This window comes from Streptomyces endocoffeicus (assembly GCF_016741935.1).
Lineage (GTDB): Bacteria > Actinomycetota > Actinomycetes > Streptomycetales > Streptomycetaceae > Streptomyces > Streptomyces endocoffeicus.
The window spans coordinates 1,032,019-1,147,361 of the sequence record NZ_JAERRG010000001.1; the positions used below are offsets into that span (position 1 = coordinate 1,032,019).

General features: G+C 72.8%; 90 protein-coding genes and 4 pseudogenes (2 of these 94 only partly in view). 52 read left to right on the forward strand and 42 right to left on the reverse strand.

All coding sequences use genetic code 11. The features are described 5' to 3' along the window. Positions 1–619 carry the 5' portion of a carboxypeptidase-like regulatory domain-containing protein gene (locus tag JK364_RS04010; protein ID WP_201847543.1) on the reverse strand. Its footprint begins 107 nt before the window's first position, so 619 of the gene's 726 nt are visible here — the first part of the coding sequence; the start codon lies at positions 617–619; its stop codon lies beyond the left edge, outside the window. Beyond that, positions 616–1,194, reverse strand: coding sequence for a Pvc16 family protein (locus JK364_RS04015; RefSeq protein ID WP_137975782.1), 579 nt, complete (start codon positions 1,192–1,194; stop codon positions 616–618). Before JK364_RS04015 ends, JK364_RS04010 begins: the two co-directional genes overlap by 4 nt. Before the next feature lie 180 nt (positions 1,195–1,374). On the opposite strand from JK364_RS04015, the gene JK364_RS04020 reads away from it, so the two are divergent. After that, positions 1,375–1,572, forward strand: a complete 198-nt coding sequence (locus JK364_RS04020; protein WP_201847544.1) for a hypothetical protein — start codon at positions 1,375–1,377, stop codon at positions 1,570–1,572. 85 nt (positions 1,573–1,657) lie between these two features. After that, positions 1,658–2,584, forward strand: coding sequence for an AfsR/SARP family transcriptional regulator (locus JK364_RS04025; protein WP_230991293.1), 927 nt, complete (start codon positions 1,658–1,660; stop codon positions 2,582–2,584). A 7-nt stretch (positions 2,585–2,591) separates the two neighbouring features. On the opposite strand, the gene JK364_RS04030 is transcribed toward JK364_RS04025, so the two are convergent. Then, positions 2,592–4,448, reverse strand: a complete 1,857-nt coding sequence (locus tag JK364_RS04030) for an ABC transporter ATP-binding protein (protein ID WP_201847546.1) — start codon at positions 4,446–4,448, stop codon at positions 2,592–2,594. Between the two features lie 138 nt (positions 4,449–4,586). Here JK364_RS04030 and JK364_RS04035 point away from each other — a divergent pair, with 138 nt between their 5' ends. Further along, positions 4,587–5,027 carry a MarR family winged helix-turn-helix transcriptional regulator gene (locus JK364_RS04035; RefSeq protein WP_201847548.1) on the forward strand — a complete coding sequence of 147 codons (441 nt, stop codon included), beginning with the start codon at positions 4,587–4,589 and terminating at the stop codon, positions 5,025–5,027. 39 nt (positions 5,028–5,066) lie between these two features. On the opposite strand, the gene JK364_RS04040 is transcribed toward JK364_RS04035, so the two are convergent. Continuing rightward, positions 5,067–5,807, reverse strand: coding sequence for a L,D-transpeptidase family protein (locus tag JK364_RS04040; RefSeq protein WP_201847550.1), 741 nt, complete (start codon positions 5,805–5,807; stop codon positions 5,067–5,069). A gap of 159 nt (positions 5,808–5,966) precedes the next feature. On the opposite strand from JK364_RS04040, the gene JK364_RS04045 reads away from it, so the two are divergent. Together JK364_RS04045 and JK364_RS04050 are read left to right on the forward strand one after the other, a co-directional pair. Next, a complete protein-coding gene (locus JK364_RS04045) occupies positions 5,967–7,946 on the forward strand; it encodes an ABC transporter transmembrane domain-containing protein (protein ID WP_201847552.1) in 1,980 nt (659 codons plus the stop codon). After that, positions 7,943–9,724: an ABC transporter ATP-binding protein gene (locus JK364_RS04050; protein ID WP_201847554.1), complete on the forward strand. Its 1,782-nt coding sequence runs from the start codon at positions 7,943–7,945 to the stop codon at positions 9,722–9,724. The genes JK364_RS04045 and JK364_RS04050 overlap by 4 nt, the downstream gene beginning before the upstream one ends. A gap of 113 nt (positions 9,725–9,837) precedes the next feature. Here the strand turns inward: JK364_RS04050 and JK364_RS04055 are convergent, their stop codons facing one another. Further along, the gene (locus tag JK364_RS04055) at positions 9,838–10,629 is read right to left on the reverse strand and encodes a metal-dependent hydrolase (protein WP_201847556.1); all 792 of its coding nucleotides are present in this window, start codon (positions 10,627–10,629) and stop codon (positions 9,838–9,840) included. 136 nt (positions 10,630–10,765) lie between these two features. On the opposite strand from JK364_RS04055, the gene JK364_RS04060 reads away from it, so the two are divergent. Both JK364_RS04060 and JK364_RS04065 read left to right on the forward strand, forming a co-directional pair. Beyond that, the gene (locus tag JK364_RS04060; RefSeq protein WP_201847558.1) at positions 10,766–13,294 is read left to right on the forward strand and encodes a DEAD/DEAH box helicase; all 2,529 of its coding nucleotides are present in this window, start codon (positions 10,766–10,768) and stop codon (positions 13,292–13,294) included. Between the two features lie 61 nt (positions 13,295–13,355). After that, positions 13,356–14,246, forward strand: a complete 891-nt coding sequence (locus JK364_RS04065) for an acyl-CoA thioesterase (protein ID WP_201847560.1) — start codon at positions 13,356–13,358, stop codon at positions 14,244–14,246. A 57-nt stretch (positions 14,247–14,303) separates the two neighbouring features. Here JK364_RS04065 and JK364_RS04070 read toward each other — a convergent pair whose 3' ends face one another. Together JK364_RS04070 and JK364_RS04075 are read right to left on the reverse strand one after the other, a co-directional pair. Then, the gene (locus tag JK364_RS04070) at positions 14,304–15,266 is read right to left on the reverse strand and encodes a DUF6397 family protein (protein WP_201847561.1); all 963 of its coding nucleotides are present in this window, start codon (positions 15,264–15,266) and stop codon (positions 14,304–14,306) included. 98 nt (positions 15,267–15,364) lie between these two features. Further along, entirely contained in the window at positions 15,365–15,769 is a 405-nt protein-coding gene (locus tag JK364_RS04075; protein ID WP_201847563.1) for a roadblock/LC7 domain-containing protein, read from the reverse strand. A 119-nt stretch (positions 15,770–15,888) separates the two neighbouring features. Here JK364_RS04075 and JK364_RS04080 point away from each other — a divergent pair, with 119 nt between their 5' ends. Next, positions 15,889–16,317: a PPOX class F420-dependent oxidoreductase gene (locus JK364_RS04080; RefSeq protein ID WP_201847565.1), complete on the forward strand. Its 429-nt coding sequence runs from the start codon at positions 15,889–15,891 to the stop codon at positions 16,315–16,317. A 209-nt stretch (positions 16,318–16,526) separates the two neighbouring features. Here the strand turns inward: JK364_RS04080 and JK364_RS04090 are convergent, their stop codons facing one another. Then, complete coding sequence (locus JK364_RS04090; RefSeq protein WP_201847568.1) at positions 16,527–17,063, reverse strand: roadblock/LC7 domain-containing protein; 537 nt, start codon at positions 17,061–17,063, stop codon at positions 16,527–16,529. A gap of 242 nt (positions 17,064–17,305) precedes the next feature. Here JK364_RS04090 and JK364_RS04095 point away from each other — a divergent pair, with 242 nt between their 5' ends. The 3 genes from JK364_RS04095 (at position 17,306) to JK364_RS04105 (ending at position 19,576) form a co-directional block, all read left to right on the forward strand. Then, on the forward strand, positions 17,306–17,926 hold the full coding sequence (locus JK364_RS04095) for a class I SAM-dependent methyltransferase (RefSeq protein WP_201847570.1): 621 nt from the start codon (positions 17,306–17,308) through the stop codon (positions 17,924–17,926). 213 nt (positions 17,927–18,139) lie between these two features. Further along, a complete protein-coding gene (locus JK364_RS04100; RefSeq protein ID WP_201848889.1) occupies positions 18,140–18,676 on the forward strand; it encodes a PadR family transcriptional regulator in 537 nt (178 codons plus the stop codon). A 102-nt stretch (positions 18,677–18,778) separates the two neighbouring features. After that, the gene (locus tag JK364_RS04105) at positions 18,779–19,576 is read left to right on the forward strand and encodes a hypothetical protein (protein ID WP_201847572.1); all 798 of its coding nucleotides are present in this window, start codon (positions 18,779–18,781) and stop codon (positions 19,574–19,576) included. 340 nt (positions 19,577–19,916) lie between these two features. Here the strand turns inward: JK364_RS04105 and JK364_RS04110 are convergent, their stop codons facing one another. After that, positions 19,917–20,099 carry a tail-anchor membrane protein gene (locus JK364_RS04110; protein ID WP_201847574.1) on the reverse strand — a complete coding sequence of 61 codons (183 nt, stop codon included), beginning with the start codon at positions 20,097–20,099 and terminating at the stop codon, positions 19,917–19,919. A 142-nt stretch (positions 20,100–20,241) separates the two neighbouring features. Here JK364_RS04110 and JK364_RS04115 point away from each other — a divergent pair, with 142 nt between their 5' ends. The 3 genes and pseudogenes from JK364_RS04115 to JK364_RS04125 form a co-directional block, all read left to right on the forward strand. Then, a complete protein-coding gene (locus tag JK364_RS04115) occupies positions 20,242–23,202 on the forward strand; it encodes an SCO1167/SCO6262 family helicase (protein ID WP_201847576.1) in 2,961 nt (986 codons plus the stop codon). Further along, on the forward strand, positions 23,199–24,476 hold the full coding sequence (locus JK364_RS04120) for an SWIM zinc finger family protein (protein ID WP_201847578.1): 1,278 nt from the start codon (positions 23,199–23,201) through the stop codon (positions 24,474–24,476). Before JK364_RS04115 ends, JK364_RS04120 begins: the two co-directional genes overlap by 4 nt. A gap of 403 nt (positions 24,477–24,879) precedes the next feature. After that, positions 24,880–25,863 (forward strand): annotated as a pseudogene (locus JK364_RS04125) (pectinesterase family protein); the annotation flags it as partial. Positions 25,864–26,029: 166 nt separating this feature from the next. Here the strand turns inward: JK364_RS04125 and xylA are convergent. Next, positions 26,030–27,202, reverse strand: coding sequence for a xylose isomerase (xylA, locus tag JK364_RS04130; RefSeq protein ID WP_201847582.1), 1,173 nt, complete (start codon positions 27,200–27,202; stop codon positions 26,030–26,032). A gap of 118 nt (positions 27,203–27,320) precedes the next feature. Here xylA and xylB point away from each other — a divergent pair, with 118 nt between their 5' ends. Then, complete coding sequence (xylB, locus tag JK364_RS04135) at positions 27,321–28,778, forward strand: xylulokinase (RefSeq protein WP_201847584.1); 1,458 nt, start codon at positions 27,321–27,323, stop codon at positions 28,776–28,778. Between the two features lie 66 nt (positions 28,779–28,844). Continuing rightward, positions 28,845–30,143 (forward strand): ROK family transcriptional regulator, encoded by a 1,299-nt coding sequence (locus tag JK364_RS04140; protein ID WP_201847586.1) that lies wholly within the window; start codon positions 28,845–28,847, stop codon positions 30,141–30,143. On the opposite strand, the gene JK364_RS04145 is transcribed toward JK364_RS04140, so the two are convergent. Then, positions 30,124–30,612: a GNAT family N-acetyltransferase gene (locus JK364_RS04145; protein WP_230991294.1), complete on the reverse strand. Its 489-nt coding sequence runs from the start codon at positions 30,610–30,612 to the stop codon at positions 30,124–30,126. The genes JK364_RS04140 and JK364_RS04145 overlap by 20 nt on opposite strands. Before the next feature lie 70 nt (positions 30,613–30,682). Next, positions 30,683–31,600, reverse strand: coding sequence for a phosphatidylinositol-specific phospholipase C/glycerophosphodiester phosphodiesterase family protein (locus JK364_RS04150; RefSeq protein WP_201847589.1), 918 nt, complete (start codon positions 31,598–31,600; stop codon positions 30,683–30,685). 392 nt (positions 31,601–31,992) lie between these two features. On the opposite strand from JK364_RS04150, the gene JK364_RS04155 reads away from it, so the two are divergent. Then, entirely contained in the window at positions 31,993–33,405 is a 1,413-nt protein-coding gene (locus JK364_RS04155; RefSeq protein WP_201847592.1) for a family 2B encapsulin nanocompartment shell protein, read from the forward strand. Positions 33,406–33,496: 91 nt separating this feature from the next. After that, complete coding sequence (locus tag JK364_RS04160; RefSeq protein ID WP_201847594.1) at positions 33,497–34,885, forward strand: family 2B encapsulin nanocompartment shell protein; 1,389 nt, start codon at positions 33,497–33,499, stop codon at positions 34,883–34,885. A gap of 36 nt (positions 34,886–34,921) precedes the next feature. On the opposite strand, the gene JK364_RS04165 is transcribed toward JK364_RS04160, so the two are convergent. The 5 genes from JK364_RS04165 to JK364_RS04185 all read right to left on the reverse strand — a co-directional run bounded on the left by JK364_RS04165 (position 34,922) and on the right by JK364_RS04185 (position 40,315). Continuing rightward, positions 34,922–35,116 carry a hypothetical protein gene (locus tag JK364_RS04165; RefSeq protein ID WP_020866016.1) on the reverse strand — a complete coding sequence of 65 codons (195 nt, stop codon included), beginning with the start codon at positions 35,114–35,116 and terminating at the stop codon, positions 34,922–34,924. A gap of 164 nt (positions 35,117–35,280) precedes the next feature. Further along, positions 35,281–36,798: a GMC family oxidoreductase gene (locus tag JK364_RS04170; protein WP_230991295.1), complete on the reverse strand. Its 1,518-nt coding sequence runs from the start codon at positions 36,796–36,798 to the stop codon at positions 35,281–35,283. 165 nt (positions 36,799–36,963) lie between these two features. Then, positions 36,964–38,115, reverse strand: coding sequence for an acyl-CoA dehydrogenase family protein (locus JK364_RS04175; RefSeq protein WP_201847598.1), 1,152 nt, complete (start codon positions 38,113–38,115; stop codon positions 36,964–36,966). Then, positions 38,112–39,317, reverse strand: a complete 1,206-nt coding sequence (locus JK364_RS04180) for an acyl-CoA dehydrogenase family protein (protein WP_201847600.1) — start codon at positions 39,315–39,317, stop codon at positions 38,112–38,114. Before JK364_RS04180 ends, JK364_RS04175 begins: the two co-directional genes overlap by 4 nt. Further along, the gene (locus tag JK364_RS04185) at positions 39,314–40,315 is read right to left on the reverse strand and encodes an NADPH:quinone oxidoreductase family protein (RefSeq protein ID WP_201847602.1); all 1,002 of its coding nucleotides are present in this window, start codon (positions 40,313–40,315) and stop codon (positions 39,314–39,316) included. The genes JK364_RS04180 and JK364_RS04185 overlap by 4 nt, the downstream gene beginning before the upstream one ends. 241 nt (positions 40,316–40,556) lie before the next feature. Between JK364_RS04185 and egtA the strand changes: the two genes are divergently transcribed. The 5 genes from egtA (at position 40,557) to JK364_RS04210 (ending at position 46,383) form a co-directional block, all read left to right on the forward strand. Then, the gene (gene egtA / locus JK364_RS04190) at positions 40,557–41,822 is read left to right on the forward strand and encodes an ergothioneine biosynthesis glutamate--cysteine ligase EgtA (protein WP_201847604.1); all 1,266 of its coding nucleotides are present in this window, start codon (positions 40,557–40,559) and stop codon (positions 41,820–41,822) included. Then, positions 41,819–43,147: an ergothioneine biosynthesis protein EgtB gene (egtB, locus tag JK364_RS04195; RefSeq protein WP_201847605.1), complete on the forward strand. Its 1,329-nt coding sequence runs from the start codon at positions 41,819–41,821 to the stop codon at positions 43,145–43,147. The genes egtA and egtB overlap by 4 nt, the downstream gene beginning before the upstream one ends. Continuing rightward, a complete protein-coding gene (egtC, locus tag JK364_RS04200) occupies positions 43,147–43,902 on the forward strand; it encodes an ergothioneine biosynthesis protein EgtC (RefSeq protein ID WP_201847607.1) in 756 nt (251 codons plus the stop codon). The genes egtB and egtC overlap by 1 nt, the downstream gene beginning before the upstream one ends. Beyond that, complete coding sequence (gene egtD / locus JK364_RS04205) at positions 43,899–44,864, forward strand: L-histidine N(alpha)-methyltransferase (protein WP_201847609.1); 966 nt, start codon at positions 43,899–43,901, stop codon at positions 44,862–44,864. Before egtC ends, egtD begins: the two co-directional genes overlap by 4 nt. Before the next feature lie 268 nt (positions 44,865–45,132). Continuing rightward, positions 45,133–46,383 (forward strand): transglycosylase family protein, encoded by a 1,251-nt coding sequence (locus JK364_RS04210; RefSeq protein WP_201847610.1) that lies wholly within the window; start codon positions 45,133–45,135, stop codon positions 46,381–46,383. Between the two features lie 5 nt (positions 46,384–46,388). On the opposite strand, the gene JK364_RS04215 is transcribed toward JK364_RS04210, so the two are convergent. Then, the gene (locus JK364_RS04215) at positions 46,389–48,011 is read right to left on the reverse strand and encodes a phytoene desaturase family protein (RefSeq protein WP_201847612.1); all 1,623 of its coding nucleotides are present in this window, start codon (positions 48,009–48,011) and stop codon (positions 46,389–46,391) included. 273 nt (positions 48,012–48,284) lie between these two features. Between JK364_RS04215 and JK364_RS04220 the strand changes: the two genes are divergently transcribed. Next, positions 48,285–48,509 (forward strand): hypothetical protein, encoded by a 225-nt coding sequence (locus tag JK364_RS04220; protein ID WP_201847614.1) that lies wholly within the window; start codon positions 48,285–48,287, stop codon positions 48,507–48,509. A 597-nt stretch (positions 48,510–49,106) separates the two neighbouring features. Then, positions 49,107–50,099: a patatin-like phospholipase family protein gene (locus JK364_RS04225; RefSeq protein ID WP_201847616.1), complete on the forward strand. Its 993-nt coding sequence runs from the start codon at positions 49,107–49,109 to the stop codon at positions 50,097–50,099. A gap of 21 nt (positions 50,100–50,120) precedes the next feature. Here the strand turns inward: JK364_RS04225 and JK364_RS04230 are convergent, their stop codons facing one another. Together JK364_RS04230 and JK364_RS04235 are read right to left on the reverse strand one after the other, a co-directional pair. Next, the gene (locus tag JK364_RS04230) at positions 50,121–51,308 is read right to left on the reverse strand and encodes a serine hydrolase domain-containing protein (protein WP_307841144.1); all 1,188 of its coding nucleotides are present in this window, start codon (positions 51,306–51,308) and stop codon (positions 50,121–50,123) included. Positions 51,309–51,440: 132 nt separating this feature from the next. Then, positions 51,441–52,042, reverse strand: a pseudogene (locus JK364_RS04235) (SDR family NAD(P)-dependent oxidoreductase); the annotation flags it as partial. Between the two features lie 8 nt (positions 52,043–52,050). Here JK364_RS04235 and JK364_RS04240 point away from each other — a divergent pair. The 3 genes and pseudogenes from JK364_RS04240 to JK364_RS04250 form a co-directional block, all read left to right on the forward strand. Further along, positions 52,051–52,388: pseudogene (locus JK364_RS04240) on the forward strand (nitronate monooxygenase); the annotation flags it as partial. 38 nt (positions 52,389–52,426) lie between these two features. Beyond that, the gene (locus JK364_RS04245) at positions 52,427–53,929 is read left to right on the forward strand and encodes a glutamate synthase subunit beta (protein ID WP_201847618.1); all 1,503 of its coding nucleotides are present in this window, start codon (positions 52,427–52,429) and stop codon (positions 53,927–53,929) included. Between the two features lie 153 nt (positions 53,930–54,082). After that, on the forward strand, positions 54,083–55,081 hold the full coding sequence (locus tag JK364_RS04250) for an MBL fold metallo-hydrolase (RefSeq protein ID WP_201847620.1): 999 nt from the start codon (positions 54,083–54,085) through the stop codon (positions 55,079–55,081). 8 nt (positions 55,082–55,089) lie between these two features. Here JK364_RS04250 and JK364_RS04255 read toward each other — a convergent pair whose 3' ends face one another. Together JK364_RS04255 and lpdA are read right to left on the reverse strand one after the other, a co-directional pair. After that, complete coding sequence (locus JK364_RS04255) at positions 55,090–57,747, reverse strand: SpoIIE family protein phosphatase (protein WP_307841145.1); 2,658 nt, start codon at positions 57,745–57,747, stop codon at positions 55,090–55,092. 66 nt (positions 57,748–57,813) lie between these two features. Then, complete coding sequence (gene lpdA, locus JK364_RS04260; RefSeq protein WP_201847622.1) at positions 57,814–59,214, reverse strand: dihydrolipoyl dehydrogenase; 1,401 nt, start codon at positions 59,212–59,214, stop codon at positions 57,814–57,816. A gap of 30 nt (positions 59,215–59,244) precedes the next feature. On the opposite strand from lpdA, the gene JK364_RS04265 reads away from it, so the two are divergent. After that, positions 59,245–59,634, forward strand: a complete 390-nt coding sequence (locus JK364_RS04265) for an RNA-binding S4 domain-containing protein (protein WP_201847624.1) — start codon at positions 59,245–59,247, stop codon at positions 59,632–59,634. Positions 59,635–59,641: 7 nt separating this feature from the next. Here the strand turns inward: JK364_RS04265 and JK364_RS04270 are convergent, their stop codons facing one another. Genes JK364_RS04270 through JK364_RS04280 form a run of 3 tightly spaced genes read right to left on the reverse strand, consistent with a single transcriptional unit; the run spans position 59,642 to position 63,865 of the window. Further along, entirely contained in the window at positions 59,642–60,895 is a 1,254-nt protein-coding gene (locus JK364_RS04270; RefSeq protein ID WP_201847626.1) for an NAD(P)/FAD-dependent oxidoreductase, read from the reverse strand. Beyond that, a complete protein-coding gene (locus JK364_RS04275; RefSeq protein ID WP_201847628.1) occupies positions 60,892–62,319 on the reverse strand; it encodes an NAD(P)/FAD-dependent oxidoreductase in 1,428 nt (475 codons plus the stop codon). The genes JK364_RS04270 and JK364_RS04275 overlap by 4 nt, the downstream gene beginning before the upstream one ends. A 49-nt stretch (positions 62,320–62,368) precedes the next feature. Beyond that, positions 62,369–63,865 (reverse strand): FGGY family carbohydrate kinase, encoded by a 1,497-nt coding sequence (locus JK364_RS04280; RefSeq protein WP_201847630.1) that lies wholly within the window; start codon positions 63,863–63,865, stop codon positions 62,369–62,371. 276 nt (positions 63,866–64,141) lie between these two features. On the opposite strand from JK364_RS04280, the gene JK364_RS04285 reads away from it, so the two are divergent. Beyond that, positions 64,142–65,149 carry a hypothetical protein gene (locus JK364_RS04285; protein ID WP_201847632.1) on the forward strand — a complete coding sequence of 336 codons (1,008 nt, stop codon included), beginning with the start codon at positions 64,142–64,144 and terminating at the stop codon, positions 65,147–65,149. Positions 65,150–65,207: 58 nt separating this feature from the next. Beyond that, positions 65,208–66,728 (forward strand): amino acid permease, encoded by a 1,521-nt coding sequence (locus JK364_RS04290; RefSeq protein WP_201847633.1) that lies wholly within the window; start codon positions 65,208–65,210, stop codon positions 66,726–66,728. A gap of 59 nt (positions 66,729–66,787) precedes the next feature. Here the strand turns inward: JK364_RS04290 and JK364_RS04295 are convergent, their stop codons facing one another. Then, entirely contained in the window at positions 66,788–68,041 is a 1,254-nt protein-coding gene (locus JK364_RS04295; RefSeq protein WP_201847635.1) for an FAD-dependent oxidoreductase, read from the reverse strand. Positions 68,042–68,223: 182 nt separating this feature from the next. Here JK364_RS04295 and JK364_RS04300 point away from each other — a divergent pair, with 182 nt between their 5' ends. Beyond that, on the forward strand, positions 68,224–68,970 hold the full coding sequence (locus JK364_RS04300) for a peptidoglycan-binding domain-containing protein (protein WP_230991296.1): 747 nt from the start codon (positions 68,224–68,226) through the stop codon (positions 68,968–68,970). Between the two features lie 60 nt (positions 68,971–69,030). Here JK364_RS04300 and JK364_RS04305 read toward each other — a convergent pair whose 3' ends face one another. The 3 genes from JK364_RS04305 to JK364_RS04315 form a co-directional block, all read right to left on the reverse strand. After that, a complete protein-coding gene (locus JK364_RS04305; protein ID WP_201847637.1) occupies positions 69,031–70,443 on the reverse strand; it encodes a CAP domain-containing protein in 1,413 nt (470 codons plus the stop codon). A gap of 105 nt (positions 70,444–70,548) precedes the next feature. Further along, on the reverse strand, positions 70,549–72,021 hold the full coding sequence (locus JK364_RS04310) for an NAD-dependent succinate-semialdehyde dehydrogenase (RefSeq protein WP_201847639.1): 1,473 nt from the start codon (positions 72,019–72,021) through the stop codon (positions 70,549–70,551). 88 nt (positions 72,022–72,109) lie between these two features. Beyond that, the gene (locus tag JK364_RS04315; RefSeq protein WP_201847641.1) at positions 72,110–73,369 is read right to left on the reverse strand and encodes an aspartate aminotransferase family protein; all 1,260 of its coding nucleotides are present in this window, start codon (positions 73,367–73,369) and stop codon (positions 72,110–72,112) included. 202 nt (positions 73,370–73,571) lie between these two features. Here JK364_RS04315 and JK364_RS04320 point away from each other — a divergent pair, with 202 nt between their 5' ends. Further along, positions 73,572–75,257 (forward strand): PucR family transcriptional regulator, encoded by a 1,686-nt coding sequence (locus tag JK364_RS04320; protein ID WP_201847643.1) that lies wholly within the window; start codon positions 73,572–73,574, stop codon positions 75,255–75,257. A 78-nt stretch (positions 75,258–75,335) separates the two neighbouring features. On the opposite strand, the gene JK364_RS04325 is transcribed toward JK364_RS04320, so the two are convergent. From JK364_RS04325 to JK364_RS55035, 6 genes are all read right to left on the reverse strand, one after another. Continuing rightward, entirely contained in the window at positions 75,336–75,941 is a 606-nt protein-coding gene (locus JK364_RS04325) for a helix-turn-helix transcriptional regulator (RefSeq protein WP_201847645.1), read from the reverse strand. 331 nt (positions 75,942–76,272) lie between these two features. Continuing rightward, a complete protein-coding gene (locus tag JK364_RS04330) occupies positions 76,273–79,083 on the reverse strand; it encodes a LuxR family transcriptional regulator (RefSeq protein ID WP_201847647.1) in 2,811 nt (936 codons plus the stop codon). Continuing rightward, positions 79,073–81,829, reverse strand: a complete 2,757-nt coding sequence (locus tag JK364_RS04335) for an AAA family ATPase (protein ID WP_201847649.1) — start codon at positions 81,827–81,829, stop codon at positions 79,073–79,075. The genes JK364_RS04330 and JK364_RS04335 overlap by 11 nt, the downstream gene beginning before the upstream one ends. 58 nt (positions 81,830–81,887) lie before the next feature. After that, complete coding sequence (locus tag JK364_RS04340) at positions 81,888–84,788, reverse strand: helix-turn-helix transcriptional regulator (RefSeq protein WP_201847651.1); 2,901 nt, start codon at positions 84,786–84,788, stop codon at positions 81,888–81,890. Positions 84,789–85,119: 331 nt separating this feature from the next. After that, positions 85,120–85,617, reverse strand: a complete 498-nt coding sequence (locus JK364_RS04345) for an ATP-binding protein (protein WP_201847653.1) — start codon at positions 85,615–85,617, stop codon at positions 85,120–85,122. After that, positions 85,614–85,808: a DUF5999 family protein gene (locus JK364_RS55035; protein ID WP_230991297.1), complete on the reverse strand. Its 195-nt coding sequence runs from the start codon at positions 85,806–85,808 to the stop codon at positions 85,614–85,616. Before JK364_RS55035 ends, JK364_RS04345 begins: the two co-directional genes overlap by 4 nt. Positions 85,809–86,178: 370 nt before the next feature. Between JK364_RS55035 and JK364_RS04350 the strand changes: the two genes are divergently transcribed. Together JK364_RS04350 and JK364_RS04355 are read left to right on the forward strand one after the other, a co-directional pair. Continuing rightward, positions 86,179–88,482, forward strand: coding sequence for an ATP-binding protein (locus JK364_RS04350; protein WP_307841146.1), 2,304 nt, complete (start codon positions 86,179–86,181; stop codon positions 88,480–88,482). Between the two features lie 234 nt (positions 88,483–88,716). After that, positions 88,717–90,714: a pyridoxal phosphate-dependent aminotransferase gene (locus JK364_RS04355; RefSeq protein WP_201848897.1), complete on the forward strand. Its 1,998-nt coding sequence runs from the start codon at positions 88,717–88,719 to the stop codon at positions 90,712–90,714. 19 nt (positions 90,715–90,733) lie between these two features. Here JK364_RS04355 and JK364_RS04360 read toward each other — a convergent pair whose 3' ends face one another. Beyond that, positions 90,734–91,204: a hypothetical protein gene (locus JK364_RS04360; protein WP_201847657.1), complete on the reverse strand. Its 471-nt coding sequence runs from the start codon at positions 91,202–91,204 to the stop codon at positions 90,734–90,736. A gap of 212 nt (positions 91,205–91,416) precedes the next feature. Here JK364_RS04360 and JK364_RS04365 point away from each other — a divergent pair, with 212 nt between their 5' ends. Next, a complete protein-coding gene (locus JK364_RS04365) occupies positions 91,417–92,277 on the forward strand; it encodes a Sco1979 family transcriptional regulator (protein WP_201847659.1) in 861 nt (286 codons plus the stop codon). Between the two features lie 5 nt (positions 92,278–92,282). Further along, entirely contained in the window at positions 92,283–92,510 is a 228-nt protein-coding gene (locus JK364_RS04370; protein ID WP_201847661.1) for a DUF397 domain-containing protein, read from the forward strand. A gap of 67 nt (positions 92,511–92,577) precedes the next feature. On the opposite strand, the gene JK364_RS04375 is transcribed toward JK364_RS04370, so the two are convergent. Beyond that, positions 92,578–93,732 (reverse strand): M20 family metallopeptidase, encoded by a 1,155-nt coding sequence (locus JK364_RS04375; protein WP_201847662.1) that lies wholly within the window; start codon positions 93,730–93,732, stop codon positions 92,578–92,580. 50 nt (positions 93,733–93,782) lie between these two features. Continuing rightward, complete coding sequence (locus JK364_RS04380; RefSeq protein WP_201847664.1) at positions 93,783–95,468, reverse strand: AbgT family transporter; 1,686 nt, start codon at positions 95,466–95,468, stop codon at positions 93,783–93,785. A gap of 93 nt (positions 95,469–95,561) precedes the next feature. On the opposite strand from JK364_RS04380, the gene JK364_RS04385 reads away from it, so the two are divergent. Continuing rightward, positions 95,562–96,575 (forward strand): Lrp/AsnC family transcriptional regulator, encoded by a 1,014-nt coding sequence (locus JK364_RS04385; protein WP_201847666.1) that lies wholly within the window; start codon positions 95,562–95,564, stop codon positions 96,573–96,575. Positions 96,576–96,651: 76 nt separating this feature from the next. Then, entirely contained in the window at positions 96,652–97,062 is a 411-nt protein-coding gene (locus JK364_RS04390; RefSeq protein WP_201847668.1) for an SRPBCC family protein, read from the forward strand. Between the two features lie 10 nt (positions 97,063–97,072). On the opposite strand, the gene JK364_RS04395 is transcribed toward JK364_RS04390, so the two are convergent. Further along, the gene (locus JK364_RS04395) at positions 97,073–97,906 is read right to left on the reverse strand and encodes an MOSC domain-containing protein (RefSeq protein ID WP_201847670.1); all 834 of its coding nucleotides are present in this window, start codon (positions 97,904–97,906) and stop codon (positions 97,073–97,075) included. A gap of 1,556 nt (positions 97,907–99,462) precedes the next feature. Between JK364_RS04395 and JK364_RS04400 the strand changes: the two genes are divergently transcribed. After that, positions 99,463–100,620 (forward strand): transglycosylase family protein, encoded by a 1,158-nt coding sequence (locus JK364_RS04400; protein ID WP_201847672.1) that lies wholly within the window; start codon positions 99,463–99,465, stop codon positions 100,618–100,620. A gap of 112 nt (positions 100,621–100,732) precedes the next feature. Here the strand turns inward: JK364_RS04400 and JK364_RS04405 are convergent, their stop codons facing one another. Next, entirely contained in the window at positions 100,733–101,404 is a 672-nt protein-coding gene (locus JK364_RS04405) for a DUF429 domain-containing protein (RefSeq protein ID WP_307841148.1), read from the reverse strand. A gap of 123 nt (positions 101,405–101,527) precedes the next feature. On the opposite strand from JK364_RS04405, the gene JK364_RS55040 reads away from it, so the two are divergent. The 3 genes from JK364_RS55040 to nrfD are packed head-to-tail and all read left to right on the forward strand — an operon-like array spanning position 101,528 to position 103,676. Next, entirely contained in the window at positions 101,528–101,677 is a 150-nt protein-coding gene (locus JK364_RS55040; protein ID WP_230991299.1) for a hypothetical protein, read from the forward strand. Further along, positions 101,674–102,591: a 4Fe-4S dicluster domain-containing protein gene (locus JK364_RS04415; RefSeq protein WP_201847676.1), complete on the forward strand. Its 918-nt coding sequence runs from the start codon at positions 101,674–101,676 to the stop codon at positions 102,589–102,591. Before JK364_RS55040 ends, JK364_RS04415 begins: the two co-directional genes overlap by 4 nt. After that, on the forward strand, positions 102,591–103,676 hold the full coding sequence (nrfD, locus tag JK364_RS04420; RefSeq protein ID WP_201847677.1) for an NrfD/PsrC family molybdoenzyme membrane anchor subunit: 1,086 nt from the start codon (positions 102,591–102,593) through the stop codon (positions 103,674–103,676). The genes JK364_RS04415 and nrfD overlap by 1 nt, the downstream gene beginning before the upstream one ends. A gap of 26 nt (positions 103,677–103,702) precedes the next feature. On the opposite strand, the gene JK364_RS04425 is transcribed toward nrfD, so the two are convergent. Further along, positions 103,703–105,640: a sulfatase-like hydrolase/transferase gene (locus tag JK364_RS04425; protein ID WP_372461912.1), complete on the reverse strand. Its 1,938-nt coding sequence runs from the start codon at positions 105,638–105,640 to the stop codon at positions 103,703–103,705. A 284-nt stretch (positions 105,641–105,924) separates the two neighbouring features. Here JK364_RS04425 and JK364_RS04430 point away from each other — a divergent pair, with 284 nt between their 5' ends. From JK364_RS04430 to JK364_RS04440, 3 genes and pseudogenes are all read left to right on the forward strand, one after another. Next, complete coding sequence (locus tag JK364_RS04430; protein ID WP_201847681.1) at positions 105,925–106,296, forward strand: MerR family transcriptional regulator; 372 nt, start codon at positions 105,925–105,927, stop codon at positions 106,294–106,296. A gap of 19 nt (positions 106,297–106,315) precedes the next feature. Continuing rightward, the gene (locus tag JK364_RS04435) at positions 106,316–106,687 is read left to right on the forward strand and encodes a VOC family protein (protein ID WP_201847683.1); all 372 of its coding nucleotides are present in this window, start codon (positions 106,316–106,318) and stop codon (positions 106,685–106,687) included. Further along, positions 106,684–107,231: pseudogene (locus tag JK364_RS04440) on the forward strand (aminotransferase class IV). The gene JK364_RS04435 and the pseudogene JK364_RS04440 overlap by 4 nt, the downstream one beginning before the upstream one ends. Before the next feature lie 29 nt (positions 107,232–107,260). Here JK364_RS04440 and JK364_RS04445 read toward each other — a convergent pair. Continuing rightward, a complete protein-coding gene (locus JK364_RS04445; RefSeq protein WP_201847685.1) occupies positions 107,261–108,019 on the reverse strand; it encodes a GntR family transcriptional regulator in 759 nt (252 codons plus the stop codon). A 107-nt stretch (positions 108,020–108,126) separates the two neighbouring features. On the opposite strand from JK364_RS04445, the gene manD reads away from it, so the two are divergent. The 6 genes from manD to JK364_RS04475 form a co-directional block, all read left to right on the forward strand. Continuing rightward, positions 108,127–109,344 (forward strand): D-mannonate dehydratase ManD, encoded by a 1,218-nt coding sequence (gene manD / locus JK364_RS04450; RefSeq protein WP_201847687.1) that lies wholly within the window; start codon positions 108,127–108,129, stop codon positions 109,342–109,344. Continuing rightward, the gene (locus JK364_RS04455; RefSeq protein ID WP_201847689.1) at positions 109,341–110,774 is read left to right on the forward strand and encodes a mannitol dehydrogenase family protein; all 1,434 of its coding nucleotides are present in this window, start codon (positions 109,341–109,343) and stop codon (positions 110,772–110,774) included. The genes manD and JK364_RS04455 overlap by 4 nt, the downstream gene beginning before the upstream one ends. A 32-nt stretch (positions 110,775–110,806) precedes the next feature. Continuing rightward, positions 110,807–112,186, forward strand: coding sequence for an MFS transporter (locus JK364_RS04460; RefSeq protein ID WP_201847691.1), 1,380 nt, complete (start codon positions 110,807–110,809; stop codon positions 112,184–112,186). 38 nt (positions 112,187–112,224) lie between these two features. After that, complete coding sequence (locus tag JK364_RS04465) at positions 112,225–113,232, forward strand: NAD(P)-dependent alcohol dehydrogenase (protein WP_201847693.1); 1,008 nt, start codon at positions 112,225–112,227, stop codon at positions 113,230–113,232. 81 nt (positions 113,233–113,313) lie between these two features. After that, on the forward strand, positions 113,314–113,736 hold the full coding sequence (locus tag JK364_RS04470; RefSeq protein ID WP_201847695.1) for a YchJ family protein: 423 nt from the start codon (positions 113,314–113,316) through the stop codon (positions 113,734–113,736). Positions 113,737–113,889: 153 nt separating this feature from the next. Then, positions 113,890–115,343, forward strand: the 5' portion of a protein-coding gene (locus tag JK364_RS04475) for a phosphodiester glycosidase family protein (protein ID WP_201847697.1). It continues 2,053 nt past the right edge of the window; only the first 1,454 of its 3,507 coding nucleotides appear in the window; it begins with the start codon at positions 113,890–113,892; its stop codon lies beyond the right edge, outside the window.

Below are 115,343 nucleotides of genomic sequence, written 5' to 3' on the forward strand. Positions count from 1 at the left end.
TCTCCTCGACGGCCTGCTCGTCGGCCTTCTCGCCCTCCCACCGCAGGGCCAGCCGGAAGGCGCCCGCGGCGTCGGACAGGGTGCGCTCATGCCATGGCGTCAGGTCCCGGCTGGTCTGCCCCCCGGCCTCCACCAGCGCATTGGCGACCGGCGCCCTCGTGGCCGCGTCGACCACGACGCCGTGCACCGTGCGCAGTCCCGGCGGATAGGGGAAGGAGACGCCCGGCAGCAGCCGGACCAGCCGGGGCTCGGTCACCACCGGCGGCGGGTGACCGTCGTCATACGGATGCACCAGGAACTCCACGCCCACCAGGTCCGCCGAGAACGGCCGGCCGTCGGCCGGGTACAGCGGCTGGTAGCCGGGGGCCGTGAAGCGCGCCCGGTGGCGCCGCGGCCGGGCCGCCCACGGCTCGGCGCACCGGCCGAGACCCGGATAGACGAAGGCGGCGCTGGGGGTGCGCACCGCCGTGTCGTCCAGCGGCAGCCAATCGCCGTCGTCATAGCGGTCCAGCTGGACGGTGACCCCGGCGGCGCGCACCCGCCGGGCGTAGTCGTCGAAGGGGATGAACCAGGCCGGGCTGTAGAGCGCCGACCGCTCCAGCGGCAGGAAGCGGCTCATGGCAGCCCCGCCCCGCTGATGACCCGGCTGTGCACCGGGTGGACCGGCGTCTCGACGGCGGAGTCCAGATTGACCACGCGGACCTCGTAGTTGAGCGACAGCCGGTACGGCTTCTGAATCGCGTACCAGACCCAGGACTTCTGGTCCAAGGTGAGCGGGGTCAGGCTGAGGTGGAGCGCGTCGGTGCTCGCCGCCAGACTGCCGGACAGCTGTGCGCCGTCCAGGATCGCGTCGTCGTAGAACGTCTGGAGGGCCCGTCCGAGCATCCGGTGCTGAGTTGCCTGGTCACCGCCCCAGGGGGTGACCAGGTAGCGCAGCAGCAGGGCCATCGGCGGCTTGCGGGTGGTCGGTGGGTCGGGTGGCTGGGAGCGCACCGGCGGCCGGTTGCGCGAGGTGGGGTCCTCGGCGATCTCGTAGAGGAACACCGTGAGTTTGGGCGGTGGTGTCTGGACCGTCTCGGAGAGGTCGTTGAGTTCCGCGATCGGCGGTTCCACCTGGCTGAGCCCGCGCAGGGCCTGGGTCAGGCTGTCCACGATGACCGTGGAGACGTCGGCGATGACGCCGAAGTCGCCCATGCGAATGCTCCCCCTCTCCGCGCTCGAAAGCGTGCTCCGAGAGGATGCCGGGACCGGCGTGGCCGGACCGCGATACGCACATCACACGAACGTCACCGGTCCGTTTTCATGGCCGCCGATGACGAAGCCGGACACACATCGACAACGCCGAGGTGACACGGACGGGCATATTGTCCTTTCATGGAAATCCCCTCAGAACGGACCGGTGTCCTGATCCTCCGGGTCTGGGTGGAAGGCGGCAGGCCGGATGGATTCCGTGCGCGCATCGTGCCGACCGGGGACGGGCATCAGACGGCACCCAGCGCGGTGAGCGCGGTCGACGATGTGCTCACCGCCGTGCGCGCCTGGCTCGACCAGTTGCTCGAACCGGAGGGGTGACGTTGCCGCGACGTTCCGGTGATGGCCTGCCATATAGCGTCCTTTGGCCGGAAGACCGGACACACGATCATGATCTGCTCGTAACATGGCTTTAGGGCATCCCGACGGGACGCACGGGATGGGTCGCTGGAGCCAATATCGCCCCGGGGGGCCGATGAGCGCAGAAGGCCACGTCATGACGTTGAGACTGCTCAAGAGTTTCGCGTTGTCGGTCGATCAGAATCGCGTTCCCATATCCTCCAGCGCCCAGCGCCTCCTCGCGTTCCTCGCCCTGCAGAACATGCCGCGCAGCCGGACCTATGTGGCCGGAATGCTGTGGCCGGACGTCACGGCCTCCCGCGCCAACGCCAATCTCCGGTCGTCGTTATGGCGCGCCACGCGCACGGGGCATCAGGTCATCGACGCGTCCACGCAGGAACTGGCGATCTGCAAACACATCGATGTGGATATCCACGTGGCGGCGACGCGCGCGCACCGGCTGCTCGATATGTCGCGCCCGTGCGATGACATCCTCACCGCGCGGACCCGGGAGGATCTCTCGGCCGATCTCCTACCGGAGTGGTCGGAGAACGAGTGGGTGCTGGTCGAGCAGGAGCAATACCATGAACTCCGGCTGTATGCCCTGGAGGCGATGACCGAGCGGCTGACGGTGGCGGGCCGCCATGGCGAGGCCGTCGCCGCCGGACTCGCCGCCGTACGCGCGGAACCCCTGCGGGAGAGTGCTCATCGCGTGCTCATGAACGCGCATCTCGCCGCCGGCAACAGGGGCGCGGCGCTGCGGCAGTACGAGCAATGCCGCCGGGTGCTGCTCGAGGAGCTGGGCCTGGAGCCTTCCCAGACGCTGAGGAACCTGGTGCCGGCTCACTCCGGGGGCGGGGATGTCGGCGCTCACTCCGAGGGCGGGGGTGCCGCTCCGGAGCTTCCGACCCGTCGGATCGTCTGCCATCCGGCGGGCGAGGCCCCGGCGCAGGGTACGGACACCTCGGCCCCGGCCGGCACCGTACCCGCGTGACCGGGCACTAGACCGCGGGGACCACCGGCGACAGATGGACGTCGCGCCGCACCAGTGCGGCGTAGCGTCCGTCCTTGGCCAGCAGCTCCTCATGGGTGCCCCGCTCGGCGATCCGGCCACCGTCGAGGACGACGATCTGGTCGGCGTCGCGCACGGTGGAGAGCCGATGGGCGATGGTGATCGTGGTGCGGCCGGCCGAGAGGGAGTCGATGGCCTCCTGGACGGCCTGCTCGGTGCGGGTGTCCAGGGCGCTGGTGGCCTCGTCGAGGATGAGGACGGGCGGGTCGCGCAGAATCGTGCGGGCTATGGCCAGACGCTGCTTCTCCCCACCGGAGAAGCGGTAGCCACGCTCTCCCACGAGGGTGTCATAGCCGTCCGGGAGGGAGGCGATGTGATCGTGGATCTGGGCGGCCTCGGCCGCCGCCACGATCTCCTCATCGGTCGCGTCGGGCTTGGCGAAGCGCAGATTCTCGGCGACCGAGGAGTGGAAGAGATAGGTCTCCTGGGAGACGACGCCGACGGCCCGGGCGAGGGAGTCGAAGTCGAGGTCGCGCACGTCCACACCGTCGATCAGCACCCGGCCGCCGGTCACGTCGTAGAGCCGGGGCACCAGATAGCTGAGGGTCGTCTTGCCGGAGCCGGTCGGTCCGACGACCGCCAGGCTGCCACCCGCGGGGACGGTCAGATCGATGCCGCGCAGGGCGCCCTTCGACGCGCCCTTCGAGGGGCCGGGCGACGCGCTGTCGTAGTCGAAGTCGACGCCGTCGAAGCGGACTTCGCCACGTACCTTCTCCAGGCGCACCGGGTCGGCGGGCTCGGTGATGTCGATCGGCAGGTCGAGGTATTCGAAGATGCGGGCGAAGAGGGCGAGGGAGGTCTGCACCTGCACACCGGTGGACAGCAGGCTCACCGTGGGCCGGAGCAGCCCCTGCTGGAGCGAGACGAAGGCGACGAGCGTGCCGATGGAGACGGCGGGGCCACCGGCCTGGAGGGCGATGCCCGCGGCCCAGTAGATCAGCGCGGGCATGGCGGCCATGACGATGCCGATGGTGGACATTCGCCAGCGGCCCGCCATGTTGGAGCGCACTTCCAGGCCCACGAGGCGCTCGGACTCCTGGGCGAACTGCTGGGTGAGCGACTCGGACCGGCCCATGCTGCGGCCGAGCAGGATGCCGCTCACGGACAGGGACTCGGTGACCATCGCGGACATGGCCGCCATCTGCTTCTGGCGCTGTGAGGTGATCTTCTTGCGCTCGGTGCCGACGCGACGGCTGATCCAGACGAAGACCGGCAGCAGGAGCAGGGAGACGACGGTCAGCCGCCAGTCGAGCGCGAGCATCGCGACGACGGTGGCGACCACGCTGGTGAGGTTGGAGACCAGCGAGGTCGCGGTCGAGGTGACGGTGGCCTGCATACCGCCGATGTCATTGGCGATACGGGACTGCACCTCGCCGGTGCGAGTGCGGGTGAAGAAGGCGAGCGGCATGCGCTGCAGCCGGTCGTAGACCGCGGTGCGCAGATCGTGCATGACGCGCTGGCCGACGGTGGTGGAGATCAGGGTCTGCAGAACGCCGAAGACGCTGTTGACGACGGCCGCGGCGATCATGCCGAGCGCGAGCAGGGTGAGCAGTCCGGTGCGGCCGTCGGGGATGGCGGTGTCGAGGATCTCGCGGAGGAGGAACGGCGAGGCGACCGAGACCAGTGCGGAGGCGGCGACCAGCAGGCCGACCACGGCGAGGCGGCCGCGATAGGGATGGAAGAGCCGGAGGATGCGGCGCACCTGGGCGGGCTGCTCGGGCTCCGCGGCATGACGCTCGGGCTCCTGGGCGGACGGTGTCCATGACGGAGGTGTGTCGGGACGCATGGGCTCCTTCTGGAGTCAGGGAAGCCGACGCGGATGATGACGGCATGGTCGGGCCGCGGCCGCGTCGGCGTGGACTTTGAGAGCATAGCTCATTGTTACCTATACTCACAATGAACCCGGTCCTGATAAACTGCGATCATGCCCACGTCCGAGACATCCGGCCTCCTCGCGGAGCAGCTGCTGCGCCTGACCCGCAGACTGCACCGCGCCCAGAAGCGCTATCTGGAGCCGCTGGGCATCACCCCCGCCCAGTCCCGCCTGCTGCGCACCGTCGCCCATGACGACCAGCCGCCGAGGATGGCGGACCTGGCCCGGCGCCTGGAGGTGGTCCCGCGCGCCGTGACGACGCTGGTGGACGCCCTGGAGGCGCATGGCTCGGTGCGCCGCATACCGGATCCGACCAACCGCCGGGTGGTGCGCGTCGAGCTCACCGACACCGGGCGCTCGACGCTGCGCGCGCTGCGCGAGGCGCGCCGGTCCGCCGCGGAGGACATCCTGGCGCCGCTCAGCGATCAGCAGCGCGAGACGCTGGGCGAGCTGCTGGACACCCTGTCCGGCGCCCCGGACCACCGCTGCTGAGATCTGGGCGACGGCGCCGCCGACGTCCTGGTGCCGCGCTCAGGCGGCGAGGTGCGCCTTGTCCCCCATGACCACCACCGGGTGCAGCTTGGGGTCGAGATTCTTCAGCAGATACTCCATACCGGACTTGGAGAGGCTGACGCAGGCCGAGGTGCCGCTGCCGTGGTCCATGTGCAGCCAGATGCTGCCGCCCTTGCTCTGCCCTTCGGGCCGGGTCTGGTCCTGCGGCGAGGTGCCCTTGACGCGGTTGTAGTCAATGGCGATGACGTAGTTGAAGTCCGTCCAGTGGGACTTGGGCCAGTAGTGGGGCGCCGCGAAGGAGCCGGACGACGTGTACGGCAGCCGGGCGCCGGGGTCGGGCAGCACACCGCCCGCGTCGCTGAGCGTGTAGACCCCGACCGGGCTGCGCTTGTCGCCCTCGTGATGACTCGTCGTCCAGCCGCGCTTGCCGTTGTGCGCGGTCCAACTGCGGGTCCGATCCCATTCCTTGCCCTGCTTGGTGTAGAGGACCACGGTCGCGTCGCCGGAGTTCACCCCTTTGCCGTAGACCGCCACGACCTGACGGGACTGGTCCGGGATCCGGGACTGGAGCTTGTCCCCCACATCCGGGATACGCGTGGGATCCGGCGCGGGCGCCCCGCTGCGCAGCGCTTGTTTGCCCTGGTCCGCGCCCTTGTCACCGCCGCCGTCACCGCCGCCGTCACCGCAGGCTGTGAGGAGGACGAGGGCCGCGGCGGCCGCGGCCGCCGCACGGATGGACATCATGCCGGAAATTCGCATGTCCCCATGGTCCCACCCCCATAGGACAGTGCGGCATGCGGGATTGGCGTGTTCCGGCCGGTCCCGGGAAAACCAGTTGAATTCCGCACCGGGAGAACGTCAGCCTTGCACCTCTCCTGCCCTCCCCTCCCTCCGCCGCCCGCCCGACCCTGGGACGTCATGCACATTCGCGATCTTCCGTACCCCGATCCCGGCCGACCCGACGTGCGGTCAGGTCCGAGGTTTCTCTTCTGGCTGGGCAGGAATCAGCTGGGCGGGCAGGTCAAGGCGGCCCTCTGGGGTCTGGTGCACATGGCCGCGCTGGTGTCCTTCCCGCTCGCCATCGGCTTCGGTGTGCAGGCGGTGGTGGACCGTTCCGGCTCCCGGCTGACGGTGGCCGGAGCGCTGATGGTGGGGCTCACCGTGCTCACCGCGCTGGGGGACGCCATGCTGCACCGCGCGGCGGTCACCAACTGGATCACGGCGGCGGCACGGGTGCAGCAACTGCTGTCCCGCAAAGCGGTGGAGCTGGGGTCCGCGCTCACCCGGAAGGTGGCGGCCGGCGAGGTGATCGCCGTCTCCACGGGCGATGTCGAGAAGATCGGCTGGTTTGTGGAGGCGCTGTCCCGCTTCACGGCGGCCGCGATCACCACCGTCGCGCTCTGCGTGGCGCTGGTGCTCTACCAGCCGGCGCTGGGAGCGGTGGTGGCGATCGGTGTGCCCGCGCTGGCGCTGGCCGTGCTGCCGCTGCTGCCGCGCGCGGCGCGCCGGGCCGACGACCAGCGGGAGAAGGCGGGCCGGGCCACCGAGCTGGCCTCGGACACCGTGGCCGGGCTGCGGGTGCTGCGGGGGATCGGCGGCGAGGAGCTGTTCCTGGGCCGCTACCGGAACGCCTCACAGGAGGTGCGGGTCGCGGCGGTGCGCAGCGCGCGGATGTGGGCGCTGATCGCGGCCGTGCAGGTGGCGCTGCCGGGGCTGCTGCTGATCGGTGTGGTCTGGTACGGGGCGTCGCTGGCCCGCGAGGGGCGGATCGAGGTGGGCGAGCTGGTCACCGTCTACAGCGCCGTCACCTTTCTGCTCTTCCCACTGCGGCACTTCGAGGAGATCGCCATGGCGTACTCCTTCTCCCGGCCCTCCGCGCGGCGCGCGGCCCGGGTGCTGGCGCTGCGGCGCTCCTCCGCGGAGGGCAAGAGCCCGGCCACCGCGGCCACCGCGGACACGTCAGACACCGGGGCCACCGCGGTATCCGTGGACGGGGGCGAGCGCGCGGAAGCGCGGGAGGCCACCGGACCGCTCGGCGGGGATCTGTACGACCCGGCGAGCGGGACGCTGGCGCCGAGCGGGGTGCTGACCGCGGTGGTGTGCGGCGACCCGGACACTGCCGGGCGGCTGGCGGACCGGCTCGGCGGACATCCCGCACTCGGCGGCCCGGGCGACGGGGACCACGGCGGTGCGCCGTCGGCGCTGCTGGGCGGAGTCGCCCTCGATGAGGTGGCGCTGGACTCGGCGCGCACGGCGGTGCTGGTGCAGGACAAGGACCCGGTGCTGCTGTCGGGGACGCTCGCCGAGCTGCTGGATGTGCCGAGGTCCGGGGAGGTCTCGGTGGAGAAGGCCCTCGATGCGGCCCAGTGCGGCGATGTGCTGGAGGCGCTGGCGCAGGCGTCGGTCGCCGACGAGGGTGACGCCGACCCCATGCGCACCCGGATCACCGAGCGCGGCCGCTCGCTGTCGGGTGGCCAGCGGCAGCGGCTGGCGCTGGCCCGCTCGCTGGTGACCGATCCGGAGGTGCTGGTGCTGGACGAGCCGACCTCCGCGGTGGACTCGCACACCGAGGCGCGGATCGCCGACGGGGTGCGGCGGCTGCGGACGGGCCGGACCACCATCGTGTTCACCTCCAGCCCGCTGGTGCTGGACCGGGCGGACCGGGTGGTGTTCGTGGCCGACGGCGAGGCGGCGGGGGTGGGCACCCACCGCGAGCTGCTGGGCACCGACTCCGCGTATCGCGCGGTCGTCACCCGCGAGACGGACGGCGAGGCCGCCGTGCGGAGCGCCGGGCGATCCACCGGGCCGACCGGTCACGGCCTGGAGGACATCCCGCCGAAGGACATCGCGCGGGAAGACATCGCGCGGTTCGAGGAACAGATCGAGGAGTCGGCATGATCGGCGTGGCACCGCCCGCCTATGACCCGGCCGCACCGGAGTCGGCGACGACGCTGCCGGTCGGCACACCCACCACCGTACGGGCCTATGTGCGGGAGCTGCTGCGGCGGCACCGGGCCGCGTTCACCTGGCTGATGGTCGTGAACGCGACCGCGGTGCTCGCCTCCATGGTCGGCCCGCAGCTGCTGGGGGGCGTGGTCGAGGATCTCTCCCAGGGCGAGAAGGACCTCCACATCGGGCGCACGGTGTCGCTGTTCGCGGTGGCGCTGGTGGTGCAGACCGTGTTCGTCCGGCTGCTGCGGCTGCGCGGGGCGGTGCTGGGCGAGCAGATGCTGGCGGATCTGCGGGAGGACTTTCTCGTACGGTCGGTGGGTCTGCCCCCGGGGGTGCTGGAGCGGGCCGGGACCGGGGATCTGCTGTCCCGGATCACCACCGATATCGACCGGCTGGCGAACGCGATGCGCGAGGCCGTGCCCCAGCTCGCCATCGGTGTGCTGTGGACCGTACTGCTGCTCGGCGCGCTGACCCTGACCGCTCCCCCACTGGGTCTCGCGGTGCTGGTGGCACTCCCGGTGCTGGTGATCGGCTGTCGGTGGTACTTCCGCCGCGCGCCGAGCGCCTACCGCTCGGAGGCGGCAGGGTACGCGGCGGTGTCCGCGGCCCTCACCGAGAGCGTGGACGCCGGGCGGACCATCGAGGCCCACCGGCTGGGCGACCGGCGGATCGCCCAGTCCGAGCTGCGCATCCGGCAGTGGACGGCATGGGAGCGCTACACCCTCTGGCTGCGCTCGGTGCTCTTTCCGGTGATCAATGTGAGCTACACGCTGATCACCGGTTCGGTGCTGATGATCGGCGGCCTGTGTGTGATGCGCGGCTGGATGTCGATCGGCGAGCTGACCACCGGGGCGCTGCTGTCGCAGATGCTCGTCGAGCCGATCGGGCTGATCCTGCGCTGGTACGACGAGCTGCAGGTCGCGCAGGTGTCGCTGGCCCGGCTGGTGGGGGTGCGGGAGATCGAGGAGGGCCCCGCCGACGAGGGCGTGGTCCCCGGTGGCCGGGAGGTGCGGGCGGACGCGGTGCGGTTCGGCTACCACGAGGGCAGCGATGTGCTGCACGAGGTGTCCATGAAGGTGGCCCCGGGGACACGACTGGCGCTGGTGGGCCCGTCCGGGGCGGGGAAGTCCACCCTGGGGCGGCTGCTGGCCGGGATCTACTCCCCGCGCACCGGCCGGGTGACCCTGGGCGGTGCGGAGCTGGCGCGAATGCCGGCCGAGCGGGTCCGTGAGCATGTGGCCCTGGTCAACCAGGAGCACCATGTCTTCGTGGGCTCGCTGCGGGACAATCTGCTGCTGGCCCGCGCCTTCGCCGGGGACGCCGAGCTGTGGGCGGCGCTGGGAGCCGTCGACGCCGATGGCTGGGCCCGCGCGCTGGACGAGGGGCTGGACACCGAGGTCGGCTCGGGCGGTCTCGCGCTCACCCCCGCACAGGCGCAGCAGATCGCGCTGGCCCGGCTGGTGCTGGCCGATCCGCATACGCTGGTGCTGGACGAGGCCACCTCGCTGCTGGACCCGCGGGCGGCGCGCCATCTGGAGCGGTCGCTGGGCCGGGTGCTGGAGGGCAGGACCGTGGTGGCGATCGCCCACCGGCTGCACACGGCGCATGACGCGGATGTGATCGCCGTGGTCGAGAGCGGCCGGATCACCGAACTGGGCAGCCACGACGAACTCGTCGCGGCGGACGGGGCGTACGCCGCGCTGTGGCGCTCCTGGCATCGGTAGCGGGAGGGGTGGCCGCGCCCCGGCGTGGCCACCCCGATGCCCTCCGGGGCCGCCCTGGTGCGGTCCGGGACCACCCTGGTGCGGTCCGGGGCCGCCCCGGCCCCGTCCGGGGTTCAGATCACGCCGAGGGCGGCCAGTCCGCCCACGCCACCGAGCAGCATGAAGACCGGCATCAGCACCTTCAGCTCGACCCAGCTGCCGGCCCGGAACCGCATCCCCTTCGGCGGACCGATCGGGTACCAGCGCTTGCGGCCGATCGGGATGGGCCACAGGATCGGGCAGCCGGAGACGGTGAGCGCGTCCCCGATGTCGTGGACCAGGGCGCCGAGCACGATCGGCAGGCCGAGCCAGAGGTACTCCTGGCCCGGTGCGCTGAACAGCCAGTCCGAGCCATTGCCGGCCTTGTCCAGCACATCGGCGAGGATCCAGGCACTGGCCGCCCCGAGCAGCCACACCAGGACATCGCTGGAGACCCGCGCCGCCCGCCACAGCAGCCCCTCGACGGCCAGCACCATGTGCACGAAGAGGATGCCCAGCACCGCCCAGCGCCCGCCGATCATCGCGAGCGCGGAGGCTCCGGCGCCGATCAGCACCGCCCATACCCAGGTGTGGGTCAGGGTGCGGTGGCCGCCGGAGCGGCGCGGGTCGCCCGCCTTCCTGGTCGACTTGTAGACGGAGTACGAGATCTTGTCGATCACCTCGCACAGAGTCCGTGATATGGGCCCGAAGGCGCGCGATATGGTCGCCGCCTTGTGGTCGAGGTCGGGGGCGAGCGCCGCTCCCGCGCAGATCAGCGCGCCGGCGACCAGCACCGGCCAGGGCATCGCGTGGCCGGCCGCCGCGGCCGCCGCCCCCACCCCCAGCCAGGCCGCCGCCCCGGACAGCGAATGCGCCGGTCCCATCATGGTCGTACCCCGCCCCTGTTCTTTCCCGCTTCCGAGCGGGAGTTGACTGCTTCGGCCCGGCACAGCCTAGCGGCGGACGATCTTCACACGTACAGCCGGTTCCCGTCCCGGCGGAGAAACCAGGCAGTATAGGTGCGTGACTCTTATCGATCAGCTGCCGAGCGACGCCGACCCCGACGCACTTTTCGAGGCGTTCTCCACCTGGGTCGAGGAGCGAGGCATCTCGCTGTACCCCGCCCAGGAGGAGGCGCTGATCGAGGTGGTGTCCGGGGCGAATGTGATCCTCTCGACCCCCACCGGCTCGGGCAAGAGCCTGGTGGCGGCGGGCGCCCACTTCGCCGCGCTCGCCAAGGACGAGGTCACCTTCTACACCGCGCCGATCAAGGCCCTGGTCTCGGAGAAGTTCTTCGAACTGTGCAAGCTCTTCGGCACCGAGAACGTCGGGATGCTCACCGGCGACGCATCGGTCAACGCGGACGCGCCGGTCATCTGCTGTACGGCCGAGGTGCTGGCGTCCATCGCCCTGCGGGACGGCAAGGACGCCGATATCGGCCAGGTGGTGATGGACGAGTTCCACTTCTATGCGGAGCCGGACCGGGGCTGGGCGTGGCAGATCCCGCTGCTGGAGCTCCCGAGGGCGCAGTTCATCCTGATGTCGGCGACGCTCGGTGATGTGAGCCGGTTCGAGGAGGATCTGACCCGGCGCACCGGGCGGCCCACCACGGTCGTGCGGTCGGCGACCCGGCCGGTGCCGCTGAGCTACGAGTACCGGACGACGCCGCTGACCGAGACGCTGACCGAGCTGCTGGAGACCCAGCAGGCGCCCGTCTACATCGTGCACTTCACCCAGGCGGCGGCGGTCGAGCGGGCCCAGGCGCTGATGAGCATCAATATGTGCTCGCGCGCCGAGAAGGACGAGATCGCCTCGCTGATCGGCAATTTCCGGTTCACCACCAAATTCGGCCGCAACCTGTCCCGTTACGTCCGGCACGGGATCGGCGTGCACCATGCGGGCATGCTGCCCAAGTACCGGCGGCTGGTGGAGAAGCTCGCGCAAGCCGGGCTGCTCAAGGTCATCTGCGGTACGGACACCCTGGGCGTGGGCGTCAATGTGCCCATCCGCACCGTCCTGTTCACCGCGCTGACCAAGTACGACGGTCAGCGGGTGCGGACGCTGCGGGCCCGGGAGTTCCACCAGATCGCGGGCCGGGCCGGACGGGCCGGCTTCGACACCGCGGGCTTTGTGGTGGCCCAGGCGCCCGAGCACGTCGTCGAGAACGAGAAGGCGCTCGCGAAGGCCGGGGACGATCCGAAGAAGCGCCGCAAGGTGGTCCGCAAGAAGGCGCCGGAGGGCTTCGTCAACTGGGGCCAGAACACCTTCGAGAAGCTCATCGCCTCCGACCCCGAGCCGCTCACCTCCCGGTTCCGGGTCACCCACGCGATGCTCCTGTCGGTGATCGCCCGTCCCGGCAGCGCCTTCGAGGGGATGCGCCGCCTGCTGGAGGACAACCACGAGCCGCGCAAGAACCAGCTGCGGCACATCCGCCGGGCGATCGCGATCTACCGCTCGCTGCTGGACGGCGGGGTGGTCGAGCAGGTGAAGCCTGGGGACGCCGAGGGCGGGGGCGGAGGCGCCCCGATCGTCCGGCTGACGGTGGATCTGCAGCAGGACTTCGCGCTCAACCAGCCGCTGTCCACCTTCGCGCTGGCCGCCTTCGAGCTGCTGGACCCCGAATCGCCCTCCTACGCCCTGGACATGGTCTCGGTCGTGGAGTCGACCCTGGACGACCCCCGGCAGATCCTGGCGGCGCAGCAGAACAAGGCGCGCGGTGAGGCGGTGGCCGCGATGAAGGCGGACGGCGTCGAGTACGAGGAGCGCATGGAGCGGCTCCAGGACATCTCCTACCCCAAGCCGCTGGAGGAACTGCTCTTCCACGCGTACGGGCTCTACCGCAAGAGCCATCCATGGGTCGGCGACCATCCGCTCTCGCCCAAGTCGGTGATCCGCGACATGTACGAGCGGGCGATGACCTTCACCGAGTTCACCTCGTTCTACGACCTGGCGCGGACCGAGGGCATTGTGCTGCGCTACCTGGCCAGCGCCTTCAAGGCCCTGGACCACACCGTGCCGGACGATCTGAAGTCCGATGACTTCCAGGACATCATCGCCTGGCTCGGCGAGATGGTGCGGCAGGTCGACTCCAGCCTCCTCGACGAGTGGGAGCAGCTGGCCAACCCGGCGGAGGAGTCGGCCGAGGAGGCGCAGGAGCGCGCCGACCAGGTCAGGCCGGTCACCGCCAACGCCCGCGCCTTCCGCGTGCTGGTGCGCAACGCCATGTTCCGCCGGGTGGAGCTGGCCGCGCTGGACAAGGTCGCCGAGCTCGGGGAGATGGACGCCGACTCCGGCTGGGACGAGGACGCCTGGGCCGAGGCGCTGGACGGGTACTGGGAGGAGTACGAGGAGCTCAGCACCGGAGCGCAGGCCCGCGGGCCGAAGCTGCTGCGGATCGAGGAGGACCCCGAGCACGGTCTGTGGCGGGTGCGGCAGACCTTCGACGACCCGAACGGCGACCACGACTGGGGTATCTCGGCGGAGGTCGATCTCGCCGCCTCCGACGAGGAGGGCCGGGCGGTGGTCCGGGTCACCGACGTGGGCCAACTGTAGCCTCCTGGACGCTGTCCACACCGGGGACCGGACCGGCCCCCTCAGTGAAGGAGCACCACCGATGACCAATCCCGCCGAGCGCCTGGTCGATCTGCTCGATCTGGAACGGATCGAGCTGGACATCTTCCGTGGCCGCAGCCCCGATGAGTCGCTGCAGCGGGTGTTCGGCGGGCAGGTGGCGGGCCAGGCGCTGGTGGCCGCCGGGCGGACCACCGACGGGCAGCGTCCGGTGCACTCGCTGCACGCGTACTTCCTGCGGCCGGGTCGGCCGGGCGTGCCCATCGTGTACCAGGTGGAGCGGGTCCGGGACGGGCGCTCCTTCACCACCCGCCGGGTCGTCGGCATCCAGCAGGGTCGCACGATCTTCAATTTGACGGCCTCCTTTCACTCTCCTGAGCCGGGTATCGAGCATCAGCTGCCGATGCCGGATGTCCCCGGGCCGGAGGGTCTGCCGACCCTCGCCGATGAGGTGCGCGCCCATCTGGGCACGCTCCCCGAGGCATTCGCCCGTATGGAGCGCCGGCAGCCCTTCGACGTCCGCTATGTGGAGCGGCTGCGCTGGACGGACGAGGAGCTCAAGGGCGCGGAACCGCGCAGCGCCGTATGGATGCGCGCGGTGGGGCCGCTCGGGGACGACCCGCTGGTGCACACCTGTGCGCTCACCTATGCGAGCGACATGATGCTGCTGGACGCGGTGCGGGTGCCGGTCGAGCCGCTGTGGGGCCCACGGGGCTTCGACATGGCCTCGCTGGATCACGCCATGTGGTTCCACCGGCCGTTCCGCACCGATGAGTGGTTTCTCTACGAGCAGGAGTCGCCCGTGGCCACGGGCGGCCGGGGACTGGCGCGCGGCCGGATCTACGACCGTGCGGGTCGACTTTTGGTGTCCGTGGTGCAAGAGGGACTGTTCCGCCCGCTGCGACCCGCCGAAGGTGCCGCGGACGACGGCTGAGCCCCACCGTGGTGTACCGCGCCCTGGCGTGCCCCACAGGGGCGTGCGCACCGTGACTCATCGCCTGCCGATCAGCTTCTGCCACAGGCTCCGCGGGCGGCCCGGAACCGAGGTGCGGTCATCGGGCACCGGCTCCGGCCCGGCGTCGGGACGTGGCGCGGACCGGGCCCGGCGGGCGTCGTCCAACGACGAGGCGAGGGCGGCCCGATAGCGCCGGATCTCCCGTGGGTCGTCCGCCGTGACCACCGTGCCGATGACATCCCGGACCGCTCCGGCCTCGGGGCGCATCCTGACGAGCGCGGGGCGGAGCTCCCGCAGATGGGCCCGCTCATAAGGATCGGCCACGGCCGAGGCCAGCTCGACGGAGCCCAGCACCGATGCCAGCACCGCGGTCCGCTCCCAGGGGTCCTCGGTCTGGGTGAGCAGCTGGCCGATCCTTCGGCTGCGCCATTTGGCGGCCCGCCAGTCCTCCCCGGCGGCCAATGCGGCGCTCAGCCCCGGCGGGGTGCGGCCGCTCAGCAACTCCGGCTGCCTGACGGCGAACTCGGTCAGATCCGACGCCAGATAGAGCCATACGACGGCCCGATAGCGATTGACATAGAACCGGACGGGGGCGAAGAAACCCCCGCGCGCGAGGCGGGTCAGCCGCCCCTGGGTAATGCCGAGCAGCTCCGCGCTCTCTGCCGTGCCGACCACGCGGAGACGGGCGATGAGCGCCTCCGGGAAGCCCTCGGCGGCGGTCACCCGCCTCAACTCCTCGCACGCCACCCGCCGGCCCAGACCGGTGGCGACGGTGCGCACTTCCCCCAACTGAACGGCCAGCTCGAACTCCCGCGGGTTGAGCCCCAGCGCCCGGGCCGCCGCGCCGAACGCGACGCTCTCGCCCGATCCGCCCGGCCCCGCCGGCCCGCCAGGGTCTCCCGGCCCGCTCGCCCGTCCCGGTACGCTCGGCTCGCCGAGCCGCTCCGGGCTCCACGGCCCCTGGCTCTCCCGCAGCTCCTGATCCACCCGCACTGCCATGCGACGTCCTCCCCCGCACTGCCTCAATCACTGACAGTGACGACGATAGCCGCGAAGCAAGATGCCCGGTCAGGCCTGTGGATAACTTCCGCACGGCATCATCTGGGTGCGCCGCTCTCCTGCCTGGCCTCGACTCCCAGGTGCTCCCCCACCCGGTTGACCAGCAGCGCCATCTCGTAGGCGACCTGCCCCACATCCGCGTCCGGCCCGGTGAGCACGCACAGACAGCTGCCGTCCCCCGCCGCCGTGACGAAGAGGACGCCCTCGTCGAATTCGACCATCGTCTGCCGCACCCGGCCCGTCCGGAAGTGGCGCCCGGACCCCTTGGCGAGGCTGTGCAGCCCGGACGCCACCGCCGCCAGGTGCTCGGCGTCCTGGCGCACCAGCGTGGAACTCGCCCCCGTCACCAGCCCGTCGTTGGACAGCACCAGCGCGTGCCGTATCTCCGCGATCCGCTCGGTCAGGTCGTCCAGTAACCAGTCGAGCCCCTTGTTCACTGCCATATCCGATTCCTCCCCGATTCCCCTTCAGCTGCGTGCCAGCCTTTCTCACTGCCGCCGTCTGGGCAACCCGCCCCGCCCGGCACCCCACGCTTGTGCGCTGATTGACGCAGGATGGGGACATGGCACAGAACATGACCAAGGATCAGTGGCAGAAGTTCGTCACGGAGGGCACCCGCACCGCGAAGCTGGCGACCGTGCGGGCCGACGGAAGTCCACACCTCGCCCCCGTGTGGTTTCTGCTCGACGGTGACGACCTCGTCTTCAACACAGGTCAGGAGACGGTCAAGGGACGCAACTTGGCCCGGGACGGCCGACTCACCATCTGTGTGGACGACGACAGGCCGCCGTTCGCCTTCGTCACCCTGCGGGGGCGCGCCGAGCTGATCGACGATCTGGGGCAGGTCCGCGACTGGGCCACCCGGATCGCCGCCCGTTACATGGGCGAGGACCGGGCCGAGGAGTACGGCGCCCGCAACGGCGTGCCGGGCGAGCTGCTGGTCAGGGTGCGCGTCGACAAGGTGCTCGCGCTCTCCGGGGTCGCCGAATAGCGAGATTCGACCGAAACCCATCCCTTCATGACGCACCCCCGCCCATCCGACGTTTACGGGCGCATGAGGACCTTTATCGCACCGTCCTTCTTGTGCTGGAACATCTCAGAGGCGCGGGGTGCCTCCTCCAGCGGCAGCGGATCGGCCATCCCGCCGCACCACCCTGCTGAGGGAGATGAATGGGGTCGGGCACCGTCTCGACCCGCACATCATGTCGGCCCTGCCAGGTCACCGCTCGCGTCACCGCGCCCCTTCGCCGCCGTCGTTGTCGTCGTCGTCGTCGTCGGAATGATCTTCCGAGGACCGTTGCGGGCACCCCGGCGCATCCGGCCGAACCGTCGGCGGGGCCATGGGCCGCGCCGACGGTCCATCAGGTCCACGAGCCGGGTCGTCTCCTCGGCGATCGCGGCCGGCTCGACGTCCGCGCCGCACAGCACGGCCAGGCACGCGCCGTCGGCCAACGCCGTGACGAAGAGGATGCCCGCCGCCATCTCGATCATCGTCCGCCGGGCCGGGCCGCCGCGCCCCCGGCGCCCGGCGCTCGCGGCGATGCCGTGGAATCCGGAGGCGACGGCGGCCAGGTGCTCGGCCTCATGGCGGGAAAGCCCACCGGACGCACTGACGGTCGCCCCGTCCCGGGAGAGCACCACGGCATGGCGTACGCCTGCGGCCCCGGCCACCAGATCGTCCAGGATCCGGTCGAGATCGGCCATGGAGCGTGCGGCGGTGCTGCGCGGCTTGGTCATGGGCGGTCTCCCTCGGTCGGGATGCGCCGCGCCGGGGCAGCGCTCCAGGTGTCCCCCTGGGCCAGGGACGCTAGACCCGGCGGGGGCGCACATTGAGGGCGCATTACGGAACCTGTTGAAAATTGACAGAGTCAGATGCCAGAGCGATCGATGAGCGTCTGAATCTGCACTCAAAGCGGGCGTAGGCTGCTTGCTCAGCGCAGCGCATCGCCGTCGTATCCAAGGTGCCCCGAGGAGTTCCCGTGCCACATGAGCCCTCCCATGGAAACAGTGCGGCCGACGTACGGGACTTCTTCACCCCCAGGGCGGCCGACTGGGACCGCCGCTTCCCGGACGACGGCCCCGCCTACGCAGCCGCCGTCGCCGACCTCGGGCTCCGCCCCGGGGACGCGGTGCTCGACGCGGGGTGCGGAACGGGGCGTGCGCTGCCCGCACTGCGCGCCGCGGTCGGCCCCGAAGGGACCGTCCTCGGAGCGGACCTCACACCCGCCATGCTGGACGCCGCCCTGCGCGAGGGCCGGGACGGCTTCGCGGGCCTCGCCCTCGCCGATGTGGCGCGGCTGCCACTGCGCGACGGCTGCCTCGACGCGGTGTTCGCCGCCGGGCTGATCTCCCATCTCTCCGACCCCCGCGAGAACCTGCGCGAACTGGCCCGGGTGGTGCGCCCCGGCGGGCGGCTCGCGCTGTTCCATCCGGTGGGGCGGGCCGCTCTCGCCGCCCGCCACGGCCGCGCCCTCAGCCCCGACGACCTGCGGGCGGAGGCCCAACTGCGGCCGTTGCTGGCGGACGCCGGCTGGCGCCTGGACGCGTACACCGACGAGGACACACGCTTTCTGGCGCTCTCCGTCCGCGAACTCGACTGAGGGAAGTCGGCTGAGGGAAGTCGGCTGAGGATCGAAAGGGCCGGCTCGAGCAGACCGCTCAGGGCCGACCCGCGACCGACGCCGCGAAGCCGGGGGCGTCCACGGCTCTCCTTCCGCCATTACCGCCTTACGGATCGCGTCGGACACCGACGACACATCGATGGCGATGTATTGCGCTCACGAGGTACAGCGGTCATGCGGCACAATGCGGCCATGCTCGAACTCGCCATCCTGGGCTTCCTCCACGACGCCCCGCTGCACGGCTACGAGTTGCGCAAGCGCATCGCCGCGCTGACCGGACATGTGAAACCCGTGGCCGAGTCCACCCTCTATCCGGCGATCAAGCGGCTGGAGACGGCCGGTCTGCTGGCCCGTCGGACCCAGCCGGGCGCGGGGGCCGCGCCCCGGCACGTGCTCACGCTGACCGCCGAGGGGCAGACGGAGCTGCGCCGCCGTCTCGCGCATCCGGCGGACGTCGACATCACCGATGAGAACCGCTGGTTCACCGTGCTGGCGTTCCTGCGCCACCTCGACGACCCGTCGGCACAGGCGGAGGTGCTGGAGCGCCGGATGGCCTTTCTGCGGCAGCCGTCGAGCTTCTTCTACGAGGGCGACCGCCCGTTGCGGGCGGAAGAGGTCGAGGACCCCTTCCGGCGCGGCATTCTCACCATCGCCCGGGCCACCAGCCAGGCCGAACTGTCCTGGCTGCGGCGCACGCTGGACACGCTGCGGGCGGCGACCGAGGACTGAGGGCCGACCACCTCCCGAAGTCTCGACTCCGTGGCTACTGGGTGGTTAAGGTGCGCGACGACGGATCGCTCATCGGATCCGCATGCGCAAGAGGAGGCTGTCGTGCCCGCCACGGAGGAGTCACGCGACGAGGCGCTGTATGTGCTGACCGCGGTGCTGCTGACACCCGCTCAATTCCCGAGCGTGCTCGGCGACGACTATCCCGAGGCATGTGCCGCGCTCGGGCTGGAGCCGTACGACACCGGCTACGGCCTGGTGCTGGGGCAGGACGCCGGCGGCGCCCGCTGGACGGTGGTCACCGACGATGTGTCGCTCGTGGCCATCGCCATCGCGACCTGGGACTGCGGTATGGAGTACGCCATGGCCATCGAGGACCGTACGGTGGTCGCCTCGCTTCCCGGCTGGCCGCTCGCGGTGGCCGTGGCCGCCCCGGGCGTACCGGCTCCCCATGATCCCGCGCCCGACACCGAGGTGGGGGAAGACACCTCCCGGGCGCCGCTGTCGCCGCCGGACTCCGAGCGGTGGGGCCCGGCCCAGCGGCGGCTCGGCGCCGATGAGATCGCGCTCCAGTGGGCGATCTGGCGTGAGCAGGTCGACAGCGATGTGACGTTCGTGTCCCCGGGCGAGAAGCCGCACGGGGGCGTGCGGCGGGTGCTCGAAGAAGCGCGCGGCTATCTGGACTCACCCCCGCCGCTGGGGCGGATCCGCTCGGCGTTCGCCTCCGGTGACGCGCGGACGCTCCGGGCCGACGGGCCGGGCTGGAGCATGGTGGCCCGGACCGACGACATCGCGTTCGTCCTGTTGGACGACGCGCCGGGCGAGGTGCTGCCGGTCGGTCGCGGCCCCGAGTTGCCGGGGCTGCTGACGGCCCTGGACAAGCTGGCCGTACGGCCGCACTGAGATTTGACGCCCTGCCCCGTGCCGTACGGGGCCGGTCGAGGACGCCGCGAGGAGCCGGTCAATGACGCCGTCCGGGCCGGTCAGCCACGCCGACGCGCGGGGCCCGTCGGCGCCCGTACGGTCCCCGCGACCTCTCCGTCCGGGCCCGGACATCGCCCCGGGCCTCGGGCCCCGGGCCCCAGCGGACAAGGGGGCATGACCGCTCCCCACCCAGCCGGGTCCGGAACGGGGTCGCGGGCGGTCCGCGATCGGTACTGCACGGTCACTCCCGGGTGCGCTCCGCCCGTGGCCCCTGGCCCAGCCGGCCGCCTTGCGCGTCCGCGCTCGGCGGCCGGCCGCTTCAGCGGCCCAGCTGCTTACGGGTGACCCTGTTCAGCCTGCGGCGCTGGGCGGGATCCAGCAGCAGATAGGCCGCCGCCGGCACTCCCACGATCACCAGCAGCGCAGCCCAGAAGGGCAACACCCAGAGCAGGATCACACCCGCCACCACTCCACCGGTGGCGACCTTCGCGCGTGTGGACATCTCACCCGCCTCCTTCACGGCCCATAGCCGCACTCACTCCACACAACGGACACCGATGGCACCCGGTTCCTCCCCGCGCCGTGATCCTGTACCCTCGGGCGGCCCGGGCTCGACTAGTCAAATTTGAGGAACGCTCAGCGCTGTGACACCACCCTCCGCTGCAACACCCTCCGACATCGCAGAACTCTCCCGCTGCACCGCGGTCTTCCTTCCCGGCGACCCGGCACGCACCGGCCGGGTCGCCTTCTGGCGGCCGGACGGCACGCCTCCTTCCGGCCCCGCCACCGGCTCCGCCGAGGAGCTGACGGTCGTCGTCCCGGCGGACGGCACCGAAGACGGTCCCCATGACGACCCCACCGACCCCACCGACCCCGGCCCCACCGGCCTCGACGTCGAGACGCGCACCGTAAGAGCGCTGGTGCTGCCGCTGGACGAGGCGCTGCCGGTACTCACCCGGGCCCGGGCGCGGGCCGCACAAGCCGGTCCGGGGCAGTGCGACCCCGCCACGGCCTTCTGGGGCTCCGCCGCCGTACTCGCCCTCCAACTCGCGGCCCGCGGAAGGCTGCTGCCCGGGCTCAGCGCCACCGATCACGACGCCTGGCGCGTCGGTCCGCTCACCCCCGACGATCTGACGCGGGTGCGTGAACTGGCCGCCGCCATGCCGCCCACGGCGCACGCGACGCCGCTGCCCGCCTCCGGCCCGGTGCTGCTGCCCGAGCCCGAGCGGCATCTGCGGGCGTTCCTGGACGCGGTGGCGGACGGGCTGCCGCGCTCGCCCGCGGCGGCGTCGGCCGCGGGCGGCCCCGCCTTCGCCGCCCCGGCGCCACGGCGGCTGCCCGAACAGCGTGCCTGGGCCGCCGACGTGGCCGCCGGGCACGACGCGGGGGTGCGGCTCTCGATCCGTATCGAGCTGCTGCACGGCGTCGGTGGGAACGGTAAGGCGGACGGGCCGCGCTTCCGTGCCGTCCTCCAGTTGCACAGCCTCACCGATCCGGCACTGGTCGCGGACGCCGCCGACGTCTGGGCGGGCACCTCGCCCATCACCCCGGCCCTCGGTCCGCGCGCCCAGATGGACGCCCTGCTGACCCTGCGGCGCGCGGCCCGCGCCTGGGCGCCACTCACCCCGCTGCTGTCGGCCGCCGTGCCCGACGCCCTCGACCTCGCCGACGAGGAGGTCACCGAGCTGCTCGGTCCGGCGGCCGGGGCGCTGGACGCCGCCGGGGTCCAGGTGCACTGGCCCAGGGAGCTGGCCCGCGGGCTCACCGCCCGCGCCGTCATCGGCCCGGACGGCGACGACGAGGCTCAGGACGACGCCGGGCCCCGGTTCCCCGCCTTCCTCTCCGCCGACGCGCTGCTGCGCTTCAGCTGGCGATTCGCCGTGGGCGATCAGGAGCTCACCCGCGCCGAGCTCGACGGGCTCGCCGAGGCCAGCCGGCCGGTGGTACGGCTGCGCGACCAATGGGTCCTCCTCGACCCCGAGGCGGCGCGCCGCGTCCGGGACCGGCAGGACCGCAAGCTCACTCCCGCCGACGCCCTCGGTGCCGTCCTTACCGGTCGCACGGAGGCCGACGGCACCGATGTGGAGGTTCGGCCCACCGGCTGGCTGGAGGCCCTGCGGGACCACCTCGCCGACCCCGAGGGGACCGCCGGCGCCCAGCGGGCGCCCGTGCCCCAGCCCTCCGCCCTGGCCGCCACGCTGCGCGACTATCAGCTGCGCGGCCTGGACTGGCTGGTCCGGATGACCTCGATCGGCCTCGGCGGCTGTCTCGCCGACGACATGGGGCTCGGCAAGACCATCACCCTGATCGCCCTCCATCTGCACCGTATGGACATCCCCGAAGCCTCCGGCCCCACTCTGGTGGTCTGCCCGACGTCGCTGATGGGCAACTGGCGGCGCGAGATCGAGCGGTTCGCGCCAGGCACCCCGGTGCGCCGCTACCACGGCTCCGCCCGCAGCCTGGACGGCCTTGACGACGGCGAGTTCGTCCTCACCACCTACGGCACGATGCGGCTCGACGCCCAGCGGCTCGCCGAGGCCGGGCCGTGGGGCATGGTGGTCGCGGACGAGGCGCAGCACGTGAAGAACCCGTTCTCGGCGACGGCGCGGCAGCTGCGCACCATCGGCGCGAAGGCCCGCGTGGCGCTCTCCGGAACCCCCATCGAGAACAACCTCTCCGAGCTGTGGGCGATCCTCGACTGGACCACGCCGGGAGTGCTGGGCACCCATGGCGCGTTCCGCAGGCGCTACGCCCAGGCCGTGGAGAGCGGAAGCGACCCCGAGGCGGCCGCGCGGCTGGCGAAACTGGTCCGCCCCTTCCTGCTCCGGCGCCGCAAGTCCGACCCCGGTATCGCCCCCGAGCTGCCGCCGAAGACCGAGACGGACCGGGCCGTAGCGCTCACCAAGGAGCAGGCCGGGCTCTACGAGGCGGTGGTTCGCGAGATCCTCGCCGAGATCTCCGGCACCGGCGGCCTCGTCCGGCGCGGGCTCATCGTCAAGCTCCTCACCGGTCTGAAGCAGATCTGCAATCACCCGGCGCAGTATCTGAAGGAGGACCGGCCGGTGGTCCCCGGCCGCTCCGGCAAGCTGGAGCTGCTCGACGAGCTGCTGGACACCATCCTGGCCGAGGGCGCGAGCGTCCTGGTCTTCACCCAGTACGTCCAGATGGCGCGCATCCTCGAGGGCCACCTGGCCGCACGCGGGGTGCCGGCCCAGCTGCTGCACGGCGGTACGCCGGTGGCGCGGCGCGAGGAGATGGTGCGGCGCTTCCAGGACGGCGAGGTCCCGGTGTTCCTGCTGTCGCTGAAGGCGGCGGGCACGGGGCTCAACCTCACCCGGGCCGGGCATGTCGTGCACTACGACCGCTGGTGGAACCCGGCCGTCGAGGCGCAGGCCACCGACCGCGCGTACCGCATCGGCCAGACCCAGCCGGTGCAGGTCCACCGCATCATCGCGGAGGGGACCGTGGAGGACCGCATCGCCGCGATGCTGACGCGCAAGCGGGAGCTGGCGGACGCCGTGCTCGGCTCCGGCGAGGGCGCGCTGACCGAACTGACCGACTCCGAGCTGGCGGAGCTCGTGGAGCTGAGGGGGACCGAACGATGAGCCGTACCGAGTCCGAGCGCACCTTCGCCGCACTGCCGCCCGCCCGTGGCCGCGGCTTCGCCCGCACCTGGTGGGGCCAGGCGTGGCTGAAGGCCCTGGAGGACACGGCGCTGGACGGCGAGCAGCTGAAGCGCGGCCGCAAGCAGGCGCGCGAGGGAGCGGTGGGCGCGGTCTGCGTACGCCCCGGCCGGGTCACCGCCGTGGTGCGGGACCGCGACCGCACGCCTTACCGGTCCGATGTGCTGCTGCGGGAGTTCACCGACGCGGAATGGGACCGGCTGCTGGAGGTGGTCGCGGACCGCTCCGGCCATATCGCCGCCCTGCTGGACCGCGACATGCCCCCGCAGCTGGCCGAGGACGCGGCGGCCGTGGGCGTCGAACTGCTGCCGGGGATAGGCGATCTGGAGCCGGAGTGCGGCTGTGAGGCGTGGGACCACTGCCCGCACACCGCCGCGCTGTGCTACCAGCTCGCCCGGCTGCTGGACGAGGATCCGTATGTGCTGCTCCTGATGCGCGGACGCGGGGAGCGGGAGCTGCTGGACGAGCTCCAGGTGCGCAGCGCGGCGCGGGCCGCCCGGCACCTGCCGCGGACGGCGGAGGACGCCGCTCCGCCGGCTCCGGAGGGCGTACCGGCCCGGGAGGCGTTCGCCGCGCCCGGTCCGCCCCCGCTGCCCGCGCCCCCGCCCGCCGTCGCCGCGCCCGGCCGTCCTCCGGCGCTGGCGGGCGGCACGGACCCGGCCGAGGGGCTGGACGTGGCCGCGCTGGAGTTCCTGGCGGCGGAGGCCGCGGTACGCGCCCAGCGGCTGTTGGCCGAGGCGCTCGCGCCCGGCCACGCCACCGCCCCGGTCCCGGCCGCGTTGACGGTCTGGCAGGACACGGTGCGGCTGACCGCTGCCGGTCCCCCGGCGCCGATCGCCGCCCGGCTCGCGACGGGCTGCGGGCGCGATCGCGCCGATCTGGCGCGGGCCGTCCGCGCCTGGGAGCACGGCGGGGCCGCCGCGCTCGCCGTGCTGGAGGAGGAGTGGACGCCGGACGTGGAGGCCCTCGCGCGGGCCCGCGCCCAGCTCGCGGCCGCCTGGGAGGGGGACGAGCGGGCGCCCCGGCTGCGCGCCACGGCGAACCGCTGGACGGTGGTGGGCGCGGATCTCCAGGTGCGCTATGGCCAGGACGGCCGCTGGTGGCCGTACCGCAGGGAACGCGGCCGCTGGTGGCCCTCGGGCCCGGCCGGACACGACCCGGCGGCGGCGCTGGCGATGCCCGGCTCCGACGGCTGACGCGGCGCACGGCCGGTGGCGGCATCCCGTCCGCCATCGGCCTCGGGCCAGGGCCAGGAAGGTCGCCCCATCCCGACGGCGCCGCGGTGCCCGCAGACGGGAGGGGACGGGCGGAAGGTCCAGGCGGCCTGAGGATCCCTGTGAGGCGGAAGGTCCATGCGAGCCGAAGGTCCATGCGGGCCGAAGAACCAGCCATGCCGAAGGCAGCCGGGCGGCAGGCGGCAACCTTTGAGTGGGCCGTGGAGACCGTAAGGCGTCAACCCCCTCGGCACGCCTCCACGGGACGGAGTCACCGACCATGACCCTCAGTCCACGGCGCCCCCGGCGCCGCCGCCCCGCTCCGCTCATCGGCTCCCTGGCGCTGGCCACCGGCGTCGGGCTAGCCGTCGCCCCGGCCCACGCCACCACGCCCACAGCCGACACGCGCACGGCCGCGGCGGCCACCATCGTGGTGGCCAAGGATGGCAGCGGCACCTACACCACCGTGCAGGCGGCCGTCGACGCGGTGCCGGCGAACAACCCGTCCGCCGTCACCATCTCCATCAAGCCCGGTACGTACCGCGAGACGGTGAAGGTTCCCGCCAACAAGCCGCACATCCGGCTGGTGGGCACTACGAGCAGCAAGAACGACGTGACGATCGTCTACAACAACGCCTCCGGCACCCCCAAGCCCGGCGGTGGCACCTACGGCACCAGCGGCAGCGCGACCGTGGCCATCGAGGCCGATGACTTCCAGGCCCGCAATCTGCAGTTCGTGAACGACTTCAACGAGGGCAACACCGGCATCACCGACAAGCAGGCGGTCGCGCTGCGCACCGCGGGCGACCAGATCGTCCTGGACAACATCGGCGCGGTCGGGGACCAGGACACCCTGCTGCTGGACTCCGCGAGCAAGGACAAGGTCGGCCGGGTGTATGTCAACAACGCCTGGATCCAGGGGAATGTCGACTTCATCTTCGGCCGGGCCTCCGCCGTGCTCAACAAGTCGGCGATCCGGCTCGTCAAGCGCTACGACGGCAGCTCCGGCGGCTTTGTCGCGGCGCCCTCGACGGCGGCCGGGAGGAAGGGCTTCCTGTTCATCAACAGCAACATCACCGGGGATGTCAGCTCCCGGTCGTTCTATCTCGGCCGTCCCTGGCACGCGGGCGGCGACGCCAGTCTCGATCCGCAGGCGATCGTTCGCAATACGGATCTGTCAGCGGCGATCAAGACCACACCGTGGACGGACATGAGCGGCTTCTCCTGGAAGGACGACCGCTTCGCGGAGTACAAGAACACCGGCGCCGGTTCCGGTGCGGCGAGCACGGACCGTCCGCAGCTGACCGACGCCCAGGCCGCGGACTACGAGATCGCCGACTGGCTCGGCGGCTGGCAGCCGTCGTCCTGAGCGGTCGGCAGCCGGAGTCCTGAGCCGGTGAGAGCCCCGGCCGCCGGTCCCGTCGGGGGGCGGGACCGGCGGCCGGACACGGTCAGCCGCGAGCGGCCAGCCGGACGCGGTCAGCCGCGAGCGGCGAGCCGGACGCGGTCAGCCGCGGGCGGCCAGCCTGACGCGGTCAGCCGCGCGCGGCCAGCAGATGGTCCATGGCCAGCTGGTCGAGGCGCTCGAAGGCCATACCGCGCTCGGCGGCCGCCTCGACGTCGAAGTCCTCGAAGGCGGTGCGGTCCGCGAGCAGCGCCGCCGGGGTCTCGCCCTCGTCGAGGGTCGGCCGGCCCAGCTGGTCCAGGCGCGAGGCGCGCAGCGCCTCCTGGACCTCGGGGTCGGCGCGGAAGGCGGCCGCGCGCTCCTTGAGGATGAGGTAGTTGCGCATGCAGCCCGCGGCCGAGGCCCAGACGCCCGAGATGTCCTCGGTGCGCGGGGGCTTGAAGTCGAAGTGGCGCGGGCCCTCGTAGCCACCGGTCTCCAGCAGGTCGACCAGCCAGAAGGCGGCCCGCAGATCGCCCGCGCCGAACCGCAGGTCCTGGTCGTACTTGATGCCGTTCTGGCCGTTGAGGTCGATGTGGAAGAGCTTGCCCGCCCACAGCGCCTGCGCGATGCCGTGCGGGAAGTTCAGCCCGGCCATCTGCTCATGGCCGACCTCCGGGTTGACCCCGTACAGCTCGGGCCGCTCCAGCCGCTCGATGAAGGCCAGGGCGTGGCCGACGGTCGGCAGCAGGATGTCGCCGCGCGGCTCGTTGGGCTTGGGCTCGATGGCGAAGCGCAGATCGTAGCCCTGCTCGGTGACATACGTACCGAGCAGGTCGAACGCCTCCTTCATGCGGTCGAGCGCGGCGCGTACGTCCTTGGCGCCGCCGGACTCGGCGCCCTCGCGGCCGCCCCAGGCCACATAGGTCTTCGCGCCCAGCTCGACGGCGAGGTCGATGTTGCGCATGGTCTTGCGCAGCGCGTAGCGGCGGACATCGCGGTCGTTGGCGGTGAAGCCGCCGTCCTTGAAGACCGGATGGGTGAAGAGGTTGGTGGTGGCCATGGGCACCGTCATCCCGGTGGCGTCCAGGGCCTGCCGGAAGCGCTTGATGTGCGATTCGCGCTCGGTCGCCGAGGCCCCGAAGGGGATGAGGTCGTCGTCATGGAAGGTGACACCGTACGCGCCGAGTTCGGCGAGCCGGGTCACGGACTCCACGGGGTCGAGCGCCGGGCGGGTGGCGTCCCCGAACGGGTCCCGGCCCTGCCAGCCGACGGTCCACAGTCCGAAGGTGAACCTGTCCTCGGGGGTGGGGTTGTAGCTCATCGCGGCTCCCTCGCCTATTTCGTCATGGCGCTTTACAAATTAGTATGCGCGAGCATTCGGGGGAAGCCCTGTTTCACCCGCACACCGCACGACCCATGAACGCAAGGGAGAGCGCGAGATGGCAGCAGCAGCCGTGCCCGTGCCGCAAGGACCGCTCGTCGTCGGCGTGGACAGCTCCACGCAGTCGACCAAGGCGCTCGTCGTCGACTCCGCGACCGGTGCGGTCGTCGCCCGAGGACAGGCCCCGCACACCGTCGGCGGCGGCAGCGACGGCACCGGTAAGGAGTCCGTCCCCGAGCAGTGGTGGGAGGCGCTGACCGAGGCGCTGCGCCAGTGCGGGACCCCGGCCCGGGAGGCGGCCGCGATCTCCGTGGGCGGCCAGCAGCACGGCCTGGTCACCCTGGACGCCTCCGGCCGCTCGGTGCGGCCCGCCCTGCTGTGGAACGATGTGCGCTCCGCGCCGCAGCGCGACCGGCTCATCGAGGAACTGGGCGGCCCCAAGGCGTGGGCCGAGCGGGTGGGCAGCGTGCCCGCGCCCGCCTTCACCATCACCAAGTGGGCCTGGCTCATGGAGAACGAACCGGAGGCGGCCCGCGCCACCACGGCCGTCCGGCTCCCCCACGACTACCTCACCGAGCGGCTCACCGGCTACGGCACCACCGACCGCGGCGACGCCTCGGGCACCGGCTGGTGGGCCTCGGGCACCGAGTCCTACGACGAGGAGATCCTGGACCGGGTCGGGCTCACCCCCGAGCTGCTGCCGCGCGTGCTGCGCCACGGCGAGGCCGCCGGGACCGTACGGGAGCTGCCCGATCTGCCGCTGCCCACCGGCGCCCTGGTGGCCACCGGCACGGGCGACAACATGGCGGCCGCCCTGGGGCTCGGTCTGCGCCCCGGGCAGCCGGTGCTGAGCCTGGGCACCTCCGGCACCGTCTACGCGGTCTCGGCCCACCGGCCCGCCGACCCCACCGGGGTGGTCGCGGGGTTCGCCGACACGCGTGACGCCTGGCTGCCGCTGGCGTGCACGCTCAACTGCACCCTCGCGGTCGACCGGATCGCGGCGCTGCTGGGCCGCGACCGGGAGGCGGTGGAGCCGGGCGGCTCGGCCGTGCTGCTGCCGTTCCTCGACGGCGAGCGCACCCCTCATCTGCCGCACGCCTCGGGGCTGCTGCACGGTCTGCGCCACGACACCACACCGGGGCAGGTGCTCCAGGCCGCCTACGACGGGGCCGTCTTCGCCCTGCTCACCGCGCTGGACCAGGTGCTGGACGCGGACGCGGCGCCGGACGCCCCGCTGCTGCTCATCGGCGGCGGAGCCAAGGGCACCGCATGGCGGGAGACGGTCCGGCGGCTGAGCGGACGCCCGGTCCAGGTGCCCCGGGCCGAGGAGCTGGTCGCCCTCGGGGCCGCCGCGCAGGCCGCGGGGCTGGCGCTGGGCGAGGACCCGGCGGCGGTGGCGCGGCGCTGGTCGACCGCCGAGGGGCCGTCCTACGGTCCGGTGCCCCGCGACGAGGCGGCGCTGGACCGGCTCTCCCGGGTGCTGGCGGACGCGGACGGCCTGCTGCGCCACGCGTGAGCGCGCCGCGCGGGAACGCCGTACGGCGGCGGCCGGGCGCCCCGGTTGTCGTACCGGCCCGGCACAATGAGCGGATCGGCCGAGAGGAGACGGAATCAGGTGGCAGCGCCACTGCCCAACACCCAGCAGGCGATGCGCCGGCGCAATCTCTCCCTCGTGCTGCACGCCGTGGCCGCCCACGGCCCGCTGTCCCGTGCCGCGGTGGCGGCGCGGGTGGGGCTCACCCGGGCCGCCGTCTCCACGCTCGTCGACGAGCTGATCCGGGACGGGCTGCTGGTCGAGCTGGGCCCCTCCCGGCCCGGTACGGTCGGCCGCCCCGGCAGCGCCCTCCAGCTCAACGAGCGCGGTCCGGCCGGGCTGGGCGCGGAGATCGGGGTGGACCACCTCGCGGTGTGCGCGATGGACCTCGCCGGGCGGATACGGGCCCGTACGGAGCTCGCCTCGGCGAACCGCGACCGCCCACCGGCCCCGGTGCTCGCCCAGCTCGCCGGCCTGGTCCGGCAGGTCGCGGCGGAGGCGGAGCTGGGCGGGCTGCGGCCGGTGGGGCTCGCGGTGGCGGTGCCCGGCCTGGTGGCGCGGGACTCGTCGCTGGTCGTCCGCGCCCCCAACCTGGGCTGGGAGGGCGTGGACATCGGCCCCGAGCTGCGCGCGGCGCTGCCAGGTCTGCCGGTGACCGTGGACAACGAGGCGAATCTGGGGGCGCTCGCCGAGCTGTGGCGGGGCGGCCACGACCCGGCGCCCCGGGACTTCGTCCATGTCTCGGCCGAGATCGGCATCGGCGCCGCGGTCGTGCTCGACGGGCAACTGCTGCGCGGCACCCACGGTTTCGCGGGCGAGCTGGGCCATGTGCCGGTGCGCCCCGAGGGGCCCGAGTGCGCCTGCGGAGGCCGCGGCTGTCTGGAGCAGTACGCGGGCGAGGAGGCGGTGCTGCGGGCGAGCGGCCTGTCCTCGGAGGAGGCCGCGGCCCAGCACCCGGGCCCCGGCGGCCGTATCGCCGTGCTGGCGGTGCGGGCGGCGAGCGGCGACCAGCGGGCGCGGCGTGCGCTGCGCGGCGCGGGCTCGGCGCTCGGAATCGCCCTCGCGGGCGCGGTGAACCTCCTGGACCCGGAGAAGGTGGTGCTCGGCGGCGCGCTGACGCCGCTGGCGCCCTGGCTGCTGCCCGCCCTGGAGCGGGAGTTGGGACGGCGGCTCACCGACCCGGCCCGTCCGGGCAGCGGGGCGGTGACCGTCTCCCGGCTCGGCCCGGACGGTCCGCTGCTGGGCGCGGCCAGCTCGGTGGTGCAGGCGGTCCTCGACGATCCGGCGGGGTTCCGGGACCCCGCCGGGGCCGGTGAGCCGGCCGGGATCAGAGGAAGCGATGCATGATGTGCAGCCCCACATAGCCGTTCGTGGGGTGGGCGAAAGCCTTGGGGACGGTGCCGATGACCTCGAAGCCGAGTGAGCGCCACAGCGCCACCGCCCGGGTGTTGCTCTCCACCACGGCGTTGAACTGCATCGCCTTGTAGCCCTCGGCGCGCGCCCAGTCCAGGACATGCTCGCCCAGGGCCCGGCCCACACCGCGTCCGCCGTGCTCGGGGGCCACCATGAAACTGGCCCCCGCGATATGCGCGCCCGGCCCCATGTGGTTGGGGTTCATCTTGGCCGAGCCGAGGACCGTGCCGTCGGGGTCGGTGGCGACGGCGGTACGGCTCGGGGGCTCCACCATCCAGATCTCGCGGGCCCGGTCCTCGTCCAGGTCGCGGGGGTAGGTGTAGGTCTCCCCCGCGGCGACGATACGGCGCAGGAAGGCCCAGATGGCGGGCCAGTCCCCGGCGGTGGCGGTCCTGATGAGCATGAGTGCCAGCATGGCCGTGCGAGCGGCGGCACGCGAGTGGTTTTCTCCCCGGCCGCCGCCCCACGAGGCGTCAGCGGGCCGCGCGCAGGAACGCCTCCAGGCCCGCCAGGTCGTCGGTGTTGAGGTAGTCCACGTCAGCGGCCAGGAGCTCACGCCACAGGGCGTCGCGCTCCGGTCCTGCCACGTCCGGGGTGGCCCAGAAGCGCACGGTCTGCCGGGCGTCGTGCGCGGAGGCGACGAGTCGGCGCAGCGTCTCGCGCTCCGCCGCCGGTATCGGACCGGCTCCCGTCCAGGTGAAGGTCTTGGTCCAGTCGGTGCTGATCAGCGGGATGAAGGAGGCGGGCACGCCCGAGCCGAGGTCCTCCAGCCGTCCGTCGTAGAAGGCGTGGCGCACCTTCTCGGCCTCCATGGGGGCCCGGGCGCCGCGGTCGCCGGAGATGACGGCCGTCACCGCGCCACGGCGCACCCGGCCGCCGACCCCGCCGTAGGCGGCGCTGAACAGGTGGCCGTAGCGGCGCAGCCGCTTGGCCAGCTCCAGGTAGGTGGGCTCCCCGGCGGTCTTGATGTCGATCAGCAGCTGCAGCGACAGGTCGTAACCCCGGTAGACCCGGCCGCCGTTGGCCTTCACCCGCTGGGCCAGCGGGTCGAGGTAGAGCGACTCCAGGGTGCGGGTGGGGTCGAGGTCCGTGGCGTCGTGTGCGACCAGCAGCTGGCCGTCGACCAGCCAGATGTCGGCCTCGACGCTGCCGAAGCCGTGGGAGAGCGCGTCGAGGAGCGGACGCGGGTGCTCGTAGTCGTTGTGGGCGTGGGCTCTGGCCAGCGGCCGCTTGCCCTTGGAGCGGTCCCTCGAGCCGTCTTTCGAGTTGTCCTTCGCGACGGCGGCGTCGTCGAACGAGGCGGACGTGCCCGCGAACGCGGGCGCGGCCGCGCCGCCCGCCAGAGCGGCTCCGAGGGTGACGACAAAGGCGCGGCGTGTACGGCGGTCCATGGGGCCTCCCGGCTCTCGTCCCGGCGCGGTGCCGGATACGCAGGCTCGACGCCAGTGAGTATCGGGCGGCCGTACACCCAAAGGGCAGTACTGAGCGAAGAGTTCCACCGGTGGTCCCCGGCCATTTCCTCACCGTTCCCGAGGTGCCGGGGCGGTTGCGGCGGTGGACGTGGGGGGCGCGGGGCGGATGCGCACGCCGGGTGAACGGGCGGGGCACGGCGGCCGCCGCCCACGACGCATTCGGGATGTTTACCCGTCGGCGACCACCGCCATAACCCCCACCCGGGCACTCTTTTGAGTGAATGCAAAAGCCCAAAGTCCGCTGATAGCTTGGCAGTTGCTTGAGCGGAATTTCTCTTCAAGGTCCGTACAGGGATGGGTGAGCATTCACGATGACGACGTCCGTTGAACCGGGTTCCGGTACCGACATTTCGCAGCCGCAGTTGAGCCTCGGCACGGCGGCCGCGCGGAATCTGGCGACGACGACCAAATCCGTTCCGCAAATGCAGGGCCTCACCTCGCGGTGGCTGCTGCGCATGCTGCCGTGGGTGCAGGTTCCGGGTGGTTCCTACCGGGTGAACCGCCGGGCCTCCCATACGCTCGGGGACGGCCGGGTGGAGTTCACCACCACCGGATCACAGGTGCGGGTCATCCCGGTCGAGCTGCGCGAGCTGCCGCTGCTGCGCCGGTTCGAGGACACCGTGGTGCTCGGGGCCCTGGCGGACCGCTTCACCCAGCGGGAGTTCGCGCCCGGCGATGTGCTGGTGGAGGCCGGGCGCCCGGCCGATGAGCTCCTCCTCATCGCCCACGGCAAGGTCGACAAATTGACCGAGGGCGCGTTCGACGAGCCCTCGGTGGTCGGCTCGGCCGCCGGTGGCGACCACATCGGGGAGCCGGAGCTGACCGCCGCCGAGGCGGGCACCTGGGGCATCACCGTGAAGGCCGTGACGTCCTGCACGGTGCTGACCCTGCCCCGGCAGGAGTTCGAGGAGCAGCTGGACCGCTCACCCGAACTGCGCGCGCATGTCGAGGAGGTGCGCTCGGCGCCGGAGACCGAGCGGAACGAGCACGGGGAGACGGCCATCGCGCTGGCCTCGGGCCACTCGGGCGAGCCGATCCTGCCGGGCACCTTCGCGGAGTACGAGCTGGCGCCGCGGGAGTACGAGCTGAGCGTGGCCCAGACCGTGCTGCGCGTCCACACCCGCGTCGCCGACCTCTACAACGAGCCCATGAACCAGGTCGAGCAGCAGCTCCGCCTCACCATCGAGGCCCTGCGCGAACGCCAGGAGCACGAGCTCATCAACAACCCCGAGATCGGTCTGCTGCACAACGCCGACCTGTCCCAGCGCATCCACACCCGCGGCGGACCGCCCACCCCGGACGACCTCGACGCGCTGCTGGCCACCGTCTGGAAGGACCCGGGGCTGATCCTGGCGCATCCGCGCGCCATCGCGGCGATCGGCCGGCAGTTCAACAGCCGTGGCATCTCCCCGCAGCCCACGGAGGTGAACGGGCATGCGCTGCCGGCCTGGCGGGGCGTGCCCATCCTCCCGTGCAACAAGATTCCGGTCTCCCGGAGCGGGGTGAGCTCCATTCTCGTTCTGCGCACCGGGGAGGAGAACCAGGGGGTCATCGGACTGCACCGCACCGGTATTCCCGACGAATACCAGCCGAGCCTCTCGGTGCGGTTCATGGGAATCAGCGAGCAGGCCATCATCTCGTATCTCGTCAGCGCCTACTATTCCGCGGCCGTGCTCGTCCCGGACGCGCTCGGAATTCTGGAGAACGTGGAAGTCGGGCTCTGAATCCGCCCGACGGACTCTGACGTCCGCCCGACCGGGCCCGTGGCCTTCGCATACCTTCCCGAAGATCTACCGAAATGGGTGATGAGCACTTATGACCACCTCCGTGGAGTCCGGTGAGCAGCCGCTGAGTCTGGGCACGGCCGCCGCGCGGAATCTGGCGACCACCACCAAGTCCGTTCCGCAGATGCAGGCCATCTCCTCCCGGTGGCTGCTGCGCGTCCTCCCCTGGGTCCAGGTGTCGGCCGGTACGTACCGGGTGAACCGCCGGCTGACCTACACGGTCGGGGACGGGCGGGTGGAGTTCATCACCACCGGATCACAGGTGCGGGTCATCCCGCCGGAGCTGGGCGAGCTGCCGACGCTGCGCGGCTTCGGGGTCACCTCCGTGCTGGAGTCGCTGGCCGACGGCTGTGTCCAGCGCGAGTACGCGCCGGGGGATGTGCTGGTGGAGGCGGGCCGCCCGGCCGACCAGGTGTTCCTGATCGCCCATGGCAAGGTCCGCCAGATCGCCCCCGGCGCGTATGACGAGGGCAGCACGCTGGCGGTGCTGGCCGACGGGGAGTACTTCGGCGACGCGGTGCTGACCGGTCCGGAGCACACCTGGGAGTTCACCGCCCGGGCCGTCACCCGGACCACGGTGCTCACCCTCCCCCGCCGCGTCGTCCAGGAGGCCGCCGACCGCTCCGCGTCGCTGCGCGACCATCTCCAGGGGCTCGCCGAGCGGACCGCGCCCGCTCAGAACCGGCGCGGTGAGGCCGATATCGCCATCGCGTCCGGCCACTCGGGCGAGCCGGCCCTGCCGGGCACGTTCGTGGACTACGAGCTGGAGCCGCGGGAGTACGAGCTGAGCGTGGCCCAGACCGTGCTGCGGGTCCACACCCGCGTCGCCGACCTCTACAACGAGCCCATGAACCAGGTCGAGCAGCAGCTCCGGCTCACCATCGAGGCCCTGCGCGAACGCCAGGAGCACGAGCTCGTCAACAACCGGGAATTCGGTCTGTTGCACAACGCCGACCTGTCCCAGCGCATCCACACCCGCAGCGGTCCGCCCACCCCGGACGACCTCGACGCGCTGCTGGCCCGGCGCCGTAAGACCCAGTATCTGCTGGCGCATCCGCGCACCATCGCCGCCTTCGGGCGGGAGTGCAGCAACCGTGGTCTGTATCCGCAGGGCGTCGAGGTGGCCGGGGTCGCGGTGCGGGCGTGGCGCGGGGTTCCGCTGCTGCCCTGCAACAAGATCCCGGTCAGCGAGTCCGGCACCAGCTCGATCCTGGCGATGCGCACCGGGGAGGAGAGCCAGGGGGTCATCGGACTGCATCAGACCGGTATCCCGGATGAGTACGAGCCCAGTCTGAACGTCCGGTTCATGGGCATCAGCGAGCAGGCCGTGACGTCCTATCTGGTCTCCGCCTACTACTCGGCGGCGATTCTGGTGCCCGATGCGGTCGGTGTGCTGGAGGACGTCGAGATCGGCCGCTGAGCCCGGCCGTCAGAGACCGGTCGCCGCGGGCGTGGATCAGGGACGGACGCTGCTGACCACATCCGCGGTGGCTGCCAGCCCCTCGGAGATGGTGGGCGCCACGCTGCTGCTCGCCAGGTAGAAGCCCAGCGTCACACAGACCAGCGCATGCGAGATGCGCAGTCCGCCGCTGCGGAGAAACACCACTGTGAGGATCAGAAGCAGCAGGACCACGGAGATGGAAATGGCCATGGGGAGCCTCCTCGGCCACTACGGAGCATCGGAATCCGGCCGTCAGTGTGGCCCAGAATCACCCCTGGACCGCCGTCACCTGGTGCTCCATACGGGTGCCGATCTGCTGTGCGGTTACTCCCCGGCGGTCGCCCCCGCGCAGTGAGCGGGCGTGGCGAGCCCGCTCAGGCGTCGCCGCGGATCAGCTCGGCGGCCATCTCGCCGATCATGACGCAGGCCGCGTTGGTGTTGGCCGAGACGATCGACGGCATGATCGATCCATCGGCGATCCGCAGCCCCTCGACGCCGCGGACGCGCAGCCGGGGGTCCACCACCGAATGCTCGTCCCCGCCCATCCGGCAGGTGCCGACGTGGTGGAAGTAGGTGCCGGTGTTCTCGCGGACGAAGTCGGCCAGTCCGTCCCGGCCGCTCACCCCGGGGCCGGGCAGCAGTTCACGCGGCTGCCACTCCCCGAACGCGTCGGTGGCGGCCAGCGACCGGGCCAGTTCGACTCCCTGGACCAGGGTGGCGAGGTCCCTTCCGTCGCTGAGATAGCCGGGGTCGATCAGCGGCCGGTCCTCGGGGTCCGCACCGGAGAGCCGGACGGTGCCCCGGCTGTGGGGCTGCATCGCGGCGGCCGTCAGGGTGAAGCTGTTCGGCGGGAACGGCAGCAGCCTCGGGTGGAACGGGATGTGAAAGAGGAACACCTCGAGGTCGGGGCGGGGCAGCGCGGGGTCGGTCCGGGTGAACAGGGCCGCCTCGGCGGTGGTCAGCGGGGGCGGCGGCAGCGGGGTACCCGCCTCGTGGACCAGCCCGACCAGGGGGTGGTCCTGCAGATTGGCCCCCACCTCGGGGGCGTCCACCAGCACCGGGACGCCCACCTCGCGCAGATGGCCGGCCGGGCCGATTCCGGAGAGCATCAGCAGCTTGGGCGAGTCCACCGAGCCCGCGCACACGATGACCTCACGCGCCGCGCGCACCCGGCGTGCCACACCGCCGGAGCCCGCGTATTCGACGCCGACGCAGCGGGTGCCCTCGAAGAGCAGCCGCTGTGCGTGGGCCTCGGTACGCACGGTCAGGTTGGGGCGGTCCATCGCCGGGTCGAGGTAGGCGACCGCCGTGCTCTGGCGACGGCCTTCGTGGACGGTCCACTCATGGCGCCCGGCGCCGTCGCTCTCCGCGCCGTTGAAGTCGTCGTTGTAGGGATGGCCGAGTTCCTTGGCGGCGTCGAGGAAGGCGGTGCTCAGCGGGTTGGGCGTCTCGGCCCGGCTGAGCCGCAGCGGGCCGCCGGTGCCCCGGAAGCGCGGGTCACGGCCCTCGGCGTGCTCGAGGGCGCGGAAGGTCTCCAGCACCGAGGCGGCGTCCCAGCCGGTGCAGCCGTCGGCCGCCCAGGCGTCGAAGGTGCCGAGGTGGCCGCGGACGTAGGTCATCACATTGATGCTGCTGGAGCCGCCGAGCACCTTGCCGCGCGCGGCGGCCTGCGGATGCCCGGCCAGGCCCGGCTGCGGGACGGTGGTGTAGCCCCAGTCGTGCTCACCGCCGATGAGGGTGAACCACGCGGTGGGGTCGTGGATCTGCGCGGCCGCGTCGTCCTTCCCGGCCTCCAGCAGCAGCACCCGTACGTCCGGGGCTTCCGTCAGCCGGGCCGCCACCACGGCGCCCGCCGAGCCCGCCCCCACCACGATGTAGTCGAAGTCGCTCATCATGTGCCCCCGTTCCGGACTCACCCGATGTGCCGCACAGCTGTTCGGCACTCTAGTGGCGTGATCGCGGAGCGGGGGCGGGTTCGCCGGATCCGGCCGGTCGGCCGGTGGGGTCGCCGGCCGGTGGGGTCGCCGGCCGGTCAGCCGATGAGGGCCGCCGACCGGTCAGCCGGTGGGGGCCGGCAGATCCACCAGCCCGGCGAGCGCCTGCCGGTGGCGGCCGGGGGTGCCCAGCGCGATCTCGTCGCTCTTGGCCCGCTTGAGATACAGATGGGCCGGGTGCTCCCAGGTCATGCCGATGCCACCGTGCAGTTGGACGCACTCCTCGGCCGCGTGCACCGCCACCTCGGCGCAGTGCGCCTGGGCCACGGCCACCGCGACCGGTGTGTCCGGGCTGTCCGTGGCGAGTGCGTCGGCGGCGTACCGGGCGGTGGCGCGCGCCGAGACCAGCTCCAGCCACAGGGCGGCCATGCGGTGCTTGAGCGCCTGGAACGAGCCGATGGGGCGCCCGAACTGATGGCGCTCCTTGGTGTGGCGGACGGTCTCGGTCAGACACCATTCGGCCACGCCCAGTTGCTCGGAGGCGAGCAGCCCGGCCCCGGTCAGCAGCGCCCACCCGATCGCCGCCTCGGCCCGGTCGGGACCGGCCAGCCGGCGGGCGGGGGCGCCGGTGAGGGTCACCGCGGCGAGTGGGCGGGTGAGGTCGAGCGAGGTGAGGGGTTCGACGGTGACGCTGGTCTCGGCGGTCTCCACGGCGTAAAGACCGTGGCCGTCCGCGCCGGTGGCGGGGACGAGCAGCACATCGGCGCCCGCCGCGCCCGCGACTCCGGAGACCTGGCCGCTGAGCGTGGTGTCGCCGTCGGCCCGTACGGTCGCGGCGGGTGCGCCGGACCCGCCGCCGGTCACCACGGCCACGGTGGACAGCGGCACCGCGAGGGCGCCGACCGTACGGCCCTCGGCGACCGCGCCGAGCAGCCGGGCCACTGCCTCCTGGTCGGTGTCGCAGCGGAGCAGTGCGGCGGCGGCGAGGACGGCGCTGGTGAGGTAGGGCACGGGGGCGACGGCGCGACCGAGCTCCTCCATCACCACCGCCGCCTCCCGCGCGGTGGCGCCCTGGCCGCCGAGCTTGTCCGGCACCAGCAGCCCCGCGGTGCCCATCTCGGCGCCCAGCGCGCGCCACAGCGCCATGTCGTGGGCCCGGCCGCTCTCGGCCTCGGACATCACCGTGGCGGGCGGGCAGCGGTCGGTGAGCAGCGACCGTACGGCCGCGCGCAGATCGTCCTCCGCCTCGGAGTAGAGCAGGTCGGCGGTGCTCATCGGGGCAGGTCCTTCCACGGGACGTCCTTGTCGGTCCGCGGCTCGGGCGGCAGGCCCAGGACGCGTTCGGCGATGATGTTGAGCAGCACCTCCGAGGTGCCGCCCTCGATGGAGTTGCCCTTGGCGCGCAGATAGCGGTAGCCGGCCTCGCGCCCGGTGAAGTCCACGAGTTCGGGGCGGCGCAGCGTCCAGTCGTCGTAGAGCAGCCCCTCCTCCCCCAGCAGCTCGACCTCCAGCGCGCTGATCCGCTGGTTGAGGCGGGCGAAGGCGAGCTTCATGGCCGAGCCCTCGGGGCCGGGCTGGCCGACCGCGAGCTGCTGGCGCAGCCGCTCGCCCGCGAGCCGGGCCGCCTCGGAGTCCGCCCACAGCCGCAGCAGCCGCTGGTGGAGGTCGTGGGTGCGCAGTTCGGGCCGCTCCCGCCAGGTGTCGGCGACGAGGCCGATCATGCCGCCCTCGCGGGGGACGCGGCCGCCGCCGATGGCGACCCGCTCGTTCATCAGGGTGGTCTGGGCGACCCGCCAGCCCTCGCCGACCTCGCCGAGCCGCCGGCTGTCGGGGATCCGCACCCCGGTGAGGAAGACCTCGTTGAACTCCGCCTCGCCGGTGATCTGGCGCAGTGGCCGGACCTCGACCCCGGGGTCGGTCATATCGCAGATGAAGTAGCTGATGCCGCTGTGTTTGGGCTGGTCGGGGTCGGTGCGGGCGATGAGGATGGCCCAGCGGGCGAGATGGGCGCTGGAGGTCCAGACCTTCTGTCCGTCGACCACCCAGTCGTCGCCGTCGCGCACCGCCCGGGTGGCGAGCGCCGCGAGGTCGGATCCGGCGCCGGGCTCGCTGAACAGCTGGCACCACACCTCCTCGCCGGTCCACAGCGGGCGCAGCAGCCGCTGCCGCTGCTCGTCGGTGCCGAAGCCGAGGATGGTGGGGGCGGCCATGCCGAGGCCGATGCCGATGCGACGGGGGTCGTTGCCGGGCGCCTCCGCGGCCTCCAGCTCGGCGTCGACGACGGCCTGGAGGGAGCGCGGGGCGTCCAGGCCGCCGAGTCCGGCCGGGTAGTGCACCCAGGCGAGCCCGGCGTCGAAGCGGGCGCGCAGGAAGTCCAGGCGGTCGGTGGTGGCGGGCGGATGGGCGTCCAGGAGTTCACGGACGCGGCGGCGCAGCTCGTCGGCGTCCACGGCGGGGCGGTGCCGGGTGGTGCTCATCGGCCCCCTCCGGCCTGCCCGGGGACGACGACCACGCGGCCGGTGGTCACGCCGTCGGCGACGCGCTGGACGGCGTCGGCCGCGCCCTTCAGCGGTACGCGCTCGCTGACCAGCGGTTTGACGGTGCCCTGTGCGGCGAGCTTGGTCAGCTCCTGGTGGCAGGCGCGGATCGCGGCCGGGTCGTGGGTGTTGTACAGGCCCCAGTGGAGGCCGAGGATGGCGTAGTTCTTGACCAGGGCGTGGTTGAGGGCGGCCTGGGGGACGACGCCGCTGGCGAAGCCGACGACCACGATGCGGCCCTCGAAGGCGACGCATTTGACGGACTTGACGAAGGCGTCGCCGCCGACCGGGTCGTACACGACGTCCGCGCCGCGCCCGCCGGTGGCCTCCTTGACGGCCGCCACGATGTCGTCGGCACGCCGGTCCAGGACGAGGTCGCAGCCGAGCTCGCGGGCGACCCGCGCCTTGTCCTCGCCGCCGACGACACCGATCACGGTGGCTCCGGCCGCCTTGCCGAGCTGAACGGCGGCGCTGCCGACCCCGCCCGCGGCGGCGTGCACCAGGAGCGTCTCGCCGGACTGGATACGGGCCCTGCGGTGCAGGCCGAACCAGCCGGTCTGGTAGCCGATGTGCAGCGCCGCGGCCTCGGCGTCGTCCAGCGCGTCGGGCGCGGGCAGCGCGGCCGCCGCCGCCACGGGCACCAGCTCGGCGAAGCCGCCCGCGGGGAGCGTGGGCGTGGCCAGGACGCGGGAGCCGACCACACCCTCGGCGCCCTCGCCGACGGCGACGACCTCGCCGCACACCTCGACGCCGGGGGTGAACGGCAGGGGCGGCCGCACCTGGTACTGGCCGCGGCACAGCAGGGCGTCGGGGAAGTTGACGTTGACGGCCCGGACCCGCAGCAGCAGCTGTCCCGGTCCCGCCTGGGGGTCCGGCACCTCGTCGAGGCGCATGACCTCACCGGGCTCGCCATTGTCGTGCACTCGCCATGCCTGCATCCGGTGGCCTCCACAAACGGATCGTCGGAACGCGGTACCGCGCCGGGTCGAACATACTAACCAGTCGGTACGAGGAGCGGAACCGCCACCACCGTCAGCCATCCTGACCTGCCCACCCGGCGGCGGATGAACTCTTGTGCAACTCTGGAGGCACCCTTGAGCCCGGCGCCTCGGCAGTAAAGAGTGGACGGCGACATATCGGTTCGTTTCCCAGCGAGCCGTTGCCGGAACGGGACGGGAGATGACGACTGTGCCCGACGACAAGGCGATCAGCGAGGCCGAGATGGAGGCCAGGCTGCACGGCATCTGTTTCAAGACCGGGCCGCCTCGCCGCATCGGAGTCGAACTCGAATGGCTCATATACGACCCGCACGACCCCGCACGACCCATCGAGGCGACCCGGCTCGAAGCCGCGGTCACCGCCCTGCGCGGACTGCCACTGCGGTCCGCCGTCACCTTCGAACCCGGCGGTCAGGTGGAGCTCAGCTCCCTCCCGGCCGACTCCCTCACCGCGTGTGTGGAGTCCGCGGCCGCCGATCTGGTTCTCGTACGTTCCGTACTCACCGGCCTGGGCCTCGGGCTCGCCGGCCACGGACATGACCCCTGGCGCCCACCGAGACGCTTCCTCTCCACGCCCCGGTACGAGTGCATGGAGACCTACTTCGACCGCCGGGGTCCGGCCGGGCGCTCCATGATGTGCAACACCGCCTCCGTGCAGGTCTGCGTGGACGCCGGGCACGAGGAGCCCGGACCGCTCGGCATGGCCCGGCGCTGGCGGCTCGCCCATCTGCTGGGCGCGGTGCTCACCGCCGCGTTCGCCAACTCGCCGCTGCGCCAGGGCCGCCCCACGGGCTACCGCTCCACCCGGCAGGCGCTGTGGACGGCGATGGAACCCGGGCGCACCCACGCCCCGGCCGACGGCCGGGATCCCCGCACGGCCTGGGCCCACTACGTGCTGGACGCGCCCGTGATGGCCATCCGGGACGAGCAGGCACCCTGGACGGTGCCGTCCGGGGTGACCTTCCGCCAGTGGGCCCGGACGGGGCTGCCCCGGCCACCCACCCACGACGACCTCGACTTCCACATCTCCACGCTCTTTCCCCCCGTCCGCCCGCGCGGCCATCTGGAACTGCGCATGATCGACGCGCAGAGCGGTGCGGACGGATGGATCGTCCCCCTTGCCGTCACGGTGGCGCTCTTCGACGATCCCGAGGCTGCTGAAACGGTTTACCGGGTGGTGAAGCCGCTCGCCGAGACGGCCGGGGCGCGCCCCGCACCGGGCAATCCGCTGTGGCGCGCCGCGGCCCGCCACGGTCTGGCCGACCCCGAGCTGCGCACCGCCGCCGTCAGCTGCTTCACCACGGCGCTGGACGCGCTGCCGCGTATCGGCGCCTCCCCCGCCATCACCGCCGCCGTCGCCGCCTTCACCGACCGCTATGTGGTCCGCGGCCGATGTCCCGCCGACGATCTGCTCGCTCCCCTCACCGGTAAGGAGGGACGGTCATGACCGCCCCCGATTCCGATCTCACCATCGATCCCGAGGCGCTGCGCCGGCGCGCCGAGAAGGCGCTGCGCACCGCGCGCGACCGCACCCACACCCTGACCACCTGCGTGGACGAGCCCGACCTCACCGCCCAGCACTCCCCTTTGATGTCCCCGCTGGTATGGGATCTGGCGCATATCGGCAACCAGGAGGAGCAGTGGCTGCTGCGCGCGGTCGGCGGACGTGACGCCCTGCGCCCCGAGATCGACTCGATCTACGACGCCTTCGAGCATCCGCGCGCCGAGCGGCCCACCCTGCCGCTGCTGGCACCCGCCGAGGCCCGCGGCTATGTCCACGAGGTGCGCGGCCGGGTGCTGGACATCCTGGAGCGGATCGAGCTGCGCGGCGCCCCGCTGGTGGACGCGGGCTTCGCCTTCGGCATGATCGCGCAGCATGAGCAGCAGCACGACGAGACGATGCTCATCACCCACCAGCTGCGCCGCGGACCCGCCGCGCTCACCGCCCCACCGCCGCCCGGCGCGGGCGAAGGCGCGGCCCTGCCGCAGGAGGTGCTGGTCCCGGGCGGCCCGTTCACCATGGGCACCTCGGCCGAGCCCTGGGCCCTGGACAACGAGCGGCCCGCGCACCACCGGCTGGTCCCGGCCTTCCACATCGACACCACTCCGGTGACCAACGGCGCCTACGAGCGGTTCATCGCGGACGGCGGCTACACCGAGCGGCGCTGGTGGACGGCCGACGGCTGGGCGTACATCCAGGAGCACGGCCTCGCCGCACCGCTGTTCTGGCGGCGCGAGGGCGGGCAGTGGCTGCGCCGGCGGTTCGGGGTGACGGAGCCGGTGCCGCCGGAGGAGCCGGTGGTGCATGTGAGCTGGTACGAGGCGGACGCCTACGCCCGCTGGGCGGGGCGGCGGCTGCCGACCGAGGAGGAGTGGGAGAAGGCCGCCCGCCACGACCCGGAGAGCGGCCGGTCCCGGCGCTATCCGTGGGGCGACGAGGATCCCACGCCCGACCACGCCAACCTGGGCCAGCGCCATCTGCGGCCCGCGGCGGCCGGCAGCTATCCGCGGGGCGCCTCCCCGCTGGGGGTGCGGCAGCTGATCGGCGATGTGTGGGAGTGGACCTCGAGCGACTTCCTGCCCTACCCGGGGTTCCGCGCCTTCCCGTACCGCGAGTACTCGGAAGTCTTCTTCGGCCCGTCGCACAAGGTGCTGCGCGGCGGTTCCTTCGCGGTGGACGAGGTCGCCTGCCGGGGCACGTTCCGCAACTGGGACCTGCCGGTCCGCCGCCAGATCTTCTCCGGCTTCCGCACCGCGCGGGACGCGTCCTGATGTGCCGGCACCTGGCCTACCTCGGGCCGCGGACCTCCATCGGCGAGGTGGTGGTGGCGCCCGCGAGCAGCCTGTTCCGGCAGTCGTGGGCGCCGCGGCGGCAGGCGCACGGCACCGTCAACGCCGACGGGTTCGGCGTCGGCTGGTACGCGTCGGACGACCCGGTGCCCGCGCGCTACCGCCGCGCCGGGCCCATCTGGGGCGATCTGTCCTTCGCCGACCTGGCCCGCGTGGTACGCACGGGGGCGCTGATGGCCGCCGTAAGGGATGCCACCGAGGCCAGCGCGGACGGCGAGGCGGGCGCCTCGCCGTTCGCCTCCGGGACCTGGCTGTTCAGCCACAACGGGGCGCTCCGCGACTGGCCGCACGCGGTCGCGGACCTCGCCGCCGCACTGCCACCGGCGGAGCTGCTCGGCCTGGAGGCGCGGTGCGACTCGGCGTTCGTCTGGGCGCTGGTGCTGCACCGGCTGCGGCTGGGCCACGCGCCGCCGGAGGCGCTGGCCGAGACCGTCGAGCAGCTCGCCGCCGCCTCCCCCGACTCACGGCTCAATCTGCTGCTCATGGACGGGGAGACCATCGCCGCCACCGCCTGGGGCGACACGCTGTGGTACCTGGCCGATCCGGACCGGGGCGTGGTGGTGGCCTCCGAGCCGTACGACCAGGACCCCGGCTGGACCGAGGTCCCCGACCGCACCCTGCTCACCGCCACCCGCACCGATGTACTGCTCACCGCACTCAAGGAGGCTTCCCGTTGAGCCCCTTCACCGTCACCCGCACCCTGCCCGCCGATGCCACCACGGCCGCGCTGCGCGCCGATGTGGCCGACGGGCTGACCAGCACCCCCAAACAGCTTCCGCCCAAGTGGTTCTACGACGCCCGGGGAAGCGCGCTCTTCGAAGAGATCACCCGGCTGCCCGAGTACTACCCGACCCGCGCCGAACGGGAGATCCTCGTCGCCCGCGCGGCGGAGATCGCCGACGCCACCGGGGCCCGCACCCTCGTCGAACTCGGCTCCGGCTCCTCCGAGAAGACCCACCACCTGATCCGGGCGCTGCCGGAGCTGCGCGTCTACGTCCCCGTCGACGTGAGCGAGAGCGCGCTGGAAATGGCCGGGGAGGCCCTGCTGGCCGAGCATCCACGGCTGATGGTGCACGCGCTGGTGGCCGACTTCATGAACGGGCTCGCCCTGCCCGACGACACCCCGGGGCCGAGGCTGCTGGCCTTCCTCGGGGGCACCATCGGCAATCTGCTGCCCGCGGAGCGGGCGGCCTTCTTCGCCTCGGTGAGCGAGCTGCTCGCGCCGGGCGACGCGCTGCTGCTCGGCACCGACCTGGTCAAGGACGAGGCCACGCTCGTCTCCGCCTACGACGACGCCCAAGGGGTCACCGCGGCGTTCAACAAGAACGTGCTGACGGTGCTCGACCGCGAACTGGGCGCCGACTTCGACCCCGCCGACTTCGACCACGTGGCGGCGTGGAACGCCGAGGAGGAGTGGATCGAGATGCGGCTGAGGGCCCGTAAGGAGCTCACCGCGAAGATCCCCGCCATGGATCTCGCGGTCCACTTCACGGCCGGGGAGGAGGTCCGCACCGAGGTGTCCGCCAAGTTCCGGGAGGAGAAGGTGCGGGCCGAACTGGCCGCCGCGGGGATGGAGTCGCGGCGCTGGTGGACCGACGCGGAGGGCCGCTTCGCGGTGTCGCTCGCCGTGCGCCGGTAACTCCTCGACGGATCGCGGCACGCCGCCGCCCGGGACCATCGGTCGCGGGCGGCGGCTCGCTTCGCGGGGCGGCCGGTCACCCTGCGTCTCGCCCGAACCACCGACCGAATTCATGTGATGCACATCACATATGCCGAAGAGGGCCGCAGCACAGCGCGCTGTGGCCCTCTTTCTAGGTGAACTCCCTCTTGTTGTGTCCAAATCGGCCCCCTTATCTTTGGCCCGCCCGGCAGCTCGCCGCACCCGGCAGCACGAGAAGGAGCCGTCCATGCCCTTACGGGGACGCCACCGCCGCTACAAGCCCAACCGCATCTCCCGTGCCTCGCTGAGCGTCACGGCGGGCGGCGCCGGAATCGCCCTTCCACTCGTCGGCGCCGCGGGCGCGTCCGCGGCCTCGGGCGAGACCTGGGACAAGGTGGCCCAGTGCGAGTCCACCCACAACTGGGACATCAACACCGGCAACGGCTTCTACGGCGGGCTGCAGTTCACGCAGAGCACATGGGAGGCGTACGGCGGCACGGCGTACGCGGGACGGGCCGATCTGGCCACCAAGGACCAGCAGATCGCGATCGCGGAGAAGGTGCTCGACGGCCAGGGCCCCGGCGCATGGCCGGTGTGTTCGGGCAAGGCCGGTCTGACGCGGGACGACGCGGCGCCGCAGCAGAGTGCCCAGAAGGTCGTCAGGACGGCCGCCGCCCCGGTCAAGCAGACCCATCGGCCGGAGAAGGCCCAGCAGGTCGCGGCCAGCAAGCCGACGCCCACCAGTCTCCCGGGGCGCGCCTCCGCGAACTCCGGCCGCTATGTGGTCCTCAGCGGGGACTCGCTGTCCCGTATCGCCGACACCCACGACGTCAACGGCGGCTGGGAGGCGCTCTACAAGACCAATCGGGAGACGATCGGCGGCGATCCCGATCTGATCTACCCCGGTCAGAAGCTCTCCCTCAAGGGCGGTAAGGCCACCGCCAAGCCCAAGGCGGAACCCGAGCCCCACCACAAGGCCAAACCCAAGGCGGAACCCGAGCCCCACCACAAGGCGAAGCCGAAGCCCGCGCCGCGTCCGAAGACCGAGAAGCACACCAGCCCGGAGCGGGCCACCAAGCCCGTCGTCTCCTCTGGCTTCACCGCGCCCGTCAGCGGCGTCAGCCCGAGCACCGCCTACCGGGCGGCCGGTTCCAGCTGGTCGAGCGGCCATCACACGGGGGTGGACTTCCCCGTGGGCATCGGCACCTCCGTGAAGGCCGTGGGCTCGGGCCATGTGGTCTCGGCGGGCTGGGGCGGCGCGTACGGCTACCAGGTGGTCATCCGGCATCCGGACGGTAAGTACAGCCAGTACGGCCATCTCTCGCAGCTGTCGGTGCGGGCCGGGCAGAACGTCAACGGCGGCCAGCAGATCGGCCGTTCCGGCTCGACGGGCAACGCCACCGGACCACATCTCCACTTCGAGATCCGCACCGGCCCCGGCTACGGCTCGGACATCAATCCGCTCGCCTACCTGCGGTCACACGGCGTCAGCCTCTGACGGCGTCAGCCTCTCGCCCGTCGCCCCGGTGAGAGCCGGGGCAGACGGGCGAAACGCGGCCCTCTGGTGAGCGTGGTGGCGACCATGTGCCCGGAGACGCCGCCCAGCCCCGCCCCCGGGTGAGTGGACGCGCCGATGTGCCAGAGCCCGTGCACATCGGTCGCGTGCCGTCCGGAGGCGGGCAGGGGGCGCCAGACAAAGCCCTGGTCGAGTTCGAGGGAACCGCCGTACGGGTCGCCGCCGACCGCGTTGGGGTTCCGGCGGGCGAGGTCCGGGGGCGCGATGACATCGACGGCGAGCACCTTGCCGGGCAGATCGGGCGCGTGCCGGGCGATCCGGTTCAGCACCCGGTCGGCGTAGCCCCGGGCCAGCTCCGGGGTCCAGCCCTGAGCGGTGTCCAGTTCACCGGCCGCGTCGCCGCGCGGGGTGGACGGCACCTCCTGCAACTGCAGCCATAGCGCGGCGGCCCCGGGCGGCACCCGGCCGGGGTCCAGGACGTACTGCTGCCCGACGACCACCGTGGGCCGCCGGGGCAGCAGGCCCGCCTCGGCCTCGGCGCAGGCGATACCGGTGCTGCCCGAACCGTCGGTCAGGTGCACCAGCGGGATCGTGTTCAGCCGTGCGTCGCGCCAGCCGAGCGGCTCGGACAGCGCGACATGGATCTGCATCGCGGCGCGGCCGTAGCGGAATCGCCACGCCTCGTCGCGCAGTTCACGGCGCACCGCGCCCTCCGGCAGGAGAGTGCCGTACAGGGCGGTGGGCGTCACCGAGGCGAGGACCGCGCGCCGGGCCCGGAAGACCCGGCCGCCCGCCGCCACTCCCACGGCGCGGCCCCGCTCGACGAGGACGCGGTCGACCCGGGTGCCGTTCTCCACCCGTACGCCCGTCGTCGTCAGCAGCGACCTGAAGGCGTCGAGGAACCGGCCCGCGCCCCCGGCCACCACCGGCACCCCGGCGCCATGCAGGGTGGCGGCGAGCAGCGTCACCAGGAATCCGCCCGACGCATGGTCCGGCGACAGCCCCGCGTGCAGCAGCCACGGGGCGAAGAGATGGTCCACCTCGCCCCCGCGGAACTCCGCGCGCAGGTATCCACGGCCGCTGGTGGCCACCGAGCGCAGCCACCGCTCCACCCCCTGCCGCCCACCGCCGCGCAGCAGGGCGGCCACGTGGCGGAGGGCGGCCGGTGAACGGAGTTCGCCGCCCATCAGGCCGCCGATCGCCTCCATGTCGGCGCCCAGCCGGCCGAGCGCGGCCAGATACGCGGCCCGGTCCGCTGCGTGCGCGAAACCCTCGGCGGTGCGCTCCGGATCGCGGTGCGCGACCGTGACCCCGCCGTCGTCGGCCACGCTGGCGATGACCCACTCATCGGTGTTGCGGTACTCCAGCCCATGCCGCCGCAGGGGCTCCCCCAGACGCGCGAACGCCGGGCCGGAGACGAACAGCGGATGCCAGGAGGAGTAGGTGTCGTGGAGGTAGCCCGGCAGGGTGCGCTCCTCGGTGGCGATGAACCCGCCGATGTACGGTTCGCGCTCCACCAGGATGACGGACCATCCGGCCAGGGCCAGCTCCGCGGCGGCCACCAGGCCGTTGACACCGGACCCGACGACGACGGCGTCTGCCTCGGCCATCCGGCGTTCCTCCCACCATCGCGCGATGTGGCGCTTTTGTCTGATTTCAGCATGCTATGCGAAGGGTGCGGGGAAGATCCTGAATGACGGGCCGCCCTCCGCACTCGCACGATGCGCGTTTCCCTCGACTGTCCGAGGCGGGTGTCAGACTCCCGACCATGCAGACCCGCCCCGCCAGCGCCTCGCTCGACATCGCTCACGACCATCCCCGGCTGCGCTACCGGGGCGCGGTGTCCCCGCAGCGGGGCCCCGGGTGGACCGCTCCCTGGCGCGATGCCGGCCGGGGTGCGGGTCACGCTGCGCACCGACAGCTCCTCGCTCGTCTGCCGCTATCAGGCCGACCCCGCGCCCACGCTGAACGGGCCCGGGGAGCGGGCTCGCATCGATGTGGTGTGCGACGGGCGACGGGCCGACACCGTGAAGCTGGAAACCCACGGCGGGGACGCCGGGTTCCGGTGCGAGGGGCTGCCGGGGCGGATGGCGGCGCCTGGACATTGACCCCGACGCAGAGGGTGAGGAGATCGGCCGGCAGATCCCGCATCAGCCGCGCCGTCATGGGCTCCAGACAGCTGGACCTGCCCAGGGCCAGCGAGGTGAGATCCCAGCCGGGTTCCGCCGGGCCACCAGGGCGGTCCAGGTCCGGCTGGGGGGGCGCAGCGCCGCGCCCCTGCGAGATGGAGCTGCCGCAGTGGACCCAGCGCGGTCGCGACCCGGGCTCGTCGTCCTCCACGGCCGCGCCCGCCTCCACGGACAGTCCGCGCAACCGGAACTGATGGTACAACGGCAGCCACAGCTCGACCGCTCGGCAGCCACAGCCGCGACGCGCTGGTCCCGGCGCTCATCGGCTTCGTCCGCACCGTGCGCGAGGGCCACCCCACGACCCCGTTCGCCGTGATGTCCACGATCACCGCGTCCGAGCGGGAGGAGGTGCCGGGTCCTTCGGGGATGACGATGCGCGAGTCCCGGGCGCACATACGCCGGGCCGTGACCCTGCTGCGCGCTGGCCGACTGTGTGCCCATACTGACGGACGCGGCAGAGCAGCGGCCACGAACACCGGCCCCTTCAGCCCGTATCGCGCCTCGAGGAGAAGAGAAGTGACGGAGCAGTCCCAGCGCGGCCTCGACCGCCACCGGCTGATGAAGGTTCTCGCCGACCGGACGGAGGCGGGCAGCCGCCCCGGGGCGCGTGCGGACGGATACCGGGTGGCGCTGGCGATCGAGGGTGGCGGAATGCGGGGAACGGTCTCGGCCGGTATGGCGCTGGCCGTGCACGAGCTGGGGCTGCTGAACGCGTTCGACGCGGTGTACGGGGCCTCGGCGGGGGCCATCTCGGCGGCCTGGCTGGTCAGTTCGCGGCCTGAGGGCCTGCGCGGCTGGGCCGACCCCCGTTTCGCCAGTGCTCTCATCCGGAAGCGCAATCTGCTGCGCGGACGCCCCATGGTCGATATCGAGACCCTGATCGAAGAGGTCTACATCCGTCAATTCCCGCTGGACTACGCCTCGGTGCTGGCCGCGCCCCTCGCCTTGCATCCACTGGCCACGGACCTTGAGAGCGGCCAACCGGTCGACTTGCACGGCGAGTTGACGGACCAGGCCGCCCTCCGTCTGGCGCTGCGGGCCAGCGCCGCGCTGCCGATGCTGGCGGGCGGCCCCGTCACCATCGGCGGGCGCCGCTTCTACGACGCGGGCCTGGCCGAGTCGATCCCGTTCCGCCAGGCGCTGCGGGACGGCGCGACCCACGTCCTCGTCCTGCGCAGCAGGCCGCCGGTCCGGAACGCGGCGCTCCGGGCCAACCCGTCGGTGGGCTCCCGGCTGGTCGCCGCGGTCGCCTTCCGCCAGTACTCCCCCCAGTTCCGCGCCGCCTTCCTGAACCGGCCCGCCCGGCTCGCCGACGACGACCGGCTGCTTGCGGTCTACGACACCGACACCGCGGAATCGCCCACGGATCCCGCGGTGCTGTCGGTCCGCCCCGATGCCGCGGCGCCGTCCATCAGCCGTCTGGAGACGGACAGCGCTCTGCTCGAGGAGGCTCTCGAGGCGGGGCGCCGGGCCGTCGTGGCCCAGTTCGCCCCGGCGGCCCGTTCCTGAGCTCCTGGGGGAGGACGGGACTCAGTCGCACAGGACCGCCGTCCGCGCCTTCGGCAGCCCCTCGCTCCGCGGTACGGGCGTCTCGCCCTTGAGCTCCGCGGCGAGGTCGTAGACGGTGGCGGCCAGGACCAGTTGGCGCCGGCCGTCGGCGGTGGTGAGGGAGACGCTGGTGTAGCCGGGGCCCGCGCCGTCGGTCTCCCAGGCGGTGAGCGGATCGGCCTGCTTCCCCTCGCCGGTGGCGCACGGCACCTCCATGCGCTGCACTCCGAGCCCGTACGCGGGCGCGTCGGGGAACTCCACCGGGGTCTTGAGCTCGCGCTGCTGGCCGGGGCGGAGCAGCTTGCCGCCGAAGAGCGCCCGCTCGAACCGCGCCAGGTCGTCCACGGTCGAGATCATGGCTCCGGCGGTCCAGTCGTAGGAGGGGCTGAACCGCGTCATATCGCGGCCCTTCAGGTCGTAGCCGTGCAGATGGGAGCCGTGCACCTCGGGGTCGGTCACCGGGAAGGAGGTGTCCTTCAGCCCCAGCGGGGCGAGGATCCTGCGGTCGATCTCGGCGGGCGCGGAGCGGTGGGTCACCGCCTCGATCACCAGCCCGGCGAGCAGATAGTTGGTGTTGGAGTACGACCAGCCCGTCCCCGGGGCGAACTCCGGCTTGTGCCGGACCGAGCGGGCGATCACCTCGCGCGGGGTGATGACGTGGTCCCGGTCGCCGTCCTCCAGATAGGGGGCGAAGAACGAGGCTTCGGTGGTGGGGTCGTGGATCCCCGAGGTGTGGTTGAGCAGCTGACGGATGGTGATGGCCTTACCGTCGTTGCCGTTCCCCTGGACGACGCCGGGCAGCCACTTCTCCACGCTGTCGTCGAGTGAGAGCCGCCCCTCGCCCTCCAGTTGCAGCAGGACCGTGGAGACGAACGCCTTGGTGTTGCTGGCGATCCGGAACCGCTGCTCCGGCCGGGCCTTTTCGCCGGTGGCCCGGTCCGCGACCCCGGCCGCCGTCCGCCACTCGTCGGCGCCGCGCCGCGCGTAGGCCACCGCGCCCGGGAATCCGTCCCGCACCGTCTGGCCGACGGCCTCCTCGAAGCCGGACGGCGCCGGCGGCCCGGCCGGCTCCCCCTGGGCGGTGGCGATGGTGACGGTCGCCGTCACCGCCAGCGCGCCGATCCCCGCCCACAGCGCCACGCGCGCCACGCCCCTTGCCCGAACTCCCACGAACCCGCTCCTCGCCTTGTTCCCGTGTGCCGTTCGCGGATCATCGTGCCGTCGTGGCGCTCCGGGCTCCCATCCCGCTGCCGCCCTTCCCGTACGGGGGTTTTCCCCACCTCGTAGGGGCCGGACGACCGGTCAGGGTGCCCCGTACACCGGTCCCGGCGGTTCGGCCCCGGCGAGGAGTTTCCGCGCGGTCTCGCCCGCCTCCGCCGGTGTCCAGCGGGCGCCCTTGTCGGCGGTGGGGCCGGGCCGCCGGCCCGCCATGACGGTGATCCGCCCGGCCTCGGCCTCGAAGACCCGGCCCGTGACCCCGGCGCAGGCGGCCGAGCCGAGCCGGACGACGAACGGTGAGACATTCGCGGGGGCCATCGCGTCGAAGGCGGCGGGGTCGTCCGGCGCGGCCATGTCACCGGCGAACGTCGTCTCCGTCATCCGGGTGCGGGCCGCCGGGGCGATGGCGTTGACCTGGACGCCGTGGCGGCCGAGCTCGGCGGCGGCCATCGAGGTCAGGCCGAGGATCCCGGCCTTGGCCGCGGAGTAGTCGCCCTGTCCGACGCTGCCCAGCAGCCCGGCCCCGGAGCTGGTGTTGACCACCCGCGCGACCGGGGTGCGGCCCCGCCTTCGCCTCGGCCCGCCTTCGCCTCGGCGCGCCAGTGGGCGGCGGCGTGTCGCAGCGGCAGGAAGTGGCCCTTGAGGTGGACGCGGATCACCGCGTCCCACTCGTCCTCGCCGAGGTTGCTCCCCCGAGCGCTCCGGCCGCACCGCCGCGCTCCTGCGCGCCGTCCGCCACGCCGCCGCGTTCCGGCGGCCGGCCGGGCTGAGCCGGCCGCGGACGGTGCGCGACGGGCCGGCGACGGGGCACGGCACGGACCTCACCCGGAGCCAGGTCCTGCTGTCGCCACCACCCCGATGCTGCTGAAGGCGTCGATAGTGGACGGCCGCACCGACACGGGGGTGATGGCCTCCGGTCAGGTGGCCGGGGTGATCGAGGATCTGCCCTCCTGCGCGGAGCTGGTGGACCGGATCATGGCCGAGACCGCGGCGACCCTGGACCGGCCGGCCGGCGGTCGTACAGTGGGGTGAAAGCGGCCAGACCATGAGACGGGTAATGGGAGATCGTCATGGCCGACCCCAAGGGTTTCCTCACCACACCCCGTCGCCTTCCGCCCCGGCGTCCGGTGGACGAGCGGGTGCGGGACTGGGACGAGGTTCCCGCGCCCGGCGGACTGCTGCCGATCATCAGCGCCCAGGCGGACCGCTGCATGGACTGCGGCATCCCGTTCTGCCACGAGGGCTGCCCGCTGGGAAACCTCATCCCGGAGTGGAACGACCTGGTCTCCCGGGACGACTGGCTGCGCGCGAGCGAGCGGCTGCACGCCACCAACAACTTCCCCGAGTTCACCGGCCGGCTGTGCCCGGCCCCCTGCGAGAGCGCCTGTGTGCTGGCCATCAACCAGCCGGCGGTCACCATCAAGAACGTCGAGGTGGCCATCGCCGACCGGGCCTGGGAGAGCGGCCAGGTGACCCCCAAGCCACCGGACCGGCTGAGCGGCCGCACCGTCGCCGTCATCGGCTCGGGGCCCGCGGGCCTGGCCGCGGCCCAGCAGCTCACCCGCGCGGGACACACCGTGGCGGTGTACGAGCGCGACGACCGGGCGGGCGGACTGCTCCGCTACGGCATCCCCGAGTTCAAGATGGAGAAGCGCCACCTGGACCGGCGGCTGGAGCAGATGTGCGCGGAGGGCACCAAGTTCCGTACCGGCGTGGACGTCGGCACCGATATGGACGCCGCCGAGCTCCGGGCGCGCTACGACGCGGTCGTGATAGCCGTGGGCGCCCGGTCCTGGCGCGAACTCCCCGTACCGGGAAGGGAGTTGGCGGGGATCCATCAGGCGATGGAGTATCTGCCGATGGCCAACCGGGTACTGGAGGGCGACTACGCCCGGCCGCCGATCACCGCCGAGGGCAGGCATGTGGTCATCGTCGGCGGCGGGGACACCGGCGCGGACTGTCTGGGCACGGTGCTGCGGCAGGGCGCCGCCTCCGTGACCCAGCTGGACATCCACCCCCGGCCCGGCGACGAGCGGACCGAGGGCGAGCCCTGGCCCACCTACCCCAAGATCTACCGGATGTCCGCCGCCCATGAGGAGGCGCGGGAGCTGGCGGCCGCTCCGGAGGCGGACGTGGACGCGCGGGTCTTCTCCGCGACCACGGTCCGCTTCGAGGGGACCGCACCGGACGCGGAACGGCCGCACGGCGGCGTCCGGGCGCTGCGTCTGATCGGGGCCCGTGCCGATGGGGAGTCCGGGCCGGGCACGGAGCGGGTGCTGCGGGCGGATCTGGTGCTGCTGGCCCTCGGCTTCCGCGGCCCGGAGCGGGACGGCGGGCTGCTGGACCAGCTCGGTCTCGAACTCGACGAGCGCGGCACCCTCGCCCGTGACGCGTCGTTCGCCACCGGCGCGGACGGGGTGTTCGTGGCGGGTGACGCGGGCCGTGGCCAGTCGCTGATCGTCTGGGCGATCGCCGAGGGCCGCTCGGCCGCGGCCGCCGTGGACCGCTATCTCGCGGGCTCCACGACGCTCCCGGCGCCGGTCGGACCGACCGACCTGCCGATGACGGCCTGACGACCGGCCTGCCCATGACGGCCTGACGGAGCGGCCTGACGATGACGGCCTGCCGATGACGGCCTGACGGAGCGGTGGCCGGGTGGCCGGAAACCCGCGCGGGCGGGGCGGGCCGCCTGCCGCGGGGGTGCGGCGCGGGCATAGTGTGCGTCCATGATCTCGCAATCCCCCCTCCTCACCGTGGCCGACGGTGTGCACATCTGGTCCCCGACCCCGAGCGCCGGCTGGGGTCTGGCCAACTGCGGTCTGATCGTCTCGCCCGACGGCCACGCCGCCTGGATCGACAGCCCCTACGACCGCCGGATGGCCGGTGAGTTCCTCGAACACAGCCGTGCCCTGCTGCCCGACGGGGGCCGGATCGAGCGAGTGATCGTCACCCATGCCAACGGCGACCACCTGTGGGGCGCGGAGGTCGTACCGGACGCGGAGATCGTGGCCACCCGCGAGGCGCTCGGCCACATCGAGTACGAGCCCTCGCCGCAGCAGCTGCACGGCCTGGTGCACGGCAGCGATCCGGCGACCCCGCTCGGCTGGTACCTCCAGCGGCACTTCGGGCGGTTCGACTGGTCCGCCACCGAGGTGGTCGAGCCGACGCTCACCTTCGTGGGCGAACTCGACCTGCGCGTGGGCCAGGTGCCGGTGCGGCTGTTCAGCCTGGAGTCCGCGCACACCGCGGGCGATCTGGTGGCGTATCTGCCGCGGCAGAAGGTGGCGTTCACCGGCGATGTCATCTTCGCCTCCGGTCCGCGGGACCCCGGCGACCACGCCGTGCACTGGGCGGGCCCGCTGGACAATGTGATCTCCGCGTGCGAGCGGGTGCTGGAGACCGGGGCCGAGGTGATCGTCCCCGGCCATGGCCCGATCCTCGACCGGGAGGGGGTCCGCGGCCACATCGGCTATCTGGAGCATCTGCGGGACCGCACCCGACAGCTGCACACGGCCGGGGTGCCGGCTCTGGAGGCCGCCCGCACCCTGATCGCCGAGAACACCTATCCGTCGCTGGGCCTGCCCGAGCGGCTGGTGATCACGGTGGGCTCGGAGTACCGGCATCTGAACGGTACGGAGGAGGCGGCGGATCTCGTGGCCACCATGGCCGACCTGGCCCAGGTGGCATGGGAGCGGCGCGAGGACGCGCCGACGGCCTCGGCCTGACCAGTTGGTCACCGCGGGGCGCGCGCCGCGGCCGGGATGTCCTGCTCGGTCCAGATGATCTTGCCCTGGCTGGTGTAGCGGGTGCCCCAGCGCTGGACCATCTGGGCGACCAGGAACAGCCCGCGTCCCCCCTCGTCGGTGATGGCGGCCCGGCGCAGATGGGGCGCGGTGGTGCTGCCGTCGGCGACCTCGCAGATCAGCGCCCGGTTGCGCAGCAGCCGCAGCCGTACGGGGCCCACCGCGTGCCGGACGGCGTTGCCGAGCAGCTCGCTGACCACCAGCTCGGTGGTGAAGGCGGCCTCCTCCAGGTTCCACTCGGCCAGGGTGCGGGCGACGGCCGCCCGCATCCCGGCCACGACCTCCGGGTCCGCCGGGAGGACCCACGAGGCCACCTGGCGCGCGTCCAGCGCGGTGGTACGGGCGATGAGCAGGCAGACGTCGTCGGTGCGGCGCGGCGAGAGCAGGGCGGCCAGCACGGTGTCGCAGGCCCGCTCCGGGTCGGGGTCGGCATCGGTGAGGGCGTCCCGCAGCTGGTCGAGCCCGGTCTCGATGTCCCGTTCGCGGTCCTGGACCAGCCCGTCGGTGTAGAGGACGAGGCGGCTGCCCTCGGGCAGCTCCGTCTCGGCCGCCTCGTAGAGCCGTCCGGCGAGCCCCAGCGGCGGGCCCGCGGGCAGGTCGAGGAAGGTCACCGAGCCGTCGGGGTGGACCAGGGCCGGGGGCGGATGGCCGGCCCGCGCCAGGGTGCAGTGCCGGGAGACCGGGTCGTAGACCGCGTACAGACAGGTGGCCCCGGCGGCCCCGGCGCCGCCGCCCGTGACGGTCTCCTCCCGGTCGAGCTGGTCGACCACGTCGTCGAGCCGGGCGAGCAGCTCGTCGGGGGGAAGGTCCACGACGGAGAAGTTGCGCACGGCGGTGCGCAGCCGGCCCATGGTCGCGGCGGCGTGCACTCCGTGGCCGACGACATCGCCGACGACGAGGGCGACCCGGGCCCCGGACAGCGGAATGACGTCGAACCAGTCGCCCCGCACCCCGCCGGGGGCGGGCAGATAGCGCTGGGCGGCCACGACGGCCTGCTGCTCGGGGCGGCCGCGCGGCAGCAGGCTCTCCTGGAGGGCCAGGGTGGTGGCGTGCTCGCGCGCGTAGCGGCGGGCGTTGTCGATGGCGACGGCCGCCTGACCGGCCAGCTCCTCGGCGAAGGTCCGGTCCTCCTCGTCGAACGGTGGAGTGTCCCCCGAGCGCCAGAACGCCGCCTGGCCCAGCCGGACGCCGCGCCCGCTGAGCGGCACGGTCAGCAGCGAGTGGATGCCGTACTCCAGCACCCACCCCAGCCGCTCCGGGTCCTGGGGCGTCCAGTCGGGGTGGGACGACAGCTCGCCGACGGCGAACACGCGCGCCCGGCCGGTGCCACCGGCCCGCTGGGTGACGGGGAAGGACGACACCCGCTCGCCGACCCGGCGCAGCGGGGGATCCTGCCGGATGCCGGTGAAGGCGGCCCGGCGCAGCGGCGAGTCCCGGCCGCCCGGCTCCCCGCCGCCCAGGACGGCCTCGTGCAGATCGACGGTGGCGTAGTCGGCGAAGCGCGGCACGGCGACCCGGGTCAGTTCCTGGGCGGTGCCTTCCATGTCGAGGCTGCTGCCCACGCGGACACCGGCCTCGTACAGCAGCCGGAGGCGTGCGTAGGCCCGGTCGGCCTTGTCCGTCAGGGCGCTCAGCTCGGTGGTGTCCCGCAGGGTGGCGACGCTGCCCCAGGGCTGTCCGCCCCGTTCCGCCGGGCGCTGGTTGACCGCCAGCAGCCGGTTCCCGACCTCGTACACCTCGTCGGTGGCCTCGCGGCCGGAGGCGAGCAGCCCGGCGAGCTCCGGGGGCAGGCCGACGTCGGTGATCCGCCGTCCGTGCGCGTCGGGTGCGAGGCCCAGCAGGAGCAGCGCCTCGTCATTGGCGAGCAGCAGCCGCCCCTCGTCGTCGACGATCAGCACCCCCTCCCGGACCGAGCGCAGCACGGCGTCATGGTGTTCGTACATCCTGGTGATCTCGGCGGGGCCGAGCCGGTGGGTCTGGCGCCGCAGCCGCCGGGCCACGAGCGCCGCGCCGCCCGCGCCCAGGAGGAGGGCGAAGGCCGTGGAGCCGTAGATCACGGGCAGTTGACGGCTGACCGTGCGGGCCACGGAGGGGATGGAGACCCCGGCGTTGACGATGCCGATCACCCGGCCCCGGGCGTTGGTGACCGGCACGGCGGCCCGGATCGAGGGGGCCGGGCGGGTGATGCCCGGGGTCTTGTCGGTGAAGGCCCGGCCCACCGTGGCCGGGTAGAGGCCGCGGTCGACGCGCTTGCCGATCATCTTCGGGTTCGGATGGCTGCAGCGGATGCCCCGTGGGGTGGTCACCACGATGTAGTCGACACCGGTTCGCCGACGGACCTTCTCGGCGTAGGGCTGGAGGGTCCTGGCGGGGTCGCGGGACTCCAGCGCCCGCTGGACGCCGGGGGCGACCGCGACGGTCTGTGCGACGGTCAGCGCACGGCCCCGGGCCTGCTTGTCCCGGCTGCCGCGCGCCTGGAGGGACAGCGTGGCCCCCGCGGCGAGCACCAGGAGCGTCACGATGATCAGCATCAGGGCGAACACCTGCCCGCCGACACTGCGCGAGCCCAGCGCCGAGCGCACTCTCACATGCTCTGTCTAACGCACTTCCGCGGGTCTCACACCTGGTGGCGGCCGGGGTGGGAGCATCCGCGGTCAGAAATTGATCATGTGTCCGGCGAGCCCGTGGACGGCCTCCTTCACCGCCTCGCTGAGGGTCGGATGGGCATGGACATTGCGGGCCACCTCGTGCACGGTGAGATCCCACTGCTGGGCGAGGGTGAGCTCGGGCAGCAGCTCGGTGACCTCGGGGCCGATGAGATGGCCGCCCAGCAGCTCGCCGTGGCGGCCGTCGCCGATGAGCTTCACGAAGCCGACGGGGTCGCCGAGCCCCTGGGCCTTCCCGTTGGCGGTGAACGGGAACTTCGCCACCCGGACGTCGAAGCCGCGCTCCCGCGCCTGGGCCTCGGTCCAGCCGAAGCTGGCGATCTGCGGCTGGCAGAAGGTGGCGCGCGGGATCATCACATAGTCGAGCTCCATGGACTCCGCCCCGGCGATGGTCTCCGCCGCGACGATGCCCATGGCCTCGGCGGCGTGCGCCAGCATCAGCTTGGCGGTGACGTCGCCGATGGCGAAGATATGCGGCACATTGGTGCGGCACCGGCCGTCGATGCCGATGGCGCCCCGCTCGGTCAGCCGGACGCCGGTGTGCTCCAGCCCGTATCCGTCCACCCGCGGCCGGAACCCGATGGCCTGGAGCACCCGGGCGGCCTGGAGGGTCTGCCGCTGGCCGCCGGTGGTCACCATGACCTTGACCGCGGGGCCCGCGTCGTTGATCGCCTCCACCCGGGTGGAGGTCAGGATGTTGATGCCGAGCCTGCGGAAGCGCCGGGTGAGCTCGGTGGAGACCTCCTCGTCCTCCAGGGGCACGATCCGGTCCATGAACTCCACCAGCGTCACCTGCACCCCGTAGCTGTGCATGATGTACGCGAACTCCACGCCGATGGCGCCCGCGCCCGCGATCAGGACGCTGCCGGGCAGGGTGGGCGAGAGGATCTGCTCCTCGTAGGTCACCACCCGCTCGCTCAGGGAGGTGCCGGGCAGCAGATTGGTGATCGAGCCCGCGGCGATGACGCAGTGGTCGAAGGTGAGCGCCTCCGTACCGCCGCCGGAACGGGTGATCGTCATGTCGTGCGGTCCGGTGAAGCTGCCCCGCCCCTCGAACTGGGTGATCTTGTTCTTCTTCATCAGATAGTGGACGCCCTTGACCCGTCCGTCGGCCACCTTGCGGCTGCGCTCGAACGCGTCCCGGTAATCCACGGTGACATCGCCGTTCACCCGGATGCCGAAGTCCTTGGCCTCGTGGATGAACAGATGGGCCAGCTCGGCGTTGCGCAGCAGGGCCTTGGACGGGATGCAGCCCACGTTCAGGCAGACACCGCCCCAGTAGCGTTCCTCGACCACGGCCGTGGTCAGGCCCAACTGGGCGGCGCGGATCGCGGCGACATAGCCACCCGGTCCGGCTCCCAGGACCACCACGTCGAAATGTGCGCTCATGCGTCGCACCTTAGACATTAGAGTCGGGGTATGGCTTCAGACGAGGGGTCCGTACGGGTGGACAGCTGGATCTGGTCCGTGCGGCTGACGAAGACGCGCTCCATGGCGTCCTCGGCCTGCCGCGCGGGGCACGTCCGGGTCAACGGCGAGCGCGTCAAGCCCGCGCACACGGTGCGGTCCGGAGACGAGGTGCGGCTGCGCCATGCGGGGCGCGACCGGATCGTGGTCGTCTCGCGCATCGTGCGCAAGCGGGTCGGGGCGCCGGTGGCGGTGGAGTGCTACGTCGACAACAGCCCGCCGCCGCCTCCGCGCGAGCACACCGTGCCGATCGGGCTGCGCGACCGCGGGACGGGCCGCCCCACCAAGCGCGACCGGCGCGAGATGGAGCGGCTGCGCGGTACGCCCGGGGAGCCCGGCTGAGGCCCGGTCAGTCCGCGGTGATGCGCACGGGGCCGCCGTGTGCGTCGGCCCCGGCGATCCAGCCGGCGGGCAGGTGGAACGGCCGGTTGGGCACCGCCGTGTGAGGAAGGCGCCCGCGGTGCAGCGTCCGGCCGTCCTGGCCGACGGTGAGCACCGGCCGGGTCAGGAACCGCGTGGTGCGCAGGGTGAACCGGCCGCGCGGCGGACGGGGCCCGTCCGGGGTGAGCCGGTTGGGTGAGATCCACAGCAGCGGCGCCTCGACCAGCACGGGCAGCGGTCCCGGGGTCCATGGCGCACCCGCGAGATGGCGCAGTACGGGCGCGGCGGCGAACCGGCCGTCGAGGGCGGCGATATCGGCGGTCTCGACCGGGTGCAGCAGATTGCCCACGGCGAAGACCCCGGGTTCGCCGGTGCGGAACTCGGCGTCGGTGGCCGGGCCCCGGGTGCCGGGGTCGAGGGCGATCCCGGCGCTTCTGGCGAGCTCGTGGTCGGGGATCCAGTCGCCGGTGAACACCACGGTGTCGCAGCCGATGGCCGCGGTCCTGCCGTCCCGGTGCCGCAGCCGTACGCTCTCCAGCCGCGTCCGGCCGGTCAGTTCGGCCACGGTGGCGTCGGTGACCAGCGGAACGCCCTGGCGCAGCCGGGTGCCGAGGTGGCGCGCCGGGTGGGTCTGGTGGCGGGGCTGGTCGGTGACCATGGCGGCGACCTCGGCCCCGGCCCGGCGCAGGGTGGCCACCGCGGAGTAGCTGACCCGTTCCGCGCCGACGATGACGGCGCGGCGGCCGACGCTCTGGTGGTGCACATGGACGGCCTGCTGCAACTGCCCGGTGGTGAAGACACCCGCCGGCCGGGTGCCGGGCACCAGCCGGGCACTGCGCGGGCGTTCCCGGGCACCGGTGGCCAGGACGACGGCCGTGGCGGTGATCCGCTCCAGGCCGGTCGGGCCGGTGATGTCCACGGTCCGCGGTGCCGCCCAGCCGGTGGCCGTGACTCCGGTGCGCAGCACGGCCCCGGCGCGGATGGCGGCGGCGATGTGGTGGCGGGCGTAGTCCGGTCCGGTCATCACCCGGCGCAGATCGCGCAGTCCGAATCCGGTGTGGTCGCAGTGGCGGGGGATGCCGCCCGCGCGCTGTTCGCGGTCGAGGACCTCGACCCGGTCCACCCCGGCGGCGGCCAGCCGCGCGGCGACCGCGAGTCCGGCCGGTCCGGCCCCGATGACCAGCACGTCGACGGTGCGGTGAGTACGGTCGGTGGGGGTCATCGCCGGGCCTCCGTCCGGTCCTGGGCCGCGGTGGCCGCCTCGAACTGGGCGCGCACCGCGGCGCCGCAGAAGAATCCCTGGCAGCGCCCGGCCAGGGCCCGGGTGCGGCGCCGTAGACCGTCCAGCGAGGCCGGTGGCACGGTGGCGGTCAGCGCGTCGCGGATCTCGCCCCGGGTGACGCGTTCGCAGTGGCAGACCACAGTGCCGTAGGCGGGGTCGGCGGCGATGAGGTCGGCGCGCTGGTAGGGGCGCGGAAACGCCTCGCCGATGGTGGGCATCCGCACGGGCTCGATCTCCCGCTCGGGCCCGGGGTCCAGCCCGCAGTCGATGAGCAGTTCCGTCACCTGCGCGGCGATCGCCATGGAGGCGGTGAGCCCGGTGGAGCGGATGCCGCCCACGGCGACATACCGCCGTCCGGGGTCGGCGCGGATCTGGTAGTCGCCGTGCTCGGTGGCGGCGCGCAGTCCGGCGTAGACGGCGGTGACCTCCTCCTCCAGCAGTTCGGGCAGGATCCGCGCGCCCTTCTCGCGGAGCGAGGCCAGTCCGTCGGCCGACGATCCGGTGGCGGTCTTGTCGTCGAGGTCCTCGGCGGTGGGGCCGAGCATCACATTGCCGTACACGGTCGGCGACACCAGTACGCCCTTGCCGAGCGCGGTGGGCACCGGCAGCAGGATGTGGTCGACCAGGCCGCGGGCGAACTTGTCGAAGACGATGAGCTGGCCGCGGCGTGGGGTCACGGTGAACTCCTCGTGGCCGAGCCGCCGGTTGATCTCGTCCGAGTGCAGCCCCGCGGCGTTCACCAGGTGACGGGTGCGCAGCACCCCGCGCGGGGTGGCGATCTCGTGGTGGTCCGGGCCGGTGGTGATGGCTCCGGCCGGGCAGTTCAGATGCAGGGCGACGCCCGCGCGGACCGCCTGGGTGGCGTAGGCGAGCGTCGTCGTCCAGGGGCAGATGATGCTCTCGCCGGGGACTTCGAGCGCGCCGAGGGCGCCGGGTCCCAGGTGGGGTTCGCGGGCGTGGACCGCCTCGGCATCGAGGATGGCCGTCTCGTGGTAGCCGTTGCGGGCGGCCTTCTCGGCGAGTGCCGGCAGCGCGGCGAGCTGTTCCCCGTCCCAGGCGACGAGGAGCGCGCCGAGCGGTTCGAGCGGGATGCCGGTCTCGGCGGCGTAGGCGGTCAGCCGCTGGTAGCCCTCGCGCACCAGGCGGGCCTCCAGGGTGCCCGGGGTGGCGTCGAAGCCGGTGTGCAGGATCGCGGTGTTGGCCTTGGAGGTGCCGTTGCCGACGTCGTTCGACGCCTCGACCAGGGCGATCCGCAACGCGTACCGGGCCAGTTCGCGGGCGATGGCGGCGCCGACCGCCCCGGCGCCGATGATGGCCACGTCGTAGACCTCGTCGGGGAGGTCACCCGTGGTCGTAACGGTCATGCTGGTCCCTTGCTCGGTGGTGGACACGGCTCCTGGTGCGCGGGCGGTCTCAGTCGTGGGTGGCGGCCGGCGGCGCTTGGTCCAGCAGCGCGGCCACGGCCGAGCGGAAGGCGGCCAGCCGCTCGGCGGCCCGCTCCGCGCCGATCCGCGGTTCGTAGACGGCGGCGGGCTCCCACGCGGGGACCGCCTCCTCGACCGTCAGGCCCGGGTCGAGCCCCATTCGCGCGGCGGCGCCCACGCCCAGCGCCGTGACATCCGGCAGCGCGGACACCTCCACCGGCCGCTGCAGCAGATCGGCCTGGGTCTGCATCAGCAGCGCCGAGCGGGTCAGTCCCCCGTCGACCCGCAGGACGGTCAGCGGCGCGCCCAGGTCGGAGGCGGCCGCCTCGGCGATCTCCACGACCTGGGCGGCGATGCCCTCGCACAGGGCGCGCACCAGATGTCCGGCGGTGGTGTCGAGGCCGAGCCCGGTCAGCGAGCCCTTGAGGTCGCCGCGCCACCACGGCGCGGCGAGTCCGGCGAGCGCCGGTACGAAGGTGACTCCCCCGGTGTCGGGCACGGTTCCCCCGACCGGGTCGAGGTCCTGGGGCCCCTGTATCACCCCCAGGTCGCTGAGCCAGCGCACCGCGGAGGCGGCGGTGTACACCTGCCCGTCCAGGCAGTAGCTGGTGCGCCCGCCGAACCGCCAGGCCACACAGGAGACCAGGCCGTGGGGGCCGCGCCGGGGCCGGTCGCCGGTCTGGGCGAGGAGGAAGGCGCCGGTGCCGTAGGTGCACTTGGCGGTGCCCGGTTCGGTCACCCGCTGCGCCAGCAGGGCGGCCTGCTGGTCGACGAGGAGTCCGGTGAGCGGGACCTCGCCGCCGAAGGCCGTGGTGGTGCCGACCGGCCCGGCGGCGTCGACGACGCGCGGCAGCCGTTCGGCGGTCAGCCCGTACAGGTCCAGCGCCTTCGGGGACCAGGCGACCCGGTCGAGGTCGAGCAGCCCGGTGCGCCCGGCGGTGGCGGCGTCGGTGACGAACGCGCCGGTGAGCCGGTGGACCAGCCATACGTCGCTGGTGGTGACCACGCCCTCGCCGGTCAGATGGCGCCGGATCCAGGCCATCTTGGGCGCCGCGAAGTACGGGTCGAGGGGCAGGCCGGTGAGTTCGCGCAGCGTCTCGGCGTGCGGCGCGAGCCGCTCGCACACCGTGTGGGCCCGCCGGTCCTGCCAGACCAGCGCGTCCGTCAGCGGCTCTCCCGTGACGGGGTCCCAGGCCAGTACGGTCTCGCCCTGGTTGGCCAGCCCGACCGCCATGACCGGCTCCCCCGCGGCCGCGAGGGCCTGGCGTCCGGCCTCGAGGACCGAGGTGAGCAGCGCGGCCGGATCGACCTCGACCAGTCCGCCGGGCAGATGGCGGGGCCGTACGGGCACCTCGGCGGAGCCGATCACCCCGCGCTCCGGGCAGAGCACCAGCGCCTTGGTGCCCGAGGTGCCTTGGTCGATGGCGAGGACCGGGCCGGTCGCGGGGTCGGCCGGGGTGCGGTGGCGACGCTCTGCAGGCAGCATGTCCGGTTCTTCGCTCGGGGCGGGCGGATCGCTTCGGGTTCGGACGGGCGGATCGCTTCGGGTACGGGGGGCGGTGCGCTCGCGGGACGGAGCGCGGAGATCTTGCCGGAAAGCCTGGTGCAGGCGCGGGGCGGGCGTCAAGACGGCCCGTTCGGGCATGGACCGGAGTCCCCCGTTCCCGAATCGTTGCACCAGGACTATAAGATCCCTGCAACCATCCCCCAGGCCCCTCGTTTTCCCACGTCCGGTACGTCAGCTCCGTACGAAAGTCATCCGATGCCCGAGGAAGAGTTCCGCCCCGTGTACCACCCCGCGGGCTATGACGGCGGGCTGCGCGTGGCGCTGCAGGATCTGCGCACCGGACGCTGGATATCGATGCGCAATCTGCTCGCGGAGACCCCCACCTGGTCGCTGTGGACCCAGCGCACCCAGGTGCTGGCCACGGCCGCCGCCGGCTCCAACGTGGTGGACGCGTGGCGGACCGAGGAGCCGCAGAGCGTGGCCGCTCTGGTGATGCACACCCGGGTCGGGGTGGAGCGCGCGGTGCGCGCACACCGCGAGCGGCACCCCCGCACCCGGGAGCTGTGGCGGGAGGCGTGGCAGGCCTGCCAGCTGGCCGCGCACCACTCCCCGGCCGATCCGGTGCCCTGGGTGTGTCTGCTGGCCCTGGCCCAGTTGGACAAGGAGCAGCGGCAGGAGGAACACCGGGTGGCCCCGCCCGGTCCACTGCTGTTCCCGGGCCCCTGGGGACTGCTGGCGGAGGCCGACCGGCGCGATCCGCACAACCGCGAGGCGTACCACCGGATGCTGCAGTTCGTGTACGCCCGGCGGGCCGGGGGTTCGCTGGCCGAGGCGGTCAACTTCGTGCAGTGGGTGGTCTCGGGCGCGCCCAAGGGGTCCGCGCTGCAGGTGCTGCCGCTGTACGTCCATGTCGAGCGGTACCGCGAGGAGCGGGGCTACGAGAAGGCGCTCGACCTTCACTGGGCCACCGAGGACGCCACCCGGGACGCGAGGAACGCGCTGCTCGGCTGGTTCGACCACGCGGATGTCACGACGAGTTCCCTGCTCGATCTCAACCATCTGGCACACGCCCTGTGGGGCGCGCTGCTGTTTCCCGACGCGGCCCGCGTCTTCGAGACGCTGGGGCCGTACTTCACCCCGCTCCCCTGGGCCTACCGCACCCGCGACGCCGCCGACCGCGCCCTTGCTGAAGAAATGTTTCTTCGCGCCCGGGTCCGCTCGCTGGCCGGCGCCCGTGGGCCAAGACCCGGGGCCGGCGGCTGAGCCGAATTCCCCCCACCTGTACCACCCCTCGCCCGCCCCAGCATTCGGAGGTACATTCATGTCCACGGCCTGGTCGAGTCCAAGTCCCGCCCCCCACCGGGACGATGAACAGCGGCTGCGTGAGCTCGGCTATCAACCCGTCCTGGCCCGCCGGATGGGCGGCTTCGGCAATTTCGCCATCAGTTTCTCGGTCATCTCCATTCTCTCCGGATGCATGACGCTGTACGGCTTCGGGCTGGACACCGGAGGCCCCGCGGTGATGATGTGGGGCTGGGCCGGAGTGGGGCTCTTCGTCCTCTGCGTCGGGCTCGCTCTGGCGGAGGTGACCAGCGCGTACCCCACCTCGGGAGCGCTGTACTACATGGCCGACCGGCTGGGCGGACCGACCTGGGGCTGGTACACCGGCTGGCTCAATCTGCTGGGGCTGCTCGGGGCCATCGCCGGAATCGACTACGGCGCCGCCCTGTTCACCGGTGCGCTCTTCAACCTCCAGTGGGGATTCGATCCCACACCGGAATCGACCATGCTCATCTTCGTCTGCATTCTGCTGCTGCACGCGGCGCTGAATCTGTTCGGAGTGCGGCTGGTGAGCGTGCTCAACTCGGTCAGTGTGTGGTGGCATCTGGCGGGCGTGGCCATCATCGTCGGCGCACTGACGATCGTGCCCTCCCACCACCAGTCGCCCGAATTCGTCTTCACCGAATTCGTCAATAACACCGGCTGGTCGAATCCGCTGTATGTGACCGCGATCGGACTGCTGCTCGCCCAGTACACCTTCTCCGGCTACGACGCCTCGGCACATCTGTCCGAGGAGACCTCCAACGCCTCCGTCTACGCCGCCCGGGGGATCGTCCGCTCCATCTGGGTGTCCTGGGTGGCCGGGTTCGTACTGCTGGCCGGGCTCACCTTCGCCATCCAGGACTACGCCGGTACGCAGGGCAGCGCCACCGGGGTGCCGCCGGCGCAGATCCTGATCGACGCCCTGGGCACGGGCGGCGCCACCGCGATGCTGCTCATCGTCATCGTGGCACAGCTGTTCTGCGGGAACGCCGAGGTGGCGGCGGCCAGCCGGATGGTGTTCGCCTTCAGCCGGGACGGGGCGCTGCCGGGCTCGCGGCTGTGGCAGCGGGTCAGTTCGCGTACCCAGACGCCGGTGCACGCGGTCTGGCTGGCGGTGGCGGTGGCGGGTCTGCTGGCCCTGCCGTCCCTGTACTCCGAAACCGCCTACGGCGCGGTGACCGCCATCAACGTCATCGGGATCACGCCCGCCTACGCCATCCCCGTCTTCCTGCGGCTGCGCGCCGGGGACCGGTTCCAGCCGGGCCCGTGGAACCTGGGCCGCTGGAGCAAGCCGGTGGGCTGGATCGCGGTGGTGTGGGTGGCGGTGGTGACGGTGCTGTTCTGTCTGCCGCAGTCCAGCCCGGTGACGGTGGACTCGATGAACTACGCCTCGATCGCGCTGGCCGTGGTGCTGCTGCTGGCCACGATCTGGTGGTTCGTGGCCCGCCGCTCGTACAACACGCCGTCCGCGTACGGCACGGCGCGTGAGCAGGCGGAGATCGCCGAAGGCATCGTCTGAAAGTTCTTCGTATGCGTGAAGCCGGGTGTGGAAGGGCTTCCGCACCCGGCTTCAACGGCTCATCCGGAACGGCGCAGCGACTCGGCCGGAGGCCTCTCGCGGCCCGCGCCGTAGGCGAGGAAGTACGCGGGCGCCCGCTTCAGCCAGGGCGCCTTGGTGAGCACCTCGGCCAGCCGCAGCGGCTCCCCTCCGGCGGCCGGTGAACGTCCCTGCAGCAGCGGCCCGATGACCCGTGCGTGGGCGATCCGCTGCAACCCCTGCGTCGCGACGGTGGTCGGCCACCGGCGGCGCTGGACGGCGCGTACGTCGGCGAGGCCCACGGTGCCCTCGCGCAGTGGCCCGGCCAGATGGCGGGCGGCGGCGACCGCGTCCTCGACGGCGAGGTTGATGCCGATCCCGAACACGGGCGACATCGCGTGGGCCGCGTCCCCGATGCACAGCAGTCCGGGGCGGTGCCAGCGGCGGAGCCGGTCCATCCGTACGTCCAGCAGCTTCACCTCGTCCCAGGACCGCGGGCCCGGCGCACGGTCGGCCGATCCCCGCCGCATCCATGGGGTGGCCTCCGTGAACGCGGCGAGGAACCGGTCGAGGCCTTTGGCCCGGCATTCGGCGTCGGCCCCCTTGGGGATCAGGGCGGCGCACTGCCAGTAGTCACCACGGTCGATCATCGCGGTGAGGAAGCGCTCCCCGACGTTGGCCACCAGCCCCTGGGGGTCGCTCTCCTCGCGCGGCAGCCGGAACCACCAGACGTCCATCGGGCAGGCGAACTCCTGGAGTCCGAGCTCCGGCAGGTCGCGGGCGAGCGATCCCCGGCCGTCGCAGGCCACGGTGAGGGTGGCGCGCAGCTCGCCGGTGGAGCCGCTCGCGCGGTCGCGGTAGCGCACTCCGGTGACCCGTCCGCGCTCCATGAGGAAGGAGGTCACCTCGGTGTTCGTCCGCAGTCGGAAGGTGGGTTCCCGCTTGGCCTCGTCCGCCAGCAGATCGAGCAGATCCCACTGCGGCACCATCGCCACGTAGTTGTACTTCCCCGGCAGTGAGCCGATCTCGCCGACCGTGAACAGCTCGCCGCCCCGTCCTATGGGCAGCTGGACGGAGTGCACATGCCGCTGCGGCAGGGCCGCGAACCGGTCGGCGAGGCCCAGGTCGTCCAGGAGCCTGAGGGTACTGGGGTGCACCGTGTCGCCGCGGAAGTCGCGCAGGAAGTCCCCGTGCTTCTCCAGGACGGTGACCTCCACCCCGGCCCGGGCGAGCAGCAGCCCGAGGACCATCCCGGCCGGCCCGCCGCCCACCACACAGCATGTGGTCCGCTCCATCTCATGGCTCCCTTCGACATCCCCGAGGCCATGGGCACCCTCTCAGGACGGTTTACCCCGCGGCGCCACGCCACACCGGCGCCGCGGGGGCTCCGGGGCCTCCGGTTCACGATCGGCTTGAATCTTCCCGGGCCCGCGTCCGTATCCCCGCGTGATGGTGTGGGGCGTATAAGGAGGTCTGTATGGCAGCCGAACCCGATCCGGACCGACCAGCCGGGCGTCAGGTGATCGAGCCGACCGCCATCTTCCCCGCGACGTCGGAGTACGACGATGCCCCGGAGGGGCCGGTCGAGGGGTGGATGGAGGAGCTCGACCTCTTCCGGCCGCCGGGCACCGAGCTGCCGCCCGAGGCGCCGCCCATGGCGGATGACGACACCCAGGAGATGGCGGGCGGCCCCTCCGCGGCCGACGCCTGGCCCCCGCAGGAGGCACCGCCCGCGCCAGAGCAACCGCCCGCGCCGCCCGCCCCGGCCGGGCGGCGCCGCCCCGGCGCCGCCCTGCTGGTGCTGGCCGGGCTCGGTGCGGGCGTCGCCCTCTCGCTGGTGGTGATGGTGGTGGACCGGGACTCGGCGTCCGGCGCGGCCGAGGGCGGCGCGTCCGCCAAGCCGACCGCGCCCACCGCGCCCGCGACCTCCGGCGCGCCGCAGACGCCGAGCGCCCCCGCCTCGCAGGGCCCGGACGACCAGTTGCCGCCGCCGGGCGACCCGGGCGATGTGCTGACCCTCGGGAGCACCGGCCCGGAGGTCACCGAGCTCCAGAAGCGGCTGCTGCGGATCCCGAACGTGTATCAGGACGGGCAGGTCAACGGCCAGTACGACCAGACGCTGGCCCAGGCCGTATCCCGGTTCCAGGTGTGGTACGGGATCCGGGGCGACGCGAACGGGGTGTACGGGAGCGCCACCCGGCGCGGTCTGGAGTCGCGCACCTGACGCCACGGCCGGAGGCGGACCGGGGCGGGGTGGGGCGGGACAGGGTGGGGCGGGGTGCCATCAGGTGGCGCCGAAGACCTGGGTCCAGTACGTGCCCGCGCGGCTGCCGGTGGCATGGCCGACGCCGATGTGGGTGAAGTCGGGCTTCAGGATGTTGGCGCGGTGGCCCGGGCTGTTCATCCAGCCGCGCACCACCTCCTCCGGGGAGCGCTGGCCGCACGCGATGTTCTCGCCGATGCCGCGGTGGGTGGCCCCGGCGGTCCGGGCCCGGTCCCAGGGCTGATGCCCTTCGGGACCGGTGTGGGAGTAGAAGTCGCGGGCCACCATGTTGTCGCTGTGCGCCTGCGCGGCGGCCGTCAGCCGCGGGTCCGGGGCGAGGGGCGCGAGCCGGGCTGCGGCGCGCTCCGCGTTGGTGAGGGCGATGACCTCGGAGGCCAGGCGCAGCAACCCGTCCGGGGTGAACGGCCGGGCCCATACCGCCGTCCAGTAGACGTCCCCGGTGGTGGGGCCGTCGGCCCGGCCGATGCCCAGGTGGACGAGGGCCGGATCGTGGAACGGGCCCCGGCGCTCGGCGCCTTCGAGGCAGTAGTCCACGAACTCCCGTGGAGTGCGCGGCCCGGAGACGATGTGCTCGGCGACGGTCAGCGGGCGGTATCCGTGCGCGGCGATCCGGTGGAAGAGCGAGGTCCCGTCCGGGCTCTCCAGCGCCAGCGCACCGTGGGCGGCCATGGCCCGGGCGTGCGCCTCGGCGGCCGCGGTCAGCCGTCCGTCGAGGGCCACGGGCGCGGCCCCGGCCCGCGCCCGCACCGCGTTCACCGCGTCGAGGGCCTGCCGCGAGGCCCCGTCGGCGGGGGCAGGGGCGGCGGTCGCCGGGGCGGGAGGCACGACCGGAGGCACGAGAGGCATGGGAGGCACGGGCGCAGGAGGCGCGGACGCGGGAGGCGCGAGTGCGGGGGACGCGGGTGCGAGGGACGCGGGGGCGGCGGCGGCTCCGTCGTCGGCGACGTCGACGCCGAAGTCCCGGGCCACACCGGCCAGCCCGTCGGCGTACCCCTGGCCGATCGCCCGAACCTTCCAGCCGCCGCCACGGCGGTAGACCTCGGCGAGCAGCAGCACCGTCTCCCGCGAGGGGCGCGGCGGGGCGAACCGGGCCAGCGGCGACCCCCGCTCGTCCAGGACGCTCAGCACGGGCGCCGGAAGCCGCCCCAGCGGGGTGCCCGGGTCGGCCGGGCTGATGACGAGGGTGACCCGGGCGGCGCCGGGCCGCAGCGCCCCCGGCCGCAGAGTGACGGTGTCGCCGTCCAGCCGGGCGCCGGGCGCGCTGGGCTGGTTGAAGAAGACGAAGTCGCCGTCGCCCGCGACCTTTCCGTCCTCGCCGGTGATCAGCGCGGACAGGTCGAACGGACCCGGCACCCGGATGGTCAGGGCGCCGTCGGGCAGCGCCTGGTTCCCGCCGGGCACCAACTCGCCCATGTCCGCTCCTCACCGCCGCCGCGTATCCGGAGGCAACGCGTCATGAGGGGCAACGCCCGGGCGCCCCCGGCGGTTCCGGCGGGCGCCCCGGCGGTGTGGCGGCGGTCAGACCGGCACCGCGACGTACTTGTACTCCAGGAACTCGTCGATGCCGACGCGGCCGCCCTCGCGTCCGAGCCCGGACTGTTTGACGCCGCCGAAGGGGGCCGCGGGGTTGGAGACCAGTCCGGTGTTGAGGCCGACCATGCCGACCTCGAGCCGCTCGCTCACCCGCAGCGAGCGGTTGAGGTCCTGGGTGAACACATAGCCCACCAGACCCCATTCGGTGTCGTTGGCGGTGGCGAGGGCCTCGTCCTCGTCGTCGAAGGTGAGCACGGCCGCGACCGGCCCGAAGATCTCGGTCTCCATCAGCCGGCTGGCCGGGGAGACACCGGTGAGCACCGTGGGCGGGTAGAAGCAGCCGGGGCCCTCGGGGGTGCTGCCGCCGACCAGGACCTCGGCGCCGCGCGCCACGGCGTCCGCGACCAGCTCCTCGACCTTGGTACGCCCCGCCCGGTCGATGAGCGGCCCGACCTGGACACCGGGGCGGCTGCCGGGGCCGACCTCCAGCGCGCCCATGCGGCGGGCCAGCCGGTCGGCGAACTCGGCCGCCACGGAGGAGTGGACGAAGAAGCGGTTGGCCGCCGTGCACGCCTCGCCCATGTTGCGCATCTTGGCGGTCATGGCGCCCTCGACCGCGACGTCGAGGTCGGCGTCCTCGAAGACGATGAAGGGGGCGTTGCCGCCGAGTTCCATGGAGGTGCGGACCACCGCGGACGCGCTCTGGGCGAGCAGGGTACGGCCGACCTGGGTGGAGCCGGTGAAGGAGAGCTTGCGGATGTGTCCGCCGGTGAGCAGCGGCTCCACGACCTCTCCCGCGCGGGAGGTGGTGACCACGTTGAGCACCCCGGCCGGAAGCCCCGCCTCTTCCAGGATTCCGGCGAGCGCCAGGCTGGACAGCGGGGTCTGCGGGGCGGGCTTGAGCACCATGGTGCAGCCCGCGGCGATCGCCGGGCCGATCTTGCGGGTGCCCATGGCCAGCGGGAAGTTCCACGGCGTGATGAGCAGACAGGGGCCGACCGGGCGGCGCATCAGCAGCATGCGGTTCTTGCCGTCCGGCAGCGTGGAGAACCCGCCCTCGACGCGCACCGCCTCCTCGGAGAACCAGCGGAAGAACTCCGCGGCGTAGGCCGCCTCTCCGCGCGCCTCGGCCAGCGGCTTGCCCATCTCGGCCGTCATCAGCGCGGCGAGCGCGTCGGCCCGCTCCATGATCAGCTCATAGGCGCGGCGCAGGATCTCGCTGCGTGCGCGGGGCGCGGTGGCCGCCCACTTCTCCTGGGCCTCCTCGGCCGCGGCCAGGGCGCGCTGCCCGTCGGCGGGGGCGGCGTCGGCGACGTCGCACAGCACCTCACCGGTGGCCGGGTCGTCGACCGGCATGGTCTGGCCGCCCGCCGCGTCGGACCACGCCCCGGCGATGTAGAGCTGTTTGGGCACCGCGGCGAGGACCTCGGCGGCCGAAGGGTACGAGGGGGTGGACATAGGGGCAATCTCCTATCGGACCGCCGCCGGTCCGAGGGGTTCGGACCGGCGGGCGGATCGGGCTCCCGTGGGTGATGTGCGGTGCGCGTCAGGAGTCCGCTGTTCCGGCGCTGACGGCGGCGGACCAGGCGCGCAGACCCTCGTCGATCGCCGCTTCGTCGACGACGAGGGCGGGGATCATCCGGACCACATGGTTCCAGGCGCCGCACAGGAGCAGCAACAGCCCTTCGTCCACGGCGGCGCGCTGCACCCGGGCCGCGGTCGCCGGGTCCGGCTCGCCGTCGGCGGTGACGAACTCGCTGGCCAGCATGAGGCCGAGGCCGCGCACATCGCCGATGGCGGGGGTCTTGGCGGCCACGTCCTCCAGACCGCTGCGCAGCCGCGCCCCCATGGCCTCGGCGTTGGCCACGAGGTTCTCCTCGCGGACCACGTCCAGGGTGGCGACGGCCGCCGCGCAGGCCACGGCGTTGGCGCCGTAGGTGCCGCCCTGGGAGCCGGGCCAGGCCTTGTTCATCAGCTCCTCGGAGGCGGCGATGCCGGACAGTGGGAAGCCGCTGGCCAGCCCCTTGGCGGTGACCAGGATGTCGGGGCGGATGCCGAAGTGGTCATGCCCCCAGAACCGTCCGGTGCGGCCCACCCCGGTCTGCACCTCGTCCAGGATCAGCAGGAAGCCATGGCGGTCGGCCCGCTCCCGCAGGCCCCGCAGGAACCCCTCGGTGGCGGGCACATAGCCGCCCTCGCCGAGCACCGGTTCGACGATGATCGCGGCGGTGTCGTCGGGCGGGGAGATGGTCTGCAGGACGTAGTCCAGCTCCCGCAGGGCGAACCGGGTCGCGGTCTCCTCGTCCCAGCCGTAGCGGTAGGCCGTGGGGAACGGGGTCACCACGACGCCGCTCATCAGGGGGGAGAAACCGGACCGGAAGCGGGTTCCGGAGGTGGTCATGGAGGCGGCGGCCACGGTGCGGCCGTGGAATCCGCCGTGGCAGACCAGGACGTTGGGCCGGCCGGTGGCCTGGCGGGCCAGGCGCAGGGCCGACTCCACGGCCTCGCTGCCGGAGTTGCTGAAGAACAGACTGTCGAGGCCCGCGGGGAGCACCTCGCCCAGCTTTTCGACCAGCCGCCGCAGCGGCGGGTGCATCACGGTCGTGTACTGGCCGTGGATGAGGGTGCCCACCTGCTCCTGGGCGGCGGCGACGACCCGCGGATGGCAGTGCCCGGTGCTGGTGACGCCGATGCCCGCGGTGAAGTCGAGGTATCGCCGACCGTCCTCGCCGTCGACGTAGGCGCCCTCTCCGCGGACGGCGACCACCGGAGTGGCTTGACGGAGCTGCGGCGACAGATTGGTCATGTTCTCTCCCACACCCACGGATCGACGATGCGCTCGGACACTTCGAGGGTGAGGGGGCGGACCCGGTCAGGACAATGATCACTGTGTCGCGGGGTGGTGATCGCTATGGACGATCTGTCAACGACCCCGGGGACGGTCCCTGTCAAGAGGCCGGCCGGGATCGTGGTTGCGTTCGGCGTACGGGCTTGCCAGAGTGAGCCGCATGAACGGCTCGGGCGGCACCGCGTACGACGCTGCCGGACGGCCGCTGACCCGGCCCGCCGAACCCCCGCGGATCCCGGGGCGTCCGCCGCTCGGCCTCTCCGAGGTGCTGCGGCTTCCGGTGCTGGCCGCCGGGGCACCGGAGGTGGTCTCCGGCCATGGGCAGCTGGACCGGCCGGTCCGCTGGGTCCACATCACCGAGCTGCTGGACCCGGCGTCCTTCCTCAAGGGCGGGGAGCTGGTGCTGACCACCGGGATGCCGCTGCCCGAGGATCCGGCGCTGGTCCGCCGGTATGTCGACGAGCTCGCGGACGTCGGCGCCGCCGGGCTGGTCATCGAGCTGGTGCGGCGCTACCACCGGCCGCCCTCGGAGCTGGTCCGGGCCTGTCTGGCGCGGGACTTCCCGCTCGTCCTGCTCTCGCGGACGGTGAACTTCGTGGAGGTCACCCAGGTGCTCCACTCCCTGATCGTCGGCAGTCAGGTGGAGAGCCTGCGCCGGGCCCAGGACGTCCATGACACCTTCACCGCGCTGACCCTGCGCGGCGCCGGGCCGGAGGAGGTGGTGGACATGGCCGCCGAGATGAGCGGGCACCCCGTGGTGCTGGAGAACCTGGTGCACCAGGCCGTCATCTGCGGTTCACCGGGGCGCGGGGTGGAGGGGGCGCTGACCGGCTGGGAGCGGCGCTCGCGCGCCACGCCCTCACCCGACCGGACCGGGCTGAGCGGTCCGGAGGACTGGCTGGTGACCGCGGTGGAGTACCGGGGCGAGCGATGGGGGCGGCTGCTGATGCTCCCGGACGGGGCCCGGGACCCGGCGGTCGGCCCCGAGGACGCGATGGTCCTGGAGCGCACCGCCACGGCCCTGACCATCGCCCGGCTCACCCATCACACCCGCTGGGAGCGGCGGGCCCAGCGCACACTGCTGCTGGACCTGGTGGAGCAGCGCTGCCGCTCCAGGGGCGAGGCCCGGGCCAGGGCCGAGGCGCTGGGCGTGCCGGTCGCGGGCCGCCGGCTGATGGTGGTGCTGGTCAGCCCCGGGCCCGGCGCCGGGGAGACGACCGAGCTGGAGGACCGGCTGACGGACGAGCTGGGGGCCGCCGGGGCCGCCGTACTGGTCGGCGCGGTGCCCGGTGACCACATAGGGGTGCTGTTGGCCCTCACCGCCGCCACGCCCTGGCGGCCGCTGGTGGAGCGGCTGAGCCGGTCGGTGCGGGAGTTCCGGCCGGACGCCGTGATCAGCGTCGGCTCGGAGGTGTCGGACCTGTCGCAGACCGCCCGGTCGTTCCAGCAGGCGGCGCGGGTCGCGGACGCCGCCGTTCCGGGGACGCCGGACAAGGCGTTCCACGAGCTGTCCGACATCGGGCTGCGGCAGTTGCTGTACGCGCTGCGCGGCGATGTGCGGCTCCAGGAGTTCGTGGAGCGGCAGTTGGGACGGCTGGTGGACTACGACGAGCGGCATGGCACCGATCTGCTGCCGGTACTGCACACCTTCCTGGACGCGGCGGGCAACAAGACGGTGGCCGCCAAGCGCGCGAATCTGTCCCGGCAGGCGTTCTACCAGCGGCTGCACTCGGTGGAGCGGGTGCTGGGCTGCGATCTGGAGTCGGGTGAGCAGCGCACCCAGCTCCATGTGGCGCTCACCGCCTTCCGTCTGCTGCGGCTGTCCCGGGGCCCGGCCTCGTCCTGAGACGGCGACGCGCCACGGCCGGCCCGGATCGAATCCGGGCCGGCCGTGGCGCGTTCGTGGACTTCCGCGGCGCGGGGGTCATTTGACGAAGTCGTCGACGACCTTCGGTGGCCAGCAGCCGACGTTGAGCACGCCGATGGAGTAGGCGCGGGAGACGAGGGCCGCGCGGTTGGGCACCCGCAGCTTCCGCAGCAGCCGAGTCACGTGGTACTCGACACCCTGCCGGCTGAGGTAGAGCCGGGAGGCCAGGGGGATGGTGGAGAGCCCGGCAGCGATGCCCTCCAGGATGCGCGCCTCGGTCTCGGTGAGGAGCTTCTTACGGTCGGTGACCATGTCCACCTCCTCGCCACCCGCCGTGGGACGCATCACCACGAGGATCGACGCCACATGGGCGGTGCCCTCGCGCACCGCCACGGCGGTGAGCCCGCTGGTGAAGGCGGCCCCCTCGGCCCCGATGGCCACCACATGGGTGGTGAACCGGTGGCGGGAGCCGTCGAGGAGCCGGGTGAACTGCCGCTTCAGCGCCTGTCGGACGCTGGGGTGGACAAGGTCACTGAAGTCACGGCCGCACACGTCCGAGGCGGCGTCGTCGAACTGCCGGAAGAATTCCCGGTTCGCCTGCTGGACGATGAGCGACGGGTCGAGACAGACGACACACGCCCCTGGCTGATCGAACTGGCGCAATAGATCCGTGTACTCGGTCTGCTCGTGTCCAAGCTCGTGGGGGGTTGGCCGAGCCGAATCCGCTAGTAAAGGCAATGCCAAGGGACTGCCATCCCTTCCTAATTCTCAGTATTCGGAATTGAATACCGATATTCAATTCCGAATGTTCATTTCAGAATTGAGACTAGGGATCTACGGGTACGGAAGTCAACGTCAACAGGGGTGTGGCCACCCAATCCCGTGGTGGGGTGCCCCGAAGGTTCGGTCCGCACCCCACCCCTTCGGTGGGCCGGTACGGTCGGTTCACGAATCCTCGTCAAACAGCGTCCAATTATCGCCGTTAACGCTCCGTTCACGAATGCATGCGAGGCAGCAGCTCGATGAGCTCGCGCCGCCCGGAGACGCCCAGCTTGCGATAGGAACTCGTCAGATGCTTCTCGATGGCGCGGGAGCTCACCCCCAGCTCGGCCGCGACCTCCTGGTTGGTCAGGCCGCGTCCGACGAGGGAGGTCACGGTGCGTTCGGTACGGGTGAGGGTCGCCTCCGGCGGGGCGGCCGCCGCACCGCTGCCGTCCGCCGCGCGGATCCGGTCGACCAGCCGTGGCACTCCGCACGCCGAGGCCAGGGCCGCGGCCTCGCGGAGTACCGCCGCCGCCTCGCCGCCGCCCGGCCTCAGCCGCTTGCCCAGCAGCACGAGCGTGCGGGCGAGTTCGAGTTCATTGGCCGAGGCGCGCAGTACGTCGACCGACTCGCGCAGCAGCCGCACCCCCTGGTCACCGTCGGTCAGCCGGGCCTTCACCCGCAGCGCGCGGCCGAGCGCCACGGGGGCGCCCCATTCCGTCGCCCGCAGCAGCTCCTCGTCGGCCAGTGCCCCGGCCGCGTGGGGGTCGCCGACCCGCCGGTGGAGGTCGGCCGCCCAGGGCCGCCAGGAGAAGAGCACGGGATTGCGCCAGCCCGACGCCTCCAGCTGCCGGCCGCAGGCCAGGAGGGTTTCGAGGGCGCCGGGCCAGCGGCCCTGCTCGGCGTCCTGCGCCGCCTTGACGAACTGCAGCGCCGCGGTCAGGGCCAGGCTCGAGGAGCGGCGCCGGCCGGGGCCGTCCAGAATCCGCTCGATCAGCGCGGAGTCCTGGAGGTCCAGGGCCACGCGGGTGAGGGCGAGGGTGGAGACGACCCCGGCCTCCTGCCAGTGCACCTCGGCCAGCCGCACGGCGCGCTCGGCGTATTCACGTGCCTGGGCGACGCGGCCGCGGGCGCTGAGCACCATGGCCTGCTGGACGTTGACGAGCGCGTCCACGACCGTGCCGCCCCGCCGCCGCGTCTGCTGCTCCATGGCCAGCCAGGAGCTGATCCCCCGTACCGAATCGGCGGCCACCAGCCCGATCACCACCAGCGGCAGCGGGGTGTGGACCTGGTCGGAGGTGGCCGGTTCGCGCTCCAGGATGCGGTTGGCCAGCCGGGTGACCTCGGCCGCGGGCCATCGGGCGGTGAGCACCGCCGCGTTGAGCAGCACCGCCGTCAGCTCGCGCTCGGCGGAGGTGGTCAGTGGCGGCTCCTCCCCCAGCGCGGACAGCCGCTCGACCGCCGCGGCCAGCTCCGCCGGGTCCTCGTGTCCGGCGTGCCGCAGCCGCGCCTCGAGCCGCAGCGCCACATCGCGCGCCGTGCCCTCCAGCGAGGCGGCGGGCCCCAGGTCCTCGGCGACCTGGTGCAGCAGATCGATGACCGACGGGGGCCCCAGGCCCACGATGGTGGGCGAGATCCGCAGGGCCGCGGCGGCCCGGAGCCTGGGGGTGGTCAGCAGGGGGATCGCCTGGGAGATGTGGCGTTCGCAGGCGGCCGGGTCGAAGCCGCGCTCCGCGGTGGCCAGATCGATCAGCAGCCGGGCCCGGCCCTCCCCGGTCAGCGAGCCGTCCAGGAGGGCGCGGCGCAGATAGCGGGCGGCGGTGCGGGGCGCGCCGCGGCGCAGCGCGGTGTCCGCCGCGGCCCTCAGCACCTCCACCGCCCAGGGGTGGTCGGAGCTGGTGACGGCCAGGAGCTGGGCGGCGACGAGTTCGGCGGGGCGTCCGTTGTGGTACATCAGGGCCGCCGCGGCGTCGTGCAGCCGCTCCCGTTCGGCCACCGTCATCGAGGACTCGACCGCGTCCTGCACCACCCGGTGGAGGAAGCGCGGCTCCTGCTCGGCCGCGATCAGCCCCAGCTGGTGGAGGTCGCGCAGCGCGGCCAGGAAGCCGATCGGGTCCAGCCCGGCCAGCCGCCCCAGGAGGTCCGGGTCGGCCTGGTCGCCGAGGACCGCGATGGCGGCGGCCAGGTCGCGCGGGGGCCGGGGCTGGGCGCGCAGGGAACTGGCCAGCCGCTCGCGCAGCTGGGCGGGGCGCAGGGAGCGGGCCGTCTCGGCATGCTCGGCGGTGGGCCGGTGGCCGCGCATGGCCAGGTCCGCCAGCACCGACTTCAGGAACAGCGGGTTGCCCGCGGAGCTCTCGTGGCAGGCGCGGGCGAACTCCTCGTCCCCCGGCACGCCGAACTGCTCGAGGATCACTTCCTTGGTGGCGCCCAGCGACAGCGGTGCGGGGCGCAGCACCCGCCGCGCCGCCTCGACGATCTCCCGCAGCAGTGGGTCCCCGGGGCGCCGGTAGCCGTCCCGCAGCGCGCAGACGAGTACGGCGCGCAGCGCGTGCAGCCGCTTGACGAGGAAGGCGAGCCAGCGCAGCGAGGGGGTGTCGACCCACTGCAGATCGTCCACGAGGATGAGCAGCGGGCGCTCGGCACTCGCGGTGGCCAGCACCGAGCGCAGGCCGTACAGCGCCTCCTCGGGGATGGTGACGGCCCCGTTCTCGTCGAGCGGCGGTGCGTCGTCGGAGAAGACCGTCCGGCAGAGGTCGACCTCTCCCTCGATGCGCTGCCCGCGGAGCTCTTCCGGGGCGCCGGTGAGCAGGCTGTCGAAGAGCTGGCGGACCACGCCGAAGTCGAAGTCCTGCTCCATCGGCGCGGCGTTGGCGCGCAGGACCCTGATCTTCTCGCCCTCGGCGAGCATCGGCAGCTGGTGCAGCAGCGCGGTCCGGCCGGTCCCCAGGGGGCCGGTGAGCAACACCAGTGACGAGTCCCCCGCCGCCGCGGCCCGCAGGGCCTCCGCGACCTGCGCCAGCTCGGCCTCCCGTTCAAGCAACATCGATTCCGCCTCCCTGCGCCGCCCGCAGTAACGCGATCAGCTCCGCGCGACCGCCGATCCCCAGCTTTCGGTACGCACCGCTGAGTCTGAGCTCCACGGTGCGTCTGCTAACGGAGAGGGTCTCGGCTATCTCCCGGTTGCCATGACCGAGTCCGGCGAGGGAGGCGGTGCGCTGCTCGGGCTCGGTCAGCGTCGCCCACGCCGGATGCGGGACGCGTCCGCGGACGGCCGAGGGCCCGGTCCGCTCGGACAGCTCGCGCACCTTCGCGACCAGCTTGCTGGAGGGCCGGTGGGCGATGACGAAGGTGAACAGCTCGGCCACCAGGGGGGCCGCGGCGCTCGGGTTCCCGGTGTCGAGTTCGGCCGTGGCCAGCTCCATCAGGGCCCCCGCGTAGGCGAGCCGGGCCGGGGTGCCGCGCAGGGTGGCCACCGCCTCGCGGAGCCGCTCGCCCCGCCCCTCGCGGGCCACCCGCCCGGCGCCCAGCTGGGCCCAGCCGAGCGTGTTGGGGGCGCCCCACGACCGGGCCAGCGCGAGTTCCTCGTCGGCGAGCCGCCGTGCCTCCTCGTGGTCGCCGAGGACATCGTGGACCCGGGCGGCCATCGAACGCCACGGCATCAGGGCGGGGTTGATCCGCCCGCGGCCCAACTGCCATCTGCCGGTGGCCCGGAACAGCTCCACCGCCTCGGGCAGCCGGTCGTCCTTGACGGCCACCAGTGCCCGGGCGAAGAGCAGATAGCCCCAGGAGGCGCCCTCGCGCGACTCGGCGGGGGCGGAGGCGGCCGCGAGCACACCGGCCTGGCCGAGGTCGCCGTTCTCCAGGGCGATGAGGATCCGGACGGCCAGCAGATACGGAACGGTGTAGCGGTGCCAGAGGGAGCGGGGCAGCGACCGCTCGGCGGCGGCCACGTCCCGTTCGGCCATGTCGAGCCGGCCGCGCCGCAGATTCAGCTCGCCGCGGACGGCCAGGGCCTGGGCGGCGGCCGCGCGGGCGTGCCGCCGGCGCAGGTCGGTGTGGAGGACGTCCAGCCGGACCTCGGCCTCGTCCAGGTCGTCGGTCAGCAGCAGGGTCCGGACGGCGGTGAGCCGGGGCAGGATCAGGGCGCCCGCGCCGCCGTCCAGGGTGAAGACCCGATGGGCCAGCGCCCGGGCGGTGGGCAGGTCCGCCCCGCGCAGGGCCAGCCGCCAGGCGCGCGCCGCGGCCTGCACCGGGCAGGTGGGGTCGTCGGGCAGCGGCGGGATTCCGTCCGGGACCAGATCGGTGTCGTCCTGGCTGTCGGACTCGGTGAGCCAGAACAGCCCGGCCAGCGCCCCCCGTTCCTCGCCGTCGGTCGAGGGCAGCACGTCGACGATCGCGCGGCGCAGCGCCTTGTCGTCACCGCGGGAGAGTCCGAGGTCGGCGGCGCGCGCCCGGGTCCGGCCGGGCCCGCCGTCCCCGGTGCGGATGATCTCCGCCAGCCGGCGGCCCGCGGCCTCGGGGGCGGCGAGCACTTCGATGGCGGCGAGTTCGAGGCCCAGCTGGGCGCGTGGCGCCGGGTCCAGCGGCTCCTCCAGCGCCCGGGACAGACAGGCGATCGCCTGGGCGGTCCGGCCCGCGCGCAGTGCGGCGGCGCAGGTGCGGCGCAGCACGGGGATCACCCAGGGCTCGTCGACCGGGCGGGCGGCGAGCAGCAGCCGGGCGATGTCCTCGTCGGCCACGGCCGCCCGGTAGGCCAACTCGGCGGCGCGGGCGTGGAGTTCGGCCCGCTCGTCGCCGGGCATCTCGGCGAGGATCCAGCTGCGCGCCTCGGGCCGGCTCAGCCGGAGCCCGGTCCCGGAGGCGATGGCGAGCCCGCTCTCCTGGAGCACTTCGGGCAGTCCGGGCTCGCTCGCGGCGCGGGGGCCGGCGAGCGCGTACAGCAGGGGCAGATCCAGCAGATCGCCGCAGACGGCGAGCGCGCGGACGAGCGCGACGGCCGTGTCGGACAGCCCTCCGAGCACCCGGACGGTGTGGTCACCGCCCACGGCATCGCCGATGGTGGACAGTTCCGGCACCCGCCCGGCGACCGGCGCGTAGCCGTGTTTGGTGAAGCGGCGCAGTGCCTCGGACAGCACCTCGGGGTTGCCCGCGCTCGCCTCCAGGGCCGCGGAGATGAAGGCGTTGTCGCCGGGGCGGCCGCAGATCAGCGCGACCGTGGCGGCCACGTCGCGCGGGGCGAGCGGGGCCAGTTCGCATTCGAGGGTGATCACCTGCTGCGGCGCGGTGGACAGGGGGCACGCGCCGGGGCGGAGCCGGCCGGTGCCGCTCACCAGCAGCACGATCAGGGCGTCGGGCAGCCGCCGTATCAGTGCCCCGAACCAGCGCAGCGAGGCCGGGTCCAGCCATTCCACATCGTCGACGGCCAGCAGGGTGGGCCGCTCCCGGGCGGTCCGCAGCAACTCGGTCAGGCCCGGTAAGCGGCTTTCGGGCCCCTGTCCGGTCAGGGCCTTCATCGAGCCCTCGGTGAGTCCGTCCATCGGGGCGAGCAGCTGTCCCACCACGCCGTAGCGCACATCCCGCTCGCCGGGGGTCGCCTTGGCGCGCAGCACGCGGAAGCCCTGGTCCTCGGCCAGCCGGGCGGCGAGGTTCAGCAGGCGGCTCTGTCCGTAACCGGGCCTGCCGATCAGTGTCACCACCGAGGAACGGCCCCGGCCGAGATCGGCGACGGTCTGGGCGAGCATGGCCTGCTCTCGTTCACGGCCGGGGAACGGGAGCCCGTTGAGCTGCATGGTGTGACTATATGCCTGGGGTGGGGCGTGAACCTGTCACCGAGCCGCCGTGCGCGCGTCAGCGTCGGCCGCGTGAGGCGAAGACCCACGCGGGGGCCTGTGGATCGGGAAGGCTCGGCGTCTTCAGCACCGAGGCGAGCTCCCCGCGCTGCCCGACACTCAGCTTCCGGTAGACGCTGGTGAGATGGGTCTCCACGGTGCGTACGGTGACGAAAAGCGACTCGGCGATCTCGCGGTTGCCCGCCCCGCGCGAGGCCATCTGGGCCACCTTGCGCTCGGTGCCGGTGAGCAGGTCGACCGGTGAGGCGGTGATCTCGCGCATCCGGCCGCCCGCGGCCACCAGCCGGCTGCGGGCGTCCCTGGCGAGCGCGAGCGCGCCGCAGCCCTGCGCGAGGTCGACGGCCGAGCGCAGCCGCTCCCGGGCCTCGCGCGGCCGCCCCGCGTCCAGCAGCGCCCCGCCGAGCAGGAACTCGGCCCGGGCGTGCTCGGAGCGGGCGGGCGACCCGGAGAAGTGCTCGACCGCCGCGGTGAGTTGGGCGATGCCCTCCTCGCCGGGAGTGGTCACCCCGCGGGCCAGGGCGGCGAGCCCGAAGGCGCGCGGGGTGCTCCAGCGGCGGGCCAGCTCGGCGCCGTGCTCGACCAGGTCCCGCGCCTCGTCCGCCCGCTTCTCCGCCGCGAGCAGACAGGCCGCCTCGCTCCACCAGGGCAGGAACACCGGGTTGGCGAAGCCGGACTCCTCCAGGGAGGCGCCGCAGTCGAGCAGCAGCCGCAGCGCGGTGGCGCTGTCGCCGAGCGCCCAGCGGGCCCGGGCGCGGGCCATGAGATACGAGTGGTACTCCATGACGAACCCGTCCAGGTTCGGCCGGGTGACGGCGGCCAGCAGCTCCTCGGCCCGCTCCGGTTCGCCCCGGTCGATCAGGATCGTCGCGAGCGCGGTCTGCGGCATGGTCACATTGGCGCCCCAGCGCTCCTCGCTGATGATCTCGACGGCGGTCTGGGCGTCGGCGAGGGCGTCGGGGATGGCGCCGACACCGTGCAGCAGCTGGGCGCGGTAGGAGAGAGTGATCACATACGACCAGACCGCGGCGTTGTCCTGGCCGTGGCGCAGCGCGTGCTCCAGGGTCTCCATCGCCTCCTCGATCTCGTCGGCCAGGCCGAGGGTGAACGCCGAGAAGAGCAGCGACCAGTTGTCGAGCCGGTCCGGGGAGCTCAGCGCGCGGCGGGCCTGCCCCACCGCCCGCCGCACCGAGCGGCCCTCCATCGCGGACAGGACCGTCATCATGGCGAGCATCTGGCGCTGGGCGGGGGTGTCCCCGGCGGGTTCGGGAATCCGCGTGAAGCGCTCCCGGACCGTGTGGATCGTGGCCTTCTCGTCGGATCCACTGATCAGCAGTGTCGATTGGACGAGGGTGCGCAGCTCGCGGTCGCGCGGATCGGGGTCGGGCCCCAGCTCGGCCTCGAGCTCGTCGAGCACCTCGCTGAGCACCCGCACGGCGGCCGGTGACTGCTGGACGGTGAGGCAGGTGAGGCCGAACTGCACGGCGATGGGCGCCTTGGTGCGGATGTCGGTGGCCAGCGTGAGCGCCCGCTTGAGCAGGCGGATAGCCTCGGCGGGGTTGATCTCCGCGAGCGCCTTGGCGAGCGGGACATGCGCCGACAGGCTGTCCGGCTCCGCCTCCAGGACCCGGTAGAGATAGCGGGCGGCGGCCTCCGGGGCGCCGCGGTGCTCGGCCTGGGCGGCGGCCTCCCGGAGCACCCAGCCCATCCACGGCTGGGGGGTGCCGGGCACCAGCAGCACCTGGTTGGCGACCTCCTCGGCGGGCCGTCCGGCGTCGCTCAGCAGCAGGGCGGCCCTGGCGCGCAGCTCGGCCAGCCGCTCCGCCCCGGCGGCCTCCAGCACCGCGGAGCGCACCACGGCATGGGCCAGGTCCGCCCGGTCCGGTGCCATCACATCGGCCTCGCGCAGCTGCTCCACGGCCTCCGCGACGCGGGCGGCGGGCACTCCGGCCAGCGCGCCGATGTGCTCCGCGTCCTCCTCGCCCAGCACCGCGATGGCGGTGGCCACGTCCCGGACCCAGCCGGGGCGGGCGTCGAAGAGTGCGCGCACGGACAGGGCGACCACGTAACTCCCGACCTCGGCGATCTCGCGGATGCCGGTCTCGTCGGGCGCCACGCCCTTGGCCCGCAGCTCGCGCAGCAGCCGGGTGACGGTCAGCGGGTTGCCGCCGCAGATGGCGGCGGCGCGCTCGGCGAAGGAGGGCGCGACGGGGGCGGCGAAGACCTGGTGGGCCATTTCGGCCACTTCGGCGTCGGTCAGCGGGTCGAGACGGATCACCGCGGAGCGCGGCTGGGCGAGGATGTCCGCCAGGGCCGCGGGGGCGACCGGTTCCTCCTCGCTGCGCTGGGCGAGCACCACCAGCAGCGGCAGCTGGTCGGCCCGGCGCAGCAGGAAGTCGATCCAGCGCAGGGAGCGCTCGTCGCACCAGTGCACATCGTCCAGGACGAGCACGAGGGGGCCCTGGGTCATCAGGTTGGCGGCGAGCCAGTACAGGCCGTGCAGCACCGGGTAGACGCTGGCGGCCGTGGGCGGCCCCTCCTCGCCGGGGCGGGGGCTGAGCGCGGGGAGGGCGCGGCGGGCGCTGCCGCGCAGCAGCGGGGAGTCCTGGGCGTCCTCGGCCGAGAGTCCGAGGCTTCCGAAGAGGGCGCGTACGCCGCCGTATCCGGCGCCGGCCACCACTTCACCGCAGGCGCCGTACAGCACGGTCATCTTCCGGCAGGCGTCGCTGTCGAGGAAGGCGCGCAGCAGGCTGGTCTTGCCGATTCCGGCCGGACCGGACAGAACCACCAGACCGGAGCGGGCGCTGTGGGCGGCCTCCGCGTGGGCGGTCAGCGCGGCGAGTTCGGCGGCGCGTCCGACCAGCGCGCCGGGTAAACCGGAATCCGTTTTCCGGTCCACCACGCAGCCTCCTCGAGCCACAAATGCGAAGAATTTCGGAAAGGTGTGCTGCTGACGCGATCAGCAGATTACACGAGCACAATGACGACGATCAATCCCGATCAGTCGTCAGGCAATCCCGATCGGTCATCCCGTCCGGAGTCCGATCGGTGAAGTCCGGAACCCGATCGGAAGTCCGGAACCCGATCGGCCGGGCCCGGAATGCGATCAGCGAAGCCCGGAGACGGAAGGCGTGGTGAGGGCGTTCACCTTCCTGTCTCCGGGCCGTTCGGTATCACTGTGTGGGTACGAGGCGTGAAGTCGTCTATTGGCATCTCCCTTCGTCGGCGAACGATCACGGGGTCGTTCGGGCCGCTTCCAGGGCGGCCTCCAGGGCGATCGCAGGCGGGTGGAGCTCGAACCAGACGACCTTGCCCGCCGCCGTGCGGATGGAGCCCCAGCAGCAGGAGAGCAGATCCAGCAGGTGGAGTCCGCGCCCGCCCTCGTCATCGCCGCACGCCCGGCGGACCCGGGGCTGCCCGGGGTCCTCGTCCGCCACCTCGCAGCGGAAGGCGCGGTCGACGGAGCACAGGGAGAGCGTCAGCCGGATCGGCCCGCCCGCGTGCCGCAGAGCATTGGTGACCAGCTCACTGACGAGCAGTTCCGCGTCGTCGGCGAAGTCGTGCAGCGTCCACGCCGACAGCTGGGCGAGCGCCAGCCGCCGGGCCGTCGGCACCGAGGACGGCTCGGAGGGGAGCAGCCAGGACGTCCCGCCGCTGGTGGCGGGAGGCGCCGCGTCGGGGCGGCGCGCGGTGCTCATCGGGGATCCGTTCGCGAGGGTTGCGGCGTTCATGGCGTGGGGTCGGGGCTGGTCCGGGGGGCGGGGATGGCGCGCCCGTCGGGAAGGATTTCACCCGTGTCCGCGAAGATCACCACTCCGTTGCAGAGCAGGCTCCATCCCTGCTCCGGGTGGGAGGCCACCGGGCGCGCCGAATCGTGATCCGGTGCGTCGGCGGGAGGACATTGGGGTTGGTGGAGGCACATGGTCCGAACCTTCGATCTTCCGCCATAGGGGGCGGCGGAACTCACCGAGACCACCATCCTGGCCGGGCGCGGCCGGACGCGGCGAGGGGAGATATCCCCGCATCGGTACCCGTCCCGCTCCCCTCCCCCGCCGGGGCGGTCACGGCCGGGCGACCGCCGCTCACCCTCGGTGAAATCCGCCCGCCGCCCCGCCCGGGGTGGGTGCGGCGGCCCCCGGCCCGGGCATAGCCTGGAAACAGGGCTTCGGGTCCGTGCGCGGGCACAGGTCCCGCCCGCCCGGGGCCGGTGCGAGGCATCGATGGGTGCGGTGGCGACAGGCACCCCGACCGGGCGGCAGACAGTCAGGCTGCCGGCCGAGGTGACGAGTTTCGTGGGACGTCGGCAGGAGGCGGCCGAGGTCAAGCGGATGCTGTCCGCGTCCCGCCTGGTCACCCTGACCGGGGTCGGCGGGGTCGGGAAGACCCGGCTGGCACTGCGGGTCGCGGACGAGGCGCGCCGGGCCTTCCCCGACGGGGTCTGGCTGGCCGAACTCGCCGAGCTGGACAACCCCACGCTGCTCGCCCAGGGCGTCACCGAGGCGCTGGAGATACGCGACCACTCCTCCCGCCCGGCGATGGACATCCTCGTCGACCATCTGCGGGACCGGCAGGCCCTGATCGTCCTCGACAACTGCGAACACCTGCTGGAGGAGTGCGCCCGGCTCGCCGACCGGCTGCTGCGCGCGGCCCCCCGGCTGCGGCTCCTGACCACCAGCCGTCAGGCGCTGGGCACCGCCGGTGAGCAGAGCCTGGCCGTCCCCACCCTGGGGCTGCCGGACCCCGAGGGTCCACGGCCCTCCCTCGCGACGCTCGCGCGGTGCGATGCGATACGGCTGTTCGTCGAGCGGGCCGCGGCCGTCCTGCCCGGATTCCAGCTCGACGAGGACAACCGGGACGCGGTCGAGCTGATCTGCCGCCGGCTGGACGGCATCCCGCTGGGCATCGAGCTCGCGGTCGTACGGCTGCGCGCCCTGTCCGTGCGGCAGCTGCTGGACCGGCTGGACGACCGGTTCCGGCTGCTCACCACCGGCTCCCGGACGGTCCTCCCCCGCCATCAGACGCTGCGGGCGCTGATCGACTGGAGCCATGAGCTGTGCACCGAGCGGGAGCGGCTGCTGTGGGCCCGGGTCTCGGTGTTCGCCGGAAGCCTGGACCTGGAGGCGGCCGAGGCGGTCTGCTCGGGCGAGGGCATCGACCGCGAGGAGATCCTGGACCTGGTGGCCGAGCTGGTGGACAAGTCGGTCTTGCTCAGGGAGGAGCACCGGACGTCGGTGCGCTACCGGATGCTGGACACGCTGCGCGAGTACGGCCGTGAGCGGCTGGCCGCCTCCGGGGAGGAGGCCATGCGGCTGCGGCGCCATCGCGACTACTACCGCGGGCTCGCCGCGGACGCGCGGGCGGCGCTCTTCGGACCGGCCCAGGTGCAGTGGTTCACCCGGCTCCATCTGGAGCACGCCAATCTGCGCACCGCCCTGGAGAGCTGCCTGGCCGAGCCCGGGCAGACCGTCTGCGGTCTGGACATGGCCGCCGACCTGCTCTACCACTGGATCACCAGCTACTACCTCGGCGAGGGCCGCCGCTGGCTGGACCAGGCCCTGGCGGTGTGCGCCGAACCCACCGGGGCACGGGCGCGGGCCCTGTGGACCGACAGCTGGCTGGCCATCATCCAGTCCGACACCGACGCCGCCGCGGCCATGCTCGAGGAGAGCCGGTCCATCGGGACCCGGCTGGGCCTGGACCCCGTGCTCGCCTACACCGCGCTCTACTCCGGCATGGTCGCCATGTACCGGGGCGAGACCCGGTCCGCGATCGCGCTCTACGAGGAGGCCGTGTCCCGCCATCGCGCGACCGGCGATCCGGTGGGGCTGGCCCTGGCGCTCATCCGGCTCTCGCTCGCGCACTCCTTCATCGGCGATTCACCGGGCGCGATCGCCCTGGGCGAGGAGTCGCTGGAGGTGTGCGACGCGTACGGGGAGGGCTGGCACCGGGCCTACACGATGATGGCGCTCGGCGTCGACGTCTGGCGCCAGGGCGACACCGCCAGGGCGGCCGCCCTGGAGAAGGAGAGCCTCACGTTCAACCGCTCGCTGGACGACCCGCTGGGCGTCGGGGTCAACCTCGAGGTGCTGGCCTGGATCGCGGCCACCGAACAGGACCACCCGCGGGCGGCCAGACTGCTGGGCACCCTGGGGACCCTCTGGCACGCCATCGGCGCCCCGCTCTCCGGCTACGGGCACCTCGTCCACTACCACGAGGAGTGCGAGGCCGCGGTGCGGCGGGCCCTGGGCAAACCGGCCTTCAACGCGGCGTGCAAACAGGGCGCCCGGCTGTCCTACGCCGAGGCGCTGGGGTACGCGCTGGAGGACGAACTGCCCAGCGGGGAGACGGCGGCGGGCGGCCGGCCGTCGCCGCTGACGCCCCGGGAGTCCGAAATCGCGAAGCTGGTCGCGCAGGGGCTCAGCAACAAGGACATCGCCTCCTCCCTGGTCATCGCCCAGCGCACGGCCGAGGGCCATATTGAGCACATTTTGAGCAAGCTGGGTTTCACCTCGCGTGCGCAGGTGGCGGTCTGGGTAGCGGAACAGCACCGCACCACCGAGGCCGATGGCGAACGCCCGCCGGAGGATACGGTCTGAAGACCGCGCGACATTCTCAAGGGGCAAGAGGCGGAATTCTATTCGAAGACCGGAGCATGTGTCCCGGAAGTCTTCACAACCCCCACGAAAATCCTCGCCCGCCCCGGCTTCGAGAGATCATGCGTCAGGCTCGAGGGACGAGCCGCAACGGCCGTGTCAGTTCGTCGACGCGGGCCATGCGACCGAGGAGGTCCCGCCGTGACTGTTGCCGCAGTCGGCAATACCGGTGATGCCATGGAGCTTTTCCGTGGCACCGCCCACAGCCCGTCGTTCTTCGCGCTGAACCGCGCCGGGGTCACGGGTGGCGGACAGGAGCTCGTGGACTTCTGCATCCCCTGCAACCCGTACTTCCCCACCCCCGCGATGTTCGCCGTGATGGCGGTCAGGCTGCGGGACATCCTCACCTACTACCCGAGCTCCGCAGAGACCATCACCGCCGAACTGGCCGATGTGCTCGGGCTGCAGCCGCAGACCATGGCGATGGGCAACGGCTCGACCGAGCTCATCACCTGGATCGACCATCTGCTGGTGAAGGAAAGCCTGGCGGTGCCGATTCCCACCTTCGGCCGCTGGACCGACCAGCCGATGGAGACCGGCAAACGGGTCGATATGTTCCAGCTCCCGGAAATGAGCGGATTCGCACTCGACCCCAACGCCTTCGTCAACTTCGTACGCTCCCGGGGCTCCCGGGTCGCCGTGATCTGCAATCCCAACAACCCCGACGGCGGGCTGGTGTCCCGCCAGGCCCTCATCGGCATCATGGACGCCCTGGCCGACCTCGACCTGATCGTGATCGACGAGTCCTTCCTGGAGTTCGCGGACGCCGAGGCGTATCCGAGCGTCGTGGACGAGGCCATCCTGCGCCCGAATGTGATCGTGCTGCGCAGCCTCGGCAAGAACTTCGGGCTGCACGGGGTGCGCTTCGGCTATCTGGTGGCCAATCCGTCGCTCGCCGTGCAGATCCGCTCCCGGCTGCCGAAGTGGAACCTCAACTCCTTCGCCGAGGTCATCGTCTTCATGCTGAAGCGGTACCGGCAGGAGTACGTGGAGAGCCTGCGCATGCTCAGCCACGACCGGCAGCAGATGACCACCCAGCTGGCCGGGCTGCCCGGGATGACGGTCTACCCCTCCCAGGGCAACTTCGTCTTCGTCAAGCTGCCGGCCGGGACGGACGGCGGCTGGGTCCGTGACCAACTGCTCTCCCAGCACGGTGTGCTGGTGCGCGAATGCGGCAACAAGCTGGGCAGCAGCAGCCAGTTCATGCGGCTGGTGGTGCGTTCCCAGCCGGATGTGCAGCGGCTGCTGACCGGGCTGAGCACGGTGCTGTACGGGACGTCCTTCTACGCTCCGCAGGTCGGCTGGGACCAGCAGCAGTCGCTGCCCTCGGGGTACGCGGGGGCGCCGGGGTCCATGGCGGCCCTGGGATCCGCCCCCTCGCAGGCGCAGTTCATGGAGTACTCCTACCAGCAGCCGCCCCAGCTGCCCGCGGCGCCGATGGCGCAGGAGCCCCAGCCGATGTACTCCGCGGCCGCCCTCCCGGCCCCGCAGGGCGTCGCCGGCGACCTGTACGGACAGGCGTCCTTCGCGAGCGCGGGCATGGCCACGGGCGCCTCGCCGGGGTACGTCCAGCAGCAGCCGCTCCCGGAGCTGTCGCCCGCGTATGTCGCCACTCCCCCGGCCCAGCCGCCCCTGTACCAGGCCCCGGCCGCGCTGCCGCAGCCCCAGATGGTCCAGGCCGCGCAGCCGCAGATTCCGCAGCAGGTGCCCGCGCAGCTGTTCCAGGCCCCGCAGCCGCAGCCGGCCCAGGGCCAGGTGCCGTTGATGCAGATGGCGCCCCAGCCGCAGAGCGCGCTGTACCAGGGCGCCCAGGCGCAGACCTCCCAGATGCCGATGGCCCAGATCCAAGCCCAGGTCCAGGCTCAGGCCCAGGTCCAGGGTGTCCAGGGGCAGGGGACGGCGGCGTACGTCCAGACCCGGCCCGAGGAGACGACGATCGACCAGATCCCGGTCTACGGGCAGCAGGACACGGGAATACCCGAGCCGACGCCGATGGAGCGGACCCAGGCCATGACCTACGACCCCGCCGAGCTGAAGGCCGCGGCGGCGGCCGCGGCGGCAGCGGCCCCGGTCGTTCCCCTCAGCGAGCAGGACGACGACCCGACCGGCCAGACCCCGGCACTGCAGCGCTATCCGCGCCCCGCGGCGTACCTCCAGGACGACTCGACGGCATGACCGGGCCCCGGCGCCGAGGTCATGACCGACGCATCCGTTCGTCGCCCGGCCAGGCCGGGGAGACCCCGGCCGCCGCGCAGATCGCGATGTGCAGCAGCAGGGGATGGGTGTACGGCTCCCCGTCGCCCGGCCAGTGCACCACACCGGGCTCCGCCCTCCCCGTGGGGCCGGTCCGCCGCCCGGGCGGGCCGGTCACCATGGCGCCGGCCGCGTAGACGGCCGGTGCGGGCCAGTCGACCCCGACGTCCGAATGGGGCGGCACGATCCACCACCAGCACCCGGCGCCGGTGAGCACACATCCCGCCCGGGGCAGCAGGGCCATCACCCCGGGGCCGTGCCGCTCGGCGATCCCCACCGCGTCGTAGGCCCGGTCCGTCCGCAGCGCCGCAGGCAGTTGAAGGCGGTGGCGGCCGGACACCGCGCGGAATCCCCGCCGGCCGAACCGGCCGCGGACGAGGCCGGTCAGCGCACCGGCGAAGGCGTACGTCATCTAGGGGCACTTCACAGAGGTCGGGCCGATGGTGCCTGCGGTCGCCGCGGCGGAGCGCGGTAACGGGATCATGCCGCAACTATGCGCATCGCCGGGGACACTTGGCAAGCGTCACTCTGAATTGTGCAGAGTCGTCAGTGCAATGTGTCCGTTCCGCACTGGCCATGGCACACTGCGAACATCAGCGCTGGGGAGGTCAGGGAGGGATTCAGGTGAGCGAACCGCGGTCGGCGCCGACCGTGGGTCAGGTCGTCCTCGGCAAGAGGCTGCAGGATCTGCGGGAGAAGGCGGGGTTCAAGCGGGACGAGGCGGCCAAAGTGCTGCGGGTGGCGCCCGCCACCATCCGCCGCATGGAGACCGCCGAGGTCGCGCTGAAGGTCCCGTATGTGCAGATGCTGCTGGACACCTACGGGATCACCGGTGAGGAGCTCGACTCGTTCATCACCCTGACCGAGGAGGCCAACAAGCCCGGCTGGTGGCAACGGTTCCACGACATCCTGCCGGACTGGTTCAGCGTCCACGTGAGCCTGGAGGGCGCGGCCGAGATGATCCGGGCGTACGAACCGCACTTCGTGCCCGGACTGCTCCAGACCGAGGACTACGCCCGGGCGGTCATGCAGACCGGCGCCGTCGGCCAGGCCGGTCCCCGGCAGGCGGAGCGCCATGTGGCGCTGCGCATGGAGCGGCAGGGCCTGCTCACCCGGCGGGATCCGCCCCGGCTGTGGGTGGTGATGGACGAGACGGTGCTGCGCCGGCGGGTGGGTTCGGCGGCGGTGATGCGGCAGCAGGTCGACCGGCTGCTGGAGGCCGTGGAGATGCCGCACATCACGCTGCAGATCTCGGAGTTCTCCTCCGGGCACCATCCGGGCACCTATGGGCCGTTCGTCCTCTTCCGCTTCGCTGTACCCGAACTGTCGGACTTGGTCTACGTCGAGTACCTGACCGGCGCCGTCTATCTGGATGAGCGCATCGAGGTGGCCTCCCATCTGGAGGCCATGGACCGCATGGCCGCCCAGGCGGCAACCGCACAACGCACAAAGGAAATCCTGCGGGATTTCCGCAAGGAGGTCTGATCGGAATGGATCGCATTCACAACGGCATGCGCGCGAGCGACCTCGGCAGCGAGGGCTGGCAGAAGCCGTGGAGCGGCGACAACTGCGTCGAAGCCATGAAGCTGGACGACGGCCGGGTCGCGATCCGCCAGTCGACCGATCCGGACGGTCCGGCGCTGATCTACACCCGCAGCGAGATCATCGCGTTCGTCCAGGGCGCCAAGGCGGGCGAGGCGGACTTCCTCGTCTGCTGACGCGGCCCCCGCGCGCCGCCGCCGACGGCCGGTGGACCGTCGGCGTCGGCGCGGCGCCGGTGTGCCGTTACGCGCCGTCCGCCGCGAGTGCCCGCAGCAGGCCGACGGTCAGCGCGGTACGGGCCGGGATCGGGGCGAGCACGGTGTGTTCGTGGCGGGCGTGGGCGCCGGAGCCGAGGGCACCGAGGCCGTCGAGGACGGGACGGCCGAGCGCGGAGACGAAGTTGCCGTCACTGGCACCGCCGACCGCGGTCTCCTCCAGCTCCCAGCCGTGTTCCGCGGCGATCGCGTGGGCCCGCTCGAACAACCGGCGGGACGGGCCGCCCGGAACCATCGGCGGACGGTTCCACTCACCGCTGACGGTCAGCCGCACCCGCTGGTCGGAGGGGGTGAGGGCGTGCAGCGCGGCGTCGATCCGCTTCATCTCCTCCGGTTCGGCGATCCGGATGTCGATGCCGCAACTCGCCCGTGCTGCGATCACGTTCCGCCCCGTGCCGCCTTGAATCAGCCCCACGTTCACCGTGGTCCCCCGCTCCGGGGCGCCGAGCGCGGTGATCCGCGGGACGATCTCGGCCAGCGCGTGGATGGCGCTCGCGCCCGCGAACGGGTCGAGACCCGCGTGCGATTCGAGGCCGTGGGCCGTCACATCGAACAGTCCGACGCCCTTGCGGGAGGTCTTGAGCGCCCCGTCCAGCGACGCCTCGAAGACCAGGGTGGCCAGGACGTCCTCGCTGAGCCGCTCGATATGGCGCCGGGAGGCGGGGCTGCCGATCTCCTCGTCGCCGTTGAGCAGCAGCCGCACCGAGGGGTGGGGAAGCGCCAGTTCACGCAGCAGCCGCAGGGTCCAGACGGCCTGCACCAGGCCCGTCTTCATGTCGAAGACACCGGGACCGCTCGCCCGGCCGTCCTCGACCTCGAAGGGCCATTCGGCGAGCGTTCCGGCCGGCCACACCGTGTCGTAGTGGCACAGCATCAGCACGGTGCCGGGTGCCGTGCCGCGATAGGTCAGGGCGAGCACATCGCCGTGCGGTCCGCAGTCGTGGCGCTCGGTTCCGTCCGGCTCACCGAGCCGGTTGACGACCCAGCCGCCGATCGTGGCGAGTCCGGCGTCCAGCAGCCGCTTGTCGTTGCTCGGCGTCTCCAGTTCCACCAGTGTCCGTAGGTCTTCGATCATCTCGGGCAGCGCCTGGGCGGTGGCGGCGGCGAGATCGGAGGGGGTCATGCGAGGGGGATCCTTCCCGGGGGTGGCGGGGGTGAGGGAGCGGCTGGGGATCAGCGGACGGGCGCGCCGGGGCCGAGCGGAATGCCCAGCGCCCACCAGACGTAGAAGAGCAGGGTCCAGGCCACCAGCATGGCCACGGACAGCGGCAGGGTCAGCGAGGCGAGGGTGCCGATTCCGGCGGAGCGCCGGTAGCGCTGGAGGAAGCCGAGCGCCATGACGAAGTAGGCGCTCATCGGGGTGATGGCGTTGGTGCAGGAGTCGGCGATGCGGTAGACGGCCTGGGTGGCCTCCGGGGGGATGTGCAGCAGCATCAGCATCGGCACGAAGACCGGGGCCACCAGCGCCCACATGGCCGAGCCGCTGGTCATCGCCAGATTGATCACCGTGCACACCACCACGATGCCGAGGAAGGCGACCGGGCCGGTGACCCCGAGGTCCTTCAGCAGATCGGCGCCGCGGATGGCGAGCACCTGGCCGACGCCGGTCCACTTGAAGTAGGCGAGGAACTGGGAGATGGCGAAGAACAGCACCAGGATGGGGGCCATCTCCCGCATGCCCTGCGCCATGAAGTCCGGGATGTCCCGGCCGCCACGGACGGTACCGGCCGCACGCCCGTAGACCGCGCCGAGGAGGGCGAAGAGCAGTCCGAGCACCACGGCGATACCGGAGAGCACGGGCGATTCGACGATGCTGCCGCCCTCGCCGCGCAGCGGTGACCCGGTGGGGATCATCGCCACCACGATCACCGTGAGGTAGATGGCGAGGGTGGCGGCGGCGCGGCGCAGCCCGCGGCGCTCCTCGGGTGCCAGGGCGAGCTCGACATCCCCGGTGGCCTTCGCGGTGGCTTCCCCGTCCGCGGTGGTTTTCGCGGTGGCTTCCCCGTCCGCCTCCTCGGGCTCGGGCGGAAGCGCCGCCACCCGCTTCACCAGCACCTTCTCGGTGACAAAGGTGATCACGGCGGCCAGCACCACCGAGGAGGCGAGGGAGAAGAAGTAGTTGGACAGCGGGGTGACGACATAGCCGGGGTCCACGGTGTGCGCGGCGGCCGTGGTCAGCCCGGACAGCACCGCGTCCATCGGGGTGATCAGCGGGCTGGCGTCATAGCCCGCCGATACGCCGACGAAGGCCACGACGATCCCCAGCAGCGGACTGCGCCCGATGGCCCGGAAGGCCAGTCCGCCCAGGGGGACCAGCGCCACATAGGCGGCGTCGGACGCGATATGGGCGACCATCGCGGTGAAGGCCAGCGCGAAGGTCATCCAGCGCGCCGGGACCTTGGCGACACCGGCCCGCAGCATCGCCGCGAGCAGCCCCGACCGGTCGGCGACGGCGACACCGAGCATGACGACCAGGATGGTGCCGAGCGGTGGGAAGGTGGCGTAGTTGGTGATCGCGTCGTTGATCATCGACCGCACCCCGTCGACCGAGATCAGGCTGCGCACCGCCACGGTCTTGTCCCCCGCCGGGTCGACCGCGGAGACGTCCGCGGTGGCGAGCCCCCAGCTGATCAGCGCGAGGAAGGCGCTGAGGATCGCGAACAGCCAGAAGGGATGGGGAAGTCTGTTGCCCGCGCGCTCGACGGCGCCGAGCACCCGGAGCAGTGCGGACAGCGCGGCCGAGGAGTCCCCGGGCGCGTCGGGAGGCGGTTTGCCGGGGGTGTTGTCGGGTGTGGTCGTGGTGTCGTTGGAACTCACCGTCCGCACTCCTTCGTCGATGACGCAGTAGTGGTCGTCCATTAGAGGAGGCTTGGCGGAATGAGGCAAGAGGAAGAGTCATTACGCAAGAATGATTCACGCCTGAAGCACCAATCGCACGATAGGTTCGTAACCATGGCAGCCGATCCCTCCACCCCACCGGTGCTCGACGACGCCGACCTCGATCTGGTGGCCGCCCTGCAGGTGGCGCCGAGGGCGCCGCTGAGCGCGCTGGCCGAGGTGCTCGGCAGCTCCGCCAGCACCGTCGGCCGCCGGCTGGCCCGGCTCGAGGAGGAGCGGCTGCTGCGGGTGATCGGGCAGGTGGAGTGGCCGATGCTGGCCGAGGGCAACCCCCTGCACATCTGGGTGGCCACGGCCCCGGGGCAGGCGTGGGAGGTGGCCCGGCAGCTGTCCGAGCTGCCCGAGATCCCGTTCGTCGCCACGACCACGGGCCACGCGGATGTCTACTGCTCCCTGCACGCCACCCGGCGCGACCGGGCACGTGAGCTGCTGATGACACGGATCCCGTCCGTCCCCGGTGTGCGGTCGGCCCATACCGAGCTGGTGCTGCGGGCGACGGCGAAGTCCGACGCGTGGCGGCTGCGGCGGCTGGACGACGCCCAGCTGCGGGCGTTGCGGGAGGTCGCCGATCCGGTGGAGGAGCCCGCGTCCGTCACCGGGTTCGGCGACGATGAGCTGCGGGCCATGGAGCTGCTGCGCCAGGACGGGCGGGCGAGCGCCGCCGAAGTGGCGCGCGGGCTCGGCATCAGCCGGTCCACCGCCTACCGGCTGACCCAGTCGCTCCTCCAGCGCGGACTGGTGCGGCCCCGCGTGGAGATCGAACCGGCGCTGCTCGGCCATCCGCTGGAGGTCGTGATCGAACTGCATGCCGCGCCCGGGGCCATCCAGGAGGTGGCCGACGCGCTGGCCCGGCATCCCTCGGCGCGCTATGTCTCGATCGTGGCGGGCACCTCCTCGGTGATCCACCACGGGGTGTTCCGGGACGAGGACGGCCTGGCCGAGCTGCTCACCCGCGATCTGGCGACGCTCCCCGGCATCACCGCCTGCGAGGTGTCGGTGGTCCTCGATGTGCTGCGCCGGTACTGGATCGGCCGTACGGACGGAAGACTGCTGAGCCAGGACCGATGAGTTCCGCGCGGCGCGCCGGTCCAAGAGGTGAAACAGGGGGCGACGCCGTCCCGCCCCCGCTCACCGAGGAGACACCATGAGCAGCAACGAGATCACCATCAGCCGGGACCTGGACGCACCGCGCGAGACCGTGTGGCGGGTGTGGACCGAGCCGGAGTACTTCGCCCGCTGGTTCGGCGCCGCGCCGGAGTCCGTCGACCTCGACGTCCGTCCGGGAGGCGCCTGGAGAGCGACCGTCGCCACGCCCGGGGGCGAGATGCCGATGCGCGGTGTCTACCGCGAGGTGGCCGGCCGGGAGCGGCTGGTGTGGACGCTGGACCTGCCGCAGGGCGCGATGGAGATGACCGCCACCTTCGCCGATCTGGACGGCGGCCGGACCCGGGTGGTGCTCCGGCAGCCGGCCCCGCCGCAGGAGCAGTGCGCCCAGGCCGAGGAGGGTGCCGCCCAGCTGCTGGACGCCTTCGCCAAGGTGCTCGCGTCGGTCTGAGCGGTCCCGGTCACTCCCCCGGCGGCGGCCCGTCCCACTCGATGACGTCCACCTCGTCACCCACGGCCAGTTTTCCGGCGCGGATCACGGAGAACTGGCAGCCGAACAGGGTGGCGCCGCCGGGGCCGCGCCGGTAGCCGGCCATGGTGCGCAGCGGCTCCGGGCCCGCCTTGACGCCCTCGCTCTGCTCGACCGTCGTCACGACGCACCGGGCGGTGTGCTTGGCGAAGCCCAGCTCGGCTCCGCCGACGGCGATCCTGCGGACCCGGTCCTCCCGGTGGGGTTCGTCCCATCCGCCGATCACGATGCCGGGGCGGAAGCGCTCCATCGGCAGCGCCGCGCCACCCGCCTCGGCGATCCGCTCGTTCAGCCCGTCCAGGCTGGCCCGGGAGACGATGTGCACCGCGGCGCTGTCGGCGTACCCGCAGGTGCCGGGGATCCATCCGTCGGTCACCCGGTCGTGCTCCGGGGGCACCCGCACCAGCCTGCTCGGCGCGCCCAGGAACCGGGAAAGCCACGTGGCGGCGTCCTCGCCCTGGTCGATGCCGAGGTAGGGCGTGTCGAACACGGTGACCTCGCGCCGCGCGGAGGTGGTGTCGATGTGGATGGCCACCCCGCCCTCGCCGGGTGCGGACAGGGTGAGCCGGGTGCCGTGCGGGTCGATGGCGGGGCGGATGACGGCGAGCCGGGGATCCCGCCGCTGAGTGCGGCACTCTCCGTCCTCACCGATGACCATGAAGCTGCGGTCGTGTTCCAGACCCGCCTCCGTCAGCAGCGCCTCGGACAGGGGAACGCCCGCGCAGCCCTTGACGGGATAGCAGGTCAGCTCGACAACGGTGGCCACGCGGGCACCTTATCCCAGGGGTGGCGGCGGCTCCGGGCGGCTGGTCGGGGCGCTCATTCCGCATCGCCCGGTGCCCGACCGGCGTTTCATGGCACGGCCCGGTTCCGCCATGCGCCCCCGGCCCGGCGTCCAGCGGCAGGACGTAGCGCCGAGTACGTCGAATGACCCACCTCGCACGGCCGGTGACCACCGGCATACGCCGTAGGCGCGCTGCGCCTCCCGTCGGCGGGAACCCAAAACGAACCGTTTCCGGGGAGCGGCGGACGAGGCCGCAGGAAAAGCGCGGCCCCCGGCGCCGCCCGGGGTCCCGGACAGGCGGGGTGAAGGGTGATTATTCCGGGGCCGCTCCTGCGAGCGACTGGAAGGGAGGAAGTCGATGTGAGGCAATGATATGCGCGGCGGCGCGGTTCCCGCTATACACGGGCGGCGTGATTCTCCGCCAGTTCCCCGCCGCCATGACGACCGGCCCTTTTCGGAGAACTGCCGCGGCGCACGGGCGGTCGGCGAGTCGACGCACGACAAGAGATACGGTAAACGCCGAGTCAAGTCCGTTCTGTGGCCGATGAGTTGGCCGGACGCCGTGCGACCGTCCCTGTTCCACGGGCCATAACCGGAGGCGAGAGGGCATACGAGTCGGGGCCCTGGTTCCACGCCCGGTGCCCTCGGCCGCCTTGCCGACTCCCCGTCGCCTCTCCACCGTCTCCCCGCCGTGTCGTCGCCCGGGGCCGCGTCCGCTCCCGGCCGGCCCCGCCCGTGAACGCCACGGTCGGCGGCGGGCCCCCGTCGATACGTTTCAGTCTCCCGCCGCACCCTGGGAAACTCCGCCGGGTACGTCCGGCGCGTTCGCTCATCCGTCCCCCTCTTCCCCGCCCCACCGCAAGGCCGTCCTATTTCCCGCCCCTCCCACCGTCTCCCGCTCTCCCCTTCCTCTCCTCTTCCTCTCCTCCCCTCCCCGGCATTCTCCGGATGCCGGGGAGGGAGCGGAACGGCCGGTTCCAACGCGGTGCCGCGCGGTTACGGCCGACCGCTCGGGCCCGGCCGCCAAGCGGCCGATCTTGACCGGGCGGTGCCGCAATAGCGCCAGGGAAGATCCCGTGCCGCGCAGCCGGCCCGCACCGGCCGCCGTATTGAGCCGCCCGCCGCTCGTCCGGTCTTCAACCTCCCGGGCCCCGGCGGCAATTCACCCGGACCGCCGTCCGAGATCCGTCATCGATCACCCGGAAACCAATCCGGCGGAATAGCGGCCGCCCCGTCCGGCGCCCCGGAGAATCATTTCCCGCCGTACCAGGACGTCCGGCGGTGCGTGATCGCCCGCGCCCGCCCCCGGCCCGCCGCTCCCGCCCCGCCGGCGCGCGTGCGCCCCCGCCCCTCCATGCGCCTCCCACCGCACAACTGAGGGAGCGTCAGCCGATTCCGGGGTGGCACCGGGCGGCGCGCGGCGGTCCATGAGGCCCCCTGCGCCTTGTGACCGGCGGGGCCGGGCTGCGGTACTCGTACAGCCCACCGGGTCCTCTGGAGGGCGACGTCGAGAGCCGTTGTGGAGAGGAACCAGCCTCATGGCCGTACGAGGAAGTCACCGACGCCCCGCATCGCCCAGCCGGGTCTCGCCGCTGTGCGCGGCGCTCACCGCGGGTGGTGTCGGCATCGTCCTGCCGCTCCTCGGCACCGGCGCCGCCCACGCGGCCTCGGTCGACACCTGGAACCTGGTCGCCAAGTGCGAGAGCGGGGGCAACTGGCACATCAACACCGGCAACGGCTACTACGGCGGTCTCCAGTTCTCCCAGCACACCTGGGCGGCGTTCGGCGGCACCGCCTACGCCGCGCGGGCCGATCTGGCGTCCAGGGCCCAGCAGATCACCGTGGCGGAGGCGGTGCTGCGCAAACAGGGCCCCGGCGCGTGGCCGGTGTGCTCCGTCCGCAGCCGGCTGACCCGGTCCGGTCCACCCGCCGGAGTGGCGAGCCAGAACGCCCACCCCCGCGCCCAGCACCCGGCGAAGCCCAAGAAGTCGGCCAAGTCCGCCGCGAAGTCCCGGGCCCGGCAGCACACCGCCCGGCGCGCGGCGGCGTCCGGCTCCTACGCGGTCGTTCGCGGCGACACGCTGTCCCGCATCGCCACGCGTGCGTCCGTCAGGGGTGGCTGGAAGGCGCTGTACCACGCCAACCGCGGGACCGTCGGCCCCAACCCGGATCTGATCCACCCGGGGCAGCGGCTGACCCTGCCCGCGGGCTCCCGGCATCCGCACAAGGCGGCGCCCCGCCACCGCGCCTCGACGGTCTCGAGCCACACAGTGGTCCGCAGGACGGCGGCCCGCCCGCATATGGCCCCGGTCAGCGGGCCGGTCAGCGCGGGGTACGGCACCCGCGGCTCGCGGTGGGCCAGCGGCCATCACACCGGCGTGGACTTCGCGGTGCCCACCGGCACCTCCGTGCGCGCGGCCGCCCCGGGCACCGTGGTGGCGGCCGGGTGGGGCGGCGCCTTCGGCTACCAGGTCATCGTCCGCCACGCCGACGGGCTCTACACCCACTACGGGCATCTGTCGGCGCTGACGGTACGCACCGGGCAGTCGGTCGAGGCGGGCCACCGGATCGCCCGGTCCGGCAGCACCGGGAACGCCACCGGACCGCATCTCCACTTCGAGGTCCGCACCGGCCCGCGCTACGGATCCGACATCGACCCGCTGGCCTATCTGCGCTCCCACGGCGTCAGCGTCTGACGCCACACACCGGACGCATCGCGTCCGCACGGTCCATCTCCGAGGGGTGGGGGAAGGGGAGGCCGCCCGAGGCACGGCTCGGGCGGCCTCCCGCCATCCGTACGGGGACCGGTCAGTACCAGATCGCGACGGGCAGCCCGGTCTCCGCCGTCTGAGGCGGATCGGGCAGGCTCCGGGCGGCCTGGAGCGCGATGCGCCGCGCGCTCCAGGCCGCCGCCGCGGCGTCCAGGACGTCGTCGGGCGGCACCCGCCCGGCCGGTCCGAGGTCGTCGGGCAGGACGATGCCCTGGCCCTCCAGCAGCCGGCGGCGCACGGCCTGGCCGTTCCAGCTCTTCTTGCTCCAGGGCACGGGCCGCCCCTCGTCCAGGGCGGCGAAGGAGACCTCGGGATGGACCTCGTACAGCCGGTGGTCGCCCCCGTCGCGGCAGGCGTTGGCCTCGCGCAGCTTCGCGGCCAGCCCCCACGACTGACGGCTCAGCCCCTTCTTGGCCACCCGTCGGCAGACCGCGTTGGCCTCGTCGTAGTCGGCCGCCTCCCAGACCTCGCGCGGCGGTACGGAGAAGACCCGGGAGCGGTGCGGGGCCACCATCGCGGTGGCCAGGGCGTCGGCCTCCCGCCATCCCTCCGCCAGCAGCCCCAGCGGCATGTCGACCGCCACCACGGCGGCGTCCGGAACCCGCCCGAGCAGTTCGCTCAGCGCCTCGGCGGTGTCGGCCCCGGCGAAGCGGCCCTCCTCGTCCAGGGTCACGGCCACCCAGCCGGTGCGGCAGGCGTCCACCCCCACGACGGGCGATTCCGCGCATCCGGGTGCGGGCGGAGTGTGAAAAGCATCGCTACGGGAACCCATGCGCCGTATCCGACCACGCGGATGAGCCGGTACGGGGCAGAACGGCGGAAAAGGACGGCGATGGGCGTACGTACATGGATCCAGGATTGGCCTGTCCACCCCCGGCTGACCGGAAGCGACCCGCTCGGCCGCGGCGCCGCCACCTCGGCCGCCACCCGTGAGCGGCGCGCCGGCGTCACGGTGCGGACCGGAACGGAGGTGCGGGGATGACCGACGCCTCGAAGCGCTCATCGCTGATCGGCCGCAATCTGCTGGCCGGAGCCGAACCGGATGTCGCCGGGGACGCCGGGCACGAGGACCATCCGCCCCGGGTCGGCTTCTTCACCGACACCTCGGTGTGCATCGGCTGCAAGGCGTGCGAGGTGGCGTGCAAGGAGTGGAACGCCATCCCGGAGGACGGGCTGGACTTCACCGGCATGTCCTTCGACAACACCCAGGGCCTCTCCGCCTCCACCTGGCGCCATGTGGCCTTCATCGAGCAGAACAGGCCGCTGGACCGGGACGGGGCGGGGGGCGGCGGGCGGACCGGGCTGCGGTGGCTGATGTCCTCGGACGTGTGCAAGCACTGCACCCACGCCGCGTGCCTGGACGTGTGTCCGACCGGTGCGCTGTTCCGCACCGAGTTCGGGACCGTGGTGGTCCAGGACGACGTCTGCAACGGCTGCGGCTACTGCGTGCCCGCCTGTCCGTACGGGGTCATCGACGTACGGCCCGAGGACGGCGGGGCCCACAAGTGCACCCTGTGCTACGACCGGCTGGGCGCCGGCCAGGAACCCGCGTGCGCCAAGGCGTGCCCCACCGACTCCATCCAGTTCGGGCCCCTGGACGAGCTGCGCGAGCGCGCCGCCGCCCGGGTCGAGGAGCTGCACCGGGTGGGGATCGAGGACGCGCGGCTGTACGGACACGACCCGGAGGACGGTGTCGGCGGCGACGGCGCCTTCTTCCTGCTGCTGGACGAGCCGGAGGTGTACGGGCTGCCGCCGGACCCGGTCGTCACCACCCGGGATCTGCCCTCGATGTGGCGGCACGCGGGCGCCGCGGCCCTGACCCTGCTCGGCGGCGTGGCCGCCGTGTTCGCGGCCCAGTCCGGCGTGAGCGGGCGCCGTACCGGAAGGAGGCACTGATGAGCGAGCCGGATGCCACCCGTGACGGCGTCCGCGGCGCCCGGCCGGGCCGGGACGCGCAGGTCGGCGAGGGGACGGGGGACGGCGAGCGGCGCGGACGCAAGGGCGGGAAGGGCCGCGAGGGCGGGAAGGGCCGCGAGGGCGGGAAGGGCCGCGAGGGCGAGCAGTCGATGGTCCCCGGGGCGGAGTTCACCTCCTACTACGGGCGGCCGGTGCTCAACCTGCCCCCCTGGAACCCCCGGGACATCGCGGGCTACTTCTTCCTCGGCGGGCTCGCGGGCGCCGGGTCGGTGCTCGCGGCGGGTGCCGAGCTGACCGGCCGTCCGGCCATGGCCCGCGCGCTCAAGGTGTCCTCGATCGCCGCCCTGACCGGGTCCACCGCCGCCCTGATCCACGACCTCGGGCGCCCCGGGCGGTTCGTCAATATGCTGCGGGTCTTCAAGCCCACCTCGCCGATGAGCGTCGGCTCATGGGTGCTGGCGGCCTACGGCCCGATGGCCGGTGCGGCCGCCGCCTCGGACGTGGCCGGGCGGCTGCCGCGCACCGGCCGGGCGGCCACGGTGGCGGCGGCCCTGCTGGGCCCGGCGGTGGCCTCGTACACGGCGGTGCTGCCCGCCAACACGGCCGTCCCCGCATGGCACGACGGCTACCGCGAACTGCCGTTCGTCTTCGTCGGCTCGGCCGCCATGGCGGCGAGCGGTATGGCCCTGCTGGCCTCGCCGGTCGCCGAGAACGCCCCGGCGCGCGGCGTCGCGCTGCTCGGTACGGCGGTGGAGACCGCCGCCGTCAAGGCCATGGAACGGCGGCTCGGGGTGGTCGCCGAGACCTACCGAGAGGGCCGGGCGGGCAAGCTGATGCGCGCCGCCGAGGTGCTTGCGGTGACGGGCGCGCTCGGCGGCGCCCTCCTCGGCCGCCGCGGCCGCCCCGCCGCGGCCCTCAGCGGCGCCGCCCTGCTGGCGGCCTCGGCGTGCACCCGTTTCGGGGTGTTCCACGCCGGGATGCGGTCGGCGGAGGACCCGAAGTACACGGTCCTGCCCCAGCGGGAACGGCTCGAGGCGCGGCGGGAGCGGTCGGCGGACGACTGACCCGCCGCCAGGAGCATCGAGGGCTATCACTTAGCCGAAGGCGACGGCGGGGTTGCCTTGGGCGGGGTTGCCTTGGGGGACGCCGCCTTGGGCGAGGCCGATGGTGAGGCGGGCGCCGTGCCACCGCCGGGGTTCGGGCCGTAAGCGTCCAGGAAGCGGTCGCGGAAGGAGCTCATCTTCCACACCGGGGCCTTCGCGCCCGGCATCAGACCGTCGTCCCAGCCCCAGTGGGAGATCCGGTCCAGCACCGCCTTGTCGTGCGCGACGATCGCCACCGGCACGTCCCGGCTGGCGTTGTCGCCACTGACCCGGGCGAGGGGCTGGTGGTCGCCGAGGAAGACCAGCACCGTGTTCTTGTTGCCGTACTTCAGCACATAGTCGATGAGGCTGTTGACCGAGTACTGGATGGACCTTCCGTATTCGGTCTTCACCTTCGTGGAGTCGGTGAACACGTCCGCGGGCTTCTTGCCCGCCTTCTGGATGGCCTTGTAGACCGAGCCGTCGCCGACCTGGCTCCAGGGGATCGTCTTGGGGATGGGCGCCCAGGGCTGGTGGCTGGAGGTCAGGATGATCTCCGACATCAGCGGCTTGTCGCGCTTCTTGCCGTGCTCCAGGCGCTGGAACGCCTTCAGGGCGTACTGGTCGGGCATGGTCGACCAGCTGAACTTCGGGCCCTTGTAGCCGAGGTCGCGGGAGTCGTAGACGTGGTCGAGGCCGTAGAACTTGCCCTCCGGCCAGCCCTTGGTGACACCCGGCATGATGCCGACGGTCCGCCAGGCTCCGGTGCGCTGGAAGGCGCGGGTGATGGACATGTGGTCGCCCGCGGTGACGGTGCGGTAGCGGTTCTGGTTGTCGATCCACAGGCCGGTGAGGAAGGTCGAGTGGCCCAGCCAGCTGCTGCCGCCGTACGTGGCCGAGGTGAGCCAGCCGCTCTTGGCAGCGAACCCGGCCTTGCCCAGCCGCTTGGTGGCGTTCTTCAGCGTCTTGTCCACACCGGGCGCGATCGCCGGGTCCTCGATGGCCGAGCGGCCGTAGCTCTCGATGAAGGTGAACATCATGTCCTTGCCGCGCAACCCGGTCAGCAGCTGGTCGCCGGGGGTGTCGCCGTAGGTGTCCACGGCGGCCACCTTGGCGAACTCCCGCTCGTCCTTGAGGGTCTTGCGCACCCGCTCCGCCCGGTCCTGGACCAGTGCGGTGGTGCTCCTGGACGCGAACGGCGCCCCGGCCACCTGCACCCCGAGCGCCGCGCACATCACCCAGACGGTGCCGAGCACCAGGGTGGTACGGGTGGACACGGCGGTGTTCCGCGCCATGACGTTGCTGACCCGCAGGACGGCGAGCGCCATCAGGACGAGCAGGGCGACGGCGAGCACCACGACCCCGATGACGGCGACGGTGGCGGCCGTCCCGCCGACCGAGTCCTTGAGGTACGACTCGGCGTCGTCCAGCAGTATCCAGTCGAGCACCACGTTGAACCCACGGCCGAGGAACTCGTTGAAGCCGATGTCGAGGAGGTTCAGGATGGTCAGCGCCCCGAGGGCCGCCCCGGCGAGCACCGCCACCACCCGCCGCGCCATCGTCGGCAGCATGAGCAGCAGCGTGGCGCCGAAGATGCCCTCCACCGGGATGCGTATGAAGGCGCGGGGTTCGACGAGGGCGAGTTTGGTCGGCAGGAGGAGGGCGATGAACACGAGGGCGAGGGACAGGCCTGTGACCGTCCACGCCACCGTCCGTGCCACGACGGGGTATTTGACCCGCCATCCCTTGCGGGCGGGGGCCGCGTCGGGGACGGTACCGGCCAGCGGGCCGGTCACGGTGGTCTCCTCCGGGTCCGCCGGGTCCGCCGCCTCCTCCACATCGCCGGATGGCTCCGGGGAGTCCCGCTCCCCGGCGCCGTCCCGCCCCTGAGCGGGGACATCCGGCGTGCGCTCAGGTGGACCCTCCGGTGACGGGCCCTCCGTCAAGCCCTCCTCCGTGGTTCCCTTGTCCGTGGTTCCCTTGTCCGTTTCCGACCGCTGACGAGAGCTCGATTGGCGCGACAACCCGAAGGTCCTTCCCTGCGAAGCCCGGTGGTGGCACGGCGGACCCGGCTCGGGTGGCCGGGCCCGTCGTTATCCGTACGGCGTGCCGGGGGTCCGCGTTCAATCACCTGGCACTTTTCCCGGCGCCTTCCGCCCCTCGCGAGTGCGCCCGCCCCGACGTTACGCTGCATCCCTCACACGGATGTGAAGGTGAGGGGAATCCGCATATGCGCATCGGAGAGCTGTCGGAGCGCACCGGCACACCGCGCCGGCTGCTGCGCTACTACGAGGAGCAGGGGCTGATCCTGCCCGACCGCTGCGCGAACGGCTACCGCTCGTACGACGAGCGGCTCGTCGACCGGGTGCTGCAGATCAGGGGCCTGCTCGACGCCGGGCTCCCCACTCGTGTCATCAAGCGGATCCTGCCGTGTCTGGACAAGCCCCGGCTCATTCACTTCTCCGATGCCACACCGGAGATGATCGCCACGCTGGAGAACGAGCGGGACCGCATGACCCGGCGCATCGACTGCCTGACCCGCAATCGGGACGCGATCTCCGAGTATCTTGACGCCGTGATCGGTAACCACACCAGCAGCTGAGCCACCGGGGGAGCCCGCGATGACCGTCCGCCGTGTCGTACCCAACGTCCGGTCCGAAGCGATGCGGGAGAACCGGGAGTTCTACGGTCTCCTGGGCCTCGAGGAGGTGATGAACCTCGGCTGGGTCATGACCCTCGCCTCCCCCACCAACCCCACGGCCCAGATCGGTGTGATGACCGACGACAGGACCGGGCCGGTGGTCCCCGATCTGAGCATCGAGGTGGACGACGTGGACGCGGCCCACGCGGCGATGCGCGACAGCGGCGCCGAGATCGTCCACCCCCTGCGGGACGAGGAGTGGGGCGTGCGCCGCTTCTTCGTCCGCGACCCCAACGGCCGGGTGATCAATGTGCTGACCCACCGCCGGGAGCCCGGGGACGTGGCCGGATGAGCCACATCCAGATCAACGGATCGCCCGCCACCGCGGACACCCTGCGGCTGCCCGCGCTCACCAGCTACGGCCACTTCACGGCCATGCAGATCAGGGACGCCCGGGTCCGCGGCCTCGGCCTCCATCTCGAGCGGCTGCGCTCGGCGACCCGGGAGTTGTTCGACGGCGACCTCGACGACGCGCGCGTACGGGCGGACATCCGGCACGCCCTGGCGGCCGCCGGGGCCCGGGACGCCTCGCTCCGGGTGTATGTCTACTGGCCCGAGGGCGACGAGCGGTCCACCGTGATGGTCACGGTGCGTCCCCCTGACCGGACGCCCCCTCACTGCTCGGCATCACCATGGCCCTGCTCGCCCCGCGCCTGCCCTCGGCCCGCCGCCGCGTCACCCTCGCCGACCTCTCCTCCTACCGGTCGGCGTTCCTCACCAACTCGCGGGGATTCGCGCCGGTGCGGCGGATCGACGAGGTGGAGTACGCGGTCGACGCGGAGCTGATGCGGCGGGTGGGCGCGGCGTACGACGCGGTGGAGTGGGACGCCATCTGACGCCATCCGAGGATGCCGGGGGGCCGCCGCTAGCGGTCCCCCCGGGCGGCGGTGCGCCGGGCGGTGTCGCGGCGCGGCCGCAAGGGGGCGTCCTCGTCGCTGAAGAGCTCCGGATGCTTGGAGCGGATCTTCTCCACATCGCTGAAGACCAGCCGCAGATGGGAGCGGAGCGACTCGTCGGCGCGGTCCAGATCGCCCGCCTCCAGCAGGTCGACCACCTCCCGGTGCTGGCCGATGAGCAGGGACATCTGCTGGGTCATCGGCAGTGACAGCCTGCGGGCCCGGTCCAGCTGGGCCTTGGCCTGGCTGACGACCGGCCAGGCCGAGGCATGTCCGCTCACCGCCATCAGCTGGGCGTGGAACTCCTCGTCCAGTTGGAAGAAGCCCTCCATGTCGGACTGGCGGTCGGCCTCCTCCTGCGCGGTGAGCAGCACCCGCAGCTCGGCCACGTCCCGCGCGCCGGCCCGGCCGACGGCCTCCCGCAGCGCGGCGCACTCCAGCGCCTCCCGGATGAACTGGGCGGAGGCCACATCGCGCTCCCGGATGCGCGAGACGAACGTGCCCATCTGGGGGTAGATGTCGACCAGCCCCTCGTCGGCGAGCAGGATCAGGGACTCCCGGACGGGGGTGCGGCTCACCCCGAGCTCGGCCGCCAGGTCGTTCTCCGAGACGGCGGAGCCGGGCTCCAGCTCCAGGCCGACGATGCGCGAACGCAGCACCTCATGGACCAGCTGCCGGGTGTTGCGCCCCCGGGAGCGTGCCGCGTGCAGTCCCTCCGCCGATGTCATCCGGCCCCTTCCGAACCCTTGACTCCAGTTGCTGACGTACTTGTATGGTAGCCGACCGACAGCCCGGACTCCACCCCGGGAGCCCGCTCAGTGAGGAGCACGCACATATGGCCACGATCACGGAGGCCAAGGTCATCGTCACCTCGCCGGGTCGCAATTTCGTGACCCTGAAGGTGACCACCTCCGACGGCGTGACCGGTCTCGGTGACGCGACCCTGAACGGCCGCGAGCTCGCGGTCGCCTCCTACCTGGAGGACCACCTCGTACCACTGCTGATCGGGCGCGACCCCGCCCGTATCGAGGACACCTGGCACTACCTCTACAAGGGGGCCTACTGGCGCCGCGGCCCGGTGACCATGACCGCCATCTCGGCCGTGGACACCGCGCTGTGGGACATCAAGGGCAAGGTCGCGGGCCTCCCGGTGTACGAGCTGCTGGGCGGCAAGGCCCGCGAGGGCGCCCTGGTCTACGGCCACGCCAGCGGCGGCGACGTCCCCGAGCTGCTGGACGACGTGGCCCGCTTCCAGGAGATGGGCTACCGCGCGATCCGCGCCCAGGCCGCCGTCCCCGGCTCACCGGGCACCTACGGCATCCGCCACGGCACGGTCGCCACCGTCTACGAGCCCGCCACCGGCGCCCTGCCCGAGGAGCAGCCGTGGTCCACCGAGGCGTATCTGGACTTCGCACCGCGCTATCTGGAGGCGGTCCGCGAGCGGTTCGGCTTCGGCTTCCACCTGCTGCACGACGTCCACCACCGGCTCACCCCCACCGAGGCGGGGCGGCTCGGCCGCAGCCTGGAGGAGGTGCGGCTGTTCTGGATGGAGGACCCCACCCCCGCCGAACTCCAGGAGTCCTTCCGCCAGATCCGCCAGTCCACCACCACCCCGATCGCGGTCGGCGAGGTCTTCAACTCCATCTGGGACTGCCAGCAGCTCATCACCGAGCGGCTCATCGACTACATCCGCGCCTCGGTCGTACACGCCGGCGGCATCACCCATCTGCGGCGGATCTTCCACCTCGCCGAGCTGTACCAGGTGCGCACCGGTTCACACGGCGCCACCGACCTGTCCCCGGTGAGCATGTCGGCGGCCGTCCACCTCGACGTCACCGTGCCCAACTTCGGCATCCAGGAGTACATGGCACACGACCCGCTCACCCACGAGGTGTTCCGGCCGACCTACGAGCTGATCGACGGCGCCCTGCACCCCCACACCACGCCCGGCCTCGGCATCGAGCTCGACGAGGAGGCGGCCGCCCGCTTCCCCTACGACCCGAAGTACCTCCCGGTGAGCCGCCGTACCGACGGATCGGTGCACGACTGGTGACCGCCGACTCCCCCCGGCGCCTGTCGCTGGCCACCCTGGACCGCGTCCCCGCCGAGAGCCGCCCGCCCGTCGACCCGCGGGCGCTGCGCCCCCGGCTCGTGCACCTGGGCATCGGCGCCTTCCACCGCGCCCACCAGGCCCTCTACACCGAAACCGCCGAGGCCGCGCACGGCGGCGGCTGGGGCATCGCCGGTGTCACCCAGCGCAGCCGGTCCGTCGTGGACGCGCTGCGCCCACAGGACGGGCTGTACTCGTTCACCGAGCGGCGCCCCGACGGCCCGGCCACCCGCGTGGCCGGCGCCGTGACCGAGGTGCTGCACGCCACCGACGACGCCGCCCGGCTCGGCGCGCTCCTCGCCTCCCCCGAGGTCACCGTCGTCACCCTCACCGTCACCGAGAAGGGCTACCGGCGCGACGCCGCCACCGGCGGACTCGCCCTGGACGACCCGCTGATCCGGGACGACCTGGCGGGACGGCCCGCGCCCGCGAGCGTGGCCGGACAGCTCGCGGCGGGGCTGCGCGCCCGGCTGCGGGCCGGCGGCGCCCCGGTGTCGCTGGTCTCCTGCGACAACATGGCCGACAACGGCGCCGTACTGCGCCGCCTGGTGCGGGAGTTCATCGCCGCCACCACATGGGACGACCGCGACCGCCTGCTGGACTGGACCACCGGCTCGGTCGCCTTCCCGGCCACCGTCGTCGACCGCATCGTCCCCGCCACCACCGACACCGACCGGCGGACCGCCGCCCGCGCCCTGACCGTGGACGACGCGGGCGCGGTCACCGGCGAACCCTTCACCCAGTGGGTGCTCCAGGACATCTTCGCCGCCGACCGCCCGCGCTGGGAGACGGCCGGGGTGCGCTTCGTCCCCGATGTCAGCCCCTACCAGCTCGCCAAGCTCCGGCTGCTCAACGGCTCCCACTCGCTCATCGCGTATCTCGGGCTCGGACACGGCTGCGAGACCGTCGCCGACGTCCTGGCCACCCCCTGGGGCGAGGAGACCGTACGCGCCTACTGCGCCGAGGCCGCGCAGAGCCTGCCGCCCACCGAGGGACTGGACCTCCCCGCCTATATCGACAGCCTGGTGGACCGCTTCGCCAACCCCGCGATGCACCACCGCATCCAGCAGATCGCCATGGACGGATCCCAGAAGATCCCCGAACGGTGGCTCGCCCCGCTGCGCGAACTGCGCGCCGCCGGACGGGACACCCCGCTCCTGGCCACCGCCCTCGCCGCCTGGGCCCGCCGCACCCGCGACCGCCCCCTGGACGATCCCCGGGCCGAGGAGCTGCGCCGCGCCTGGGACGGCCCGCGCACCGAGGCCCCGCGCCGGCTGCTGCGGCTGCTGGGCGCCGAGGACCTCGCCGACGACACCGCTCTCGTCGCGTCCGTACGGGCGGAGCTGGACCCCGGCGCCCGGCCACCGCGCTGACCCCACGCAGCCCCCTTCAAAGGAGAGCCGCCTTGAAGACCCCCAGAGCCGTCCCCGCCACCGACCAGCCATCCCCATCCCAGGACGAGGCCACGACCGGACCACCGCGCCCCCGCGGGCTGCGCCACAACACCCGCTGGCTGATGGTCTTCCTCTGCTTCCTGGGCATGACCGTCAACTACGTCGACCGCGCCACCATCTCCATCTCCCTGCCCTATATGACCGATGACCTGCACATCGGCCCCGAGTGGCAGGGCGTCATCCTCAGCATGTTCTTCGTGACCTACGCGCTGGGCCAACTGCCCGCCGGGGCGCTCATCGACCGCTACGGCGAGAAGCGCATGTTCGCCATCGGCGGGCTGATCTGGTCGCTGGTCACCGTGGGCACCGGATTCGTCCGGGGCATCGGCAGCCTGCTCTTCGCCCGCCTCGCCCTCGGCGCGGGCGAGGCCCCCGCGTACTCCTCGTGCGCCAAGTCCGTCTCCCGCTGGTTCCCGGTCCGCGAACGGGCCCTGGCCAACAGCGTCTGGGACAACGGCGCCCGCGCCGGCACCGCCGTCGCCGCCCCCGTCGTGACCGCGCTGATCGCCTGGCAGGGCTGGCGGATGGCGTTCTGGGTCACCGGCGCCGTGGCCCTGCTGTGGGTGGCGCTGTGGCTCAAGGCGTACCGCGAGCCCTCGGCCCGCGGCGGGCTCAGCGCCGAGGAACGCGCCTACGTCACGGCGGGCGGCGCCCGGCTCGAGGAGAACCCCGCCGAGGAGACGACGGCGCCGGAGGAGCCCACCGTCCGCTGGCGCGACCTGTTCCGCCACCGCACGGTCTGGGGCATGATGATCGGCTTCTTCTGCCTCAACTACGTCATCTACTTCTTCATCACCTGGTTCCCCAGCTACCTCGTCGACGCCCGCGGCTTCGACCTGCTCAAACTGGGCTTCTACGGCGCCCTGCCCGGCATCGTCGCCATCGGCGGCAGCCTGCTCGGCGGCTGGACCAGCGACACCCTGCTGCGCCGCGGCTGGTCGGTGACCCGGGCCCGCAAGACCTGTCTGGTGTGCGGAATGCTCTTCTCCTCCGTCATCGCCTTCGCCGTCCTCGTCCCCAGCGCCATGTGGGCCCTCACCCTGCTGTCCGTCAGCTACGCCAGCCTGGCCTTCTCCGCCGCCTCGGTGGCCAGCCTGCCCGCCGACGTCGCGCCCACCCCGCGCCATGTCGCCTCGCTCGGCGGCATCCAGAACTTCGCCTCCAACCTCGCCGGGGTGCTCGGCTCGACCACCACCGGCCTGCTGCTGGGCTTCTTCCACCACTCCTTCGTCGCCCCGCTGATGCTGTCCGGCGCGCTGTGCATCGTCGGCGCCCTCACCTACGGCCTGGTCGTCAAGCGCGTCGAACCGCTGCGGCTGACCGCCGCCTGAGCCCACGTCACGTCCTCGCGTACCAGGAGAACCACCCGATGAACGACGCCACCGCCGCGATCCTGCACGGCCCGAAGGATGTACGCATCGAGCGGCACCCGATTCCCGAGCCCGCCCCCGGCGAGGTCCTCGTGGAGATCGGCGCGGTCGGGCTGTGCGGCTCCGACCTGCACTACTACGCCCACGGCGAGAACGGCCCCCATGTGCTCCGCGCCCCCACCGCGCTCGGCCACGAGGCGGCCGGAACGGTCGTGGCGGGCGACGGCCCACTGCCCGCGGGCACCCGGGTCGCGATCGAGCCCGCCATCCCCTGCGGACGCTGCCACGCCTGCCGCGCGGGCCGCTACAACCAGTGCCCCCACGGCCGCTGCTTCGGCTCCCCGCCCACCCACGGCGCCCTCACCGGACACCTGGCCGTGCCCCAGGAGTTCGCCCACCCCCTCCCCGACGACTTCCCCCTCACCTCCGGTGCGCTCATCGAACCCCTCGCGGTGGCCCTGCACGCGGTGCGCCGCGGCCCGGTAGCGGCCGGGGACCGGGTGCTGGTCACCGGCGCCGGGCCAATCGGCCTGCTGGTCCTCCAGGCCGCCCGCGCGGTCGGGGCGGGCGAGACCGTGGTGACCGACATCAACCCCGGCCGACTGGCCCACGCCCACCGCCTGGGAGCCGACCGGACCCTGGACACCTCCCGCGAACCCCTCCCCCAGGAGCCGCTGTTCGACATCGCGCTCGACTGCTCCGGCATCGAGGCCGCCCTGGCCGCCGCCGCCCACGCGGTACGCCCCGGCGGCACCCTGGTCGCCGTCGGCAACCCGCCCCAGCCCCGGACCGCGCTCCCGCTGGCCTGGATGCAGCGCCAGGAGCTCAGCCTGGTCACCGCCTTCCGCTACGCCGGGGAGTTCCCCGCCGCGGTGTCCCTGGCCGTCACCGGACGGGTCGACCTGGAGTCGCTGATCACCGCGCGCTTCCCGCTGGAACGTTCGGCGGACGCGCTCCGGACGGCGCTCACCGACCCGGCGCAGCTGAAGGTCGTCATCGAACCCTGAGCCGCCCGGGACCCTGGGACAGGTTCTGGGCGGCCGTGGCCCCGCAGCACCCCGTCCGTCCCACCCGCCACAATGGGGATCATGTCCCGACGTACCCGACGCCCGCAGCCGGCCCGCCCCACCCCGGCCACCTGCCCCTGCGGGCTGCCCGCGGCCTATGACGACTGCTGCGGCCGACTGCACCGCGGCCAGGCCCCGGCGACCACCGCCGAGCAGCTGATGCGCTCCCGCTACAGCGCCTTCGCCGTCGGGGACGAGGCGTATCTGCTGCGCAGTTGGCACCCCACCACCCGGCCCCCCGGCACGGGCCTCGACCCGGGGCTGACCTGGGTACGCCTGGAGATCCTGGGCACCACCGAGGGCAGCGCGTTCCACACCACGGGCACCGTCGAGTTCCGCGCCCACTACACCCAGGGCGGCCGCACGGGCTCGCTCCACGAGAACAGCCGCTTCGTACGCCACGAGGGCGCCTGGGTCTATCTCGACGGTGTGACCGAAGGCTGACCCCACCCCGCGTCAGCGATCACGGTCCGCACCGACTTGGTCATTTGTTTCCCGTGTCGTCGCCGACGCCTTCTGGTGCCCGGTCAACTCCGGCGCGATGCTGGGGCGCTGTGCGTGTGAACCACGCGTGTCCCCTGGCCCCATGGAGTTGCCGTGCCTCCTGTCGCGTTCGCCAGACCACTGGCGGCCCTGGCCGCGGTGTCCGCCCTCGTACTGGGCACCGCCGGCCAGGCCACCGCCGACAACACCCCCGCCCCGGCACCCGAACCCGCCCCCAGGTCGTCCTCGGAGATGCTGCGCCCGGTCGCTCCCCCGGCCGCCAGCGGCGCGACCGGCACCCGGTCCGTGGCCGACGGGGACGGGGTGCAGACCGCCCGCTCCTCCCGGCCGGTCGCCCCGGGGGTGCGGCTGACCTCGTACGACCGGCTGGAGTCGGACAAATGGCTGCGGGTCGACTCGCTGTCGGTGGACCTGGCCGGCGGCACCAAGGTCGACTATCTCCACCCCGCCAAGGTCGCCGAGCGCCACAGCGTCTCGCAACTGGCCGCCGAGCACGACCCCGGGCCGGGCCGCCGCACGGTCGCGGCCATCAACGGTGACTTCTTCGACATCAACCAGACCGGCGCCCCCGAGGGCAACGGCATCGGCGACGGCCGCCTCGTCAACTCCGCCTCCGCCGCCGGGCCCGCCCGGGCCGTCGGCATCGGCCCGGCCGACGCCGGCCGCGTCCTCCAGCTCTACTTCGACGGCACCCTGACCCTCCCCGACGGCCCCCACCCGCTCGCGGCGCTCAACGCCGCCAACGTCCCGGCCACCGGCATCGGGGCGTACACCGCCCAGTGGGGCGAGGCGGACCGCGCCCAGACCGTGGACGGCGCACGGCGCACCGCCGAGGTCACGGTCGTCGACGGCAAGGTCACCCAGTCGGCCGGCGCGCCCGGCAAGGGCCCGATCCCGGCCGACGCGACCGTGCTGGTCGGCCGGGACGCCGGGGCCGACACCCTGTCCGAACTGGCCGTCGGCGACGCGGTGTCGATGGAGTACCGGCCCCGTACCGACGGCGGCGACCTGCCGCGCACCGCCCTCGGCGGCCGCGAACTGCTGGTGGTGGACGGCAAGGCGGTCGGCCACGAGGGCGAGGGCAACAACGCCACGGCGCCGCGCACCGCGGTCGGCTTCTCCCGCGACGGCCGCACCATGCGGATCCTCACCGTGGACGGACGCCAGGCCGACAGCGGCGGCGTCACCCTCACCGAGCTGGGCCTGATGATGAAGGACGCGGGCGCCTACAGCGCCCTCAACCTCGACGGCGGCGGCTCCTCCACCCTCGTCGCCCGCGAGCCCGGCAGCGACACCACCCGGGTGGAGAACAGCCCGTCCGACGGGACCGAGCGCAACGTACCCAACGGTCTGGCCCTCACCGCCCCCGACGGCAGCGGCCGCCTCAAGGACTTCTGGGTGGACACCGCGATGGACCGCGCGTCCGCGCCCACCGCCGACCCGGTCCGGGGCGGCCACCCCGAGCGGGTCTTCCCCGGGCTCACCCGCCGCCTCACCGCCGCCGGTTACGACGAGACGTACGGCCCCGCCGAGGGCGCGCCGCAGTG

Bases quoted from the DNA above. Each gene is read 5' to 3' on its own strand.
- xylA (WP_201847582.1), bottom strand. From the start codon at position 27,202: ATGAGCTACAACCCCACCCCCGAGGACAGGTTCACCTTCGGACTGTGG.
- JK364_RS04045 (WP_201847552.1), top strand. From the start codon at position 5,967: ATGCACATTCGCGATCTTCCGTACCCCGATCCCGGCCGACCCGACGTG.
- JK364_RS04285 (WP_201847632.1), top strand. From the start codon at position 64,142: ATGCCCGAGGAAGAGTTCCGCCCCGTGTACCACCCCGCGGGCTATGAC.
- egtC (WP_201847607.1), top strand. From the start codon at position 43,147: ATGTGCCGGCACCTGGCCTACCTCGGGCCGCGGACCTCCATCGGCGAG.
- JK364_RS04120 (WP_201847578.1), top strand. From the start codon at position 23,199: ATGAGCCGTACCGAGTCCGAGCGCACCTTCGCCGCACTGCCGCCCGCC.
- JK364_RS04245 (WP_201847618.1), top strand. From the start codon at position 52,427: ATGGCCGACCCCAAGGGTTTCCTCACCACACCCCGTCGCCTTCCGCCC.
- JK364_RS55035 (WP_230991297.1), bottom strand. From the start codon at position 85,808: ATGTGCCTCCACCAACCCCAATGTCCTCCCGCCGACGCACCGGATCAC.
- manD (WP_201847687.1), top strand. From the start codon at position 108,127: ATGGCCACGATCACGGAGGCCAAGGTCATCGTCACCTCGCCGGGTCGC.
- JK364_RS04320 (WP_201847643.1), top strand. From the start codon at position 73,572: ATGAACGGCTCGGGCGGCACCGCGTACGACGCTGCCGGACGGCCGCTG.
- JK364_RS04020 (WP_201847544.1), top strand. From the start codon at position 1,375: ATGGAAATCCCCTCAGAACGGACCGGTGTCCTGATCCTCCGGGTCTGG.
- JK364_RS04345 (WP_201847653.1), bottom strand. From the start codon at position 85,617: ATGAACGCCGCAACCCTCGCGAACGGATCCCCGATGAGCACCGCGCGC.
- JK364_RS04145 (WP_230991294.1), bottom strand. From the start codon at position 30,612: ATGCTCATCAGGACCGCCACCGCCGGGGACTGGCCCGCCATCTGGGCC.
- JK364_RS04465 (WP_201847693.1), top strand. From the start codon at position 112,225: ATGAACGACGCCACCGCCGCGATCCTGCACGGCCCGAAGGATGTACGC.
- JK364_RS04065 (WP_201847560.1), top strand. From the start codon at position 13,356: ATGACCAATCCCGCCGAGCGCCTGGTCGATCTGCTCGATCTGGAACGG.
- nrfD (WP_201847677.1), top strand. From the start codon at position 102,591: ATGAGCGAGCCGGATGCCACCCGTGACGGCGTCCGCGGCGCCCGGCCG.
- lpdA (WP_201847622.1), bottom strand. From the start codon at position 59,214: ATGAGCGCACATTTCGACGTGGTGGTCCTGGGAGCCGGACCGGGTGGC.
- JK364_RS04265 (WP_201847624.1), top strand. From the start codon at position 59,245: ATGGCTTCAGACGAGGGGTCCGTACGGGTGGACAGCTGGATCTGGTCC.
- JK364_RS04175 (WP_201847598.1), bottom strand. From the start codon at position 38,115: ATGAGCACCGCCGACCTGCTCTACTCCGAGGCGGAGGACGATCTGCGC.
- JK364_RS04025 (WP_230991293.1), top strand. From the start codon at position 1,658: ATGGCTTTAGGGCATCCCGACGGGACGCACGGGATGGGTCGCTGGAGC.
- JK364_RS04435 (WP_201847683.1), top strand. From the start codon at position 106,316: ATGACCGTCCGCCGTGTCGTACCCAACGTCCGGTCCGAAGCGATGCGG.
- JK364_RS04335 (WP_201847649.1), bottom strand. From the start codon at position 81,829: ATGCAGCTCAACGGGCTCCCGTTCCCCGGCCGTGAACGAGAGCAGGCC.
- JK364_RS04400 (WP_201847672.1), top strand. From the start codon at position 99,463: ATGGCCGTACGAGGAAGTCACCGACGCCCCGCATCGCCCAGCCGGGTC.
- JK364_RS04075 (WP_201847563.1), bottom strand. From the start codon at position 15,769: ATGGCAGTGAACAAGGGGCTCGACTGGTTACTGGACGACCTGACCGAG.
- JK364_RS04040 (WP_201847550.1), bottom strand. From the start codon at position 5,807: ATGCGAATTTCCGGCATGATGTCCATCCGTGCGGCGGCCGCGGCCGCC.
- JK364_RS04220 (WP_201847614.1), top strand. From the start codon at position 48,285: ATGCCGGCCGGGGTGCGGGTCACGCTGCGCACCGACAGCTCCTCGCTC.
- JK364_RS04310 (WP_201847639.1), bottom strand. From the start codon at position 72,021: ATGTCCACCCCCTCGTACCCTTCGGCCGCCGAGGTCCTCGCCGCGGTG.
- JK364_RS04370 (WP_201847661.1), top strand. From the start codon at position 92,283: ATGGATCGCATTCACAACGGCATGCGCGCGAGCGACCTCGGCAGCGAG.
- JK364_RS04445 (WP_201847685.1), bottom strand. From the start codon at position 108,019: ATGACATCGGCGGAGGGACTGCACGCGGCACGCTCCCGGGGGCGCAAC.
- JK364_RS04150 (WP_201847589.1), bottom strand. From the start codon at position 31,600: ATGGACCGCCGTACACGCCGCGCCTTTGTCGTCACCCTCGGAGCCGCT.
- JK364_RS04290 (WP_201847633.1), top strand. From the start codon at position 65,208: ATGTCCACGGCCTGGTCGAGTCCAAGTCCCGCCCCCCACCGGGACGAT.
- JK364_RS04080 (WP_201847565.1), top strand. From the start codon at position 15,889: ATGGCACAGAACATGACCAAGGATCAGTGGCAGAAGTTCGTCACGGAG.
- JK364_RS04470 (WP_201847695.1), top strand. From the start codon at position 113,314: ATGTCCCGACGTACCCGACGCCCGCAGCCGGCCCGCCCCACCCCGGCC.
- JK364_RS04330 (WP_201847647.1), bottom strand. From the start codon at position 79,083: ATGTTGCTTGAACGGGAGGCCGAGCTGGCGCAGGTCGCGGAGGCCCTG.
- JK364_RS04380 (WP_201847664.1), bottom strand. From the start codon at position 95,468: ATGGACGACCACTACTGCGTCATCGACGAAGGAGTGCGGACGGTGAGT.
- JK364_RS04390 (WP_201847668.1), top strand. From the start codon at position 96,652: ATGAGCAGCAACGAGATCACCATCAGCCGGGACCTGGACGCACCGCGC.
- JK364_RS04430 (WP_201847681.1), top strand. From the start codon at position 105,925: ATGCGCATCGGAGAGCTGTCGGAGCGCACCGGCACACCGCGCCGGCTG.
- JK364_RS04275 (WP_201847628.1), bottom strand. From the start codon at position 62,319: ATGACCGTTACGACCACGGGTGACCTCCCCGACGAGGTCTACGACGTG.
- JK364_RS04360 (WP_201847657.1), bottom strand. From the start codon at position 91,204: ATGACGTACGCCTTCGCCGGTGCGCTGACCGGCCTCGTCCGCGGCCGG.
- JK364_RS04100 (WP_201848889.1), top strand. From the start codon at position 18,140: ATGCTCGAACTCGCCATCCTGGGCTTCCTCCACGACGCCCCGCTGCAC.
- JK364_RS04155 (WP_201847592.1), top strand. From the start codon at position 31,993: ATGACGACGTCCGTTGAACCGGGTTCCGGTACCGACATTTCGCAGCCG.
- JK364_RS04165 (WP_020866016.1), bottom strand. From the start codon at position 35,116: ATGGCCATTTCCATCTCCGTGGTCCTGCTGCTTCTGATCCTCACAGTG.
- JK364_RS04185 (WP_201847602.1), bottom strand. From the start codon at position 40,315: ATGCAGGCATGGCGAGTGCACGACAATGGCGAGCCCGGTGAGGTCATG.
- JK364_RS04210 (WP_201847610.1), top strand. From the start codon at position 45,133: ATGCCCTTACGGGGACGCCACCGCCGCTACAAGCCCAACCGCATCTCC.
- JK364_RS04180 (WP_201847600.1), bottom strand. From the start codon at position 39,317: ATGAGCACCACCCGGCACCGCCCCGCCGTGGACGCCGACGAGCTGCGC.
- xylB (WP_201847584.1), top strand. From the start codon at position 27,321: ATGGCAGCAGCAGCCGTGCCCGTGCCGCAAGGACCGCTCGTCGTCGGC.
- JK364_RS04035 (WP_201847548.1), top strand. From the start codon at position 4,587: ATGCCCACGTCCGAGACATCCGGCCTCCTCGCGGAGCAGCTGCTGCGC.
- egtA (WP_201847604.1), top strand. From the start codon at position 40,557: ATGACGACTGTGCCCGACGACAAGGCGATCAGCGAGGCCGAGATGGAG.
- JK364_RS04050 (WP_201847554.1), top strand. From the start codon at position 7,943: ATGATCGGCGTGGCACCGCCCGCCTATGACCCGGCCGCACCGGAGTCG.
- JK364_RS04015 (WP_137975782.1), bottom strand. From the start codon at position 1,194: ATGGGCGACTTCGGCGTCATCGCCGACGTCTCCACGGTCATCGTGGAC.
- JK364_RS04315 (WP_201847641.1), bottom strand. From the start codon at position 73,369: ATGACCAATCTGTCGCCGCAGCTCCGTCAAGCCACTCCGGTGGTCGCC.
- JK364_RS04375 (WP_201847662.1), bottom strand. From the start codon at position 93,732: ATGACCCCCTCCGATCTCGCCGCCGCCACCGCCCAGGCGCTGCCCGAG.
- JK364_RS04355 (WP_201848897.1), top strand. From the start codon at position 88,717: ATGGAGCTTTTCCGTGGCACCGCCCACAGCCCGTCGTTCTTCGCGCTG.
- JK364_RS04160 (WP_201847594.1), top strand. From the start codon at position 33,497: ATGACCACCTCCGTGGAGTCCGGTGAGCAGCCGCTGAGTCTGGGCACG.
- JK364_RS55040 (WP_230991299.1), top strand. From the start codon at position 101,528: ATGGGCGTACGTACATGGATCCAGGATTGGCCTGTCCACCCCCGGCTG.
- JK364_RS04030 (WP_201847546.1), bottom strand. From the start codon at position 4,448: ATGCGTCCCGACACACCTCCGTCATGGACACCGTCCGCCCAGGAGCCC.
- JK364_RS04140 (WP_201847586.1), top strand. From the start codon at position 28,845: ATGAGCGGATCGGCCGAGAGGAGACGGAATCAGGTGGCAGCGCCACTG.
- JK364_RS04295 (WP_201847635.1), bottom strand. From the start codon at position 68,041: ATGGAGCGGACCACATGCTGTGTGGTGGGCGGCGGGCCGGCCGGGATG.
- JK364_RS04215 (WP_201847612.1), bottom strand. From the start codon at position 48,011: ATGGCCGAGGCAGACGCCGTCGTCGTCGGGTCCGGTGTCAACGGCCTG.
- JK364_RS04110 (WP_201847574.1), bottom strand. From the start codon at position 20,099: ATGTCCACACGCGCGAAGGTCGCCACCGGTGGAGTGGTGGCGGGTGTG.
- JK364_RS04305 (WP_201847637.1), bottom strand. From the start codon at position 70,443: ATGGGCGAGTTGGTGCCCGGCGGGAACCAGGCGCTGCCCGACGGCGCC.
- egtB (WP_201847605.1), top strand. From the start codon at position 41,819: ATGACCGCCCCCGATTCCGATCTCACCATCGATCCCGAGGCGCTGCGC.
- JK364_RS04170 (WP_230991295.1), bottom strand. From the start codon at position 36,798: ATGAGCGACTTCGACTACATCGTGGTGGGGGCGGGCTCGGCGGGCGCC.
- JK364_RS04070 (WP_201847561.1), bottom strand. From the start codon at position 15,266: ATGGCAGTGCGGGTGGATCAGGAGCTGCGGGAGAGCCAGGGGCCGTGG.
- JK364_RS04415 (WP_201847676.1), top strand. From the start codon at position 101,674: ATGACCGACGCCTCGAAGCGCTCATCGCTGATCGGCCGCAATCTGCTG.
- JK364_RS04280 (WP_201847630.1), bottom strand. From the start codon at position 63,865: ATGCTGCCTGCAGAGCGTCGCCACCGCACCCCGGCCGACCCCGCGACC.
- JK364_RS04090 (WP_201847568.1), bottom strand. From the start codon at position 17,063: ATGACCAAGCCGCGCAGCACCGCCGCACGCTCCATGGCCGATCTCGAC.
- JK364_RS04055 (WP_201847556.1), bottom strand. From the start codon at position 10,629: ATGATGGGACCGGCGCATTCGCTGTCCGGGGCGGCGGCCTGGCTGGGG.
- JK364_RS04385 (WP_201847666.1), top strand. From the start codon at position 95,562: ATGGCAGCCGATCCCTCCACCCCACCGGTGCTCGACGACGCCGACCTC.
- JK364_RS04250 (WP_201847620.1), top strand. From the start codon at position 54,083: ATGATCTCGCAATCCCCCCTCCTCACCGTGGCCGACGGTGTGCACATC.
- JK364_RS04300 (WP_230991296.1), top strand. From the start codon at position 68,224: ATGGCAGCCGAACCCGATCCGGACCGACCAGCCGGGCGTCAGGTGATC.
- JK364_RS04270 (WP_201847626.1), bottom strand. From the start codon at position 60,895: ATGACCCCCACCGACCGTACTCACCGCACCGTCGACGTGCTGGTCATC.